Origin of the sequence: Geopseudomonas sagittaria, from assembly GCF_900115715.1 — a bacterium.
Lineage (GTDB): Bacteria > Pseudomonadota > Gammaproteobacteria > Pseudomonadales > Pseudomonadaceae > Geopseudomonas > Geopseudomonas sagittaria.
In genome coordinates, this window is record NZ_FOXM01000010.1 from 55,778 (window position 1) to 167,150 (window position 111,373).

A 111,373-nucleotide genomic window follows, 5' to 3' on the forward strand; every position below is an offset into this window, starting at 1 on the left:
TGTTCGACACCCGCGCCGCCATCGGCACCGCCGACACGCCGGCCGAGCCGATCAGCGGATTGACCTTGTGGGTGCTGAACAGGTTCATGAACTTGGCCATCAACACACCCGCCGCCGTACCGCCGCAGAAGGCGATCATGCCCAGCACCAGGATGCCGAGGGTCTTCAGCTGCAGGAAGGCATCCGCCGACAGCTTGGAACCCACGGTCAGGCCCAGGGCGATGGTGACGATGTTGATCAGCGCGTTGCGCGAGGTGTCGGCCAGACGCTCGACCACCCCGGCTTCGCGCAGCAGGTTGCCGAAGGCGAACATGCCGATCAGCGGCGCGGCATCCGGCAACAGCATGCCGATCAGCACGCACAGCACCAGCGGGAAGACGATCTTCTCGACCTGGCTGACGTGGCGCAGCTGCGACATGACGATCGCGCGCTCTTCCGGCGTGGTCAGTGCGCGCATGATCGGCGGCTGCAGCAGCGGTACCAGAGCCATGTAGGAGTAGGCCGCCACGGCGATCGGACCGAGCAGCTCCGGTGCCAGCTTGGAGGTCACGAAGATCGAGGTCGGCCCGTCCGCCCCGCCGATGATGGCGATGGAGGCCGCTTCCTTGAGGGTGAACTCCATGCCCGGAATGCCCATCGCGGTGAGCGCCAGGGCGCCGAGCAGGGTACCGAAGATACCGAACTGCGCCGCAGCGCCGAGCAGCAGGGTCTTCGGGTTGGCCAGCATCGGACCGAAGTCGGTCATCGCCCCCACACCCATGAAGATCAGCAACGGAAACACGCTGGTCGGCAGACCGACTTCATAGAACAGGTGCAGCAGACCGGCGCCTTCGGCCATGTTCGCCACCGGAATGTTGGCGAGAATCCCGCCGAAACCGATGGGGATCAGCAACAGCGGCTCGAAGCCCTTGCGGACCGCCAGGTAGATCAGGCCGATGCACACCGCCATCATCAGCGCCTGACCCGGCTCCAGATGATAGAGGCCGGTGCTCTGCCACAGCTTGAGAAGCTTTTCCATGCGCCGCTCCTCAGCCGATGGTCAGCAGGGTTTCGCCCACTGCCACGGCATCGCCGACCTTGACGTTGACGCTGCCGACTTGGCCAGCACGGAAGGCGCGAATCTCGGTCTCCATCTTCATCGCCTCGAGGATGATCACGATCTGACCCTCCTCCACCGCTTCGCCCGGCTGCACCAGCACCTTGAAGATGTTGCCGGCCAGCGGCGCATTCTGCGGCTCGCCCGCCCCGGCCGGAGCCGCAGCTGCAGCCAGCGCCGCCGGTGCCGCCGCGCCGCCGAGTGGCTTGATGCCCTCGATGTCGCCGCCTTCATTGACCTGCACCACGAAGGACTTGCCGCTGACTTCGACGGTATACACCTCGGGCTTGCCGGCCTCGCGCGGCGCGCTTTCCTTGCCGTTCGGCGCCGGTTCGAAGGCCGCCGGATTGCCGCGGTTCTCCAGGAACTTCAGGCCGATCTGCGGGAACAGCGCATAGGTCAGCACGTCGTCGATCGCGTCGGCGGCCAGCTTGAAGCCCTTGTCGCTGGCCAGTTGCTTGAGTTCGGCGGTGAGCTTGTCCATCTCCGCCTCGAGCAGGTCGGCCGGACGGCAGGTGACCGGGTCCTCGCCGCACAGCACGCGGGCCTGCAGCTCCTCGTTGAACGGTGCCGGCGCCGCGCCGTACTCACCCTTGAGCACGCCGGCAGTTTCCTTGGTGATCGACTTGTAGCGCTCGCCGGTGAGCACGTTGATCACCGCCTGGGTACCAACGATCTGCGAGGTCGGGGTCACCAGCGGAATGAAGCCGAGGTCTTCGCGCACCCGCGGGATCTCCGCCAGCACCTGGTCGAACTTGTCCTGGGCACCCTGTTCCTTGAGCTGGCTCTCCATGTTGGTGAGCATGCCGCCCGGCACCTGGGCGACCAGGATGCGCGAATCGACGCCCTTGAGGTTGCCCTCGAACTTCGCGTACTTCTTGCGCACTTCGCGGAAGTAGGCGGCGACCTCTTCGAGCAGCTCGAGGTTGAGGCCGGTATCGCGCTCGGTGCCCTGGAAGATGGCCACCACCGACTCGGTCGGCGAATGGCCGTAGGTCATCGACAGCGAGGAGATGGCCGTATCGACGTTGTCGATCCCCGCCTCCACCGCCTTGACGATGGCTGCGGTGGACAGGCCCGCCGTGGCGTGGCACTGCATGTGGATCGGAATCGACAGGCTGGCCTTCAGGCGCGACACCAGCTCGAAGGCGACATAGGGATTGAGGATGCCGGCCATGTCCTTGATCGCCACGGAGTCGGCGCCCATGTCCTCAATCTGCTTGGCCAGGTCGACCCACATCTCCAGGGTGTGCACCGGGCTGGTGGTGTAGGAAATGGTGCCCTGGGCATGCTTGCCGACATTCTTGACGGCCTGCAGCGCGCGCGCCAGGTTGCGCGGATCGTTCATCGCGTCGAACACGCGGAACACGTCGACGCCATTGAACGCCGCACGCTCAACGAACTTGTCCACCACGTCATCGGCGTAGTGACGGTAGCCCAGCAGGTTCTGCCCGCGCAGCAGCATCTGCTGCGGCGTCTTCGGCATGGCCTTCTTCAGCGCACGAATGCGTTCCCACGGATCTTCGCCGAGATAGCGGATGCAGGCGTCGAAGGTGGCGCCGCCCCAGGACTCCAGCGACCAGAAGCCGACCTGATCGAGCTTGGGCGCGATCGGCAGCATGTCCTCGAGGCGCAGACGGGTGGCGAGGATGGACTGGTGCGCGTCACGCAGCACCACATCGGTAATGCCGAGCGGCTTTTTCACGTCAGTCATGACGACATGACTCCTTGAGCAATGACTCGTGATTCAACCGCGGCGGGCGCGGTGCTGATGGATGGCGGCCTGGATCGCGGCCAGCAGTTCGGCATCCGGCTGTGGCGCCGGCGCGGGCTGCGACCGGACCGTGCGGGCAGCGGCAGGCTGCGGCACGGCAGGAGCAAGCCGGGTGATCAGCCACGACATCACGCGGATGGCGCCGATCAGAAGGACGAGGAAGGCAAACACGAAACCCATGCCGAACAGCATGAGTTCAACGCCTTCCATAAGCAGTTGGCCCGAGGTCATGTAGGCTCTGACTCCCTGAAACTGGCAGTTCGTTGTTGGAATGGAAGATCCGCGCACACGCGGACCGGACAAAACCCACCGAACTTACCGGGAAAAGCGCCCTCGGACAATAGTCTGATTGACCGTCGCCTGCCCAGGCGATCCATGCAGGGGCGCGACACTGGAGCTACATCAGGAACAGCGTGGCCAGACCGAGGAAGATGAAGAAGCCGCCACTGTCGGTGACCGCGGTGATCATCACGCTGGCCCCCATCGCCGGGTCGCGCCCCAGACGCAGCAGGGTCATGGGAATCAGCACGCCCATCAGCGCGGCCAGCAACAGGTTGAGGGTCATCGCCGCGGTCATCACCGCGCCCAGCGACCAGCTGCCGTACAGGTACCAAGCCACTGCACCGATCACCCCGCCCCACACCAGGCCGTTGATCAGACCGACCCCCAGCTCCTTGCGCAACAGGCGCATGGTGTTGCCGGTACCCACCTGATCCAGCGCCATGGCACGCACGATCATGGTGATCGTCTGGTTGCCGGAGTTGCCGCCGATGCCGGCGACGATCGGCATCAGCGCGGCCAGCGCCACCAGCTTCTCGATCGAACCCTCGAACAGGCCGATCACCCGCGAGGCCAGGAAGGCGGTGATCAGGTTGACCGCCAGCCAGGCCCAGCGGTTGCGCAGCGACTTCCACACCGAGGCGAAGATGTCTTCCTCCTCGCGCAGACCCGCCATGTTCAACACTTCGTTCTCGCTTTCCTCGCGGATCAGGTCGACCATCTCGTCGATGGTCAGACGACCGATCAGCTTGTCGTTCTTGTCCACCACCGGCGCGGAAATCAGGTCGTAGCGCTCGAACGCCTGGGCCGCATCGTAGGCATCCTCGTCGGGATGGAAGGTCACCGGATCGGTGGCCATCACCTCGGCCACCTTCTTGTCCGGATCGTTGACCAGCAGGCGCTTGACCGGCAGCACGCCCTGCAAGACGCCGTCGTAGTCGACCACGAACAGCTTGTCGGTATGCCCGGGCAACTCCTTGAGTCGGCGCAGGTAGCGCAACACCACCTCGAGGCTGACGTCGTCGCGGATGGTGACCATCTCGAAGTCCATCAGCGCACCGATCTGGTCCTCCTCGTAGGACAGCGCCGAGCGCACCCGCTCGCGCTGCTGCGCATCGAGGGACTCCATCAGCTCGTGGACCACGTCGCGCGGCAGCTCCGGCGCCAGGTCGGCCAGCTCGTCGGCGTCGAGGTCGCGGGTGGCGGCGAGAATCTCGTGATCGTCCATGTCGGCGATCAGCGTCTCGCGCACCGCATCGGAGACTTCGAGGAGGATGTCGCCGTCGCGCTCGGCCTTGACCAGCTGCCAGACGGTCAGACGGTCGTCGAGCGGCAAGGCTTCGAGGATATGGGCGATGTCGGCGGGGTGGAGATCGTCGAGCTTGCGCTGCAACACGGCCAGATTCTGGCGGTGCACCAGACTCTCCACCAGCTCCTGGTGGTCGCCCTCCTGACGCTGGGCCAGCTGCTCGACCAGCTTGTGCCGGTGCAACAGCTCGATCACCAGAGCCAGGCGCTCCTGCAAGCTTTCCTGCGGCTTTTTAACTTCGGCTTCGGTCATGATGGCGCACTCCCTGTCCCCCAGTGGCGGGACGCGCACCGGAGGCGATCAATCTTTCAAGATGCAGACGAACAATCGCGGTTCGCTATGACTACTGGGTAATTCCATGGCTGGATGTCCACACAACCCGCTGGGGGCAGATAAGCGCAATGTTAGCATTTGCCTGCTGCCGCACGAGCAACAAATCTCTGCCGGAATCGCCGGCCAACGCTGCCACGGCGAGCACGCGAAACGCGCATGACTCGCCAGCCGAGCCACCGGAAAAGCCGGGGCTCGCCAAAAAAAAGGCAAAAAAAAGGCCTGCATCGCTGCAGGCCTTTTTCGATATGGTGCACTCAGGAGGATTCGAACCTCCGACCGCCCGGTTCGTAGCCGGGTACTCTATCCAGCTGAGCTATGAGTGCGATTGTGATGTTTAGCCAGATCACCTCTGGATTGACCCTGAAGCCTTGGCTGCAGGGTCGAATAATGGTGCACTCAGGAGGATTCGAACCTCCGACCGCCCGGTTCGTAGCCGGGTACTCTATCCAGCTGAGCTATGAGTGCACTGGGTGGTGCGCATTATAGGCTCTGTCTTTCGACAGTCAAGATGTTTTTGCTATACGATTCAATCACTTACGCAATCGAACAACATCTCTACCGGTAATGTTTAATGGCGGAGAGGGGGGGATTCGAACCCCCGACACCCTTTTGAGATGTACTCCCTTAGCAGGGGAGCGCCTTCGGCCACTCGGCCACCTCTCCGCAACACGGGGCGTACTATACCCAAGCAAACCCCGCTTTGCAAAGCCCTGATTCGCTAAAAAGCGAAAAAAAATCAATGGCTTGGTTCTTCGTCCTTCTCTTTCTGGATGCGCTGGTAGATTTCCTCGCGGTGCACGGCGACTTCCTTCGGGGCATTGACACCGATGCGCACCTGATTGCCCTTCACTCCCAGCACGGTCACAGTGACATCGTCACCGACCATCAGGGTCTCTCCAACCCGGCGAGTCAGAATAAGCATTCCTTTTCTCCTTGTACCTGTTTCAGGACAGCTGTCTGCAAGATAAAAAAACGACCACAACCGGCAAGCTCGAAACCTGCCGGCTATGGCCCAAGTATTGACCAGTGCCGCCAGAATAAAAGCCGGCGGCCCAACCAAAAACGACAAAAGGCGCGGAAGTCCGCGCCTTTTGCTCGGGAAACGTCACTCGGCCTGACGGACCGGCGCGTCCAGATCGAAAGCGGTATGCAGGGCACGCACGGCCAGCTCGAGGTACTTCTCCTCGACGACCACGCTGACCTTGATTTCCGAGGTGGAGATCATCTGGATGTTGATGTTCTCCTTGGCCAGGGCTTCGAACATGCGGCTGGCCACGCCGGCGTGGGAGCGCATGCCGACGCCGACGATGGACACCTTGGCGATGTCGGTGTCGCCCGACACTTCGCGCGCCCCCATGGCATCGGCGGTCTGCTTGAGCACGCCCAGCGCCTTGTCGTAGTCGTTGCGGTGCACGGTGAAGGTGAAGTCGGTGGTGTTATCGTGCGCCACGTTCTGCACGATCATGTCCACTTCCACGTTGGCCGCGCTGATCGGGCCGAGGATCTTGAACGCCACACCGGGGGTGTCCGGCACGCCGCGAATGGTCAGCTTGGCTTCGTCGCGGTTGAAGGCGATGCCGGAGATGATCGGCTGTTCCATGGATTCCTCTTCATCGATGGTAATGAGGGTACCCGGACCCTCCTGGAAGCTGTGCAGCACGCGCAGCGGAACGTTGTACTTGCCGGCGAACTCCACCGAGCGGATCTGCAGCACCTTGGAGCCGAGGCTGGCCATTTCCAGCATCTCCTCGAAGGTGATCTTCTCCAGGCGCTGCGCCCGGGCCACCACGCGCGGGTCGGTGGTGTAGACGCCATCGACGTCGGTGTAGATCTGGCACTCGTCGGCTTTCAGCGCCGCCGCCAGGGCCACGCCGGTGGTGTCCGAGCCGCCACGACCGAGGGTGGTGATGTTGCCCTGCTCGTCGACACCCTGGAAGCCGGCGACCACCACCACGCGACCGGCCGCCAGCTCGCCACGCAGGCGCTGGTCGTCGATCTCGAGGATGCGCGCCTTGGTGTGCGCGCTGTCGGTGAGGATGCGCACCTGGTTGCCGGTGAAGGACACCGCCGGCACGCCGCGCTGAATCAGCGCCATGCTGAGCAGCCCGATGGTGACCTGCTCGCCGGTGGAGATGATGGCGTCCAGCTCGCGCGGATCCGGCTGCGGCATGACCTGTTTGGCCAGCTCGATCAGACGGTTGGTCTCGCCACTCATGGCCGAGACCACGACCACGATGTCATGTCCCGCCGCGCGGAACTTCTTCACCTTGTCGGCCACCTGCCCGATGCGCTCGACGCTGCCGACCGAGGTGCCACCGAATTTCTGTACGATCAATGCCATTTGGATGCCGCCTAAGCGCAAAAAAGTCGCCCATTAAACCCACCAGGCCTGCGCCTGCCAAGAGCCCGCCGGGCGCCGGGCGGGCTCGGTGATGGGCGGTTGTCAGAACGCGGCAGCGACGAACGGCTCGACCAGCGCCAGCGCCTCGCCCAGCTTGCCGGCGTCCACGCCGCCGCCCTGGGCCATGTCCGGACGACCGCCACCCTTGCCGCCGACCACCGCGGCAGCCTGCCTCATCAGCTCGCCGGCCTTCAGCTTGGCGGTGAGGTCCTGGGTGACGCCAGCGACCAGCACCACCTTGCCGTCGAACTCGCCGCCGAGCAGGATCACCGCACTGCCCAGCTTGTTCTTCAACTGGTCGACCAGGGCCAACAGAGCCTTGCCATCCACACCGTCGAGACGGCTGGCCAGCACCTTGACCCCAGCCACCTCGATGGCGGCACCGGCCAGATCGTCGCCGGCGGCACTGGCAGCCTTGGCCTTGAGCTGCTCCAGCTCCTTCTCCAGCTGACGGTTGCGCTCGAGCACCCCGGCCAGCTTGTCCAGCAGGTTGTCGCGGCTGCCCTTGACCAGCGCCGCGGCTTCCTTGAGCTGCTCCTCGGCAGCGTTCAGGTAGTCCAGCGCGCCGACGCCGGTGACCGCCTCGATGCGGCGCACGCCGGCGGCCACGCCGCCCTCGCTGATGATCTTCAGCAGACCGATGTCGCCGGTACGCTTGGCATGGATGCCGCCGCACAGCTCGACGGAGAAGTCGCCCATGCTCAGCACGCGCACGCTGTCGCCGTACTTCTCGCCGAACAGCGCCATGGCGCCCTTGCGCTTGGCGGTCTCGATATCGGTAACCTCGGTTTCCACCGCCGCGTTCTTGCGGATCTCGGCGTTGACCAGCGCTTCCAGCGCCTTCAGCTGCTCGGGCTTGATCGCCTCGAAGTGGCTGAAGTCGAAACGCAGGCGCTGGCTGTCGACCAGCGAGCCCTTCTGCTGCACGTGTTCGCCGAGCACCTGGCGCAGCGCGGCGTGCAGCAGGTGGGTGGCCGAGTGGTTGAGCGCGGTGGCGCCGCGCACCGAACCATCGACCTGGGCTTCCAGGGCCTGGCCGACGCGCAGGCTACCCTCGCCGACCACGCCGTGGTGCAGGTAGGCGCCGCCGGCCTTGGTGGTGTCGCGTACGTCGAAGCGCACGCCACTGGCATCGCTCAGGTAGCCGCAGTCACCGACCTGGCCGCCGGACTCGGCGTAGAACGGGGTGCGATCGAGGACCACCACGCCCTCCTCGCCTTCCTGCAGCTGCGCGACCGCCGCGCCGTCCTTGAACAGGGCGACGACCTGGCCCTGGCCGAAGGTGTCTTCGTAGCCGGTGAACAGGGTGTCGGCATCGACTTTGACCAGGCTGTTGTAGTCCAGGCCGAAGGCGCTGGCGGAGCGGGCGCGCTCGCGCTGGGCCTGCATCTCGCGCTCGAAGCCGTCCTCGTCGATGCTCAGCTCGCGCTCGCGGGCGATGTCGCCGGTCAGGTCGACCGGGAAGCCGTAGGTATCGTACAGCTTGAACACCACGTCGCCGGGAATCACGCTGCCTTTCAGCTCGGCCAGGTCCTGTTCGAGGATCTTCAGGCCCTGCTCGAGGGTCTTGGCGAACTGCTCTTCCTCGGTCTTCAGCACACGCTCGATGTGCGCGCGCTGCTCGCGCAGCTCCGGATAGGCCTCGCCCATCTCGGCGGCCAGCGCGGCGACGATCTTGTGGAAGAAGCTGCCCTTGGCGCCCAGCTTGTTGCCGTGGCGGCAGGCGCGGCGGACGATGCGGCGCAGCACGTAGCCGCGGCCCTCGTTGGACGGGGTCACGCCGTCGGCGATCAGGAAGCCGCAGGAACGGATGTGGTCGGCCACCACCTTGAGCGACGGCGCGCCGTCGTTGGCGCAGCCGATGGCGTCGGCGGAGGCCTGCAGCAGGTTCTGGAACAGGTCGATCTCGTAGTTGGAGTGCACGTGCTGCAGCACGGCGCTGATCCGCTCCAGGCCCATGCCGGTGTCCACGCTCGGCGCCGGCAGCGGGTGCAGCACGCCGTCCGCGGTGCGGTTGAACTGCATGAACACGTTGTTCCAGATCTCGATGTAGCGGTCGCCGTCCTCTTCCGGAGAGCCGGGCGGGCCGCCCCAGATGTGCTCGCCGTGGTCGAAGAAGATCTCGGTGCACGGGCCGCACGGACCGGTGTCACCCATCGCCCAGAAGTTGTCCGAGGCGTAGGGCGCGCCCTTGTTGTCGCCGATGCGCACCATGCGCTCGGCCGGCACGCCGACTTCCTGGGTCCAGATGTCGTAGGCCTCGTCGTCGCTGGCGTAGACGGTGACCCAGAGTTTCTCGGCCGGCAGGTTCAGCCACTGCGGCGAGGTGAGGAATTCCCAGGCGTAGCGGATGGCGTCGCGCTTGAAATAGTCGCCGAAGCTGAAGTTGCCCAGCATCTCGAAGAAGGTGTGGTGACGCGCGGTGTAGCCGACGTTCTCCAGGTCGTTGTGCTTGCCGCCGGCACGCACGCACTTCTGGCTGGTGGTGGCGCGGGTGTAGGCGCGCTTTTCCAGGCCGAGGAAGCAGTCCTTGAACTGGTTCATGCCGGCATTGGTGAACAGCAGGGTCGGATCGTTCGCCGGGATCAGCGAACTGGAGGCGACACGGGTGTGCCCCTTCTCTTCGAAGAAGCGGAGGAAGGCTTCACGGATTTCTGCGCTTTTCATGGATTGTTCTCGGAAAACTGGGCCGCGGCGGCGATTGCGAGACTGCCGCACGGATTGCCGGCAAAGAGCGGCATTATATAAACAACCGGCGCCAGCGTGCATCGCCGCAACAACTATTAGCGCGATAGGCGTCGATAATGCGTCAGCGGGGGGAGCGTCAGTCGCAGACGTCGTCCAGCGCGGCGGGAACCACGATCAGGCCGGCGCGCAGGCCGTTACGTACCTTGGGATTGGGAAACACGATGCGCGCGCCGCGCTCCTCCACCCGCCAGCTGCGCCCGTCGCCATCCTCGGCCAGCAGGCTGCCGGGGACCAGCTCGGTGAAGTTCTCCACGCTGTCGTCCAGGTAGAGACGGAAGGCGTCGCTGTGGCGGACGACTTCCCGCGCGACGCGAAACAGCTGCAGCTGCTGCAGATCGCCGGCAACCGGTGGCTCGCGCCCCTCGATCAGCGCCCGCAGCAGCGCCTCCAGGCGACTGAGGTCGATGGTCGTGTTTTCCCCGAATGGCCGCGCCTGGCCCAGCTCGAGGGTGAAGGCTTCGGCCGCCAGGCGGCGACTGGTAAAGGCGCTGAAGGTGGCCGAGGTGCCGTTCTGCAGCAGCACCGCCTGCATTCCTCCCGCCTGCAGACGGGCCAGCTGCTCGCGGGTCGGCGGCTGCGCGCCGCACGGGTGCAGGGCGAACTGCTCGATCTGCGAGCCACGCATGGCGGTATGCAGGTCGTAGTGCAGACGCCGGCGCTGTGGCTGAGCGAAGAACAGCTCGGCCTGCAGCTCCAGCTCCACCGCACGCAAGGCCTCGGGACCACTGACCGAGGGCTCGCCGCCGCCGAACAGGCGATTGAGGTCGTAGCTGACGAAGCGCTCGCCGCGCCGCAGCGCCGCCGGATTGCCCAGCACCAGCAGCAGGCGCACGGCCGGCAGCAGTCGGCAGGAAGCGATGTCGTGGAGCAGGCGCTCGAGCAATTCCACCGGCGCGGTTTCGTCGCCATGGATGCCGGCCGACAGCAGCAGATCGAGCCCGCTGTCGCGCCCGCCCAGGGGATCGACTTCCAGCACTCCCTCGGTTTTCCACTGCAGGCGACAGCCGTCGGCACACAGCTGGATCGCCTCCGACGGCTCGCGCCCCGTCAGGGTCAATTCAAGCAAACGGCCCAGAGCAAGCATGGCGCGCACTCCTTGGTTGCGACACCACAAGCATAGCTACCGACACCGAATCGTCAGTGGTGATGATCGCAGCCGCAGTCGGGGCCGTGCTCGTGGGCTTCGGCGGCCTCCAGCTCGACCGACAGCGACAGCTGGTTGACCGCCTGGGGGCGCACCACCAGCAGCGGGATGTCGGTTTCACCCTCCACCGACTCGGCGTAGATGATCACCCCGCCCATGCCATCGGCTTCCAGCCACAGCTCGCGGCCTTCGAGGCGTACGCCAACGCGCGCGCTGTGGGTTTCCCGGCGCTCGCCGTGGGCATCTTCAAGAATCAGGGGCAGGCTTTCGCTCATGGAGTTTCTCGCTCGGATAGGCTGGAAAAATGCACAGAGTCCAGCTTAAGGGTTTGCATCAATTCGTCCAGTGCCGCGCGCGACAGAGGTCAACGCCAGCCGATCTGCGCCGACAGCGGCACCGCGCGCACCTGCGCACCGGCACTGAGGCGCAGGCGCTTGGCGGTGGCGGCGTCCACCACCAGGGTCCCGGAGGCGGGGCGCGCCTGACCGACGGTGATCCGGCACTCCTCGCGCTTGCGGTTGTGGATGAGGAACTGCGGCGCCTCGTCGCCCGGCGTGCCGATCGCCAGCACCAGGGTCTGGCTGTCGCGCACCGCGCGGATGTTGCCGGTTTCGCACTCCAGCGCCGGACCGCCGTCGAAGATGTCAATGTAGCCCTGGTAGGTGAAGCCCTCGGCGCGCAGCATGGTCAGCGCCGGCTCGGTGTCGCGGTGCACGCGGCCGATCACCGCGCGCGCCTCCTCGCTGAGGAAGCAGGTGTACAGCGGAAACTTGGGCATCAGCTCGGCGATGAAGGCCTTGTTGCCAACCCCGGTCAGGTAGTCGGCCTGGGAGAACTCCATCCTGAAGAAGTGCCGGCCGAGGCTTTCCCAGAACGGCGCGCGGGCGTTGTCGTCGGAAATCCCGCGCATCTCGGCGATCACCTTGTCGCCGAACAGTTCGGGGAATTCGGCGATGAACAGGAAGCGCGCCTTGGACAGCAGGCGGCCGCTGAGGCCGCTGTGGCGATAGTTGGCATCGAGGAACAGCGAGCACACCTCGGTGTTGCCGGTCAGGTCGTTGGCCAGGAACAGCGTGGGATTCTGCCGGTGGATACCCAGCGCGCGCGAGGCACTCACGGTCAGGCCGACACGGAAGTTGTACCAGGGCTCGCGCAGTCCCACCGCGCCGTTCATCGCCGAGATGCCGACCACCTCGCCGGCATCGGTCTCCAGCACGAACAGGTAGTCGGCGTCCGCACGCTCGGACTCGCCGCGGAAGGATCTTTCCGCCCAGACGACCCGCTGGGTCAGGCGCTCCTCGTTGGCCGGCAGCGAAGTCAGGCCGGCACCGGTGCTGCGCGCCATGGCAATCAGCGCGGGCAGGTCGGTACTGCGGACGGGACGAACGATCATGGTGCCTCCTGTTGACGGCCCTGCTTGGTCAGGGCCGGGCCGCGCCGACTGCGCGCGGCATCGATGCCGGAGGCGGCAAGCCTCCAACGGGGTCCGCTCAGCGGCTGATGGAGCTCACACCGCCACCACGCGCACGCTGCTGCCCTCGCCGACACCCAGCGCTTCGGCCACCGCCGGCTCGAGGGTCAGCGTCTGGCCGGGCTGCCAGTCCAGCTCGGCGATCAGCGCGCGGAATTCCTGGGTCTGGTTGTTGGCCACCAGGTAGAGCCGGCCGGTCTGCGCCGGCGCACCCAGGCGCACCGACGCCACGCGGCTCTGGGCGATCGAGTGGATGCCCGAAGTGCGCGCATGCACGGTCGGCCCGCCGTCGAAGATGTCGATGTAGTGCTCGGCCTCGAAGCCTTCGCGCATCAGGATGTCGAAGGACACCTGGGCGCGCGGATGCACCTGGCCAATTGCCTCCTGGGCGCTGTCGGGCAGCAGCGGCACGTAGATGGGGTAGCTCGGCATCAGCTCGGCGAGCATGGTGCGGCTCTTCAGGCCGCACAGGCGTTCGGCCTCGGCGTAGCTGATGGCCAGGAAGTTGCGGCCGATGGCGTCCCAGAATGGCGCGTCGCCCTGCTCGTCGCTGTAGCCGACCACCTCGACCACCATCGCCTCGGCGAAACGCTCGGCGTGGCTGGCGACGAACAGCAGGCGGCCCCGCGAATTGAGCTCGGCCGCCGGGGTGCTGTCCAGCTCCGGCTGCAGGTGGAAGCTGGTCAGCAGGCTGTTGCCAGTCAGGTCGTGACACAGCGACAGCACATGAATCTTGTTGTGGATCTTCAGCTCGCGCGAGGCGTGCACGAAGGTCTCGTTGCGGTAACTGTAGAACGGCTCGGAAAAGCCGGCGGTGGCGACCACCCCCGAGCAGCCGACCAGCGTGCCGCTGGCGGTGTCCTCGAGCACGAAGAAGTAGCTTTCCTCGCCATTGAAACCCACCTCGGCGGCGAACGAGGCCTCCGAGATGCGGATCTTCTCGGCCAGGCGCTCGCGGTCGTCCGGCAGGGAGGTGACACCGATGGGACTGTCGGCCGCCAGACGCTGGACTTCCGGCAGGTCGCCCATCCGGGCCGGGCGCATGATCAGCATCGGTGTCACTCCTTGCGGTTGTCGTCAGGCGGCGGTCAGGCTGGCCAGGGCGCGCTCGAGGCGGGCCATGCCCTCGGCGATGTCGGCGTCACTGATCACCAGGCTGGGCGCGAAGCGCACCACGTCCGGACCGGCCTGCAGGATCATCAGATCCTGCTGCTGGGCCGCGGCCATCACCTCGCCGGCACGGCCCTTCCAGGCCTCGGTCAGCACCGCGCCGAGCAGCAGGCCCATGCCGCGCACCTGGCTGAACACGCCGTACTGCTCGCCCATGCGCAGCAGCTCGCTGCAAAAGCGCGCGCTGCGCGCCGCAACGCCGGCCAGCACCTCGGGGGTGTTGACGATGCTGATCACCGCCTCGCCCACCGCGCAGGCCAGCGGGTTGCCGCCGTAGGTGGTGCCGTGCACGCCGACGCCGAAGTGCTTGGCCACCGCGTCGGTGGTGAGCATGGCGCTGACCGGGAAGCCGCCACCCAGGCTCTTGGCGCTGGTGAGGATGTCCGGGGTCACGCCGTAGTGCATGTAGGCGAACAGCTCGCCGGTGCGGCCGACGCCGGTCTGCACCTCGTCGAAGATCAGCAGCGCGCCGTACTCGTCGCACAGCTTGCGCACGCCTTCCAGATAGGCCTGATCGGCCGGCAGCACGCCGCCCTCGCCCTGGATCGGCTCCAGCACCACCGCACAGGTGTTGGCGGAGATCTGCGCCTTCAGCGCTTCCAGGTCGTTGTACGGCACATGGCTGATGCCTTCGATCTGCGGGCCGAAGCCTGCGGAGTACTTGGGCTGGCCGGCGACGCTGACGGTGAACAGGGTACGGCCGTGAAAGCTGTTGAGCGCGGAGATGATCTCGCACTTCTGCGGGCCGGCGACTTCGTGGCCATAGCGGCGCGCCAGCTTGAAGGCGGCCTCATTGGCCTCGGCGCCGGAGTTGGCGAAGAACACGCGGTCGGCGAAGGTGGCCTCGGTCAGCAGCTTGGCCAGGCGCAGGGCCGGCTCGTTGGTGAACACGTTGGAGACGTGCCAGAGCTTCTGCGCCTGTTCGGTCAGCGCCTCGACCAGTGCCGGGTGGGCATGGCCGAGCACGTTCACGGCGATGCCGCCGGTGAAGTCCACCAGCTCGCGGCCGCTCTGATCCCAGACTCGGCTGCCCTCGCCACGCACCGGAATGAAGGCGGCAGGGGCGAAAACGGGAACCATCAGCTGGTCAAAATCGGCGCGTTGCACCGGCGCGTGCGGAACAGACATCGAACTCTCCTGCCTTGGCGGCTAGTAGGACTGGGTTGTTTCAGATAGGGATTGTAGAGACAAAGCCCGGATCGGCATTGCAGCCATGCGACATCTTCGTACAGCTGGCGCCGGAACCGCTCCGGAATCGCACCTGCCGCGCAGGCCAGCAACGCCGGAAACCGCGCAGTGTATAGGCTCGGGGCGGCAACTCGAAAGTCCGCAGCGGCGCAAAAACGCCGAGCCGCCGCAGCTCAGCCACGCTCGGCCGGTCCCGGCCCGGCGGCCGCGGCGACGGCTGAGCGGCGCAGGTTGCGATCATCGCGCGGGGTGACGCCAAAGAAATTGCGATAGGCGCTGGAGAAGTGCGGGCCGGAGGAAAAACCGCAGGACAGGCCGATCTGGATGATCGACGTACTGGTCTGCTGCAGCAGCTGACGGGCACGGTTCAGGCGCAGCTCCAGGTAGTACTGGCTGGGCACGCGATTGAGGAACTGCTTGAAGATCCGCTCCAGCTGACGACGCGACACGCACACCTGCTGGGCGATCTCGTCGGTGGTCAGCGGCTCCTCGATGTTCGCCTCCATCAGCAGCAGCGCCTGGCTCAGCTTCGGGTGGGTGGCGCCGAGACGGTTGCGCAGCGGCGCGCGCTGCCGTTCGCCGCTCTCGCGAACCCGCTCGAGCATCAGCTCGGCGGCAATCGCGCTGGCCAGGTCGCCACCATGATCGCGGGCCAGCATGGCCAGCAGCATGTCCAGCACCGCCAGGCCGCCGCAGGCAGTCAGGCGCTCGCGATCCCACTCGAACAGATGGTTGGTCGCCGTCACCTGGGCAAAGCGCTCGCTGAAGTCGTCCTGCCAGCGCCAGTGCAAGGCCACCCGGTAGCCATCGAGCAGGCCGAGCTGGGCCAGCGGATAGATGCCGGCCGCCACGCCGCCGAGCAGCGCGCCGTCGCCGGCCACCTGGCGCAGCGCCGCCTGCAGCGCCGCGTCCGGCTCGCCCGGTGGCTCCTCGGCCAGCAGGAACAGCCGCTCGCACCCGGCCAGGCGCGCCTGCCAGGGCTCGCCGGGCAACGACCAGCCGCCCGCCGCGCGCGGCTCGGCCTGGAGGAAGGCGACCTCGTAGAGCGCCTCCGGATGCAGGCGAGCGGCCAGCTGCAGGGCTTCATCGATCAGGGCCAGGGTGAGCGGACGCACGTCCGGCCAGTAGAGAAACGCGAGATGTACGGGGGTCATGGACGGCAGTCTGGCCGGATTGCTGGCGCGAGGCCAGGCACACGATGTGGACGAGGCAGCAATTTAACCGGAATCCCCGGCAAATGCACCAAAAAGGGGCAAGAATCCACCCGCGCGGCGGCGCAGAAACTTCCGGCGGCAATTCTGTCGCCGCCGCAGCCATGGGCCGCGCCTAGAATGAGCCATCCGTCAACCTCCGAGGCCCCGCCGTGGATTCCCTGACCCAGGCCCTGCTCGGCGCCAGCCTGCAGGGCAGCCTGCTCGGTCGCTGGCAGGGGCGCAAGGCGCTGCTCTACGGCGCGGCGCTGGCCTCCCTGCCCGACCTCGACGTGCTGCTCGACTTCGGCGACGCCGTGGCCAACATGACCCAGCACCGCGGCTTCAGCCACTCGCTGCCGGTGCTCGCCGGCGTCAGCCTGCTGCTCGCCTGGCTGGTGCGCCGCTGGCGCCCCCATCCCGGCTACTCCGGCCGGCGCCTGCTGGCGTGCATCAGCCTGATCCTGTTCACCCATGTCCTGCTGGACGCCTTCACCAGCTATGGCACCCAGCTGTTCTGGCCGCTGGCGACGCCGCCCGTGGCCTGGTCGACCATCTTCATCATCGATCCGCTGTACAGCCTGCCGCTGCTGCTGGCGGCGCTGGCCGGCCTGGCCGCCGGGCGCGGCCGCATCCTGCAGCGGGGCAGCCTGCTCGCCCTGCTGCTGTCGACCCTGTACCTGGGCTTCACCGTGGCCGGCAAGCAGATGGCCGAGCAGCGCGTCGGCCCCGAACTGGCGCGCCAGGGCATCGCCGCCGAGGCCGTGTTCAGCGCACCGACACCGTTCAACAGCCTGCTCTGGCGGGTGGTGATCCTGGAGGGTGCGGACTACCACGAAGCCCTGGTCGGCTGGCTGGACCCGCAGCCGCCGCAGCTGCACCGCATCGAGCGCGGCAGCGCGCTGGCCGCCGCCCTGGCCGGATCGCCGCAGCACCAGCGTCTGCTCTGGTTCACCGGCGGTTTCCTGCGCTACGACCAGCTCGGCAACCAGCTGGTGGTCACCGACCTGCGCCTGGGCATGACCGGCTTCCATCCGTTTCGCTTCAGCCTGGCCGAACACCAGGGGGCGGCCTGGCAGCTGCTGCCCACCAGCCAGCGCTGGCCCGCCGAGCGCGGCGACTGGCAGCGATTGCACAGCCTGTGGCAGCGCATCTGGCAGCCGCAGGCGGAAATTCCGCTACCGGCCTGGGCCGCAGAACTGCGTCGCCTGCAAACGCAAACGCCGCGCCAGCTGGACACCCGGTCGGGCGCCAACTGAACGCGGCGTTGTGCCGACCCGCCGCACCTCGGGCGCGGCGGGGATGAGCGCGAATCAGCTCGGCTGATGCAGCTCGAGGGCCTCGCCGGTGCGCGCACGCACCCGGCGCAGCAGCGCGGCGTCCTTCTGCAGAACCTGCTCGTCGGCCTCGAAGATCTTGCCCAGGCGCTCCTGCCAGGCCGCGCTGCGGTACTGCTCGGGGAAGCAGCGCTCGATCACTTCCAGCATCACCGATACCGACACCGAGGCACCCGGCGAGGCGCCGAGCAGCGCGGCAATCGAGCCGTCGGCAGCCGCGACGATCTCGGTGCCGAACTGCAGCACGCCGCCCTTCTTGGCGTCCTTCTTGATGATCTGCACGCGCTGGCCGGCGATCTCGAGACGCCAGTCTTCCTTCTTGGCGGCCGGGAAGAACTTGCGCAGCTCTTCCAGACGCTGGTCCTCGGACTGCAGTACCTCCTTGATCAGGTACTTGGTCAGGTCCATGTTGTCGCGCGCCACCGCCAGCATCGGGCCGATGTTGTTCGGCCGGATCGACAGCGGCAGGTCGAGGAAGGAGCCCTGCTTGAGGAACTTGGTGGAAAAACCGGCGAAGGGTCCGAACAGCAGCGACTTGCCGCCATCGACCACGCGGGTGTCGAGGTGCGGCACGGACATGGGCGGTGCGCCGATTTCGGCCTGGCTGTAGACCTTGGCCTGGTGCTGCTTGACGATTTCCGGATTGTCGCAGCGCAGCCACTGGCCGCTGACCGGGAAGCCGCCGAAGCCCTTGCCCTCGTCGATGCCGGACTTCTGCAGCAGGGTCAGCGCCGCACCGCCGGCACCGAGGAACACGAAGCGGGCGAGCAGATCACGGCTGCCGCCGCGGACCTTGTCGTCGACCACCAGCCGCCAGCGACCGTCGGCCTCGCGGCGCACGTCGGTGACCTTCTGGTTGTAGGAGACCTTGGCGTTGTCGGTCTGCTCCAGATGCTGCAGGAGCTTCTTGGTCAGCGCGCCGAAGTTCACGTCGGTGCCACCCATGGCGCGCGTCGCGGCCAGCGGCTCGTTGCTGGTACGACCCTGCATCAGCAGCGGCGCCCAGTCACCGATGGTGGCGCGATCCTCGCTGTACTCCATGTCGTCGCTGAAGCAGTGATGTGCCTTCAGGGCATCGAAGCGCTTGCGCAGGAAGGACACGCCCTTCTCGCCGCGCACGAAGCTCATGTGCGGAACGGGATTGATGAAGTCCTTGGGCGACTTGAAGTAGCCCTGCTCGACCAGATAGGCCCAGAACTGCCGGGAAACCTCGAACATCGAGTTGATGCTCACGGCCTTGGTGATGTCGACCGAGCCGTCAGGGCCTTCCGGGGTATAGTTCAGTTCACAGAGTGCGGCGTGGCCGGTACCCGCGTTGTTCCACGGGAAGGAGCTCTCGGCAGCCCCGGAGTCCAGTTGCTCCAGGACCTCGATCTTCAAGCTCGGGTCGAGCTCTTTCAGCAGTACCGCCAGGGTTGCGCTCATGACGCCTGCCCCGACGAATACCAGATCCGGCTGTTCACTACCAGTTTGCATCATTCATGCTCCTGAGACACAGGTGTCGCATTTTACCTCGGATCGTCTACAGACGCGTACTGTAGTCTGTCCGACAAAGGTACTACACGCTCCCCGGAACACCCCCTGAAAGGGGGGGCTGGCGAAGGCGGCGCCATGCTAACGATGTGCGCCGCGTAGCGCCAGTGGCACGGATTGGTTGCGGAAAAAAAGTCTCCGGCGCCGGCACATGGCGGCTGCGGCAGATTTCGGCAGGCTGCCGACAGTCCGGGGTAGGAGAATGGCGGCAGGCACTACAGCGCAGCCGGCGCCGGACGCCGGGCAGCGCGCCGTCGGCGCCGATTGTCGACACTTTGGCCAATTCGTCCGCACGGACCCTGCCCGGCGGAGCGGCTAGAGCACCGCCTCGAACAGCTCCAGCTGCGGCGGGCCCAGATAGATCTCGCGCGGGCTCTTGCCGGCATTGGCATGGGCCTTCCTGAACGCCTCGGAGTACGTCCAGTCCTCGAAGGCCTGGGTGGACGCCCACTCGGTGTGCGACACGAACAGGGTGTACTCCTCGGTCTGCGGGCCCTGCAGCAGATGGAAGCGGACAAAGCCCGGCACGTCGTCGAGGTAGCTGTCACGCTGGCGCCAGTGGGCGATGAAGGTGTCCTCGTGGCCGCGGGCAATCTTGAAGCGGTTCATGGCGATGAACATGCGCAAATCTCCTGATGATCGAGCTGCCGGCATTCTAGCCGGCTGCCACTAATGCTGCAGATTGCCGTACAGCCGGGCATACAAGCCGCCCTCGGCGATCAACTGGCGATGGTCGCCATCCTCGGCGACGCGCCCGCCGTCGAACACCAGCACGCGGTCGGCCTGCTTCACCGCCGACAGGCGGTGGGCGATGATCAGCGTGGTGCGCCCGCTGAGAAAGCGTCCCAGCGCCTGATGCAGGGCGTACTCGGTGGCCGCATCCAGCGCCGAGGTGGCCTCGTCGAGGATCACCACCTTGGGCTCGGCGAGGATCATCCGGGCGATCGCCAGGCGCTGGCGCTGGCCGCCGGAGAGGCGCACGCCGGAGCGGCCGACCACGCTGTCCAGCCCATCCGGCAGGCTGCGCACGGTGTCGGCCAGCTGGGCGATCTCCAGCGCCCGCCAGCAGGCGGCATCGTCGCGCTCGCGGCCCATGCTCAGGTTGGCGCGCACCGTGTCGTTGAACAGCGCCGGGTGCTGCAACACCACCGCCACGTGCTCGCGCACCCGCTCCAGGCCGATCTCCTCGAGGGTCGCGCCGCCGAAACGAATGGTCCCGGCCTGCGGGCGGTAGAGACCGAGCAGCAACTGCACCAGGGTGCTCTTGCCACCGCCCGAGGCGCCGACGATGGCCACCTTCTCGCCCGCAGCGATCTCCAGGTCGAGACCGTCGAGCACCGGCTCGTCGCGGTAGGCGAAGCGCAGGCCACGCACCTCGATGCCGACCGTGGCCTGCCCGGCGAACGGATCGACGCTTCCCGCATAGCGCGGCTCGTCGGCGCGGGCGAGCAGCTCGTTGATCCGGGTCAGCGCGCCACCGGCGGCGTAGTAGGCGTACTGCAGACCGAGCAGCTGCTCGACCGGACCGATCATGTACCAGAGGTAGCTGAACACCGCGAGCATCTGACCGATCGACAGGTCGGAGAACAGCACGGTAAGCATGGCCGCGGCGCGGAACACGTCGATGCCGAACTGGAACAGCAGGCCGCTGGCGCGGTTGGCGGCATCGCTCTTCCACAGCGAGGTCACCGCGTAGTCGCGCACCTCGCGGGCGCGCAGGCCGAGGCGACCAAGGAAGAAGCCCTGGCGGTTGCCGGCGCGGATCTCCTGGATCGCCTCGAGGGTTTCGCCGAGCGCCTGGGTGAAGCGCGCGGTGCTGTCGTTCTCCAGCTTCTTCAGGTGCTTGACGCGCTTGCCCAGCTGCACCGTGGCGTAGATCACCAGCGGGTTGAACAGCAGGATCAGCAGCGCCAGCTGCCAGTGCATCCAGATCAGGATCGCCGCGGTGCCGGTCAGGGTCAGCAGCGCCACAAGCAAGCGGCTCAGGGTGTCGCCGACGAACTTGTCGAGGGTGTCGAGATCGGTGACCAGGTGCGCGGTCACCGTGCCGCTGCCGAGGCTTTCGTACTCGCCGAGGGAAATGCGCTTGAGGCGCTCGATCAGACGCAGGCGCAGGCGATAGACCACGTCCTTGGACAGCCCGGCGAACAGCCTGGCCTGCAGTACGTTGAACAGCAGCGAGACGCCGCGCAGCAACAGGGTAGCGACCAGGATGAGGCCGATATAGCCGCCCGCCTGCTGCCAGGCCGCCGGCAGGTAGCGGTCCATCAGGCGCAGCGCGGCGCCGCCCTGGCCAAGCAGCACCTCGTCGACCAGCAGCGGCAGCAGCAAGGGGATCGGCACGCTGCACAGGGTGGCCAGCACCGCGACCAGGTTGGCGATCAGCAGCTCGCGGCGATGGCCCAGCGCCAGCCGGCGGATTTCCGCCCAGCTCAGCCGGTCGCGGCTGTCGGCCGGGTCAGCCATCGGCGCCGCGCTCCAGCCAGCGCGCGAGCAGCGGCGCGAGATTCTCCAGCGGCTGGTAGCCGTTGGTCAGCAGCGCCAGCTGGCCGTTGCGCTCGGCCAGCAGGGTGGGGAAGCCGGCGATGCCGAGGTTCTCCACTCGCGCGAAGTCGTCCCGGGTGGCGGCGCGCAGGGCCGGGCTGTCGAAGGCCTCGGCAAAGGCCTGGCGCGGCACGCCGACCTGCTCGGCCAGCTCGACCAGCAGCGCCGGGCGGGTGACATCGCGGCCCTCGACGTAGAACGCCTGCTGGATCGCCTGCACCAGCGGCCAGACCTTCTCCGGCGCCAGGCTGCGCAGCGCCACCAGCGCGCGACTGGCCGGCTCGGTGTCGTAGACGAAGCCTTCCGGCAGGGCGTCATCGAAGCGGAACGGTTGCCCGGTGCGCTCGGCCACCGCGCGCCAGTGCTTGAGGATGTAGCTGCGCGTGCCGTCGTCCAGCGCCTGCGCGGTGCCCGGACGCAGACCGCCGGCGACCAGATGCAGGCTGACCCCGGCTGCCTGCGCCTGGGCAGCCAGGGCATCGAATACCGGCGCGAAGCCCCAGCACCAGGAGCACATCGGGTCCATCACATAGAGCAGGCGGGCGTTCATGCGGGCTCCTGTTGGCCGGTGGACGACACCGGCCGTTTGAGGTGCGGCCACGCGCACCGGAAAGAGGGCTGGGGCCGCCAGGCGCCCCCGCTGAGGATCAGTCGGCCTGACGCGGGTCGCGACCGATCGGATGCGGCTGCTGACGCGCGCGCGCCAGCTCGATCTGCTTCTGCCGCTCGCGGGCGCTGGCGCGGGTCTTCTCGCTCAGGCTGTCCCAGCAGTGCGGACAGCTGATCCCCGGCGCGTAATGCTCCGACTGGCGATCGGCCAGCGAGATCGGCGTACGGCAGGCATGACACTGATCGTAGTCACCCTCGCTCAGATCGTGGCGCACGGTGACCCGGTTGTCGAACACGAAGCAGTCGCCGCGCCACAGGCTCTGCGCCTGCGGGACCTCCTCCAGGTACTTGAGGATGCCGCCCTTGAGGTGGAACACCTCGGCGAAGCCCTGACCGAGCATGAAGCTGGACGCCTTCTCGCAGCGGATGCCGCCGGTGCAGAACATCGCCACCTTCTTGTGCTTCGCCGGGTCGAAGTGCTGCTGCACGTACGCGGGAAACTCGCGGAACGAGCGGGTCTGCGGGTCGATGGCGCCCTCGAAGGTGCCGATGGCCACCTCATAGTCGTTGCGCGTGTCGATCAGCAGCACCTCAGGGTCCGAGATCAGTGCGTTCCAGTCCTGCGCCTCGACGTAGGTACCGACCGCCTGGTTGGGGTCGACGCCGGGCACGCCGAGGGTGACGATTTCCTGCTTCAACTTGACCTTGGTGCGGTAGAACGGCTGCTCGTCGCAGTACGACTCCTTGTGGTCGATGTCGACCAGCCGCGGATCGCTGCGCAGCCAGGCCAGCAGCGCGTCGATTCCCGCGCGCGTGCCGGACACCGTGCCGTTGATGCCTTCCTCGGCCAGCAGCAGGGTGCCCTTGACCCCATTGGCCTGCATCGCCGCCAACAGCGGCTCGCGCAGGGCGACGTAATCCTCGAGGGTGACGAACTTGTACAGCGCCGCCACCACGATGTTCTGACTCATGACGCTCTCCAGTGGTCGCCCCCGCAAAGGGCGGACCGGACCATGCACATTGGATCTCAGGCGACGCCTGAAAACGACAACGCCGGCGGGAGCCGGCGCGGGGGCGCATTCTAGCAAAGGCCGCGCGGCGCCGGTGCCCAAGCGACCGGCGTGCCGCCTCAGTGCGCGTGGCGGTCGTGCTTGCTGCCGCCCATGCAGCTCGGCGAGTCCGGAGCGGCGCCCTGTGCGGCCCACTCCTCGGGAGTGTAGGTGTGCAGCGCCAGCGCGTGGAAGCTGCCCATCAGCTCGCCCAGGGTGGCGTAGACCTTCTGGTGGCGCTTGACCGCATTCAGGCCGGCAAACAGCGGGCTGACCACCACCGCCTTGAAATGGCTTTCCTGGCCACGGCTGTGCATGTGGCTTTCGTTGAGGATCTCGAGGTGCTGCGGCTCGAGGGCGGCCAGCGCCTGCTGGATCTGTTCCTGCATCGACATCGAGGTGCTCCGGAATGGCTGCGGGCCGCCGGCGGCGGTCCGTTATCGGTCCATTCTGCGCAGATCGCCCGCCACGCTCAAGTGCAGGACTGGCGCAACGGCTGGACGGACGGGGCCGCCGGCGCGGCGCAGGCTGCCTAGACTGTGGAAAACCCTGCGGAGAGCCGCCCGATGAGCCGTACCGAAACCGACAGCCTGGGCCCCATCGAGGTACCGGAAGAGGCCTACTGGGGCGCCCAGACCCAGCGCTCGCTGATCAACTTCGCCATCGGCAGCGAACGCATGCCGCTGGCGGTGATCCACGCCCTGGCGCTGATCAAGAAGGCCGCCGCACGGGTCAACGCGCGCATCGGCGCGTTGCCGGCCGACCGCGCCCGGCTGATCGAGCAGGCCGCCGACGAGGTGCTCGCCGGCAAGCACGACGGCCAGTTCCCGCTGGTGGTGTGGCAGACCGGCAGCGGCACGCAGAGCAACATGAACGTCAACGAGGTGATCGCCGGGCGGGCCAACGAACTGGCCGGCCAGGGCCGTGGCGGCAAGCAGCCGGTGCACCCCAACGACCACGTCAACCGCTCGCAGAGCTCCAACGACTGCTTCCCCACCGCCATGCACATCGCCGTGGTGCGCGCGGTGCACGAGCAGCTGCTGCCGGCGCTGCACGAGCTGCGTGCCGGCCTGCACGAGCAGGCCGGCCGTCACGCCAAGCTGGTCAAGACCGGGCGCACCCACCTGATGGACGCCACCCCGCTGACCTTCGGCCAGGAGCTGTCGGCCTTCGTCGCCCAGCTCGACTACGCCGAGCAGGCGCTGCGCGCCAGCCTCCCCGCCGCCTGCCAGCTGGCCCAGGGCGGCACCGCGGTGGGTACCGGGCTGAACGCGCCCAAGGGCTTTGCCGAGGCAATGGCCGCCGAGCTCGCCGCCCTCAGCGGCCTGCCGTTCGTCACCGCACCCAACAAGTTCGCCGCCCTCGCCGGCCACGAGCCGCTGGTCAGCCTGGCCGGCGCGCTGAAGACCCTGGCGGTGGCGCTGATGAAGCTGGCCAACGACCTGCGCCTGCTCGGCTCCGGCCCGCGCGCCGGGTTTGCCGAGGTGCGCCTGCCGGCCAACGAGCCGGGCAGCTCGATCATGCCTGGCAAGGTCAACCCGACCCAGTGCGAGGCGCTGTCGATGCTCGCCTGTCAGGTGCTCGGCAACGATGTCACCGTGACGTTCGCCGCCAGCCAGGGGCATCTGCAGCTCAACGTGTTCAAGCCGGTGATCGTGCACAACCTGCTGCAGTCGATCCGCCTGCTCGGCGACGGCTGCCGCAACTTCAACGAGCACTGCGTCAAGGGCATGGAGCCGGACGCCGCCCGCATGGCCGAGCACCTGGAGCGCGGCCTGATGCTGGTCACCGCGCTGAACCCGCACATCGGCTACGACAAGGCCGCGCAGATCGCCAAGAAGGCCTATGCGGAGAACACCAGCCTGCGCCAGGCGGCACTGGCGCTGGGCTACCTGAGCAACGAGGAATTCGACAGCTGGGTGCGCCCGGAGCAGATGCTCGAAGCCGACGACGAGTGATCCGGCGCGGCCGGCTCACTCAGTTCAACGCTCAGTCGGCGACGATCCGCGCCGCTCGGCGCGAACGCTGGCGGGCCAGCCAGGTCGGCGCCAGCGCGATCAGCGCCGAACCGGCGGCCACCAGCAACGCGCCGCCATAGGCCAGGGCGTTGATGTCCTCGGCCTGTACCTGCCCCGGCCACAGGCTGGCCGCCAGGGCCACCGAGCCCAAGGTCACCAGCGGGGTCAGCGCCAGCACCGCGCTGACCCGCGAGGCCTCCCAGTGCGCCAGCGCCTCGGCAAAGGCGCCATAGGCCACCAGGGTGTTGAGACAGCAGGCCAGCAGCAGCCACGCCTGCAGGCTGCTCAGCTCGAACAGCTGGGCCGGCTGCGCCCAGGGGGTCACCAGCGCGGCGCAGGCCAGGTAGATCGCCATCATGATCTGCACCGAACTCCACTGGGTCAGCAGCTGCTTCTGCGCCAGGCCGTAGAACACCCAGACCAGCGCAGCCGCCAGCACGGTGAGCACGCCGAGGGTGTAGTTGCCGAGCGAGCCGAACAGCTCGCCCAGGCGCTGGTTGAAGAACAGTCCGAAGCCCAGCAGCAGCACCAGCAGACCCAGGCCCTGGGCGCGGCTGAACGACTCGCGGAACACCAGCAGGCTGGCGAGCAGCAGCATGACCGGCGCGGTCTGGATGAGCAGCTGGGTGGTGCCGGCGCTGAGCCGCTCGAGGCCAAGGAGGTAGAGCACGTAGTTGGCCGTCAGCCCGCCGATCGCCAGCAGCAGCAGGCCGTGACCGCGCCGCCCCAGCGGGCGCAGCGACGGCAGCTGCCGGCTGGCGGCCAGCCAGGCGAACAGGATCAGCCCCGAACTGAACAGGCGGTACCAGGTCACGGTGACCGGATCCATCGTCTGCAGGACTTGCTTGAGCCAGATCGGCAGCATCCCCCAGAGCACCACGGTGATCAGGGACAGGAACAGGCCGTGCAACCAGCGGCCGGAGGAGACATGCATGGGAATTCCAGAAAGCGAGCCTGCCCGAGGCCCGCAGCAGCGAGGGCAGCGCCCATTCTAGACGGCCTCCTCTCCCGCGGACAGACAAACACCGACTGCGTCCCTCCGCCTGCACCGCTGGTCGACTGTCCCTGCGTGCGCGCCGCCAGCAGCTAGACTTATTCTGTTCACCCATCGTTCGGGAGATTTGGCCATGTTCGGAAAACGTCAGCACGATGAGGCGCCCGATACCCACTACCGCACCGACCGCATCAGCACCGTCAACGGCCAGTACTTCTTCGCCACCCGCGAGGGCACGCTGGAGGGGCCGTTCTTCACCCGCTTCGACGCCCAGCAGGCCGCCACCCGCTACGTCGGCGACCTCGGCAGCCACGGCGTGCCACAGACCGGCAAGGCCCCCCATTCGCCGCGACGCTTCTGAGACCGTTCAGCGCTTGCGGGCAAACGCCGCTTCCAGCGCCTCGTTGATCGTACGCAGCACCTTGACCCGGGCGAAGCGCTTGTCGTTGGCCTCGATCAGCGTCCACGGGGCGATCTCGGTACTGGTGCGGTCGACCATGTCGTTCACCGCATCGACGTACTGCGTCCACTTATCGCGATTGCGCCAGTCATCCTCGGTGATCTTGAAACGCTTGAATGCGGTCTGCTCGCGCTCCTTGAAGCGCTCCAGCTGGGTCTGCTGGTCGATGGCCATCCAGAACTTGACCAGCACCACGCCGGCGTCAGTGAGCTGCTCCTCGAAGTCGTTGATCTCGCTGTAGGCGCGCAGCCAGTCGGCCTGCGAGCAGTAGCCCTCGACCCGCTCCACCAGCACCCGGCCGTACCAGGAGCGGTCGAACATGGTGAAGCGCCCGCGGGCCGGAATGTGCCGCCAGAAGCGCCACAGGTAGGGCTGGGCCTGCTCCTCCTCGGTCGGCGCCGCCACCGGCACGATGTGGTACTGGCGCGGGTCCAGCGCCCCGGTCACCCGGCGGATCGCTCCGCCCTTGCCCGCCGCGTCGTTGCCCTCGAACACCGCCACCAGTGCGTGGCGGCGCATGCGCTTGTCGCGCAGCAGCTGCGCCAGGCGCGCCTGCTCGGCCACCAGCTGCTGCTGGTAGCTGTCCTTGTCCAGGCTCTGGGTCATGTCCAGGCTGTCGACCAGGCCGCGATTGTCGATGCTCGCCGCCACCGGCGCGGCATGGGGCTGGCGCCTGGGGCGCTCCTCGAGGCGCAGCGCGGCCTGCAGGCCCTCGAGGAGGATGCGCCCGACGGTGAGGCTGCGATAGCGCTCGTCGCTCCCCTCGACCACGTACCAGGGCGCATAGTCGCGACTGGTACGCCGCAGCACGCGCTCGCCGTAGCGCACGAAGTCGTCGTAGGTCTTCGACTGCTGCCAGTCCAGCGGACTGATCCGCCAGCTGTGCAGCGGGTCGTCCTGCAGCGTCTTGAGGCGCGCCTTCATCTGCTTCTTCGACAGGTGCAGCCAGAACTTGAAGATCAGCGCGCCCTCGTCGCAGAGCATGCGCTCGAAGCGCACAGTGGTGCTGATGCTCTGGTCGAGCTGGGCGTCGTCGATGCGTCCGTGCACCCGCCCCTGCAGCATCTGGCTGTACCAGTTGCCGAAGAACACGCCGGTGCGCCCCTTGGGCGGCAGACGCCGCCAGTAGCGCCAGAACGGCGGGCGGGCCAGCTCCTCGTCGGTCTGCTGGTCGAAGGTCTCGACCTGGATAAGGCGCGGATCCATCCACTCGTTGAGCAGCTTGACCGTCTCGCCCTTGCCGGCGCCCTCGATGCCGTTGAGCAGCACGATCAGCGGAAAGCGCGCCTGCTCGCGCAACTCGAGCTGCGCCTCGAGCAGCGCCTGGCGCAGCTCGGGCACGGCGGCGTCGTAGGTTTCCTTGTCGATCTGGTGGCCGATTTCGGCGGATTCGAACATGCGGGCACTCCTTGGCGATACTGCGCAGACTAGCCGATGCCCGGGGGAGGCACGCAAGGGTTTTGCCGCAGCCCATCGCAGCCAATCGGCTAGAATGGACGCCCCTTCCTGCCGCATACCGCACCGATGACCGAGCAACCGCACGCCCAGCTGGACTGGGACGAACACGGCCAACCGCTGTCGCGCACCTTTGCCGACGTGTACTTCTCCACCACCTCGGGGCTGGAGGAAACCCGCTACGTGTTCCTCGCCCACAACCAGCTGGCCGAGCGCTTCGCAGCCCTACCGGCTGGCGGGCGTCTGGTGATCGGCGAGACCGGCTTCGGCACCGGGCTGAACTTTCTCTGCGCCTGGCAACTGTTCGAGCGGGTGGCGCCAGAAACGGCGCAGCTGCACTTCGTCAGCGTGGAGAAGCATCCGCTGAGCCGCAGCGACCTGCAGCGCGCCCTGGCCCTGTGGCCGGAGCTGGCGCCGCTGGCCGGGCAACTGCTGGACCAGTACGTGGCGGTGCACGCGGGCTTCCAGCGCTTCGTCTTCGCCGGCGGCCGGGTGATCCTCACCCTGCTGGTCGGCGACGTGCTCGACGCCCTGCCGCAGCTGGATGCGCGCATCGACGCCTGGTTCCTCGACGGCTTCTCGCCGGCGAAGAACCCGCAGATGTGGACCCCCGAAGTGTTCGCCCAGCTCGCCCGCCTCTCGGCGCCCGGCACCACCCTGGCCACCTTCGCCAGTACCGGCTTCGTCCGCCGCGGCCTGCGCGAGGCCGGCTTCGCAGTGGCCCGGGTCAAGGGCTTCGCCCACAAGTGGGAGATGCTCGCCGGCGCCTTCCAGGGCGCGGCCGCGGACGGCGGCAAGCCCTGGCTCGCCCGCCCGCCGCGCCCCAGCGGCCCGCGCCAGGCGCTGGTGATCGGCGGCGGCCTGGCCGGCTGCGCCACGGCCAGCAGCCTGGCTGGACGCGGCTGGCAGGTGACTCTGATCGAGCGCCACGCCGCACTGGCCGCGGAAGCCTCGGGCAATCCGCAGGGCGTGCTCTACCTCAAGCTCTCCGCCCACGGCACCGCGCTGTCGCAACTGGTGGTCGGCGGCTTCGGCTACACCCGCCGCCAGCTTGAGCGCCTGCAGGCCGGCGTCGACTGGAGCGCCTGCGGCGTGCTGCAACTGGCCTTCGACGCCAAGGAAGCCGAGCGCCAGGCGCGGCTAGCCGCCGCCTTCCCGAGCGATCTGCTGCGTACGGTGGATGCCGGCGAAGCCGCGCAACTGGCCGGCCTGGCGCTCGACCAGGGCGGCCTGTGGTACGCAGAGGCCGGCTGGGTGCATCCGCCGGCGCTGTGCCGCCTGCTGGCCAGCCAGCCCGGCATTCGCGTCCTGACCGGCAGCGAGGCCCTGGAGCTGCGCCGCGTCGACGGCCAGTGGCAGGCCTGGCAGGACCAGCAACTGCTGGCCGGCGCGCCGGTGGCCGTGCTGTGCACCGCCAGCGAGGTGCGCCGCTTCGCTGGCGCCGAACACCTCAAACTCAAGCGCATCCGCGGGCAGATCACCCGCCTGCCGGCCACTGCCGCCAGCCAAGCCCTGCGCACCGTGCTGTGCGCCGAGGGCTACGTCGCCCCGCCGCGCGCCGGCGAGCACACCCTCGGCGCCAGCTTCAACTTCCAGCGCGACGACCTCGCGCTGTCGACCGAGGAGCACGCCGACAACCTCGGCATGCTGCGACAGATCTCGCCGGTGCTGGGCGAGGCCCTGCACATCGACCAGCTCGACCCGGCCGCCCTGGCCGGGCGGGTGGCCTTTCGCAGCACCAGCCCGGACTACCTGCCGCTGGTCGGCCCGCTGGTGGACGCGCCGGCATTCAAGCTTGCCTATGCCCGCCTGGCCAAGGACGCCAGCCTGCCCATCGACACCTCGGCACCCTGGCTCGAGGGGCTGTACGTCAACTGCGGACATGGTTCGCGCGGCCTGATCACCGCGCCGCTGTCCGGCGAGCTGCTGGCCGCCTGGCTCGACGACGAACCGCTGCCGCTGCCGCGCGCCGTCGCCGAGGCCTGCCACCCCAGCCGCTTCCTACTGCGCGAACTGATCCGTGGCCGCTGAGCCCGGCGCTACCGGCCATCGCCCTGCGACACTTGGCGTATTGCCAGGCCACGGCCTCCTTCCGATACTCCCCCTAGTACGAAAGGACCGCCACCTTCAGGAGTTCGACCCCATGCGCCTCATCACCCTGTCCCTGCTTGCCGCCCTCAGCACCCCGGTCCTGGCCGCCGATGTCCAGCAACTGACCGCCGAGGGGGCTGCGCTGATTCCGCCGTTCCAGCAACAGCTGCTGGACACCGTCAAATCCGCCATGCAGAGCGGCGGCCCGGTCAAGGCCGTGGAGGCCTGCCAGCTGCTGGCGCCGCAGATCACCGCGCAGCACAGCCAGGCGCCATGGAAAGTGGGCCGCACTGCCCTGAAGCTGCGCAACCCGAACAACGCCCCGGATGCCTGGGAGCGCCGGGTGCTCGAGCAGTTCGCCGCCCGCGCCGCCGCCGGCGAGCCGGTGGCCGAGCTCAAGCACGCCGAGATCGTCGCTGGCGAATTTCGCCTGATGAAGGCGATCCCCACCGGCGAGCCCTGCCTGGCCTGTCATGGCCAGAACCTCAAGCCGGAGCTGGCCGCGGTGATCGATCAGCGCTATCCGCAGGATCAGGCCCGCGGCTTCGCCCCCGGCGAGCTGCGCGGCGCCTTCACCCTGCGCCGCAGCCTGGATACCACGCAATGACCGAGATCATCCCGCCGCATCAGGACGCCATGCTCAAGCGCCTGGCCCGCATCGAGGGCCAGGTTCGCGGCCTGCAGGCGATGATCCGCCGCGGCGAGGACTGCGAGGCCATCGCCCAGCAGTTCAGCGCCGCACGCAAGGCGCTCGACCGCGCCTATCAGGAAATGCTCGCCTGCCTGTTGGAGGAGGCGGTACTCGACCCCCAGCAGGACAGCACCGCCACCCTGGCCAAGGTCCGCGCCATCTTCACCAAGTACACCTGAGCGACAGCCACGCCGCAGTGGCCAGAGGCGGGCATGGACGCTAGCATCGCCAGCCGTTTAGCCGAGATAGCCCATGCTGATTCCCCACACCCTGCTCGAGCCCGACACCCTGGATCGCCTGATCGAGGACTTCGTCACCCGCGAGGGCACCGACAATGGCGACGAAACACCGCTGATCACCCGCGTCGAACGGGTCCGTCACGCCCTGCGCCAGGGCGAGGCGGTGATCGTCTTCGAGCCCGACAGCCAGCAGTGCCAGTTGATGCTGCGCCGCGACGTGCCGGCCGAATGGCTCGCCGACTGAGCGCGCCGCGGCGCGCCTAGCCGCGCAACCCTCCCTCGTGCTCCCAGGCGCAGCGCATGCGTAGCACGCCCTCGCCCGGATGATGGAAGCCCTGCTCGCTTTCCCAGCGGAAGGTGTGGAAGCCGCGCAGCTCGGTATCCAGGTGCACCACCGCACTGGACCAGTACAGGCGCCCGAGCAGGGTCTCGAACTGCTGCAGCCAGGCCGCCCACTCGTACTCCACCGCGCGATAGCTGGCCCCGAAGTGGATCACCTGGGTCTGGTACAGACCGTCGCCCTCGAAGCGGCAGAAGGAGAACATCTGCCGGCTGAGCAGCGACAGCGCACCCAGCTCCGGCAGCTCGTCGAGCACCTGCCGGTTGTGCAGGCGGCGACTGCGGCGCGCCAGCGGATCGCCATCCGGGCAGTCGCGGATGCATCCGTAAACGATGGATTCGGGGTCCACACGGACACTCCTGAAAGGACAGGCCCGCCTTCTACCACAGCAACCGGCAACGGGAAAGGAACTGGCGCAAGACTCGCTGGTGCGCGGCGCCGAGGCAGGAATGAAAAGGGGCAGCCCGCAGGCTGCCCCTTTGTATTGCCAAGCTCGGATGAGCGAATTGCTTAGTGCGCTACGGCACCGCTGGCACCCAGGCCCGTCTGCGAACGCACGAACTGCGGGAAGAACCGCTCGCGCTCGTCGCTGGCCATCCTCGACTTGTCGGTGATCGAGAAGAACCAGATGCCGGCGAAGGCAACGGCGACCGAGAACAGCGCCGGGTAGGAGTACGGGAAGATCGCCTCGGCGTTGCCCAGTACCTGGACCCACACGGTCGGGCTGAGGACGGTCAGCAGCAGCGCGGTGAACAGACCCAGGGCACCACCGAACAGCGCGCCGCGGGTGGTCAGGTTCTTCCAGTACATGGAGAGGAACAGCACCGGGAAGTTGCAGCTGGCGGCGATGGAGAAGGCCAGACCCACCATGAAGGCGATGTTCTGCTTCTCGAAGGCGATGCCGAGCAGGATCGCGACCACACCCAGGGTCAGGGTAGTGATCTTGGTCACGCGCATCTCGTCTTCTTCCTTGGCCTTGCCCTTCTTGATCACGCAAGCGTACAGGTCGTGGGACACGGCCGAGGCGCCCGCCAGGGTCAGACCGGCGACCACCGCCAGGATGGTGGCGAAGGCCACGGCGGAGATGAAGCCCAGGAACAGGTTGCCGCCGACGGCCTCGGCCAGGTGGATGGCCACCATGTTGGTGCCGCCGATGATGGCGCCAGTGGCGTCCTTGTACTCGGGGTTGGTGCTGACCAGCAGGATCGCGCCGAAGCCGATGATGAAGGTCAGGATGTAGAAGTAACCGATGAAGCCGGTAGCGTAGAACACGCTCTTGCGGGCTTCCTTGGCGTCGGACACGGTGAAGAAGCGCATCAGGATGTGCGGCAGGCCGGCGGTACCGAACATCAGCGCCAGGCCCAGGGAGATCGCCGAGATCGGATCGGTCACCAGACCACCCGGGCTCATGATGGCTTCGCCCTTGTCGTGGATCTTCACGGCTTCGGAGAACAGGGTGCCGAAGTCGAAGTTCACGCCCTTCATCACCATCACCGCCATGAAGCTGGCGCCGGAGAGCAGCAGGACGGCCTTGATGATCTGCACCCAGGTGGTGGCCAGCATGCCGCCGAACAGCACGTAGCAGACCATCAGCACGCCGACCAGGATCACCGCGACGTAGTAGTCGAGACCGAACAGCAGCTGGATCAGCTTGCCGGCACCGACCATCTGGGCGATCAGGTAGAAGGCCACCACGGTCAGCGAGCCAAAGGCCGAGAGGATGCGGATCTGGGTCTGGCCGAGACGGTAGGAGGCCACGTCGGAGAAGGTGAACTTGCCGAGGTTGCGCAGGCGCTCGGCCATCAGGAACAGGATCAGCGGCCAGCCGACCAGGAAGCCGATCGAGTAGATCAGGCCGTCATAGCCGCTGGTGAACACCAGGGCGGAAATACCCAGGAAGGACGCCGCGGACATGTAGTCGCCGGCGATCGCCAGACCGTTCTGGAAACCGGTGATGCTGCCGCCGGCGGTGTAATAGTCGGCGGTGGAGGTATTGCGCTTGGCCGCCCACTTGGTGATGCCCATCGTGAAGATGATGAACATCACGAACATCGAGATGGCGGTCCAGTTGGTCGCCTGCTTTTGGACTTCGCCGGTCAGGGCTTCGCCGGCCAGCAGCATCGGGGAGGCGGCCAGTAGAGTGGCGGCGGTCAGGAAACGAGCAATCATTACTGTTGGGCCTCGTCGAGAATTTCCTGGGTGATGCGGTCGAACTCGCCGTTGGCGCGCTGAACATAGACACCGGTCAGCGCGATGGCCAGAAAGATCAGGCCCAGGCCAGCCGGGATGCCCCAGGTAGTCACGGTATCCGGGCCCAGCGGAATGCCAAGCACCTTGGGGTCGAACGCAATCATCAGGATGAAGGCGAAATAAGCGGCCAGCATGATGATCGACAGCACCCAGGCGAACCGACCGCGCTTGGCGACCAGCTCCTGGAAGCGTGGATTGGCGTAGATCTGCCGGTACACATTTTCATTGTTCATTGGATGGTCTCCACACGATCTGATGCCCCCCCTGTGGAGGACACTGCGGTACTTTATGTCCGGGTGTTGCAAACACCAGACGACTTTAGTCGCGGACCAGATGACCGCTAGCCGGCGAGATAGAGCGCCTGCAGCCCTGCAGAGGCCGCCTTCCGGGCTGCAGACCGCGATAGCTGTGGCTTTGCGCTATTTGCACCACGATAGAGCATAGCTATGCCGACCATCGATTCGAGCGATTTCTCCATCCGCCAGGACGGGTCCAGAATCCTTCACAAGAGATAAAAGTTCCTATCCCGGCCCCGTAGGGAGGTGCGCCATGCTCAAGACCCTGACCTTCACCGTCATGCACTTCTGCATCGCCTTCACCGTCGCCTACGCGCTGACCGGCAGCCTCACCGTCGGCGGGCTGGTGGCCACCGTGGAGCCGCTGTGCAATGCCGTGGGCTTCTTCTTCCACGAAAAAGTCTGGCAGCGCCTGGAACATCGCGATTCTGCAGCGAGCAGGCGTGCCCGGCAGATCTGGCAGCACCGGCATGTCTGAGCGCCTCCGCAACGCCATCACCATCCCCCGCCACGGCAGAACCTGCGCGCCTCTGGCGCGCCGGGTGTCCTGTCTTTAATATCCGCGGCCTCCTCCTTCGATCCGCGCCGACATGCCCCTCCAGTCCCGTGCCTCCCTGGCCTATTGCTGTGCCCTGCTGTTCACCCTACTCGCCCTTGCCGGGCTCTGGTACGGCCTCGGCCGCGAACAACTGCTGGCCGACCCGCAGCCGCACAGCGGCAAACTGCAATGCGCGTCCTACAGCCCTTTCGATCATGACCAGTCGCCCTTCGACAAGCCGCTGGGGATCCGCCGGGAGCGCCTCGAGGCCGACGTCGCCCTGCTCGCCGAGCGCTTCGACTGCCTGCGCACCTATTCGGTGACCGGTCTCGAGGCCCTGCCCGACATCGCCCGCCAACACGGCATCACCCTGATGATCGGCGCCTGGGTCAGCCGCGAGACCAAGGCCACGCGCAAGGAAATCGAGCTGCTGGTGAAGACCGCCAACGCCCACCCGGACGTGGTCACGGCGGTGATCGTCGGCAACGAGGCGCTGCTGCGCCGGGAAATCAGCGCGAAACGGCTGAGCGCACTGATCGAGGAAGTGAAAGGACGGGTGGCGCAGCCGGTGACCTACGCCGACGTCTGGGAGTTCTGGCTGCGCCACCCGGAGATGGCCCCGGCGGTGGATTTCATCACCATCCACCTGCTGCCCTACTGGGAGGACGACCCCACCGGCATCGACGCGGCCCTCGCCCAGGTCGAGCGGGTCCACGAGAAATTCGAACAGCTGTATGCGCCCAAGCCGATCTTCGTCGGCGAGACCGGCTGGCCGAGCGAAGGCCGCCAGCGCGAGGACGCCCTGCCCAGCCGGGTCAACGAGGCGCGTTTCATGCGCGGTTTCATCGCCATGGCCGAGCAGAATGGCTGGCAGTACAACCTGATCGAGGCCTTCGACCAGCCGTGGAAGCGCATCAGCGAAGGCACGGTCGGCGGCTACTGGGGACTGTTCGATGCTTGGCGCAGCGACAAGGGTGTGCTCGCCGGACCGGTCTCCAACCTTCCGGACTGGCCACGCTGGCTGGGCCTGAGCGGCGCACTGCTGATCGCCGGCCTGCTGCTCGCTGGCGCCCCGCATGCGCGCCGGGCCGCCTGGCAACTGCCGCTGGTCAGCGGCATCGCTGCCGCCGCCATCGCCCTGTGGACCCAGCAACTGACTCTCGACAGCCGCCATGCCGGCGAATGGCTGTGGCATGGCGCCCTGCTGGTGCTCAACCTGCTGGTCGCGGCGCGCACCCTGCTGCGCCTCAACCCGCCGCAGTCCGGCTGGCGCGTGCAACTCGGCAGTTGGCTGGAGGCGCGCGCCGGCTGGTGGCTGCTGGCCGCCGGCCTGGCCGCGGCCTGGCTGATGCTGGCTCTGGTGTTCGAGCCGCGCTATCGCAGCTTCCCCAGCTCCGCCCTGCTGCTGCCGGCGCTGGCCTACCTGTGCTGGCCGGCCCACGGTCCGCGCGACGAGCTGGGCCTGCTGGCGGTCCTGCTCGGCATCGGCCTGCCGGTGATGCTCTGGCAGGAAACCCTGCTCAATACCCAGGCGTTGGGCTGGGGGCTGGTCAGCCTGCTGCTGCTGCTCGCCCTGTGGCGCTGCCGCCGCCCGGCCTCGGTCGTCGGTCTGCTGCAACGCCAGCAGGGCACGTGAGGCGCGCGGCGCGCCTAGCGGGCAGGCGATCCGCGCAGGAGTGATTGCCTTAAGGCTGGCCGACTCCCTAAGCTGATCGGCCAGGTCCTGCCCGCGACACCGCGCGGGCCACGAACCGCAGAGGCCTCCCGCCAAGGATTGTTCATGACGCCCCAACGCCCAGCCCTGTTTCCGGTTCTGCTGGCCGGTGCCCTGGTCCTGCTGACCGTGCACACCCTCGGCCGGTTCATCTACACGCCGCTACTGCCGTGGCTGGTCGAGGACGGCCTGCTCACCCTCAGGCAGGGCGCCGACATCGCCAGCTGGAACTACCTCGGCTACCTGCTCGGCGCCCTGCTGGCGATCCGCTGGCACCGCATTGCCCAGATTCGCCGCTGCCTGCCCTGGGGACTGGGGCTGCATGCGCTGACCACCCTGCTGCAGACCCAGGCCAGCGATCCCGACCTGCTGGCCGCCCTGCGTCTGCTCAACGGCATCAGCAACGGCCTGGTGTTCGTCCAGGCCCCCGCGCTGATCCTCGAATGGCTGGTACGCCACAACCGCGCCAGTGCCAGCGGCCTGGTCTACCTCGGTGTCGGCGCCGGCCTGCTGCTGTCCAGCGCCATGGTCGGCCTCAGCGCCGACCGGCTGCAGGGCGCCGCACGCTGGTGGCCGGCGGCCCTGCTCAGCCTGCCGCTGGCCTGGTGGGGCTGGCGCCAGCTGGCGCGTCTGGACACCGCCGAGCAGCCCGCCACGCCTGGCCAGGCCAGCCCGAGCGGCCGCCTGCTGGACCGCCGCACCACACCGCTGTTCCTCGCCTACGCCGGCGCCGGCATGGGCTACATCCTGCCGATGACCTTCCTGCCGACCCTGGCGCGACTGCAGGTCGCCCCGGACAGCTTCCTGATCAACGGCAGCTGGCTGGTGGTGGCGCTGGCCACGCTGATCGCCCCCTGGCTGTGGAGCCGGCTGGGCGGCGGGCTCGGTGACAAGCACGCCCTGCAGATCAACTACCTGATCCAGCTGGCCGGCGTACTGGCCGCCCTGCTGCTGCCCGGCGCTACCGGCATCCTGCTCTGCGCCCTGCTGGTCGGCGGCACCTTCCTCGGCACCGTGCTGCTGACCCAGCGCCTCGGCCGCAGCCTGCAGCCGCATCAGGGCCCGCGCATCTCGGCGGCGATGATCGCCCTGTACAGCGTCGCCCAGCTGGCCGCGCCCTGGCTCACCAGCCAGTGGCTGGGTATGGGCGGCAGTCTGCACAGCGCCTTCTGGCTTGGCGCGGGGGCGCTGGCCTGGGGATTCGTGTGGATGCAGCCTGTACCGGAAACCGCGGCGGAGAAAGCGCATAACTGAAGCGTGACAGGGGCAGCACAGAGAATGGCACCGACTGCCACCTCAGGCGGCAGTCGGCTGGTCGAACGCGACTCAGAGCAGGTCGTAGCGCAGGCCGAGCGACCAGAAATCGACGTCGGCATCGCCGCCACTCAGATCATCGCTGCCAACGTCCCGGTAGCGCTCGAACTCACCGACCACGCTGAACTGCGGCGCAAACTGCCAGGCAGCACCAACCGCCCAGGAGCCGACGCTTTCAGTGTCGTCATCGGATGCAGAGGCACTTCCACCACCGGCCGCAATGCCCTTCGCTGAGACCTTGGTCTTGAGCGCATGCCAGCCTGCCTTGGCATACACACTCAGGCCGTAGTCGAAGGGCAGTCGACCGACCAGATGTCCACCAAAACCACTGCTTTCCAGATCGAGCTTCAGGGAACCCTCGTTGGCCACGCCCTTGTAGCTGAACTCCCCCAGATCGACCCAGGTACCCTCGAGGGCGAAGTAGCGATTCAGTTGTAGCCCCAAGCCCAGCTTGTAGGCGGTATCCTCGTCGTCCAGCGAGGACGACAGATTAGTCGCCCCCGCGTCCACCAGGAACTGATCGAGCGCGCGCCGCTCACTGCCGAGGTCGATACTGGACTGGCCGACATGGCCGAACATGTACAGCCCGACCGAATCATACTGGGCCATGGCCGGCAGGCTGGCGGCGGCAAGCAGCAACGCGGCCGCGACACGGGAAGTTGCATGATGCATGGACGATCTCCTGACTCCGCTGACAGGCAGCAGGCTCCGGCCAGCCAGGGCCTCGGCACCACGCCCGTAGATCCGCGAGCCGACGCTCCCGGCCGACCCCATGTCCGCCAGGCGACTCGCTCCTGAGTACCGCGAAGAGAAGCATAGACCGCACTGCACAAGCTGCAATGTCACGTGAAAGGCGTGCCTCAAGTATTTGTTTATTGGCGAAGCCCACTGGACGGCCTACGCCCCTCCCCCAGCCGCATGGGCGGCGTGCGTATTTCATATTGCAGCGCAGCAAAGAAACCGCCCGCAAAACGCCCGGCCGGTGGCCAAAAACGACCAAGCCCCGATCTCTCGGGGCTTGGCATGAGGGCGGAGCAGGACTTCAGCGGGGCGCCGGCTGCCCCTGCTGCAGGCGCGGCCAGGACTCTTCGATCAGCTTGCCGACCTCCGCCTTCGGCGCCATGTAGCCGAACATGCCGGCGGACAGCTTGGCGGCATGGAAATGTTCGTCAGAGGACTCCAGCATCTGGCGCGCCTTGGTGTTCGGCGTCTGGTAGTAGGTGGCCCGGGCGATCTGGGCCGAGACCTCCGGACGCAGCAAGTAGCTGATGAAGGCCTTGGCTCCTTCCACGTTCTGCGCTGCGGTGGGGATCGCCAGGATATCGACGAACACCAGACTGCCCTCCTCGGGCTCGATCAACTTCACCGCTTGACCTTGCGCTTCAGCCGCCAGCGCATCCCCCGTCCAGGCCATGCTCACGCAGTTCTTGCCGGCGCTCAGATCGTCGATGTAGTCATCACCACCGACGTAGCGGTAATGCGGACGCAGCTCGCCCAGATACTGCAGCGAGCGCGAGGCGTAGTTCTCGCCAATGTGGCTCAGACTGCGCCCGCGATAGTTCACCAGCAAGCTGACCACATCGTTGGCAGAGTCCAGCACGGTGACACCGCAGGAAGACAGCCGCCTGACCAGCTCCTTGTCGAACACCAGCCCCCAGGTCCTGGGCACCGGACCGCCCAGCGCGGCCTCGGCCAGCGGCACGTTCACCGCCAGGCCGATGCTGCCCCACAGGTAGGGCACGCCATACTCGCGGGCCGGATCATGGCCGGAGAGACGCGTCATGATCAACGGCTCGAGGACCTCGAAACCGGGCAGACTGGCCGCCGCATAGGGGCGCAGCAGCCCCTCCTCGATCAGCTTGCCGAAATTGTCGGTGGATGGCACCACCACATCCAGCGACGCCCCCTTCTTCAGCAGGTCGTAGACCTCCTGGTCGTTGTCGTAGGTCTGGTAATTCACCGCGATGCCCGTTTCGCGGGTAAAGGCTTCCAGCACCGCGGGATCGATGTAGTCGCTCCAGTTGGCGACGTTAAGTGACTGGGCTTCAGCTGCAGCAACCGAGAGCGCCAACAACGGCGCAGCGATCCACTTTTTCACGATGAGGAATCCATTCTTTGACGGGCAGGGGGCAAATATTATTGCCCGGCAAGCGTGGCGACCGGAATGCGGAGGCGGAAAAAACCGCGGATAGCGCGCAACCATGTCGAGGTTTGGGTCGTAAAAACCCGGTGCTCCCGATGAACAGACCGCGCGCAACCATCGCCTTGCTCGAGCAGGGTCGCCGGATGCTTGCCGGTTTCGGGAGGGAGGAGCACAGGGAGCGACAGGCGCCCCAGAACTCCGGGGATTGGCCTACCCTAGAAACGCGAAAGCCCCGCAATGCGGGGCTTTCAACGTCAATATGGCGGGGAGATAGGGATTCGAACCCTAGGTACTCTTGCGAATACAACGGATTTCGAATCCGTCCCGTTCGACCACTCCGGCATCTCCCCCAAGTCGGCGCGAATAATACCAGCTCAAATCCGTTTGGCGAAGCCCCTTGCGAGGATTTTTTCACGCAGGATCAGTTGCTTGCGCGTCCTGGCAGTTTTCAGCAGGTCAGCCGGGTGAGCGCTTCGCGGTATTTGTCCGCGGTCTTCTGCGCCACCTCGGCCGGCACGGCAGGCGCCGGCGGCTCCTTGTTCCAGCCGGTGGACTCCAGCCAGTCGCGCACGAACTGCTTGTCGAAGCTCGGCGGGTTGGTGCCTTCGGCGTAGCTGTCGGCCGGCCAGAAGCGGCTGGAGTCGGGGGTCAGCGCCTCGTCCATCAGGGTCAGGGTGCCATCCTCGTCGAGGCCGAACTCGAACTTGGTGTCGGCGATGATGATGCCGCGGGTGGCGGCATACTCGACCGCCGCGCTGTACAGGGCGATGGCGGTGTCGCGCACCTTGGCGGCCAGCTCGGCACCGATGATCGCCTCGCACTGGGCGAAGGAGATGTTCTCGTCATGGTCGCCGACGGCAGCCTTGGTCGAAGGAGTGAAGATCGGCTGCGGCAGCTTGGCCGCTTCCTTCAGGCCCGCCGGCAGGGCGATGCCGCAGACGGTGCCGCTCTTCTGGTACTCCTTCCAGCCCGAGCCGACCAGATAGCCGCGCACGATGGCCTCCACGGCAACCGGCTTGAGGCGCTTAGCCACCACCGCACGCCCTTCCACCAGCGGCAGCTCGTCAGCCGGCACCACGTCCTCGACCTTGTCGCCGGTGAAGTGGTTGGGCACCAGGTCCTTGAGCTTGTCGAACCAGAAATTGGAGATGGCGGTGAGGATCTTGCCCTTCTCCGGGATCGGCTCGTCGAGGATGACGTCGAAGGCCGACAGACGATCGGTGGCCACCATCAGCATGCGCTTGTCGTCGATTTCGTAGAGGTCGCGAACCTTGCCCGAGTAGATCTTCTTCAGGCTCAGGGTGGTGGGTGTGCTCATGTCGGCATTTCCGTTTCTGGCAAACAAAACAGGCGAAACCCTGGGGGTTTCGCCTATCGCTGGTAGCGGCTGGGGGCTGCTGCCCGGATCAGCCGAGATGTTCCTGGATCAACTCCAGCACGCGGCGCGCCACATCGCTGGGTGCCACGCTCTCGAGGCTTTTCTCGACCGACACCTGGACGCTGTCGCCCACGGTGGTCAGGCGGACCTGATAACGCTCGCCACTCGCCTCATCCTCTGCGGCATCATCGTCACCCAGCAGGCGGGCGAAGAAGCCCGGCTCTTCGTCGGGCTTTTCCGCGCCTTCGGCGAGGTTGATGTAGTAGATACCGAGACTGCGGTTCATGTCGTCGACCCGCACATCGCCATCCTGCAGCGCTCGACCCACCGCCGACCAGGCGCGATCGAAATCGCTGGCCAGGCTGAGCAGCGGATTGCCGCTGCCGTCGGTGGTCAGGCTGACGCGATCCGGCGCATCGTAGCTGCGGTCGGCCAGCAGCGACACGCTGCCGCCCTGCGCAGCGTCGTCGCCGCGCAGGGCGGCAGCATTGAGCGCCTGCGGACGCGGCACTTCGAACTTGCCCTCGGCAGTGGATGCCGACACGGCAGCCGGCACCGGCAGCAGGGGCTCGAGGCGACGCGCCTGGACATCCGGCGGCAGCTGCATCGGAGCCGTTTCGCGGGCAGTCAGGTAGTCGCTGCCACGGTCTCGGAAGTAGCCATTATCGCCCCAGATCCAACCGCAGCCGCTGCTGGCAGCGATGATCAGGGCAAGCGCGGAAAGTCCGGCCAGTTGCTTCATGCATGTTCTCCGTCGATCAGGCCAGCACACCGGCCTGGCGCATGGCCTGACGCAGCGGCTCCTGGCAGTCCTGGCTGAGCCAGGTCAGGGGCAGGCGGATGCCTTTGGGAATCAGACCCATCTCGTGCAGGGCCCACTTCACCGGAATGGGGTTGGCTTCGCAGAACAGTTGCTTGTGCAGCGGCATCAGGCGCTCGTTGATCGCGCGACCGGTGGCGGCATCACCGCGCATGGCGGCGGCGCACAGTTCGCTCATCGCCCGCGGGGCGACGTTGGCGGTCACCGAGATGTTGCCCTGGGCGCCCATCAGCATCAGCTCGACGGCGGTAGCGTCGTCGCCGGAGTAGACCAGGAAGCCGGAGGCAACCTTGTCCAGGACTTCCCTGCCGCGCTGCAGGTCACCGGTGGCTTCCTTGACGCCGATGATGTTCGCCACCGTGGACAGGCGAGCGATGGTATCGGCCAGCATGTCGCAGGCGGTACGCCCCGGCACGTTGTAGAGGATCTGCGGAATGGCCACGGCCTCGGCGATGGCCTTGTGGTGCAGGTACAGGCCTTCCTGGGTCGGCTTGTTGTAGTACGGGGTGACCAGCAGGCAGGCATCGACGCCGGCCTGCTTGGCGGCGGCGGTCAGCTCGATGGCCTCGCGGGTGGAGTTGGCTCCGGTACCGGCGATCACCGGGATGCGCCCGGCGACCTGCTTGACCACGTGGCGGATCACCGCGACGTGCTCGTCGACGTCCAGCGTGGCGGACTCACCCGTGGTGCCGACCGCGACGATGGCGTTGGTGCCTTCCTGGAGGTGAAAATCGACCAGCTGGGTCAGGCTGTCCCAATCCAGACGGCCTTCTGCATCCATGGGCGTGACCAGTGCCACCATGCTGCCCGTAATCATGCAACCACTCCTGCCGCTATATAGATAAAGGCGTAATGGTACTGATGCCACCAGCCTTGCACAAGCTGGTGGCAGGCCGCCGGGCATTCCCCTTGCCGGCGCTTTTCGCTACCCTTCCCGGCTCTGCCGGCCCCCGTTCTGCCGCCATCTCTTTGCACCAGGAATTCTGCATGTCCACCACCCTACCCCGTGAACAGTTTCTCGTGATCAGCGCCCTGGGAGCCTCGCCCATGGAGCTCACCAGCGTGCTCTGTCGCGCCAGTCAGGAAAGCCGTTGCAACGTGGTCAGCAGCCGCCTGACCCGGCATGGCGAGTACAGCGCGCTGGTACTGCAGGTTTCCGGCAGCTGGGACGCGCTGGCGCGTCTGGAAGCCAGCCTGGCGCCGCTGGCCAAGCGCCACAAGTTCAGCATCAACATGACCCGCAGCGCCGCCGCCGTCGAGCGCGCCAACGCCCTGCCCTACGTGGTCTACATCAGCGCCGCCTATCGCCCGGACATCATCGGCGAGCTGTGCCAGTTCTTCACCGACCACCACGTCGAACTGGAAAACCTCACCTGCGACACCTATCAGGCGCCGCAGACCGGTACCCTGCTGCTCAACGCCACCATCACCGTGACCCTGCCGCCGGGCACCCAGATCAGCTGGCTGCGCGACCAGTTCCTCGACTTCGCCGACGCCCTCAACCTCGACGCCCTGATCGAGCCGTGGCGCCCGCAGAATCCGTAACCCTCTACTGTTCAGGAGCCTGCCATGCCGGTAGCCATCGATTCGCCCGTCGCCGATTTCCAGATCCAGGCCACCAGCGGCCAGCAGGTGGTGCTCAGCGCGCTCAAGGGCCAGCAGGTCGTGCTGTACTTCTACCCGAAGGACAGCACTCCGGGCTGCACCACCGAGGGTCAGAACTTCCGCGACATGCACAACGAGTTCGCCGCCGCCAACACCCTGGTGTTCGGCGTGTCGCGCGACAGCCTGAAGTCCCACGAGAACTTCAAGGGCAAGCAGGAGTTTCCCTTCGAGCTGCTGTCCGACGCCGACGAGCAGCTGTGCCAGCTGTTCGACGTGATCAAGCCGAAGAAGTTGTACGGCAAGGAATACCTCGGCATCGAACGCAGCACCTTCCTCATCGACAAGGACGGCGTGCTGCGCCAGGAGTGGCGCGGCGTCAAGGTGCCGGGTCATGTCGATGCCGTGCTGGCAGCCGCGCGCGCCCTCAACGCCGGCTGAAGCCCGCCGGCTGCCGCAGGCCTGTCACCACAGGCCTGCGGCAGCCGCTACTGCGCGCCGGCCTGCACCCGCCTCGGCCAGGCATTGATGACCGCCTTGAACAGGGTCGCCAGCGGGATGGCAAAGAATACCCCCCAGAAGCCCCACAGCCCGCCGAACAGCAGCACCGCGCAGATGATCGCCACCGGGTGCAGGTTGACCGCCTCGGAGAACAGCAGAGGCACCAGCACGTTGCCATCCAGTGCCTGGATGATCGCGTAGATCACCATCAGGTAGATGAACTGGTCGCCCCAGCCCCACTGGAACAAGCCGATCATCGCTACCGGCACGGTCACCACCACCGCACCGACATAGGGCACCACCACCGACAAGCCGACCAGCAGGGCCAGCAGCGCCGCATAGTTCAACCCCAGCACGGCAAAGGCGACGTAGGTGACCCCACCGGTGATGACGATCTCGATCACCTTGCCGCGGATGTAGTTGGCGCTCTGCTGGTTCATCTCCTGCCAGACGCGGGTCATCAGAGCGCGCTCGCTGGGCAGGTAGCCGCCGAACCACTCGGCGATCTGCCGGCGATCCTTGAGGAAAAAGAACACCAGGATCGGCACCAGCACCAGATAGATCATCATCCCCACCAGGATCGGCAGGCTGGCCAGCGACTGGGACAGCAGCCACTGCCCGACCTGCCCCAGTTCGCCGCGGGCATTGTCGATGGCACGCAGCACCTGCTCCTCGGTGACCAGTTGCGGATAGCGCTCGGGCAACAGCAGCATCAGCCCCTGCCACTCGCCGAGCATGCGCGGCAGCTCGTTGAACAGGGTCAGCAGCTGGCGCCAGACCAGCGGCACCAGCAGCAACAGACATACCGCCAGCAGGGCGACAAACAGGGTGAACACCCCCCACACCGCCAGCATGTGCGGCACGCGCAGGCGCTCCAACCAGCCGATCGGCCCTTGCATCAGAAACGCCAGCACCAGGCCCGCCAGTACCGGCGCGAGCATGCCGCCTAGATTCAGAACGACCGCGAACCCCAGCACCAGCACCACCGCCAGCACCACGGCTTCCTCGTCAGAGAAGTAGCGGTACAGCCAACCACGCAACACCTTGAGCATCGGACTTCCTTGGACACAACAGCTAGTGTCGACCAATCGCCGACGTGTGGGTTTCAGGCCTTGCGCAGCCAGTAGCGGAAGCAGCCCGCTTCCTCTTCCTCACGCAACAACTGGTGCCCGGCCAGACGGGCGAAGGCGCGAAAGTCGCGCTGGGAGCCGGCATCGCTGGCAATCACCTTGAGCACCGCGCCGCTGGGCAAGCGATTGAGCTCCAGCTTGGCCTTGAGCAGCGGCAACGGGCAGTTCAACCCGCGGGCATCCAGCTCGGCGTCGTGGGCCGGCACCGGCCCGGCAGTCTCGATCATGATCGCTCTCCGCAAATGCCGCGCAGCATACCCAAGCCGGCGCATCACTGGCCAGCCGGGTCCGCCTGCGGCTAGAGTAACCACTTTGCCGTCCCGAGTCCGAGCGATGAAGATGCTGCGCCCCACCCTGCTGACGCTGACCTGCCTGCTGGCCACCCCGGCCCTCGCCAGCGACCTGCCCGCGCTGGGCGATGCCAGCTCCTCGATCGTCTCGCCCGAACAGGAACACCAGCTCGGCCGCGCCTGGCTCAACGTGCTGCGCGGCCAGGTGAAGAGCCTGCCCGACCCGCTGCTCAAGGACTTCGTCGAAAGCAGTGTCTACCGCCTGGCGGAAACCAGTCAGCTGCAGGACCGCCGCCTGGTCTTCGTCCTGCTCGACAGTCCGCAGCTCAATGCCTTCGCCGCCCCCGGCGGGGTCATCGGGGTCAACGGCGGCCTGTTCCTCCACGCGCAGACCGAGGGCGAGTACGCCTCGGTGCTCGCCCATGAACTGGCCCACCTGTCGCAACGCCACTTCGCCCGCGGCCTCGAGGAGCAGAAGCGCATGCAGGTGCCGATGATGGCGGCCATGCTCGCCGGCGTGGTCGCCGCAGCCGCCGGCGCCGGCGATGCCGGGATCGCCGCGATCGCCTCGACCCAGGCCGCGGCCATCCAGGCGCAGCGGCGCTTCTCGCGGCAGAATGAACAGGAAGCCGACCGCATCGGCATCCTCAACCTGCAGCAGGCCGGCTACGATCCCCGCGCCATGCCGAGCATGTTCGAGCGCTTGATGCGCCAGTACCGCTACAGCCGGGTGCCGCCGGAGTTCCTGCTGACCCACCCGCTCAGCGAGTCGCGGGTCGCCGACACCCGCAACCGCGCCGAACAGGCCGCCAGCAACGGCCACACCGACAGCCTGCGCTACCAGCTGATGCGCGCCCGCGTGCAGCTGAGCTATGAAAGCTCGCCGGGACTGGCAGCCAAGCGCTTCCGCGCCCTGCTCGACGAAAACCCCGAGCTGGACGCCGCGCGCTATGGCCTTGCTCTGGCGCAGATCAACAGCGGGCAGCTCAAGGAAGCCGGCAGCAACCTGCAGCCCCTGCTGGCCAAGGCGCCCAACGACATCGTCTACAACCTCGCCCAGGTCGAGCTGGACATCGCCGGCAACCGCCTGGACGCCGCCAGCCAGCGCCTGCAGCGCCTGCTCGGCCTGTATCCGGCCAGCTATCCGGTCCGCCAGTCGCTGAGCGAACTGCTGCTCAAGCAGAACCGCGCCGCCGAGGCCGAACAGCAGCTCGACCGCCTGCTCAAGGAGCGCCCCAGCGATGCCGAGCTGTGGTTCCAGCAGGCGGAAACCCGCGGCCTGTCCGGCAACATCATCGGCCTGCATCAGGCCCGCGCCGAGTATTTCGCACTGGTCGGCGACTATGACCAGGCGCTCGAGCAGCTGGATTTCGCCCGCCGCCGCAGCAACGGCAACTTCCAGCTGGCGGCACGCATCGACGCGCGCCACAGCGAGCTGGAGGCAGAGAAGCGGATGATCGACAAGCTGCTGCGCTGAACGGCGCACAGAAACGCGAAGGCCCGGCAATTGCCGGGCCTTCGCGTTTCTGTAGGGCAGATCAGGCGTTGCCGGTCACCTTGAGCCGCGCCGCCTGAGTGAAGTCGAGCATGCGCTTGAGCGGCTTGACCGCCTTGGGGATCAGCGCCGGATCGACGTGGATCTCGTTGCTGCCCTCGCGCAGGCACTTGAGCGTACGCTCCAGGGTGTTCATCGCCATCCACGGGCAGTGCGCGCAGCTGCGGCAGGTCGCACCCTGGCCGGCGGTCGGCGCCTCGATGAACGACTTGCCGGGGCACAGTTGCTGCATCTTCCAGAGGATGCCGCGGTCGGTGGCGACGATGAAGATCTGGTTGGGCAGCGTCTGCGCCGCCTTGATCAGCTGGCTGGTGGAGCCCACCGCATCGGCCAGGGCAACCACCGACTCCGGCGACTCCGGGTGCACCAGCACCGCCGCCTCCGGATACAGCTCCTTGAGATCGAGCAGCTGCTTGGCCTTGAACTCCTCGTGGACGATGCACGAGCCCTGCCAGAGCAGCATGTCGGCCCCGGTTTCGCGCTGCACATAGCTGCCCAGAAAGCGGTCAGGCGCCCAGAGGATCTTCTCGCCGTTGTCCATCAGGCTCTCGACGATCTCCACCGCGCAGCTGGAGGTCACCACCCAGTCGGCACGCGCCTTCACCGCCGCCGAGGTATTGGCGTAGACCACCACGGTGCGCTCGGGATGCTGATCGCAGAAGGCCGAGAACTCCTCGACCGGACAGCCCAGATCCAGCGAGCAGGTCGCCTCCAGGGTCGGCATCAGGATGCGTTTCTCGGGATTGAGGATCTTCGCCGTCTCGCCCATGAAGCGCACGCCGGCGACCACGATGGTCGAGGCCGGGTGCTGGCTGCCGAAGCGGGCCATCTCCAGCGAGTCGGACACGCAACCACCGGTTTCCTCGGCCAGCGCCTGGAGGATCGGATCGGTGTAGTAGTGGGCAACCAGCACGGCGTCACGCGCCTTGAGCTCGGCAGCGATGGCCTGACGGTAGTCGGCGATCTCCAGCTCGGTGAGCGGGCGCGGCTGCTTGGCATCCAGATGAGCCTGGACCAGGAGTTGTTCGGAAATCTGCGTCATGTTTGCTGCACCTGAAGGTTAGGGTGCGGGAAACGGAGTATAAACCCGATCCAGAGCACCAGACGGGATAACTAGCAGGGAAGAAACGAGGGAACTGCGAGGAGGGAAAAAATGGTGGGGCGTGTGGGATTCGAACCTACGACCAATTGGTTAAAAGCCAACTGCTCTACCACTGAGCTAACGCCCCAACTTGGTGTGTATATTACTGATTTCTAACGGAAATACAACACCCAGCGGCAACTATTTTCAAACATAGCGGGTCGGGTCGGCAATCCCGGCGGCGTGGAAGCCTTCGGCACGCAGGCGGCAGCTGTCGCAGCGGCCACAGGCGCGACCGTCGGCATCGGCCTGATAGCAGGAAACCGTCAGGGCAAAATCCACCCCGCGGGCCAACCCCGCCTCGATGATCTGCGCCTTGGACAGGTACTGCAGCGGCGCCTGGATGCGAAAGCCCTCGCCCTCCACGCCGGCCTTGGTCGCCAGGTTGGCCAGGCGCTCGAAGGCCTCGATGAACTCCGGCCGGCAGTCCGGATAGCCCGAGTAGTCCACGGCATTGACCCCGATGAAGATGTCGCGAGCGCCCAGCACCTCGGCCCAGCCCAGCGCCAGCGACAGGAACAGGGTGTTGCGCGCCGGCACGTAGGTCACCGGGATGCCCTCGCTGGCCTCCTCCGGCACGGCGATCGAGCTGTCGGTCAGCGCCGAGCCACCGATGCCGTTGAGGTCGATGCCGACCACCTTGTGCTCCCGCGCCCCGAGCTGGCGCGCCACCCGCTCGGCAGCCTGCAGCTCGGCGCGGTGACGCTGGCCGTAGTCGAAGCTCATGGTGTAGCAGGCGTAGCCCTCGGCACGCGCCATGGCCAGCACGGTGGCGGAGTCGAGGCCGCCGGACAGCAGGATTACCGCTTTCTTGTCAGTCATGTCGATGGTCCTCGCGATCAGTGGCCGGGCTCGTCGTTCCACAGGTACTTGTGCAGCTGCAGCTGCAGGCGCACCGGCAGGTTGTCGGCGATGATCCACTCGGCCAGGCTGCGCGCCTCCAGCTCATGATGGCTGGGCGACATCAGTAGCTCGCCAGCACGCTGGTCGAGACGGTACTCGATGATCTTGGAGACCGCCCAGTCGTAGTCCTCGCGCGAGCAGATGACGAACTTCACCTGATCGTTGCGGGTCAGTTCGGCCATGTTCTCGTAGCGATTGCGGCCGACCTCGGCCGAGCCTGGCGTCTTCAGGTCGACCACCCGGCTGACCCGAACGTCCACCGGCGCGATGTCCAACGCGCCACTGGTTTCCAGCGACACCTGGTAGCCGGCATCGCACAGCGCCTTGAGCAGCGGGATGCAGTTCGGCTGCGCCAGCGGTTCGCCGCCGGTCACGCAGACGTAGCGCGGCCGGTAGCCGGCGACCTGCTCGAGGATCTGCTCGAGGGTCATGAGCTCGCCGCCGCTGAAGGCATAGGCGGTATCGCAGTACTGACAGCGCAGGGGGCAGCCGGTCAGGCGCACGAACACGGTCGGCAGGCCGACGGTCCGGGTCTCCCCCTGCAGTGAATGGAAGATTTCGGTGATGCGCAGAGTCTGATTCATAAGCCCCGGGCGTGATGGCGAAACAGGCCATCCGCCTCCGTTGCAGGATGTGGAAAAAGGAGTGCGAGTTTAACGAAAAAACCCGCGCCAGGCGCGGGTTTCCTCGGTGCCGCTGGCTGCGCTCAGGGCAGGCGGGCGAGATCGCGCTGGGCCAGCTGGGCCGCCGAAGTGCCCGGGTACTGGGCGATCACCTGCTGCAGGATGCCGCGCGCCTTGTTGGCGTTGCCGAGGCGCTGCTCGACATCGGCGAGCTTGTACAGCGAGTCGGCCACCTTCTGGTGGCTCGGGTAGCCCTGGCTGACCTGGGCGAAGGCACGACCGGCGCCCTGCAGGTCGCCTTGGGCGAGCTTGACTTCACCCAGCCAGTACTGCGCGTTGCCGGCGTACTGACTGGTCGGATACTTGCGCAGGAACGCGCTGAAGGCCTGGTCGGCCTTGGCAAAATCCTTCGCCTTGATCAGGTCGAAGGCGGCATCGTAGAACAGTTTTTCCTTGGCCGGATCACCCGGGGCGCCATTGGCTGCCGCAGCCGGTGCGGCAGGCGCCGCTGCCTGGGAGCCGCTTGCCCCCGGGGCGACAGGAGCCGCCGGAGCCGGTGCCTGGCCCGCGGAGGACAGACGACTGTCGAGATCCTGGTAACGCTCGAGACTTTCCTGCTTGAGACGCTGGATTTCGTACTGCTGTTCTTCCAGGGTGCCACGCATGCGGGCAACCTCTTCCTGCAGCTGCTGCAGCTGCAGGAAGAGTTCACCTTGCGCCGAGGTGGGGGCGGCGGTTACCGCCCCACCGGCATAAGCAGCTCCCGTGGCCCCGTAGCCGGAAGGCGGATAACCGTTGCCACCCTCGATGACGGGCACCTGGGCCCAGGTCGCGAGAGGAGCGGCCAAGGCCAGCAGGATCAGGAAACGGGAGTGCTTGCGCATGGCTTCTTACTTCTTCAGTTCTACGCGACGGTTCTGCGCCCAGCTTTCTTCGCTGGTGCCCATGACCATCGGACGCTCTTCACCGTAGGACACCAGCTCCAGCTGGGCCGGGGACACGCCCTGCAGCACCAGGTAGCGCTGAACGGCCTTGGCGCGACGCTCGCCCAGAGCCATGTTGTACTCGCGGGTACCGCGCTCGTCAGCGTGGCCTTCCAGGACGACGCGAGCGCCGTTGGCCTGCAGGTCACGAGCGTGAACGTCCAGAGCGCGCATGGCTTCCGGCTTCAGGTCGGAGCTGTCGTATTCGAAGAAGAAGGTGGTGATAGCGCGCAGAGCGGCTTCTTCACCGTTCAGGCTGCCATCGACGGCACCGGTGTTGGCGCCGTAGCCAGCGTTCGGATCAACTGCGCCCTCGCCAGCAGCGTCGCCGCCCTTGGAGGAGCAACCCACGGCAACTGCCATAGCCAGAGCCAGCGCAGCAAACTTGCCGAATTTCAGCATTTCCATCTTTTTAAAACCCCAGTGTGTGTTCAAAACAACATGTTCAAAACAACGGATTAGAACGAGCAGTTGGCAGCCGCCATCAGTTCAGATAGGGAGACCAAGAGGGCTCACGGACTTCACCCTGAGCGACGGGCAGCGGGAGCCGCACACGACCATTGGTGGACACGAGCATCAGCACCCCCTTGCCCTGTTGGCGGGTGGCGTAGATTAGCATGGTGCCATTGGGCGCAACAGTGGGCGACTCGTCGAGACTGGTTTGTGCAGAGAGCACCCGCAGGGTGCCGCGCTGCAGATCCTGGGCGGCCACGCGGAACACGGTAAAACCGTCCTGGCGATGGATCATCACCAGAGTCTTCTCGTCGGCGGACAGTTTCGGGTTGGCGTTGTAGTTGCCAACGAAGGTGACCCGCTCCACCGCGCCCGAAGCGATACTGGTCTTGTAGATCTGCGGCTTGCCGCCGCGATCCGAGGTGAAGTAGATGGTCTGGCCGTCCTTGCCCCAGAACGGCTCGGTATCGATGGCCATGTTGTTGGTCACGCGGCGCACCTGGCGGCTGCCCATGTCCATGACGTAGATCTCCGGGTTGCCGTCGCGCGACAGCACGAAGGCCAGACGATTGCCATCCGGCGACCAGGCCGGCGCACCGTTGAGGCCTTCGAAGTTGGTGATCTGCTCGCGGCGACCGGTATCGATGTGCTGGACGAAGATGCGCGGACGCTGCTGCTCGAACGACACGTAGGCTACCCGGCGGCCATCCGGCGCAAAGCTCGGCGACAGGATCGGCTCGCGCGACTGCAGCAGGGTCACCGCCCGCGCACCGTCGTAGTCGGAGCGCTGCAGGGTGTAGCGGGTGTTGTTGGCCGAGAAGCGTTCGGCGGTGACATAGAGCATGCGGGTCGAGAAGGCCCCCTTGATGCCGGTGAGCTTCTCGAACGACTGGTCGGCGATGTAGTGCGCCATGTCGCGCAGCTGCGCCGTCGTGCCGCCAACACTGCCGGTGAGCATCTGCTGCTCGGTGGTGACGTTGAACAGCGCGTACTGGATCTGCAGGCCGCCGCCACTCGGCACGATGCTGCCGGTCAGCACGTACTGGGCACCCAGCGCCTTCCAGTCGCGGTAGATCACTTCGCTGGCCTGGCTCGGCAGGCTGATCATGTTCTGCCGCGGAATCGGCTCGAAGTAGCCGGAATTGCGCAGGTCGTTGCCGACGATCTCGGCCATGTCCTCGGGCAGCACGGCGCCGCCCTGCCAGCCGAACGGCACTACGGCAATCGGGATGGCGCGGTCGGTACCACTGGAAATCACCAGCGGGTCGGCCGCTTTCGCCACACCGGCGAGCAGCACCAGGCCCAGCAGGGCCATGCGGATCAGGGTGTTCACAGGCTCAAGTCCTCCGGTTTGAATATCATGGCTCGCTTTCGATACATGCGATCGAAGGTCGCCCGGTCCAGCTGTTGCATTTCCGGTATGCGGCCGACGTTGCGCACCGCGGCTACCGCCGAATTGTCGAACGCCACATCGCCGCTGGAGCGGGTCACGCTGGCACTGCTGATGGTGCCGTCGGGCAGCATCTGGATCAGTATCGTTACACTCATGCCCTGACGAGCCGACGGCGGCCGCCGCCACTGCTGACTGACCAGGTTGATGATCAGGTCATCCAGATTGCCGGCCACTTGGTCGCCGACGCTGTCAGCCAGCGCCTGCTGGTGCTGCACGTCGTCGGACAGCAGCTCGGCCAGTGCGGCGGCCTTCTTGTCTTCCTGGGCCTGGCGGGCTGCCGCCTGCTCGGCCGCCTTCTTCTTCGCCGCCTCAGCCGCTGCAGCCTTCTTCTTCGCCTCCTCCGCGGCTTTCTTCTTCGCATCTTCGGCCAGTTTCTTCTTGGCGTCCTCGGCGGCCTTTTTCTTGGCCTCCTCCGCCGCCTTCTTCTTCGCGGCCTCCTCGGCGGCTTTCTTCTTGGCAACATCGGCCAGCTGCTTCTGCTCGGCGGCCTTTTTCTCGGACTCAGCCTTGGCTTTGCTCGCCGCAACCTCCTTCTGCTTCTGCGCCTCGGCCGCCTTGGCCTGCTCGACCTTCTTCTGTTCCGCCGCCTTGGCCGCCGCCACGCGCTGCTGCTCGGCCTTCTTCTGCTCCATCTGCTCGGTTTCGTACTGCGGCGCCGCGGTCTTCTGCGCCTCGCCGGCGATGCGCTGGTTGGTCTGCACGGTCGCCTGGCTCTGCGACTTCAGCTGGTACAGGGTCGCCTGGACGATCGGCCGCGACGGCGGCAGCTCGGGAGTCATGGAGAAGCTGACGAACAGCATGGCAAAGATCAGGACGTGCAGACCCACCGCCCAGATGGTCGGCCAGAAGTAGCTTTCCGGGGAAGAGCGCTCACGCTGCTGCATCAGGGCGCCTCGGTAATCAGCCCGACGTTGCCCACGCCGGCCTGCTGCAGGCCGCCCATGGCCGCCATCACCGCGCCGTAGTCCACTGCCTTGTCGCCGCGGACGAAGACCTGGACCTGCTTACCCTGGCTGCGGCTCTGGTTCATGATCGCGGTGACCGCCTGGGTCATCTGCTCCAGGGTCAGGGCGCTGTCCTGCACGGTGTCGGTATCGACCTCGCTGCCCATGTTCCAGTAGTAGGTCTTGTCGGCCTTGATGGAGATGGTCAGCACCTGGGCATTATTGTCCTGCGGCAACGCCTCGCTGCCCACCTTGGGCAGGTCGACCTTGACCCCCTGGTTGAGCATCGGTGCGGTCACCATGAAGATCACCAGCAGCACTAGCATCACGTCGATATAGGGCACGACGTTCATCTCGGCGACCGGCTTGCGTCTGTTGCGAATTCTGGCCATGAGGGGTCTCAGTCGTCCGAGGTGTGCACCTTGCGATGCAGGATGGCCTGGAACTCATCGGCGAAGGTGTAGTAGCGGCCGATGAACATCTCGCCGCGCGCCGCAAAGCGGTTGTAGGCGATGACCGCCGGAATGGCGGCGAACAGGCCGATGGCGGTGGCGATCAGCGCCTCGGCAATACCCGGCGCTACGGTGGCGAGGGTCGCCTGCTGCACCTGGGCCAGACCGCGGAACGAGTTCATGATCCCCCACACGGTGCCGAACAGGCCGATGTACGGGCTGGTCGAGCCGACGGTGGCGAGGAACGGCAGGCTCTGCTCGAGCTTCTCTTCCTCGCGCGAGATGGCCACGCGCATGGCGCGGTTGACGCCGTCCATCACCGCATCCGGGTCGACGCCCGGCTGCTGGCGCAGGCGCGAGAACTCCTTGAAGCCGGCGCGGAAGATCTGCTCGACGCCGGAATCCGGGTCGGGGTTGCTGCCGGCCTGGCGATACAGCTTGGACAGGTCGATACCCGACCAGAAACGCTCCTCGAAGGTATCCAGCCCGCGCTTGGCGGCACGCAGCAGACTGCTGCGCTGGAAAATCATGATCCACGAAGTGACCGAGGCAGCCACCAGGATCAGCATCACCAGTTGCACTACGAAACTGGCATTGCTGATCAGGCTCCACATGGACATATGGTCAACGGCGTTGGCTTCCACGCTTACTCTCCTGCAGGGGATAGACCCGCGCCGGCGAAGGCTGCACGCAGCGCTTCGGGTATGGCCCGGGGTTTGAAACTGTCGGCGCGCACACAGGCCACCATGATATGCCCTTCACAGAGCAGCGTCGCATCACTCGTCCGCCGCACCTGCTGGCGAAAACGCAGGCTGGCGCGATTGAGCTCGACGACCTCGGCACTGACCAGCAACTCGTCGTCCAGCCGCGCCGGCGCCAGGTAGCGCGCCTCGGCCGAATGCACGACGAACAGCAGGTTCTCCGCCGCCAGTTGCGACTGGGCACAGCCCAGTACACGCAACCATTCGGTGCGAGCCCGCTCCATGAACTTGAGGTAGTTGACGTAATAGACGACGCCGCCCGCGTCGGTGTCTTCGTAATAGACCCGACAGGCATGGGTGAACGGCTGTCCCTCGTGTTGCGCGCGCATACTCTAGTCTCGGCTCCCCCGGTTGCCAACGGCCGTGGCAACTATTTTTTCCGTCAGTCGTCGACGCCAGACAGGTCGGCATCACTGGTTTGGCTCAGGCGCCCCGGCACATTGAGGCCGAAGTGCAGATAGGCGTGGCGGGTCACCACCCGCCCGCGCGGTGTGCGCATGATGTAGCCCTGCTGGATCAGGTAGGGCTCGAGCACGTCCTCGATGGTGTGACGCTCCTCGCTGATCGCCGCCGCCAAGCTGTCGATGCCCACCGGACCGCCATCGAACTTGTCGATCATGGTCAGCAGCAGGCGGCGGTCCTGGTGGTCGAAACCGTGGGCGTCGATGTCCAGCAGGTTCAGCGCGCGATCGGCAATCGCCAGACTGATCTCGCCCTGGCCGCGCACCTCGGCGAAGTCGCGCACCCGCCGCAGCAGGCGGTTGGCGATACGCGGCGTGCCGCGGGCGCGCCGGGCGATCTCGTAGGCGCCCTCGGCATCGATGGGCAGGCCGAGAATCCCCGCCGAACGGCTGACGATGGTCGACAGATCCGCCACGTTGTAGAACTCCAGACGCTGGACGATGCCGAAGCGGTCACGCAGCGGGTTGGTCAGCATGCCGGCGCGCGTGGTCGCGCCGATCAGGGTGAAGGGCGGCAGGTCGAGCTTGATCGAGCGCGCCGCCGGCCCCTCGCCGATCATGATGTCGAGCTGGTAGTCCTCCATCGCCGGGTACAGCACCTCCTCGACGATCGGCGACAACCGATGGATCTCGTCGACGAACAGCACGTCGCCCGGCTCGAGGTTGGTCAGCAGCGCCGCCAGATCGCCGGGGCGCTCCAGCACCGGGCCGGAGGTGCTCTTGATCGACACGCCCATTTCCTGGGCGATGATATTGGCCAGGGTGGTCTTGCCCAGCCCCGGCGGGCCGAAAATCAGCGTGTGGTCCAACGCCTCGCTGCGCCCGCGGGCGGCCTGGATGAACAGCTCCATCTGCTCGCGCACGCCGGGCTGGCCGATGTACTCGGCCAGCTTCAGCGGGCGGATGGCGCGATCCTGCTGCTCCTCGCGCTCGCGCGGAGCAGCCGTGATCAGGCGGTCGGCTTCAATCATCTGGGGTCATCCACGGGTTCAGGCCATGCCCTTGAGGGCACGGCGGATCAGTTCTTCGCTGGACAGATCGTCCTCGTCCACCAGACTGACGGCGCGACTGGCCTCCGCCGGCTTGAAGCCGAGGGCCACCAGGGCGCTCACCGCATCGCTCTGTGCGCTTGAGACCGCCGCCGCGCGCGCAGGTTCCACCAGCGGGGCGATCGACGGCATCGACTCCCAGACCTTGAAGCGATCCTTGAGCTCGACCAGCAGACGCTCGGCGGTCTTCTTGCCGACGCCCGGCACCCGGGTCAGCGCCGAGGTATCCTCCGCCTGCACGCAGCGCACCAGTTCATCCACCTCCAGCGCCGACATCAGCGCCAGCGCCAGCTTGGGGCCGACGCCGTTGAGGCGGATCAGCTCGCGGAACAACTCGCGCTCGCGCTTGCTGGAGAAACCATAGAGCAGCTGGGCGTCCTCGCGCACCACCAGATGGGTGTGCAGGGTCAGCGGCTCGCCGAGGCTCGGCAGGCGGTACAGGGTGGTCATCGGCACTTCCAGCTCGTAGCCGACGCCATTGACGTCAACCAGCAGGTGGGGCGGTTGCTTTTCCGCCAAGGTGCCGCGCAGGCGTCCGATCATGCTGTGCTGTCCTTCGAATCAGAGACGCAGCCGGCCGCCGCGCCGGCGCGCGGTGGACAGGCCATGGGGAAGCAGGCTCTGCCGGTGATGGGCGTGGCAGAGGGCGATGGCCAGGGCATCGGAGGCGTCGATCTGCGGCTTCTGCACCAGCCCCAGCAGATGCATGACCATCAGCTGCACCTGCTGCTTGTCCGCCGCGCCGGTGCCGACGATGGCCTGCTTGACCTGGGTGGCTGTGTACTCGGCCACCGCCAGCCCCTCCTCGACCGCCGCGACCAGCGCCGCGCCGCGGGCCTGGCCGAGCTTGAGGGCCGAGTCGGCGTTGCGCGACATGAACACCTGCTCGATGCCCAGCATCACCGGCCCGTGCAGGCGAATCACCTCGCGCACCCCGCGATAGACCTTCTGCAGGCGCTCGGGCAGTGGCCCGTCGCCGGTGCGGATGCAGCCCGAGGCCACGTACTCGCAGCCGCGCCCGGTGTCGCGCACCACGCCGTAGCCGGTGATGCGCGAACCGGGGTCGATACCGAGAATCAGGGTCATGCGGAGTCATCCAGCCGAGGCGAGCAGCGGCCGACCACCATCGATGGCCACTGTCTATTTATCCAGCCGCGAGTATAGGTGGGGCATGCTGCGCCGTCACGTCCGGCAAGCCGGCCCATGACGCCTCTCCCAAAAACAAAGCCGGAAGAGAATTCCCCCTTCCGGCTGTGCATGCCCCAGAGGATCGCCGGAGTCAGCCGAGCTGTTCCATGATCTCGTCGGGAATCTCGGCGTTGTGGTAGACGTTCTGCACGTCGTCGAGATCCTCGAGCATGTCGATCAGCTTGAGCACCTTCTGCGCGGTTTCCAGATCGGCAACCGGCGCGGTGATCGACGGGATCATCGCCACCTCGGCCTCGTCGCCCTTGAAGCCAGCGGCGGTCAGCGCCTCGTTGACCGACAGAAAGTCGGCAAAGCTGGTGAACACGTCCACCGAGCCGTCGTCGTTGGTGACGATGTCGTCGGCACCGGCCTCCAGCGCCGCCTCCATCAGGGCCTCCTCGTTGACGCCCGGAGCGAAGCTGATCTGCCCCTTGCGGTCGAACATGTAGGCCACCGAGCCATCGGTACCCAGGTTGCCGCCGCACTTGCTGAAGGCGTGGCGCACTTCGGCCGCGGTGCGGTTGCGGTTGTCGGTCATCGCCTCGATGATGATCGCCACGCCGCTCGGCGCGTAGCCTTCGTAGCTCAGCTCGACCATGTTGTCGGCTTCGCTGGAGCCGGCGCCGCGGGCGATGGCGCGCTCGATGGTGTCGCGGGTCATGTTGGCGGTCAGCGCCTTGTCCACCGCCAGGCGCAGGCGCGGGTTGTCGGCCGGCACGCCGCCACCGTGCTTGGCCGCGACGGTCAGTTCGCGGATCAGCTTGGTGAAGATCTTGCCGCGCTTGGCGTCCTGACGTTCCTTACGGTGTTTGATGTTGGCCCATTTGGAATGACCTGCCATGACTCTCTCCGTCGTGTTGCTGGTGGATCTTGTCTTTTGCTGCCCCTGAATCGAAGGAGCCTGGCAAAACCAGGCTCCTGTCGGTCGGCTTATTCGGCCTTGGGCTGCTCGCGCAGGCGAATGTTCAGCTCGCGCAACTGCTTGCTGTCCACGGTGCCCGGCGCCTGAGTCATCACGCAGGCGGCGCTCTGGGTTTTCGGGAAGGCGATGACGTCGCGGATCGAATGGGATCCGGTCATCAGCATCACCAGACGGTCCAGACCGAAGGCCAGACCACCGTGCGGCGGCGCACCGAACTTCAGGGCGTCGAGCAGGAAGCCGAACTTCTCCTGCTGCTCGGCCTCGTCGATGCCGAGGATGCGGAATACCGCCTCCTGCATGTCCTTGCGATGGATACGGATCGAACCGCCACCCAGCTCGGTGCCGTTGAGCACCATGTCGTAGGCGCGCGACAGGGCGGCACCCGGATTGGCGGCCAGCTCTTGCGGCGAGCACTTGGGCGCGGTGAACGGGTGGTGCAGCGCGGAGAACGAACCGTCGTCGTTTTCCTCGAACATCGGGAAGTCGACCACCCACATCGGCGCCCACTGGCAGGTGAGCAGGTTGAGGTCGTGGCCGAGCTTGATGCGCAGGGCACCGAGGGCTTCGGAAACAATCTTGGCCTTGTCGGCGCCGAAGAACACGATGTCGCCATCGACCGCGCCGACGCGATCGAGGATCACGTTGAGGTTGGCCTCGGGGATGTTCTTGACGATCGGCGACTGCAGGCCTTCGACGCCCTTGGCGCGCTCGTTGACCTTGATGTAGGCCAGGCCCTTGGCACCGTAGATGCCGACGAACTTGGTGTAGTCGTCGATCTGCTTGCGCGGCATGCTCGCGCCGCCCGGTACGCGCAGGGCGGTCACGCGGCACTTGGGATCGTTGGCCGGACCGGCGAACACCTTGAATTCCACGTCCTTGAGCTGGTCCTCGACATCGACCAGTTCCATCGGGATGCGCAGGTCCGGCTTGTCTGAACCGTAGCGGCGCATGGCCTCGGCGTAGGGCATGTGCGGGAATTCACCGAACTCGACGTCGAGCACTTCCTTGAACAGCTTGCGGATCATCTTCTCGGTCAGGCCGATGATGTCGTCTTCGTCGAGGAAGCTGGTCTCGATGTCGATCTGGGTGAATTCCGGCTGACGGTCGGCACGCAGGTCCTCGTCGCGGAAGCACTTGGCGATCTGGTAGTAGCGGTCGAAGCCGGCGACCATCAGCAGCTGCTTGAACAGCTGCGGCGACTGCGGCAGGGCGAAGAAGCTGCCGGCGTGGGTGCGGCTCGGCACCAGGTAGTCGCGCGCGCCTTCCGGGGTGGCGCGGGTGAGGATCGGCGTCTCGACGTCGAGGAAGCCGTTGTCGTCCAGGTAGCGACGGATGCTGCTGGTGATGCTCGAGCGCAGCTTGAGCTTCTCGGCCATCTCCGGGCGACGCAGATCGATGAAGCGGTAGCGCAGGCGGGTTTCCTCGCCGACGTCGGTGTACTCGTTGAGCGGGAACGGCGGGGTTTCCGCCTCGTTGAGCACTTCCAGCTCGTAGCCGAGCACCTCGATGGCGCCGGAGGCCATGTTCGGGTTGACCGCGCCGGCCGGGCGCAGGCGCACCTTGCCGGTCAGCTTGACCACGTACTCGCTGCGCACGCGGTCGGCCTTGGCGAAGGTCTCGGCGCGATCCGGGTCGAACACCACCTGGGCCAGACCTTCACGGTCGCGGATGTCGAGGAAAATCACCCCGCCGTGGTCGCGACGGCGATGTACCCAGCCGCACAGGGTGACTTCCTGGCCGTCCAGGCTTTCGTTGAGTTGGCCGCAATAGTGGCTGCGCATCATGATCGGTTCGCTTCTCAAAAGTCAGTCGTAGATTCCGCACGGCGGTCGATCCGCGGCTGCCAGGCAACCGCTGCCGCCACAGGCGCCGGCCTGCCGCAAAATTGCGGGCGACGACAGGCCTTGCCGTGACAAAGGGCGGGGATTATAGCCTGAAACAATCCCGCGGCGCAGGCCCCGCGCCCGGCAACCACAGCCACAGGCGCGCACGGCACTTTTCCACCCGCCAGGCGGTGCGGCAGTGGATTTCCCGCTACCCGCTCATGCTAGTCTCTCGGCATTCAAGGCCCGAGATGCCACAGAGGGAGAGCTCCATGCAGATCAATATCGGAATTGCCGAACAGGACCGCGCCGCCATTGCCGAGGGTCTGTCGCGCCTGCTGGCCGACACCTACACCCTGTACCTGAAGACCCACAACTTTCACTGGAACGTCACCGGGCCGATGTTCAATACCCTGCACCTGATGTTCGAGGCGCAGTACAACGAACTGGCCCTGGCGGTGGACCTGATCGCCGAACGCATCCGCGCCCTCGGCTTCCCGGCGCCCGGCACCTACGCGGCCTACGCGCGCCTGTCCTCGATCAAGGAAGAGGAAGGCGTGCCGAATGCCCAGGAGATGATCAAGCTGCTGGTGCAGGGCCAGGAAGCGGTGGTGCGCACCGCCCGCGGCATCTTCCCGCTGCTGGAAAAGGTCAGCGACGAGCCGACCGCCGACCTGCTGACCCAGCGCATGCAGGTACACGAAAAGACCGCCTGGATGCTGCGCAGCCTGCTCGAGGGCTGAGCCAGCGCCTGACGCGAGGGGCCGCCGGCCACGCCCCTCGCGTGCCTTCTACGGCCCTGCCGGGGAGCTCACCCTGCGCTCGGCAGCGCCCTGTCGCACGGCGCAATTGAGCGCCCGCAGCCTTTACGGTTAAATAGCCGCCGCGCCAAGGCAGCTCGCTTATCGTTTGCCGAGCCTGTCCCGCGCCGTCCGGCCTGACCCGAACACCTTGGCGCCATCCATTTCCGCCTCGCCGTCGTCTTGTCCGGACGCAATCGTCTGTGTCTGTTGGTTACCAAGGTGAAATCTTTGAGCATATTGAAAACCGTCCACCTCTTGTCGGGCGCGGCCGCCCTGCTGCTGTCCATCGTTCCCAGCCTGCGTGCCGACGCCCTGCCCTGGCTGCAACAGCCGGACTCCCTGTACCTGGCCTTCACCGGCCTGGCCAACCTGCTGGTCGCCCCGCTGATCGGTGGCGCCCGCCAGCGTCTGCAGGGTGCCGCCAGCAGCCTGCTGGTCCTCGCCGTGGTCCTGCAAAGCCTGGCGCTGATGGTGCCGCTGCACAGCATCGGCGGGCAGCCGGCGGAGCTGTTCACCCTGCTGGCCGTCGCCCTAGCCGCCCTCATGCAACTGCTTCCGCAACCGAGTGCCGCCGCCGCGACTGCCGCGCCGGCGCCTCAGCCGACCGAACCGTCTCGTCCGGCCAAGACCGCCAGCCCGAGCGTCAAGACTCCCGCCACCAAGGCGACCGCCGCCACCCGCCGTGGCGAAACGGACGGCGCGCGCGAGACCGGCACGGTGAAGTGGTTCAACACCTCCAAGGGCTTCGGCTTCATCTCCCGCGACAGCGGTGACGACATCTTCGTGCACTTTCGCGCCATCCGTGGCGAAGGCCACCGGGTACTGGTCGAAGGCCAGCGCGTGGAGTTCGCCGTGGTCCAGCGCGACAAGGGGCTGCAGGCCGAGGACGTGACGATCATTGACTGATCCGCCCTCTCCACAACGACAGAGCCCGCCAATTTGGCGGGCTCTGTCGTTATGGAGGGGCGACTCAATAGTGCGGCGGCGGAGCCTCATCCTCCACCGGGCCGATCTGCCCGGCCAGATCGGCCTGACGGGTGGCCAGCGCCTCGATCTGCCGCTGCAGGCGCTCGATCAGCCGGTTCTGCACCAGCAGCTCGTCGCTGAGCTGCTGCAGGGCATCGTCCTGGAACGCCAGACGGGTTTCCAGCTCGGTAACGCGCAGCTCCAGGCTCATACGGCCTCCTGGGCGAAGCGGAAGTCTGCGGAACTCAGCACCAGCTTCAGCCGGTCGCGCATTTCCTTCACCTCATCCTCGCTATACGGCTGCGCCGGCTGGTGCCCCCACACCGGCGCCGGCCAGGCGGCATCGCCGCGACGGCGGGCGATCACGTGCATGTGCAGCTGGCTGACCATGTTGCCGAGGCTGGCGACGTTCATCTTGTCGGCCTTGAAGGTGTCCTTGAGCACTTCGGCGAGCAGATGGGTCTCGCGCCACAGCGAACGCTGGTCGGCTTCGTCCAGCTGGAACAGCTCGCTGACCTCCTCGCGGCGCGGCACCAGGATGAACCAGGGATAGTTGGCGTCATTCATCAGCAGCAGGCGGCACAGCGGGAAGTCACCGACGTGCAGGGTGTCCTGCTGCAGGCGGGGATCGAGGGCAAACATGGCGGCATCTCCTTGTGGTTCGGCGCTGCGCGCCAGTTTGCCACAGCTCGCTAGGCAACTGGCGGCAGGTTGCGCGGCAGCCAGACCGCCACCTCGAGCCCGCCCAATGACGCCTCGCCCAGGCGGATCTCGCCGCGGTGCAGCTCGACGATGCGCTGCACGATCGACAGCCCCAGCCCCGCGCCCTGCCCTTCGCCCTGGCGGTAGAAGCGGCGGAACAGCTGCTCGCGCTGCTCGGCCGGCACCCCCGGCCCGCTGTCGGCCACGCGCAGGCAGATGCGCTGCGCCTCGGCCTGCAGGCTGACCGCCACCTGGCCGCCGTGCGGGGTGTACTGCACGGCATTGCCGACCAGGTTCTGCAGCAGGGTGCCCAGGCTCGGCGCATCGGCCAGCAGGCGGTAATCGGCCGCCTCGTCGTAGTCGAGGCTCAGCTCCTGCTCGCGCTCCAGAGCCAGCGGGATCAGCTCGGCCAGCTCCTCGCGCACGTAGGGCGCCAGGTCCAGTTCACGCATGGCCGTCTGCAGGGCGCTCGGCTCGAGGCGGGCCAGGGTCAGCAGCTGGGTCACCACCCGGGTGGCGCGCTCCACGCCGGCGCCCAGCTGCTGCAGGGCGGCCTCACGATCGGCGGCCTCCGACGCCTCCAGCGCGTTCTGCGCATGGATGCGCAGTACCGCCAGCGGCGTGCGCAACTCGTGGGCGGCATCGGCGAGGAAGCGCTTCTCCCGCTCCAGCAGGCCGGTGACCTGCAGCAATAGGCGGTTGAGGGCGGCGACCATCGGCTCCAGCTCCTGCGGCAGCGGCGCCAGGGTCAGCGGGCTGAGGTTTTCCGCATCGCGCGCGCGGATCAGGCCGACCACCTGCTGCAGCGGGCGCAGCCCCAGGCCGATGGCCGACCACACCAGCAGCGCCAGCAGCGGCAGGCCGATCAGGTCGGGCAGCAGGCTGCGCAGGGTGATCTTGCCGACCAGCTCGCCGCGCACGTCCTCGCGCTCGGCGACCAGTATCCAGTGCCGGTCGGCCAGATCCTGGCGCAGGAACAGACGCCAGCGACCGTCCTCCAGGCTGACATCGTGATAGCCGATCAGCTGCGCGGCCCGAGCGGACAGGGGCTGCGCCTTGCCGTCTACCGCACCCAGTAGCTGGAGCAGGCGCGGCAACAGGGTCGGCGGGGCACTGGCCGAGTGCAGCAGCACCTGCCCCTGATCGTCGAGCACCTGGAAGGCCAGCTTGGTTTCGTAGCGGTGCCCCTCGACGCGGGCGTCCGGATCGTCCAGATCGTGTTCGACCAGCAGCGCCGCATCCAGCGCCTGCTGCAGGGCGGCCCGGGTGGCCGGTGGCAGGTCGCGGCCGACCATGCCCTCGAGCAGGCGTGCGCCCTGCGCCAGCTGGGCGTCGAACAGCTCCTCGATCTCGTGCTGGGCATCGCTGTAGCTGCGCCAGGAGATCAGCGTCAGGGCAACGCACAGCACGCCGAGCACCAGCGCCAGGGTGCGCGAGCGGATCGAGCGCAGCCTCACGCCTTGTCCACCAGGTAGCCGACGCCACGCACGGTGCGGATCAGTTCGGGAAAGAACTTCTTGCGCAGGTGGTGCACATGCACCTCGAGGGCGTTGCTCTCCACTTCCTCGCCCCAGCCATACAGCACCTGCTGCAGCTTGTCGCGGGTCAGCACGCGGCCCGGCTGGGCCAGCAGTTCGTGGAGGAGGAGAAACTCCTTGCGCGCCAGGCTGACCGGCGCGCCCTGATAGCTCACCTGCTGACTGTCGGGTTCGATGCGAATGCCGCGGTACTCCAGCACCGGCTGGGCGCGGCCGAAGCTGCGCCGCAGCAGGGCACGCAGACGCGCCTTGAGCTCGGCCACATCGAAGGGCTTGACTAGGTAGTCGTCGGCGCCGGCATCCAGCCCGGCGATGCGGTCGCTGGTGGCGTCGCGGGCGGTGAGCACCAGCACCGGCATGGCGTTGCCGGCGGCGCGCAGGCGACGCAGCACCTCCAGGCCATCCATGCGCGGCAGGCCGAGATCCAGCACGCACAGCTCGAAGCTCTCGTGACTCAGCGCATGCAGGGCACTGGCGCCGTCCTGCAGCCAGTCCACCGTGTAGCCCTCGGGCTTGAGCGCGGTGCAGATACCCTCGCCCAGCGCCTTGTCGTCTTCCACCAGCAATATGCGCATGCAGCACTCCTGTGTTCGGCCCACTCCGGCAACCGCTGCCTGTAATTCAATCAAAAAAACGCCGAGCCGGCAGAAGTGTCTCACCTCCACCGGCTCGGCGTGCAGCGCGCATCGCGAACGTCGCTGCCCCGTGGATCAGTTCAGCTTGGCCCGCGCCTTGTCCAGCAGTGCCTGCGCTTCCTGGCGCCGGCCGGCATCGGCCACCTCGCGACCGGGGCGCGGCGGTGCGGCCAGCGCCTTCTGCAGCGCCTTCTCGGCCTCGGCGTAGCGTTTCTCGCCCAGCAGGAAGTCGCCGTAGAAATAGTTGGGGTCGATTCCGTCGGGATTCAGGCTCAGTGCCTGCTTGAGCAGCTGCTCGGCGCGCTCGTCGTCGCCGAAGCCGACCGGCCAGCCCGGCACCTGATAGTAGAGCGAGCCGAGACTGGTGTAGGCCGAGCCGTCGAGGGCCTTGGCATCCAGCTCGATCGCCTGCTCGAACTGGCCGCGCGCCTGCTTGACCAGATCCAGCGCGCCGAGGCCGCCCTTGGCGCCCGCCCAGGTGCTGAGGATGATGCCGCGCCAGATCAGCAGCTCGGGCGCCTGCGGCTCGGCCTTGAGGGCGACCTCGGCCTCGCCGGCCAGCTTGGCGAACGCCGCCTCGCGCTGCGCTTCGGGCAGCTGGTAGTTGATTTCGGCCCAGCGGGCCTGCAACTGCTTGAGGCTCTGAGCACTGGCGGCGGTCAGGGCGAAGCTCGGCAGGCTGAGCAGCAGGGCGCCGCCGAGGATCAGGTGTCGCACGAAGGATTTCGACATTCGCTCTACTCCACTTCAGGAAGGAATCAGGATTTGCCGCGGGCGAAGCGCTGGATGATCGGCAACTGCTTGCGCAGCGCCTGATCCACCATCCGCGGCAGCAGGCTGTTGAGGCGCACGAAGAGCTTTTCCGGCCAGCCCAGATAGAGCTCCTCGCTCTCGCGACCGATGGCCTTGACCACGGCATCGGCCACCAGGGCCGGGGCGTCCATGGCCACCTTGAGCTCGTCGTTCATCGCCACCACGCTCTGCTCGTTCATGCTGGTGCGGGTGGCGCGCGGGGCGATGTACATGACCTTGACCCGGGTATCGGCCAGCTCGCGACGCAGCGCCTCGGAGAAGCCGCGCAGGGCGAACTTGCTCGCGCAGTAGGCGGAAAACCCCGGATAGCCGATCGAGCCGAAGGTCGAGCCGATGTTCACCACCAGCGCCTGGCCCTGCTGACGCAACATCGGCAGCAGACGATGGGTGAGCTGCAGGGTCGCGGTGACGTTGAGCTGGACCAGCGCCGCCAGGGCCTCCTCGTCGTGCTGCTCAAGCATGCTGAAGTGGTTGATCCCCGCCGCGTTGATCAGCAGGTTGACGCCGCCCATGCGCCGCGCCGCCTGCAGCACCGCCTCGCGCCCGGCGCTGGCGGTGATGTCGGCGCAGACGCTCTCGGCGCGGCCGTGGCACTGCGCCACCAACTGCTCGAGACGACTCGCCTGGCGGCCGACCAGCAGCACCCGCGCGCCGCCGGCGCACAGCCGCTCGGCCAGCAACTGGCCAATGCCGCCGGTGGCCCCGGTGAGCAGGACGCGACACTCAGACAGCTGCATGCTGGTTCTCCCCTGACAGCGGCAGGCTGCGGAACAGGTCGCCGTACAGGCGATAGACCACCCGCGCGGTGTGCACCACCGCGGCCTGGTCGGCCGGATCGTCGAGACGATCCATCAGCGTCTTGAAGAACTCGACGTGGCTGATGTCCAGGCTGCCGTGGGAGGTCAGGTAGCTGAAGGCCTGGGCCGGCAGCTGCAGGCGATCCTGGATGATCGCCGCGGCCTGGGTGGCCAGGGCGATGCTGGTGCCCTCCAGCACGTTGACCATGCCGAAGAAACTCACCGGATTGTCGCGGGCGATGCGGTCGTAGACGTAGCTGACCATCAGCTCGGTGGGCAGGTTGGGCGTCCCGCGGCGCACCGCCTCGGCATCGGCGCCACAGGCGCGGATGTCGTTGAGGATCCATTCCTGGTGGCCGTACTCTTCCTCGATGTACTCGGCAATTGCCTCGCGCAGCCACTCCAGGCGCTCCGGCAGGCGCGCCCCGCAGGCCATCAGCAGCGGCACGGTGTGTTTGACGTGGTGGTAGGCCTGGGCGAGGAAGGCCACGTAGCTGTCGAGGCTAATCCGTCCGGCGAGGACCTCGGCGAAGATCGGCGCGGCCAGCAGGTACTCGCGCTCGGCTTGGGTCTGTTCTTGCAGGGACTGGTAGAAACTCATCAATGCGCTTCCTCTAGATGATCTGTGGCATCCATCAGTTCGTCGATGGCGCTCTGGTAATACGGCAACAGCGCGGTGCGGCGCAGCCGGCCATTGGCCGTGGCCAGGCCGTTGGCCTCGCTGAACGGCTGCGCGGCACGCAGCCAGTGATGGACACGGGCGTAATCGGGCAGCCCGGCGTTGACCCGATCGATGGCCGCCTGCAGCTCGGCGTCCGCCAGCTCGCCGCCGCGCGGTACGATCACCGCGACGTTGGCCGCCAATGCCTCGCCGTACAGCCAGGCCTGGGCAATCGGTAGTTGCTGGACCAGCTCCGCCTCGACCCATTCGGGATTGACGTTGCGGCCGAAAGCGGTGACGAACTGGTGCTTCTTGCGCCCGTGCAGAACCAGGAAGCCGTCCTCCCAATGCCCTAGATCGCCGGTGCCCAGCCAGTCGTCCGCCAGCGGCGGCTCGCCGAGGTAGCCGAGCATGCAGGCGCCACGCACCAGCACTTCGCCATCGTCCGCCAGGCGCACCTCGGCATGCGCCAGCGGCTGACCGACCGTACCGATGCGCCGCTGCTCGGGGGTGTTCAGGCAGACCACCGAGGCGCACTCGGACAGCCCGTAGCCCTCGAACACCGGCAGCCCCAGGGCGGCGGCGCGCTCGAGCAACTGCGGCGCCACCCGCCCGCCGCCGACGGCGATGAAGCGCAGCGAATCCGGCAGCGGCAGTCCGCGCTCGGCGGCGCTGACCAAGCCCAGCAGCAGCTGCGGCAGCAGGATCAGGCTGTTCGGGCGCAGGCGCGCCAGCGTGGCGAGGAACACCGGCAGCTCGAACTGACTGGCGCCGCGCAGGCCGACCGCAGCCAGCGGCGGCAGTTCGATGCGCGCGCCGAGCAGCAGTGGCGTGTAGTTGCCGGCGAGGTTTTCCAGCAGGGTCGCCAGCGGCAGCACGCACAGGTGGCGCTCGATATCGCGGTTGGCGAGGGTCTGGCGCAGGCTCTCGGCCACCGCGAGCATCGCCTCGGCCGCCAGGCACACGCCCTTGGGCTGGCCGGTGGTGCCGGAGGTGTAGGTGATCTTCGCCGTGCCGGCCGGCAGCGGCGCGGCAGCGGCGACCGGGCGCCGGCACAAGCCGTCGCCGCCCGCCACGAAGCCCAGCGCGGCGAAGGCCTCGGGGCTGCTGGTGACCAAAGTATCGACGCCGGAACTGTCGAGCACATGGCGCTGCTGCGCCGGCGAGAAGAACCCCGGCAGCGGCACGCAGACCACCCCGGCGAACAGCGCGGCCAGATCCCAGAGCAGCCAGTCCGCTCCGTTGTCGAGGGCAATCGCCAAGCGCCTCGCACCGCAGCGGTGCAGAACCGCCTGGCGCGCAACGACTTCGTGCTGCAGCTCGGCATAGCGCCACTGGCGCTCACCATCGCTCAGGGCAATGCGCGAACCATGGGCGGTCAACTGCCGCCACAACCGCTCAACCGCAGGCGACATGGGCAAACTCCCCGTCCAGTGCTTGAGCCGAGCGGTAACCCAGCTGCCGATAGACGCCCATCGACTGCAGGCGCTGATGGGCGGCGAGCACGTCGCCGACCATCACCTGCGGCTGGGTGGCGTAGTAGCTGCCCCAGTCGGCCAGCTCTGCGCCCAGGCGCTGCCCATCGGCCGCCCCCAGGTGCAGCAGGCTCAAGCCCAGACGCTGGAAGCTGTTGAGCAGCAGCGAAGTACCGGTGAACGCCACCCAGCGAAAGCCCGCCCTCGCCAGCAGGTCGGTCAGCGCGACGATCAGCAACCGGGCATGCCCGGCGCCCAGCGAGGCCAGGTTGCCGACCTCGGCGATCAACCCACGCGCGGGCTGACTGCCGCCATTGAGTTCGGCGATGCGCTGCTCGACCGGCGTATCCAGATAGCGCTCGAGGAACAGCGCCCCACCCTGCCCGCAACGCACGCCAAGGGCCGCCTGCAACTGTTGCATGGGGTCATACAGGCCCAGCAGACAGGGCATGAAGTGCTGTATCCGGGCGCCATAGTGCTCGGCAAAGCGATCGCCAATAAAGTTTTCCAGCTGTCTGCGACGCTCTGTGCACGGCTTTTGCATAGCGCCATACAGCGCAAGTTCGGCATGTGTACCGATCGTTGCCAGAAAATCATCCTGACCTGACTGAAGCGCCGCCATGAAAAGGCCTCTCCTCTTAGGGTATGGAAGCGATTCTGCGGCGACTGACTTAACACAGTCTTAAGTGCGGCAAGACGGCTTCACAGCCGACAAGGGGGCGGCACTCTCCAGGCGGCCGACCAACGTGGCGTACCCGTACTTTCGTGCCACTTCAGCAGCGTGTTATAAGTTGCCGCCGACAATAAGAAAGTAGTGCCCTGCCAGTCAGTATTCGTGGGGCTGCAAACACTTCGAAAAAATACCAAGGGGCTATTCCTGATATGCAAATGATGAAACTGAGCGCCATCGCGTTCGCCGTCGCCGCGAGCACCTCCCAACTGGCCATGGCCAGCGCGCAGTCCGAGTCGAACGGCTTCGTCGAGGACGGCAGCCTGGTCCTGCTGAACAAGAACTACTACTTCAACCGCGACTTCCGTAACAACGCAGGCACTGGCGGCCAGAGCTACCGCGAAGAGTGGGCTCACGGCATCCTGGCCACCTTCGAGTCCGGCTACACCCAAGGCACCGTCGGCTTCGGTGTCGACGCGCATGCCGCACTGGGCCTGAAGCTGGACAGCGGCAAGGGTACCGACGGCACCGGCCTGCTGCCGACCGGCGCCGACGGTCGCTCCCAGGACGACTACTCCTATGCCGGCGGCGCGGTCAAAGCGCGCATCTCCAACACCGAACTCAAGTACGGCAATCTGTTCCCGACCGCTCCGGTCTTCGCCACCGGTACTGCTCGCCTGTTCCCGGGCTCGGCCACCGGCTTCCAGCTGTTGAGCAGCGAGATCGACGGCCTGAATGTCGACGCCGGTCACTTCACCGCGATCCGTGACGGCAGCCGCGAAACCAACAGTGACGGCGACATCACCCTGGCCTACTCCGCCCTGCCGATCGACGCCAAAAGCGCCGACTACCTGGGCGGCACCTACGCCTTCACCGACAACTTCAGCGCCACCCTGTACGGCGCCCAGCTGGAAGACGTCTGGAACCAGTACTACGCCAACCTGAACTACAGCATCCCGCTGAGCGACAGCCAGGCGCTGACCTTCGACGCCAACGTCTACGACACCAGCGAAACCGGTGACGAGAAGGCCGGCAAGATCGACAACACCACCTGGTCGCTGTCTGCCGCCTACACCCTGGGTGCGCACAAACTCACCCTGGCCCACCAGCAGGTCGATGGCGACGTGCCGTTCGACTACATCTCCATGGACGGCCGCAACTCCGGCGACTCGATCTTCCTGGCCAACTCGGTGCAGTACTCCGACTTCAACGCGCCAAACGAGAAGTCCTGGCAGCTTCGTTACGACCTGGACATGGCCGCCTTCGGCGTACCGGGCCTGAGCTTCATGGCGCGCTACATCACCGGTGAGGACATCGACGGCACCAAGGCAGACGCCAGCGGCGCCTACAGCTACTTCAACACGGTCGAAGACGGCAAGGAGTGGGAGCGCAACCTGGAAGCCAAGTACGTGTTCCAGGCAGGCGCCGCCAAGGATCTGTCGATCCGTGTACGTCACTCCACCTGGCGCGCCAACGGCGAAGCCAATCCAGCCCTGGGTGACGACCTCGACGAAATCCGCGTGATCACCGAGTACCCGCTGAGCATCCTGTAACGCTCCGCTGCCCACTCGCTGAAACGGAAGCCCGGCCCTGCGCCGGGCTTCCGCTTTTTCGGCCCCGCACAGTCCATCCCCCCGCCCTGTACGCCACCAGACCCGCGCCGTACAATGCGGGCATTTTTCCGTTCAGCGAAACCGGATCATCCTGCCCATGCGTACCAGCCAGTATCTGATCTCGACCCTCAAGGAAACCCCCACCGACGCCGTGGTCATCAGCCACCAGCTGCTGCTGCGTGCCGGGATGATCCGCAAGCTCGCTTCCGGCCTGTACACCTGGCTGCCGATGGGCCTGCGCGTGCTGCGCAAGGTGGAGAACATCGTGCGCGAGGAAATGAACGCCGCCGGTGCCCTCGAGGTGCTGATGCCGGCCATCCAGCCGGCCGAGCTGTGGCAGGAATCCGGACGCTGGGAGCAGTACGGCCCCGAACTGCTGCGCATCAAGGACCGCCACGGCCGCGAGTTCTGCGTCGGCCCGACCCACGAGGAAGTGATCACCGACCTGGCACGCAACGAGCTGAACAGCTACAAGCAGCTGCCGATCAACTTCTACCAGATCCAGACCAAGTTCCGTGACGAGATCCGCCCGCGCTTCGGCCTGATGCGCGGCCGCGAGTTCCTGATGAAGGACGCCTACTCCTTCCACCTCAACCAGGAGTCGCTGCAGGAAACCTACGACCGCATGCACCAGGCGTACTGCAACGTGTTCACCCGCCTGGGCCTGAACTTCCGTCCGGTGCAGGCCGACACCGGCTCGATCGGCGGCACCGGCTCCCACGAGTTCCACGTGCTCGCCGAGTCCGGTGAAGACGACATCGCCTTCAGCGACAGCTCCGACTACGCCGCCAACATCGAGAAAGCCGAGGCCATCCCGCGCGAAACCGCGCGTGGCGCCGCAACCGAGCAACTGCGCCTGGTCGACACCCCGGACGCCAAGACCATCGACGAGCTGGTCGCCCAGTTCGGCGTGGCCATCGCCAAGACCGTCAAGACCCTGGTGGTGCACGGCGCCGAGAAAGGCCAGCTGGTCGCCCTGCTGGTACGCGGCGACCACGAGCTGAACGAGATCAAGGCCGCCAACCTGGCCCAGGTCGCCAGCCCGCTGGTGTTCGCCTCCGAGGCCGAGATCCGCGCCGCCATCGGCGCCGGCGCCGGCTCGCTCGGCCCGTTGAACCTGCCGCTGCCGTGCATCGTCGACCGCTCGGTGGCCCTGATGAGCGACTTCGCCGCCGGCGCCAACGTCGACGACAAGCACTACTTCGGCGTCAACTGGGAGCGCGACCTGCCGCTGCCGGAGATCGCCGACCTGCGCAACGTGGTTGCCGGCGACCCCAGCCCGGACGGCCAAGGCACCCTGGAGATCAAGCGCGGCATCGAAGTCGGCCACATCTTCCAGCTCGGCACCAAGTACAGCGAGGCGCTCAAGCTGTCGGTGCTCAACGAGATCGGCAAGCCGGTGACCCTGACCATGGGCTGCTACGGCATCGGCGTGTCGCGCGTGGTGGCTGCCGCTATCGAGCAGAACTGGGACGAGCGCGGCATCCTCTGGCCCGAGGCGCTGGCACCCTTCCAGATCGCCATCGTGCCGATGAAGTACGAGAACGCCGCCGTCAAGGAAGCCGCCGACCGCCTGTACGCCGAGCTGACCGCCGCCGGCTACGAAGTGCTGTTCGACGACCGTGACAAGAAGACCAGTCCGGGCGTCAAATTTGCCGACATGGAACTGATCGGCATCCCGCACCGCATCGTGGTCAGCGAGCGCGGCCTGGCCGAGTCGGTTCTGGAATACAAGGGCCGTCGCGACAGCGAGGCGCAGAGCGTACCGCTCGCCGAGATCCCGGCCTTCCTCGCAGCCCGCCTCAACCGTTAAAAGAGATCATGCCCAGACGCTGCCATCGCCTTGCCGGCGCCGCCTTGTGCGGCACCGTGCTCCTCACCGGTTGTGCCAACCAGCTGCCGCAACGCAGCGAACTCGAGGAGCGGGTCGAGCGCAAGCTGCTCGATCACCGCCTGCAGATCGACGCCGGCAGCCCGCTGGTGCTCGACCTGCCGCAACGCCGTGTGCGCGTCCGGGAGCAGAAGACCTTCGAGGTCACCCCGTTCGAGGTCACCCGCCGCTACCAGCGCTATACGCCCTACCAGCCCTGGCGCGAACTCTACGAGATCCCGCTGGGCGCGCTGGCGGTGGTCGCCGGGGTCGGCGCCAACGTGCTCAACGTGCCGCTGCTCGGCCGCCTGCCGGAAAGCGCCACCCGCGGCTGGATCAGCTACGGCTTCGCCGGCCTCAACCCGTTCATGAACGCCGAATCCAACGGCCGCGCGCAGCAAAACCTGGCCTCCCTGGACGAGCAGCAGGGCGAAACCCGCCTGGAATACTCCAGCCTGCCCTGGGCCGAACGCCCGGTGCTGGTCCTGGCCGGCGACCAGAGTTACGAGCTGACCACCAACCGCAACGGCGTGCTGCGCCTGAACCTGCTGGACATCCCGTTCGCCGAGCAGGATCTGGGCCGCGTCGGCAAGCTGCAGCTCCAGGTGGAAGATCCACAGGACCAGACCCGCGCCGACCTCACCCTGCTGGTCAGCAGGTCCCTGCGCGGGCGTCTGCAGGAAGCCCACGCGCTGATCTACGAAGACCTCGAGGACAGCGACGTGAGCCGCTGGGTGCATCGGGTCAAGCGCCTGTCCGAACTGGGCATGGAAGAGGAAGCCAGCGAGCTGGAGCAGAGCCTGATCGAACTCACCCGCAACGACCCCGAACTGCAGGAGGAGCTGGTCCAGGCGCTGCTCAAGGATGCCGGGCGTGTCGCGGCCACCACCAGCAGCGACAGTTAAGCCAATCCGCTAATCCGCAGAGCGGCGCAGCTCCGCCAGCCGGGCCTTCAGCCCCAGCGCCGTCTGCTCGCCGGGCAGCTGCTCGCGCACCCGGCCCTGCGGATCGACCAGCCAGGTCACCGGCAACACCTGACTCGGCGTCAGCCCCAGGCGCGGCGCCGGATCACTGGCCAGCACGGTGAAGCGGATCCCCAGCTGCTCGGCCGCCGCGCGCAGTTCCTCGCCCTGCAGGGCATCGAAATTCACCCCCAGCACCGTCACCTGCTGCGCCTGCAGTTCCTCGGCCAGGCGATTCAGCTCGGGAATCTCCTTGCGGCAGGGACCGCACCACTCGGCCCAGTAGTTGATCACCAGCCAGCGCCCTGCCAGCTCGCCGGCCGCGATCTGACGCCCGTGCTGGTCGACGCCCCAGTCGGCCTCGCTGCAACCGGCCAGCAGCAGGCTGACGCCCAACAGCCATCCCCGCAACCTTGTCCCACCCATACCTGCCCGCTCCCATCCACTTGTCGGCCGCCGCAGGCTCCGCGCGCAAATTGCGCACCCGGTCACCCGCGGCCTCGTGCTGAACCACAGTTTCCACCCTGCCGGGCTTTTTATAATTCTGACGCCAAATCAACTGCATCAGAGGTCCGCATGCTTTCCCAACACGACCAGCTGCTCCATGCCCTGAGCGCACCCCAACTGGACGCGGTCCGCAGGCACAACGGCAACCGCGGCAACCGTGTCGTCGAACTGGAAGTGGCCGCCTGGCTGCACCTGCCCGGCCTCAGCAACCTGCCGGTATCGCTGATGGTCAGCTATCTCGACGGCGACCAGCCCCGTGAAGTCCCGGTCGACCACGGCCGCATCGATGCGCAGCAGCGCATCCTGCTCTCCGGCGTCGCCCGCCTGCCGCTGCACAAGGCCCTCGAAGGCGTCGAGCTGCGCCTGCGCTGCGCCGTGGTTCCGCAAAGCATCAAGGTCGAGGACATCTTCGTGCAACCCATCGAGTCTGTTGCGACCCGCCAGCTGAACATAGCCTGAAACCGCTGCGCCTTCAGCCGGCCAACGCCTGTTCGCCCAGCCAGTCGGCCAGACTGGCGCCAAGCTGCTCCGCGCGCGCCTGCTCCAGCACCTGCAAGGCATGGCGCAGGCGCGGATACCAGGGAGCGCACAGCTTGCCGGGCAACGACTCCGGCAGGCTGGTCAGCGCCGGCAGCGGCCAGGGACTGCGCTCGAGCAGCTGCTGCAACGAAACCTGCGACAGATCGCGGCACAGCACCCAATCGCCGCCACGGGTGGCCGTCACCAGGCGCTCGCGCTCGAGAAACTCGATCAGCGGCGCCCACTCGTCCTCGTCCAGCACCCAGCCCTGACGGGCCAGCGCCGCGCGCGACAGGGCGCGACCGCTCTGCTGGTGCGCGTACAGCTGCGCCAGCACCCCGAGCAGATTCACCAGCGGCGGCCGCGCCACGCCTCGCCAGCAGCCGGGCGCACCGAGATGACAGACCAGTTCGGCGCCGAACAGCACGATCAGCCAGGCCACCAGGCCAGATAGATCCACAGCAGGAACAGCGGCACGGCGGCGAAGGCCCCATAGATCAGCTGATAGCCGGGAAACTGGCTGACATACAGGGCGAACAGGGCCTTGGCCACCTCGAACGCCAGAGCGCTGAAGCAGCCACCGAGCAGCGCATGGCGCAGCGGCACCCGGGTATTGGGCACCGCCGCATAGAGCAGGGTGAAGGCGGCGATGCCGGTGAGCAGCGGCATCAGACCGATCAGGGTTCCCGCCCCCGGCAGCGCACGGGGGCCGGAGATCAGCTGCAGCGAGGTGACGTAGGTGCCGGCGGCGAAGCCCAGGCCCAGCAGCAGGGGGCCGAGACTGAGGATCGCCCAGTACAGCAGGAAGCTCGACAGCCCGCGCCGCGCCCGGCGCACCCGCCAGATATGGTTGAAGGCATCCTCGATGGTGTGCAGGGTCAGCAGCGCGGTCGCCACCAGTACGGCGACGCCGAGCCAGGTCAGCTCGCGCGCCTGGGTGCTGAAGCCGCGCAGATACGCCTGCACCTGCTCGCCCGCCGAAGGCACGAAGTTGCGGAAGATGAACGCCTGGATCGGCTCACCCAGGTCGCGAAAGGCCGGCACCGCGGCGAGCATGACGAAGGTCACGGTCATCAGCGGCACCACCGCGAACAGCGTGGTATAGGTCAGCGCCGCCGCGCTCTGCGGCCCGCGATCGGCGAAGAAGCGGCCGACCAGATGGACGACGAAGCGCCGCGCCGCCTGCAGGTGTTCGAGCATCCCCTCTCCTTGGTATCCAAACGGCGCCCCCGGAAAGTTCAGGGACATGCGCCGACGCGGTTAGAATAGCGCCCTCCTCTACCCACGGGCCAACCGACATGACCGACCTGACCCTGTATCACAACCCGCGCTGCTCGAAATCCCGTGGTGCCCTGGAACTGCTCGAGGCCCGCGGCCTGCAGCCGCGCGTGGTGCACTACCTGGAAACCCCGCCCAGCGCCGCCGAACTGCGCGAGCTGCTCGGCAAGCTCGGCTACAGCGCGCGCCAGCTGCTACGCAGCGGCGAGGAGGCCTACCAGACCCTCAACCTGACCGACCCGGCGCTGGACGACGAGGCGCTGATCGCCGCGATGCACGCGCATCCGCGACTGATCGAGCGACCGATCCTGGTGGTCGGCGACAAGGCCATCATCGGCCGCCCCTCCGAGCGCATCCTGGAGCTGCTTCCGTGAGCGCACCCTACATCCTGGTGCTCTACTACAGCCGCCACGGCGCCACCGCCGAGATGGCCCGGCAGATCGCCCGCGGCATCGAGCAGGGTGGCATGGAAGCGCGCCTGCGCTGCGTACCGGCCGTCTCCGCCGAATGCGCCGCGGTGAGCGCGGAGATCCCCGAGGACGGCGCGATCTACGCCACCCTCGATGATCTCAAGCACTGCGCCGGCCTGGTCATGGGCAGTCCGACCCGCTTCGGCAACATGGCCGCGCCGCTCAAGCACTTCCTCGACAGCACCAGCAACCTGTGGCTGACCGGCGAACTGGTCGGCAAGCCGGCCGGGGTGTTCACCTCCACCGCCAGCCTGCACGGTGGCCAGGAAAGCACCCAGCTGTCCATGCTGCTGCCGCTGCTGCACCACGGCATGCTGGTCTGCGGCCTGCCCTACAGCGAAACGGCCCTGCTGGAAACTCGCGGCGGCGGCACCCCCTACGGCGCCAGCCACCACGCCGGCAGCGATGGCAAGCGGGCGCTCGACGAGCACGAAACCACCCTGTGCCGCGCGCTGGGTCAACGTCTGGCGCAGACCGCGCAGAAACTGGGGAGCTGAAATGGCCAGGAAGAACAAACCGCTGCCGGCACTCGACTGGCTGGAGCCGCGCCTGCGCCTCAGCCGCTGGCTCAGCCTGGCGCTGTTCGTGGCCCTGATCGGGCTGCTTGCCGTCTGGTACCTGCTGCTGGTCGACCTGCATGGCGCGCGTCCCTGGGTGATCCTCGGCGTGCACCTGGTGCCGCTGGCGATCCTCGCCCCGGGCATGCTGCTCGGCAACGCCCGCGTGCACGCCTGGGCCTGCTACGTGCTCAACCTGTACTTCATCCAGGGCGTGGTCACCGCCTTCCAGCCGGGCCGCGAGCTGTTCGGCTGGCTGGAGGCCGGCGTGAGCCTGGCGCTGTTCTGCAGCGCCCTGCTCTACACCCGCTGGCGCTTCCAGTACGACCGCAAGCTGGCCGGCGAATAATCCGTTCGGATTGGCCGGCACGCCGCTTCCAGGCCGCAAAATCTGCGTGCAAAGCGCCGCGAGCGAAGGCAAGGCAAGGCAAGGCAAGGCAAGGCAAGGCAAGGCAAGGCAAGGCAAGGCAAGGCGAGCGGAACGCTGAAAAGCTGAGTTTACGCGCAGTAAATGAGCATTTTCAGCGCCCCGCTCAACGCGGCATGGCCGAGCGCAGCAGCTTTGCAGCAGACTTTCACCAGCCGAGGGTTTCTTTCAGGAAGGGAATGGTCAGCTTGCGCTGCGCCTGCAGCGAGGCGTGGTCGAGCTGGTCGAGCAGGTCGAACAGCGAGTTCATGCTGCGCGAGCCGCGGGTGAGGATGAAGCGACCGACCTCATCGGTCAGATGCAGGCCGCGCCGCGAGGCGCGCAGCTGCAGGGCGCGCAGCTTTTCCTCGTCGGACAGGCCGTGAAGCTGGAACACCAGCGCCAGGGTCAGCCGCGACTTGAGGTCGGGCAACTTGATCGCCAGCTCGCGCGGCGGCGCCGAGGCCGACAGCAGCAGACGCCGGCCGGCGTCGCGCAGGCGGTTGAACAGGTGGAACAGCGCCTCTTCCCAGGTCGGGTGGCCGGCGATCAGGTCGATCTCATCGATGCACACCAGATCGCACTGCTCGAGGTTGTCCAGCAGCTGCGGGCCGTACATGGCCACCGCATCCAGCGGCAGATACACCGCGCGTCCGCCGAACTGCTCCATGCGCAGGCAGGCGGCCTGCAGCAGGTGACTGCGCCCGACGCCCTCGGCGCCCCACAGGTAGATGAGGTTCTCCGCCCAGCCGGCATCCGTCTCGCACATGCGCTCGACGTAACCCAGCGCGGCCGCGTTGGCCCCGGGATAGAAATTGGCGAAGGTGGCGTCATCACGCAGACGCACCCCCAGAGGCAGCTGGATGGGTTTCATGGGGACTCTGACGACTCCTGAGAGTCGCGGCCTGACTCTCCGTATAGTGCCGACAGTTTATAGAAGTCATGCACATGGCGCAGCAGCACCATGATCACCGCCGCCACCGGCAGGGCCAGCAGCACGCCGGTGAAGCCGAACAGCTGGCCGCCGGCGAGGATGGCGAAGATCACCGCCACCGGATGCAGGCCGATGCGATCGCCGACCAGCAGCGGCGTCAGCCACATGCCCTCGAGCAGCTGGCCGACGGTGAACACCAGCAGCACGCCGAGCAGCGGGTACCAGTCGAGACCGAACTGAAACAGCACCGCCACCAGCGCCGCGACTATGCCGACCACGAAGCCCATGTACGGCACGATGCTGGCCAGCCCGGCGAGCACGCCGATCAGCAGGCCCAGCTCGAGGCCGACCAGCATCAGTCCCGCCGCATACACCAGCGCCAGCGCCAGCATCACCAGCAACTGGCCACGCAAGAAGGCACCGAGCACCTCGTGACACTCGCTGGCCAGCGTCACCACCAGCCCCTCGCGCTTGCGCGGCAGCAGCTTGCGCAGATGCGCCAGCATCAGGTCCCAGTCGCGCAGCAGGTAGAAGCTGACCACCGGGATCAGCACCAGGTTGCCGATCCAGGCCAGCAGCGCCAGGCTCGAGGAAGTCACCTGCGCCAGCAGCATGCCGGCGATGTCGCCCGCCTGGCCGAGGTGTTCGGTGAACAGCGCCTTGAGCCGCTCCAGCTGCCAGAAGTCGGCGCGCAGGCCGAGCTGCTGCTGAACCCAGGGCAGCGCCGCCACTTGCAGCCAGTCGAGCATCTGCGGCACCAGCTCGTACAGGCGCAGCAGCTGCCTGCCGAGCAGCGGCACCAGGACCAGCAGCATGACCAGCAGGATCAGGCTGAACAGGCTGAACACCGCCACCACCCCCCAGGTACGCGTCAGTCCGCGCGCCTCCAGGCGATCGACCAGCGGATCGCCCAGGTAGGCGAGCAGCAGGGCCACCAGAAACGGCATCAGTACCGGCTGCAGCTGATGAACCAGCCAGCCGAGCAGGACCAGGGCCGCCAGCCACAGCCAGCTGCGGGAATCGTTCAACATGTGCGCACTCCGATCCATCCATGAAAGGGCCAGCGGGTGGCCGCGGGCTTACCAGGCGAAGCGCATCCGGTTGGCGGTTGCCGCCGGCACCTGCAGCGGCTGGGCCTGCGGCGCAGCCTGGGCATCGACGGCCTCGGCCGGCAGCTCGTGCAGCCGACCGAGCTGCAGCTGGGAACGCAGCTGATCGGGACTGGCGTCGACCTCATAGACCAGGTTGCCGCCGACCACCGCCTGCAGGCGCGGGGCGAATGGCTCGAGCAGGCGCTGCAGGCTGGCGTAGCGCGCCAGATCGTTGCCCTGCACTTCCAGGGTCAGACTCTGCGCGGCGCCGGCTTTGGCGAACTGCGTCGCCAGGCGCTCGCCGACCTCCAGCAGCACGGCATCGGCCAGCGCGGCCTGGCTGGCGGCACTGCTCGAACCCGACACCCGCTGGCCAGCGACCCACAGCTGCCAGTCAGCCTGCCAGCTGTCGCCGGCGCCCTTCGCCACCACCGCCAGCAGGGCATCCGCCGCGTAGCGCTCGGAAGCCTCCTGCAGCGCCTGGGCATCGCTGCCGCGCAGGGTCTCGGGGTTGGCCAGCAGCTGCTCGTTGAGGTCGCCCAGCGGCAGGTTCAGCGGCACCCCGCGGTGCTGCGCCGCCGCACGCAGGGTATCGGCGCTGCCCTGATCCTCGGCCACCAGTTCGCTGCCGCCGTCCGTCTCGTTCAGCCACCAGGCCAGCACGGTGGCGCGCTCGGCACTCTGCAGGGTCAGGCCGGCCTCGCGCAGGGCACGCTGACTGAGCACCGGATCGAACACCACCGACAGGGTGACCGGCGTACCCGCCTCGTAGACGTACTGCTGCACCAGCTGCTGCGGATCGGCCAGCAGCGGCTGCAGGCGCGGATCCTGCGCCGCCTTGCGCTCGCCGGTCAGGCGCACCACCAGGGTCTGCAGGGCCCGGCTCATGGCCGCGGCACGCTCGCCCGGATCCTGCGAAGCCACCGGCTCGCGCACCTCGTAGAGCCCCTCGACCTGGGCCGCCGTGACCGACAGGGTGGTGAACAACAGGCAGAAGGCAAACCATCGGGCGATCAGGCGCATGCAGGCATCTCGACAAGGGGACAGGCGCGCGGCCAATGCGCGCAACAGACAAGGCCTATACCTTAAACAGCCGTCCGGATGACGGCAACCGCCCGTGATGGCCGCTATCTTGCAAGAATGCTAAAATCGCGCGCTTTCACGCACTTCCTTCAAAGGCCCGGATTTATGAGCAAGCAACCCTCCCTGAGCTACAAGGACGCCGGTGTTGACATCGATGCTGGTGAAGCACTGGTCGAACGCATCAAGGGCGTGGCCAAGCGCACCGCGCGCCCTGAAGTGATGGGCGGCCTGGGCGGCTTCGGCGCCCTGTGCGAAATCCCGGCCGGCTACAAGCAGCCGGTGCTGGTTTCCGGCACCGACGGCGTCGGCACCAAGCTGCGCCTGGCGCTGAACCTGAACAAGCACGACAGCATCGGCCAGGACCTGGTCGCCATGTGCGTCAACGACCTGGTGGTGTGCGGCGCCGAGCCGCTGTTCTTCCTCGACTACTACGCCACCGGCAAGCTCAACGTCGACGTGGCCGCCACCGTGGTCACCGGCATCGGCGCCGGCTGCGAACTGGCCGGCTGCTCGCTGGTCGGCGGCGAAACCGCCGAGATGCCCGGCATGTACGAAGGCGAGGACTACGACCTGGCCGGCTTCTGCGTCGGCGTGGTGGAAAAGAGCGAGATCATCGACGGCTCCAAGGTCGCCGCCGGCGACGCGCTGATCGCCCTGCCCTCCTCCGGCCCGCACTCCAACGGCTACTCGCTGATCCGCAAGATCATCGAAGTCGCCGGTGCCGACATCGAGCAGATCCAGCTCGACGGCAAGGCGCTGACCGAGCTGCTGATGGCGCCGACGCGCATCTACGTCAAGCCGCTGCTCAAGCTGATCAAGGACACCGGCGCGGTCAAGGCCATGGCCCACATCACCGGCGGCGGCCTGCTCGACAACATCCCGCGCGTGCTGCCGGAGGGCGCCCAGGCGGTCATCGACGTAGCCAGCTGGAACCGTCCGGCGGTGTTCGACTGGCTGCAGCAGCAGGGCAACGTCGACGAGCACGAGATGCACCGCGTGCTCAACTGCGGCGTCGGCATGGTCATCTGCGTGGCTCAGGATCAGGTCGAAGCCGTCCTCGCCAACCTGCGCGCCAGCGGCGAGCAGCCGTGGGTGATCGGCAGCATCGCCAGCGGCGCCGAAGGTGCCGAGCGCGTGGTGCTGAACAACCTGAAGGCGCACTGATGGTCCAGCCCTGCAATGTGGTGGTGCTGATCTCCGGCTCCGGCAGCAATCTGCAGGCGCTGATCGACAGTCTGGGCGAAGACAATCCGGCACGCATCTGCGCGGTGATTTCCAACCGCGCCGATGCCTACGGGCTGACCCGCGCGCAAAACGCCGGAATCGCCACCGCCGTGCTGGATCACAAGGCGTTCGAGGGCCGCGAGGCCTTCGACGCCGCACTGATCGAGGCCATCGACGCCCACCAGCCTGACCTGGTGGTGCTGGCCGGCTTCATGCGCATCCTCACCCCGGGCTTCGTGCAGCACTATGCCGGCCGCCTGTTCAACATCCATCCCTCGCTGCTGCCCAAGTACAAGGGCATGCACACCCACCAGCGCGCGCTGGAGGCGGGAGATGCCGAGCATGGCTGCAGCGTGCACTTCGTCACCGAGGAACTCGACGGCGGACCGCTGGTCGTACAAGCCGTGGTGCCGGTGCAGGCGGGCGACACTGCCGAGACGCTGGCCAGCCGTGTACAGATCGGCGAGCATCACATCTATCCGCTGGCGGTACGCTGGTTCGCCGAAGGGCGACTGCGCCTCACCAGTCGAGGTGTCGAACTGGACGGAACCCCCCTGCCGGTCAGCGGCCAGCAGATTCGCGACTTGCCGCCACACCACTGAGGTCACCGGCAAGCGTCCGCAACTCAAGGAGATTTGCCATGCGTCGTGCGTTAACGCTTGCCCTCGCCCTGTTAGGTCTGCCGGCCAGCGCCCTGGCCCTGGAACCCTTCAGCGCCCAGTACACCGCCGACTGGCAGCAGGTGCCGGTCAGCGGCAGCGCCGAGCGCCAGCTGGAGCAGGCCGCCGACGGCAGCTGGACGCTGCGGTTCAAGGCGTCGATGCTGGTGGCCGGGATCAGCGAGGAAAGTCGCTTCAACTACGTCAGCCAGCGCTTCGTGCCGCTGAGCTACCGCTTCGAGCGCAGCGGCCTGGGCAAGAGCAAGAACATCGCCCACGACTTCGACTGGCAGAGCAAGCTGGTCACCGGCAACGATCGCGACCACCCGGTGAAGCTGGTGCTGAAGAGCGGCCTGCTGGACAAGTCGACCTACCAGCTGGCGCTGCAGGAAGATGTTGCCGCCGGCAAGCAGAGCATGAGCTACCAGGTGCTCGACGGCGACGAGATCGAAACCTACGACTTCCGCGTGCTCGGCGAAGAGGCGGTGTCGACCGAAGCCGGCCAGGTCGACGCGATCAAGGTCGAACGCGTGCGCGACCCCACCAAGTCCAACCGCCAGACCGTGCTGTGGTTCGCCAAGGACTGGGGCCATCTGCTGGTACGCCTGCACCAGGTGGAGAAGGACGGCAAGGAATACCGCATCATGCTCAAGCAGGGCTCGGTCGACGGCCGCGCCGTGCAGGGCAAGTAAGTCTGTACGCACATGAAAACGCCCGGCATGCGCCGGGCGTTTTTCATTCTGCGAGAGCCACTCTCAAAGCCTGGATCACCACATCAGGTCGTCGGGCACCACGTAGTCCTTGTACGGATCGTCCTCGTCGTCCGGCACTTCGCTGGCGATGTTGAGCAGGATGATGCGCTGCGGTTCGCGCTCCTGCACCTTCAGCGCCGCCTCGCGCGGGATCAGCTCGTACTTGCCCTCCAGGCGCACGATGGCCAGGGTGCCGCGGCTGAGCTTGTCGCGCAGCATCGGGTTGACCGCGATGCGCTTGACCTTCTTCTCGTCGACGAAGTTGTAGTAGTCCTCGGTCGCCAGGCGCGGCAGGCGGCTGCCTTCGATCAGCTGCTTGACCTGCGCGGCCATCGCCTTCTTCTGCGCCTTTTCCTGCTGCTGGCGGTTCAGTTCCTGGTCGCGGGCGAGCTTTTCCGCCTGCGCCTGGAGCGCCGCCTCGCGCTGCGAATTGTCCTTCTCCAGCTGACCCTTGTGCTCCAGGCGCTGCTGTTTCTGCTTCTGCTTGCCGACCTGCTTGGCCTGCTTCTCGTTGACCAGGCCGGCTTTGAGCAGCTGGTCGCGTAGGGAAAGACTCATGACGTACCTTGTACCCGAGGAATCTGACTGAAGTGTGGCGCCGGCCTGGCGCCCCACCGGGAATGCTCTGGAAAAGCGGCTAGCCGCAGGCGGGGCCTTCCCGCTCCTCACGCTTGGCCTCGCCCCACAGGGCGTCCAGCTGTTCGAGGGTGCAATCTTCCATGCGCCGGCTGTCCGCGCGCAAGGCCTGTTCGATGAACTGAAAGCGCCGCTCGAACTTCTGGTTGGCCGCGCGCAGCGCCGCCTCCGGCTCGACCTTGAGATGGCGGGCCAGGTTCACCGCGACGAACAGCAGGTCGCCGACTTCCTCGGCGATGTGCTGCTGGTCGCCCTCGGCCATCGCCTCGAGGACTTCGTCGAGCTCCTCCTGCAGCTTGTCCAGCACCGGCAGCGGCGCCGGCCAGTCGAAACCGACCTGGGCCGCGCGCTTCTGCAGCTTGGCCGCCCGCGACAGCGCCGGCAGGGCGTGGGGAATGTCGTCGAGCAGCGACAGCTGCTCGGGTGCCGCGGCCTTCTCGGCGCGCTCCTCGGCCTTGATCTCCTCCCAGCGCCGCTTGATCGCCGCCTCGTCGAGCCTGGGCAGGTCCGCCGCGCCGTACAGGTCGCCGTCGGGGAACACGTGCGGATGGCGACGAAGCAGCTTGCGGGTGATGCCGTCGACTACCTGGGCGAAGTCGAAGCGGCCCTCCTCGCGGCCCAGCTGGCTGTAGTAGACCACCTGGAACAGCAGGTCGCCGAGTTCGCCCGGCAGGTGGGCGAAGTCGCCGCGCTCGATGGCGTCGGCCACCTCGTAGGCCTCCTCGAGGGTGTGCGGGACGATGCTCGCGTAGTCCTGGGCAAGATCCCACGGGCAGCCTGACTGCGGATCGCGCAGGCGTGCCATCAGGTGCAGCAGGTCGTCCAGTCGGTAGCTCTCCACCTCAGACTCCCGAGCGGCTGCGCCGCGCCTCGATGATGTTGGGCAGCTGCGAGATGCGCGCCAGCAGGCGGCCGAGCGCCTCCATGCCGGGGATCTCGATGGTCAGGTGCATGTTGGCGGTGTTGTCGTTCTTGTCCGACCGGGTGTTGACCGCCAGCACGTTGATCTTCTCGTTGAGCAGCATCTGCGACACGTCGCGCAGCAGACCGGAGCGGTCGTAGGCGCGGATCTGGATATCCACCGGATAGGTCTTCGCCGGCGCCTGACCCCAGCTGACCTGGATCATCCGCTCGGGCTCGCGCTCGGTCTGCTGCAAGGCCATCGGGCAGTCCTGGCGATGGATGCTCACCCCGCGCCCCTGGGTGATGTAGCCGACGATCGGCTCGCCCGGCACCGGCTGGCAGCAGCCGGCCATCTGGGTGAGCAGGTTGCCGACGCCGAGGATCTGGATCTCGTCGCGCCCGCCGCTGCGCCCGCTGGCGGGGCGGCGCGGCAGCAGCTCGAGCTGGTCGAAATCGCGCTCGGGCTCGACCAGCTGCTGGGCGGCATTGACCACCTGGGCCAGGCGCAGGTCGCCGGCACCGAGGGCGGCGAACAGGTCCTCGGCGGCCTTCAGGTTGCATTTCTCGGCGAGACGCTCGAAGTCGACGCCCTGCAGCGCCAGGCGGTTCAGCTCGCGCTCCAGGTAGTTCTTGCCGGCGATCACGTTCTGGTCGCGCGCCTGCAGCTTGAACCAGTGGACGATCTTCGCCCGCGCCCGCGAGGTGGTCACGTAGCCGAGGTTGGGATTGAGCCAGTCGCGGCTCGGCGCGCCATGCTTACCGGTGATGATTTCCACCTGCTCGCCGGTCTGCAGGCTGTAGCTGAGCGGCACGATGCGCCCGTTGACCTTGGCGCCACGACAGTTGTGGCCGATCTCGGTGTGCACGCGGTAGGCGAAGTCCAGCGGCGTGGCGCCGGTGGGCAGGTCGATGGCGTGGCCGTCGGGGGTGAACACGTAGACCCGGTCGGGCTCGATGTCGACGCGCAGCTGCTCGGCCAGGCCGCCGATGTCGCCGAGTTCCTCGTGCCATTCGAGCACCTGGCGCAGCCAGGCGATCTTCTCTTCATAGTGGCTGGAGCCGGACTTGACGTCTGTACCCTTGTACAGCCAGTGCGCACACACCCCCAGCTCGGCTTCCTCATGCATGGCGTGGGTGCGGATCTGCACCTCCAGCACCTTGCCCTCGGGGCCGATCACCGCGGTGTGCAGCGAACGGTAGCCGTTTTCCTTGGGGTTGGCGATGTAGTCGTCGAACTCCTTGGGAATGTGCCGCCACAGGGTGTGCACGATGCCGAGGGCCGTGTAGCAGTCGCGCACCTCCGGCACCAGCACGCGCACCGCGCGCACGTCGTAGATCTGGCTGAACTCCAGACCCTTGCGCTGCATCTTGCGCCAGATCGAATAGATGTGTTTGGCCCGGCCGCTGATGTCGGCCTCGACCCCGGTGGCGCTCAGCTCGTCGCGCAGCTGCTGCATCACCTCGTTGATAAAGCGTTCGCGATCGAGCCGCCGCTCGTGCAGCAGCTTGGCGATCTGCTTGTACTGGTCGGGCTGCAGGTAGCGGAAGGACAGGTCCTCGAGCTCCCACTTGATATGGCCGATGCCCAGACGATGGGCCAGCGGCGCGTAGATGTCGAACACCTCGCGGGCCACCCGGTAGCGCTTGTCGTCGTCGGTGTTCTTCACCGCACGGATCGCGCAGGTGCGCTCGGCCAGCTTGATCAGCGCCACGCGCACGTCGTCGATCATCGCCACCAGCATCTTGCGCAGGTTCTCCACCTGCGCCTGGGTGCCGAGCACCAGCGACTGGCGCGGATTGAGGCTGGCGCTGATCGCGGCCATGCGCAGCACCCCCTCGATCAGCTTGGCCACCGGCGCGCCGAAGTGCTTTTCCACCGCCTCCAGCTTGGCCTTGCCCTCGCGCACCGCGCGGTACAGCACCGCGGCGACCAGCGACTCCTGGTCGAGCTTGAGGTCGGCGAGAATCTCGGCGATCTCCAGGCCAGTGCGGAAACTCGAGGTGCCCTCGGCCCAGATGTGCTGGACGGCGATCGCCTGCTGCTCGGCCTCGCGGGCGAACTCGCAGGCCTTGCGCAAACTGTCGCGATCCAGGGCCGGATCGACGCCGAGGACGTGATCCAGCCAGGCCTCGAGGTTGATGCTGCCGTCGGTATTGACCGGCTGTTGCGCTCTTACCTGTACCATCGTCTTTCACCTTTCCTGCCACGGCGCGACACGCGCCACGCCTGGTCCAGGGCCACCTGCAGGCCCTGATTGCGCCGACCTTCTGTGGGTCGGTCCATTGGCAGGTCGTGGAACAGCGACGGCTGTGCGCGCGCCCTCTCCTCCATCGACCCGTTACGGACGCTCCGCATCCGTTTCGAACAAAGCCATCGCCTCGACATGCGCCGTCTGCGGGAACATGTCGAGGATACCGGCGCGCTTCAGCCGGTAACCCTGCTGCGCCAGCAGCGCCGCGTCGCGCGCCAGGGTGACCGGGTTGCACGACACATAGAGCACGCGCCGCGCGCCGAGGCTGCGCAGCTGGCCGACCACCGCCGCCGCGCCGTCGCGCGGCGGATCCAGCAGCACCGCGGCGAAGCCGCCCTCGGCCCAGCGCGCCTCGGCCAAGGGCTGAGACAGATCCGCCCGGAAAAAGTGCGCATTCTCCAGGCCGTTGGCCGCGGCATTGGCCGCCGCCCGCTCGACCATCGCCTGCACCCCCTCCACACCGACCACCTCGGCCGCCCGCTGCGCCAGCGGCAGGGCGAAGTTGCCCAGACCGCAGAACAGATCCAGCACCCGCTCGCCCGCCTGCGGCGCCAGCCAGTCCAGCGCCTGCGCCAGCATCAGGTCATTGACCGGCGCATTGACCTGGACGAAGTCGCCCGGTCGCCAGGCCAGGGTCAGGTCATAGGCCTCCAGCCGATAACCCAGCGCCTGCGCCGGCGCGTCCGCCTGCGGTTCGCCCTCGCCCTGCCACCACAGCTGGGCGCCGTGCTCGGCGCAGAACGCGCGCAGCAGCTGGCGATCCTCCTCCGCCAGCGGCTGGGTATGGCGCACCAGCAGCGCGCAGGCGGTGCCCTGGAACAGCTCGGCATGGCCGATGGCCTGCGGTTTGCGCAGGCGGCGCAGCACGCCCGGCAAGGCGGCGAGCAGTGGCTGCAAAGCCTGTACCAGCACCGGACACTGGTCCAGATCGACTATCGCCTGACTTGCCGCCGCACGAAAGCCGACCTCCAGCTGGCGGTTCTTGGCATCCCAGCGCACCGCGATGCGCGCCCGGCGCCGATAGCCCAGCTCCGGGCCGAGCAGCGGCGGCGCCCATTCCTGCGGCTGCAGCGCGGCCAGACGGCGCAACTGTTCGGCCAGGCTGCGCTGTTTCAGGGCAACCTGCTCGTCATGCGGCAGGTGCTGCAGGGTGCAGCCGCCACAGCGCCCGGCCAGCGCACAGGGCGCCGCGCGCCGCAGCGGACTGGCCTCGAGCACCCGCTCGACCCGCGCATCCACCACCTGGCTGCGCGCGGCCAGCACCCGCGCCTCGACCTGCTCACCGGCCAGCGCGCCGGCGACGAACCAGGTGCGCCCGCCTTCATGGGCGATGCCGCGACCGTCGTCGGCCAGGCGCTCGATGACAAGACGCTGCTTCTTGCCGACCGGCAGTTGTACGGCGCGCGAACCGCCGCTCGGCTGGAAGCGCAGCCCGCTGTTGCGTTTGGCCATCAGGCAACCTGCAAATAGTGTAGGGCGCGCCAGGCGCACCGGAGGAAAGGTTCAGAGCCGGCCCACGTCACGTGAGCCGGCGATCAGACCGACGGGGCGTCGTAGACACCCGTGGACAGGTAGCGGTCGCCGCGGTCGCAGATGATCGCCACCATCACCGCGTTCTCCACCTCACGCGACAGGCGCAGCATCGCCGCCACCGAACCGCCGGAGGAGACGCCGCAGAAGATGCCTTCCTCGCGCGCCAGACGGCGCATGACGTCCTCGGCTTCGCTCTGCGCCATGTCGATCACCCGGTCGACCCGGCTGGCGTCGAAGATCTTCGGCAGGTACTCCTGCGGCCAGCGGCGGATGCCGGGAATCGCCGAGCCTTCCTGCGGCTGCAGACCGACGATCTGCACCGCCGGATTCTGCTCCTTGAGGTAGCGCGACACGCCCATGATGGTGCCGGTGGTGCCCATCGAGCTGATGAAGTGGGTGATGGTGCCCTGGGTCTGCCGCCAGATCTCCGGGCCGGTGCTCTCGTAGTGGGCCAGCGGGTTGTCCTGGTTGCCGAACTGGTCGAGCACCTTGCCGCGCCCCTCGCTCTGCATCTTCAGCGCCAGGTCGCGGGCGCCTTCCATGCCCTCGGCCTTGCTGACCAGCACCAGCTCGGCGCCGTAGGCGCTCATCGCCGCCTTGCGCTCGGCGCTCATGTTGTCCGGCATGATCAGGATCATCCGGTAGCCCTTGATCGCCGCGGCCATGGCCAGGGCGATGCCGGTATTGCCGGAGGTGGCCTCGATCAGCGTGTCGCCGGGGTAGATGTCGCCGCGCAGTTCGGCGTGGCTGATCATCGACAGCGCCGGCCGATCCTTCACCGAGCCGGCCGGATTGTTGCCCTCCAGCTTGACCAGCAGGGTGTTGGAGGTCTCGCCCGGCAGGCGTTGCAGGCGTACCAGCGGGGTGTTGCCGACACAGTCGGCAATGGTGGGGAACTGCACGGTCATGACACGCTCGGCTTTTCGCAGCGACAAACAGGGTGCCTATGATAGCGGCAAACGCCGCGGGCCGATAACACGGCACGGCAGTAGGATATGCCTCCTGGCTATATAGGTAATAGCCGCAATGCGGACTTGCTCGACATCCCGCCGCGCACCGCTTTGTCGACCCGGGGCAAGGCGCTACACTGCCGCGACCCCACTGCAGCGGAGACTCTGCGTGTTCGACAATCTCGGCATCAAGGGCCGCGTGCTGCTGCTGACCCTGCTGCCCACCAGCCTGCTGGCGCTGGTCCTGGGCAGCTATTTCGTCTATGTGCAGCTGGCGCAGATGAACCGACAGCTGACCGAGCGCGGCCAGCTGCTGGTCGAGCACCTCGCCCCGCTGGGCGCCCGCCTGCTGGCCGCCCGCGATGCCGCGCTGCTCGAGCGCCTGGCCATCCAGACCCTCGAGCAGACCGACGTGCGCGCCCTCAGCCTGCTGGACCCGCAGGGCGCGCTCCTCGCCCATGCCGGCCCGCGCATGCGCACCGAGCCGCCCGAGCGCGCGCCCGATCGCCTCAGCCAGACCAGCAGCGTCAGCGCCACCCGCTTCCTCCTGCCGGTCTACGGCCACCACCGCCAGCTCGGCGGCCATGCACCGCTCAACGAGGACGACCGCCTGCTCGGCTGGATCGAGCTGGAACTGTCCCACCAGGGCACCCTGGTGCAGAGCTACCGCAGCCTGCTGGCCAGCCTGCTGTTGACCTTCGGCGGACTGGGGTTCAGCGCCCTGCTCGCCCTGCGCATGAGCCGGGCGATCAGCCAGCCGCTGGAGCAGATCAGCCACGGCGTCGCGCAGATCCGCGACGGCCAGCTGCACACCCGCCTGCCGACCTTCGCCAGCCGCGAACTGGACGAACTGGCCGGCGGCATCAACCGCATGGCCGAGTCGCTGCAGAACGCCAACGAGGAGCTGCAGCTGAGCGTCGAGCAGGCCACCGAGGACCTGCGCAACACCATGGAAACCATCGAGGTGCAGAACATCGAGCTGAGTCTGGCGCGCAAGGAGGCCCTCGAGGCCAGCCGGATCAAGTCCGAGTTCCTCGCCAACATGAGCCACGAGATCCGCACCCCGCTCAACGGCATCCTCGGCTTCACCAATCTGCTGCAGAAGAGCGAACTCAACGGTCGCCAGCAGGACTACCTGACGACCATCGAAAAGTCCGCCGACAGCCTGCTGGCGATCATCAACGAGATTCTCGACTTCTCAAAGATCGAGGCCGGCAAGCTGGTCCTCGACCAGGTGCCGTTCAACCTGCGCGACCTGATCCAGGACACCCTGACCATCCTCGCCCCGGCTGCCCACGAGAAGCAGCTCGAGCTGGTCAGCCTGATCTACCGCGACACCCCGCAGGCCCTGGTCGGCGACCCGCAGCGCCTCAAGCAGGTGCTCACCAACCTGGTGAGCAACGCGATCAAGTTCACCCGCAGCGGCAGCATCGTGGTGCGCGCCATGCTCGAGGAGGACCTGGGCGACCACGCCCAGCTGCGCATCAGCGTGCAGGACAGCGGCGTCGGCCTGTCCGAGACGGAGCAGCGAACGCTGTTCCAGGCCTTCACCCAGGTCGACAATTCCAGCTCGCGCCAGGCCGGCGGCACCGGCCTCGGCCTGGTGATCTCCAAGCGCCTGATCGAGCAGATGGGCGGCGAGATCGGCGTGTCCAGCGAGAGCGGCGAAGGCGCCGAGTTCTGGCTACTGCTCAACCTGCCCAAGGCCGCCGCCGAGGGCGACGAGTTGCCGCGCGCCCTGCTCGGCGGGCGCTGCGCCGCGCTGCTGGAAAGCCACGAGCTGGCCCGCCAGTCGCTGCGCCACCAGCTCGAGGACTGCGGCATGCAGGTGATCGAATTCAGCAACCTCGATGCGCTGATCGAGGAAGCCGCCCTGCGCCAGCATGGCAGCTCACCGCTGGGCATCGCCCTGATCGGCATCGACACCCGCGAGCATCCCCCCGAGCGCCTGACCCGCCAGCTATGGGAGCTCAACCAGCAAGGTTGCCAGGCGCTGCTGCTGTGCCCGACCACCGAGCAGGCGCTGTACCACGCCAGCCTGCCGGAAAACCACGGCATCCTGCAGGCCAAGCCGGTCTGCACGCGCAAGCTGCAGCGTACCCTGAGCGACCTGCTCAGCCCGCGCGTGCAGCGGCTCGAGCAGCACGCCGTCAGTCCGGTAACCAGCAGCCGGGCGCCACGGCTGCTGTGCGTCGACGACAACCCCGCCAACCTGATGCTGGTGCAGACCCTGCTCGGCGACATGGGCGCCCAGGTGCGCGCGGTCGACAACGGCTACGACGCCCTGCGCGCCGTGCAGCAGGAGCGCTTCGACCTGGTGTTCATGGACGTGCAGATGCCCGGCATGAACGGCCGGGAAACCACCGAGGCGATCCGCCAGTGGGAAACCGAGCACCGCCAGCCGCCCATGCCGATCGTGGCGCTGACCGCCCACGCCCTGGCCAGCGAGAAGCGCGCCCTGCTGCAGTGCGGCATGGACGACTACCTGACCAAGCCGATCAGCGAGCGCCAGCTGGTCCAGGTGGTGCTGAAATGGACCGGCCTGTCGCTGCACAACGGCGAGCCCGTCGAGACGACGCTGCCCGAGCGCGGCAGTGCGGCCCCCGAGCTGCTGGTGCTCGACCCGGCCGAAGGCCTGCGTCTGGCCGCCGGCAAGGCCGACCTGGCCGCCGACATGCTGGCCATGCTGCTCGACTCGCTGGCCGCCGACCAGCAGGCGATTCGCCAGGCCCGCGCCAGCAACGACAGCGCCGCGCTGCTCGAACGCATCCATCGCCTGCATGGCGCCACCCGCTACTGCGGCGTGCCGCAACTGCGCGCCGCCTGCCAGCGCAGCGAAAGCCTGCTCAAGCAGAACGCGCCGGCCAGCGTCGCCCTCGACGAACTGGATGCCGCGATCAGCCGCCTGGCCGAGCAGGCCGCCCACCCCGCCTCCGAAGCGGCGTCCTAGACAACAGGAACCTCCCGTGCGCATCACCCTGTTCAGCAGCAAGCCCTACGACCGCGACAGCTTCCTGGCCGCCAACCCACCCCACGGCTTCGAACTGCACTTTCTCGAGACCCGGCTGGATGGCGAAACCGCCGCCCTGGCGGCCAACAGCGAGGTGGTCTGCGCCTTCGTCAACGACGACCTGTCGGCAGCGGTACTCGCCCAGCTGCAGGCTGGCGGCACCCGGCTGATCGCCCTGCGCTCGGCCGGCTACAACCATGTCGACCTGCACGCCGCCCAGGCCCTCGGCCTGCCGGTGGTGCGGGTCCCGGCCTACTCGCCGCACGCGGTGGCCGAGCACGCGGTGGCGCTGGTCATGGCGCTGAACCGGCGCATCCATCGGGCCTTCAACCGCACCCGCGAGGGCGATTTCTCCCTGCACGGGCTGACCGGCTTCGACCTGCACGGCAAGGCGGTCGGGGTGGTCGGCTGCGGACAGATCGGCGCGGTGTTCGCGCGCATCATGCTGGGCTTCGGCTGCCGCGTGCTGCTCCACGATCCGCACCCCGACGCCAGTCTCGAGGCGCTCGGCGCGCGCTTCGTCGGCCTCGACGAACTGCTGGCGGCCAGCGACATCGTCAGCCTGCACTGTCCGCTGACGCCGACCACCCGCCACCTGATCGACCAGGACAGCCTGCCGCGGATGAAGCCCGGCGCCATGCTGATCAACACCGGCCGCGGCGCGCTGGTGGATACCCCGGCACTGATCGAGGCGCTGAAAAGCGGCCAGCTCGGCTACCTGGGTCTGGATGTCTACGAGGAGGAGGCCGACCTGTTCTTCGAGGACCGCTCCGACCAGCCGCTGCAGGACGACGTGCTGGCGCGCCTGCTGACCTTCCCCAACGTGATCGTCACCGCCCATCAGGCCTTCCTCACCCACGAGGCGCTGGCGGCGATCGCCAGCACCACCCTGGACAATGTCGCCGCCTGGCAAGCCGGCCGCCCCAGCAACCGCGTGCAGCCCTGATCAACCGCGGGCGGCGTGCTAGCATGCGCGCCCTTCCCGGAGGCCCCATGACCGAACACGATTTCCGCTACACCCTGCTCAACCCGCAGCACACCCTCACCGAATGCCGCGCGCTGGCGCCCGGCCTCTATCAGGTCACCGGCAACGGCGGCTCGATCCAAGCCGGCGACAGCCTGCTGGTCACCCTCAAGGGCAGCCGCGACCTGTCCATGCGCCTGGTGGTGGACAAGGTCCGCCACCTGATCAATCCGCCCGGCCAGTGGCTGGCGGTGGCCAAGGGGCCGGTGTTCAAGGAGCTGAGCATCCTGCAGTGGCAGGTCGACTGCGACGGCTGCGGCGTGCAGCTGGACTTCGAGTTCGCCGTCGACGCCAAGCTGGGCGAGGCGGCCCGCGCCCCGGCCGCCGAAGCGCGGATCGCCGAACTGGGCTGGCACAACCGCGCCGGCCGTCACCTCTGCCCTCGCTGCCACGCCCGGGAGGCCTGATGTTGCGCGCCACCTTCGCCGCCAGCCCGGCGGCCCTCGCGCTCGCCCTGGCCGGCTGCGCCGCCCCGCCGCTGGCCCTGGAGCAGGAACGCACCTACCGCGTCGAGTGGATCGGTGTCCTGCCGGTCGAGCGCAGCTATCTGACCATCACCTTCGGCGCCGACGACCGCGCCTACGGTACCGGCGGCTGCAACCACTGGTTCGCCGGTTACGGTGTGGAAGGCGAGATCCTGCGCTTCAGCCAGGTCGGCAGCACCCGCCGCCTGTGCGAGCCGGAGGTCATGGAGCAGGAGCAGCGTTTCTTCGAAAGCCTGCGCCAGGTGCGCCGCTGGGACCTGTCGCCGCTCGACGAGCTGCGCCTGTGGCCCGAACAGGGCAAGCCGATCCGCTTGAAGGTGGAGCAGGGCTGAGCCCGCCTCAGAACAGCGCCAGCTGCTCGCCGCCCTCGCGCAGGTCGAGCAGACGCACCCCCACCCCGATCAGGCGCACCGGCCGGCCGCCGCGGGCGAAGGCCGCCACCAGCAGCTGCCGGTAGCTGTCGGCATCGCGGCCGGCGCCGGCCTGCTCGAGGGTGGTCTGGGTGAAGTCGTGGAACTTCAGCTTGACCAGCGGCTTGTCCACCCGGTAGCTGCCGTCCAGGCGGGCCAGGCGGCGTTCCAGCTGCTCCAGCAACGCCGGCAGTTCGGCCTGGCAGGCGGCCAGATCGGGCAGGTCGCGATCGAAGGTGTGTTCGACACTGACCGTCTGCCGCCGCCGCTCCACCTGCACCGGCCGCTCGTCGATGCCATGGGCCAGTTGCCACAGGCGCTCACCGAAACTGCCGAACTCGCGCACCAGCGCCAGCCGCGGCCACTCGCGCAGGTCGCGGCAGCGCTGGATGCCGAGGCGCGCCAGGCGCTCGGCGGTGACCTTGCCCACCCCGTGCAGGCGCGCCACCGGCAGCGCAGCGACGAATTCCTCCACCTCGCCCGGGGTGATCACGCACAGGCCGTCCGGCTTGTGCCAGTCGCTGGCGACCTTGGCGAGGAACTTGTTCGGCGCCACTCCGGCCGACACGGTGATATCGAGCTCTGCGCGCACCCGCCGGCGGATGTCCTGGGCGATGCGCGTGGCGCTGCCGGCGAAGTGCGCCGACTCCGACACGTCCAGATAGGCCTCGTCCAGCGACAGCGGCTCGATCAGTTCGGTGTAGTCCTGCAGGATCGCGTGGATCTGCTGCGAGGCCGCCTTGTAGGCCTCGAAGCGCGGACGCACGATGAGCAGCTGCGGGCACAGCGCCAGCGCCGTGCGCGAGGCCATCGCCGAGTGCACGCCAAAGGCACGCGCCTCGTAGTTGCAGGTGGCCACCACGCCGCGCCGGTCCGGCGCACCGCCCACGGCCATCGGCCGGCCAGCCAGCCGCGGGTCGTCACGCATCTCGATGGCGGCAAAGAAGCAGTCGCAGTCAATGTGGATGATCTTGCGCACGACAAACCGGCGAATCGACCGGGCTCCGGGTGAAAACAGGTGGATGGCCAGTGTAACGCCTGCGCCGCCGGCATGGCGCCCTTGCCCATGGCGACGGCCATTGACCGCGGCTAAAGCGGCGCTGCGTCCCTGCAGGCCACGAGCGCTGCGGCGCGGCGCCCCTTTCCGGCAGTAAACAATTGATCCTCTTGAAGTTTTTTCGCGATCACGCTTGACACTCCGGCGCATTTGCGTAGAATGCGCCCACACAGACGCGGGGTGGAGCAGTCTGGTAGCTCGTCGGGCTCATAACCCGAAGGTCGTAGGTTCAAATCCTGCCCCCGCAACCAAATTTGAAAAGGCCATTCTTCGGAATGGCCTTTTTCGTTGGCACCGAAAAATCCCGTGCAGCGCCTTGCTCAGCTTGGCTTAAGCTTGCCCTCCTAGACTCCTGCGTATCGACTTCCACCGGATGCTCCAGGAATCCTCCATGCCCACCGCCCCCTCCCGCTACAGCTCTCTTACCATCGCCCTGCACTGGCTCATGCTGCTGCTGATCGCCGCGGTCTACGCCTGCATCGAACTCAAGGGCAACTTCGTCCGCGGCAGCGAGATCCGCGAAGGACTCAAGCACTGGCACTTCATGCTCGGCATGGCCCTGTTCGCCCTGGTCTGGCTGCGCCTGCTCGGCCGCCTGCTGAGCAAAACCCCGGCGATCCTGCCGAAGCCGCCCGCCTGGCAGACCGGCCTGTCGCACCTGATGCACCTGGCCCTGTATGCCCTGATGATCGGCATGCCGCTGGTCGGCTGGCTGCTGCTCAACGCCGAAGGCAAGCCGGTGCCGTTCTTCGGCCTCGAGCTGCCGATGCTGGTGGCGAAGGATCACGGCCTGGCGGAGAGCCTCGAGGAGCTGCACGAGTTCGGTGGCGTGGCGGGCTACTGGCTGATCGGCCTGCACGCGCTCGCCGGTCTGCTCCACCATTACCTCATCCGCGACAATACCCTGACCCGCATCCTCCCGGGCCGGGCCTGAACCGCGCCCCGGTCCCCCGCCCCGCTCGCTGCGCGCGCGGGGCTTTGCTTTGTCCGCGCGGTACTGGTCAAGCGCGGCCGGCATCGCTAGAATTGCGCACTTTTTGATCAGAGGCGCCAACCCGGCGCCCTTCGAGGTTAGCCTGCATGTCCACCGCCACACCCAAAGTCGGTTTCGTTTCCCTCGGCTGTCCGAAGGCGACCGTCGACTCCGAACGCATCCTCACCCAGCTGCGCATGGAGGGTTACCAGATCGTGCCGTCCTATGAGGATGCCGACGTGGTGGTGGTCAACACCTGCGGCTTCATCGACAGCGCCAAGGCCGAGTCGCTGGACGCCATCGGCGAGGCGCTGGCCGAGAACGGCAAGGTGATCGTCACCGGCTGCATGGGCGTGTCCGAGGACAGCATCCGCAACGTGCACCCCAGCGTGCTGGCGGTCACCGGTCCGCAGCAGTACGAGCAGGTGGTCAACGCGGTGCACGAGGTGGTGCCGCCGAGCACCAGCCACGATCCCTTCGTCGACCTGGTTCCGCCGCAGGGCATCAAGCTGACCCCGCGCCACTACGCCTACCTGAAGATTTCCGAAGGCTGCAACCACAGCTGCGCCTTCTGCATCATCCCCTCGATGCGCGGCAAGCTGGTCAGCCGCCCGGTCGGCGACGTGCTCAGCGAGGCCGAGCGCCTGGTCAAGGCCGGGGTCAAGGAGCTGCTGGTGATCTCCCAGGACACCAGCGCCTACGGCGTCGACCTCAAGTACAAGCTGGACTTCTGGAACGGCCAGCCGGTGAAGACGCGCATGCTCGAGCTGTGCGAGGCGCTCGGCAACATGGGCGTGTGGGTGCGCCTGCACTACGTCTATCCGTACCCCAACGTCGACGACGTGATCCCGCTGATGGCCGCCGGCAAGATCCTGCCGTACCTGGACATCCCCTTCCAGCACGCCAGCCCCAAGGTGCTCAAGGCCATGAAGCGTCCGGCCTTCGAGGACAAGACCCTGGCGCGCATCAAGCAGTGGCGCGAGATCTGCCCGGAGCTGACCATCCGCTCGACCTTCATCGTCGGCTTCCCCGGCGAGACCGAGGAGGACTTCCAGTACCTGCTCGACTGGCTCACCGAGGCCCAGCTCGATCGCGTCGGCTGCTTCCAGTACTCGCCGGTCGACGGCGCACCGGCCAACGACCTCGGCCTCGAGCCGGTGGCGGACGAGATCAAGCAGGAGCGCTGGGAGCGCTTCATGGCCCACCAGCAGGCAATCAGCGCCGCGCGCCTGCAGCTGAAGATCGGCAAGGAGATCGAGGTGCTGATCGACGAGGTCGACGAGGAAGGCGCCATCGGCCGCTCCGCCGCCGACGCCCCGGAGATCGACGGCAACGTCTACGTCGACAGCGCGCAGCCGCTCAAGCCGGGCGACAAGGTCTGGGTGCGCGTCACCGACGCCGACGAGTACGACCTGTGGGCCGAGGCGATCTGAGCCTGTTTCGCCCGCAACGAGCCCGGCCCCGCGCCGGGCTCGTCGTTTCTGCCTCCTGCTCAGCGGCTAGGCTGTAAGCGAACCCGCCGATGCCCGGAGGCCATCGTGAACCCCTGGCTGCAGATCCTCGCCCTGACCCTGCTGGCCGGCATGACCATGCCGCTCGGCGCGCTGCTCGCCTGCCGTGAGCGGCTGCGCCCGCGCTGGCTGGAAACCGAGCTGCGCCACAGCATCCTCGCCTTCGGCGCCGGCGCGCTGCTCGCCGCGGTGGCCCTGGTGCTGGTGCCCGAGGGCATGCGCGGCCTGTCGGCCGGACTCACCGCGGCCTGCTTCGCCAGCGGCGGGGTGGCCTTCATGCTGGTCGACCGCTTCCTTGCCGCCCACCGCACCGCCGCCAGCCAGATGATCGACATGCTGCTCGACTTCATTCCCGAGGCCATCGCCCTCGGCGCGGCGATGGCCTTCGGCAACCCCAGCGCCCTGCTGCTGGCCCTGCTGATGGCGCTGCAGAACCTGCCTGAGGGCTTCAACGCCTATCGCGAGCTGCGTCGCGCCTCGCGCCTGTCCAACCGGCGCATCCTCGTGCTGTTCAGCCTGATCGCCCTGCTCGGGCCACTGGCCGGCTTCAGCGGCTACCTGTGGCTGGCCCCTCATCCCGAGGTGGTCGGCGCCATCATGCTGTTCGCCTCCGGCGGCATCCTCTACTCGGTGTTCCAGGACATCGCCCCGCAGGTCCGCCTCGAACGGCACTGGTCGCCGCCGCTGGGCGCGGTGGCCGGCTTCCTGACCGGCATGCTCGGGCAGAACCTCCTCCAGCACTGATCGCGGCGACCGGGCAGGGATCTGCCGGCGCCGGGCCTGGCCATTGCCGGCCCCGAGCTGCTGCTATGCTGGGTAGCACGGAGGATGCCCCATGCAACAGCTCAAACTGCTCTCATCGCGCAACGAGGCCGGCAACATCAAGAGCTTCGTCTTCGAAACCGGCGGACTGCACTGGACCGCCGGGCAGAACCAGGCCTTCGTCCTGCCGCAAGCCGGCGCCGACGAGGCCGACAACCTGCGCTGGTTCACCCTCGCCTCGGCGCCCAGCGAAAAGGTCGTGCAGGTGTCCACCCGCGTCGGCCCCAGCGCCTTCAAGCAGGCGCTCGATCGTCTGCAGCCCGGCGACAGCATCGGCGTACGCGACCTCGGCGGCGACTTCACCTGGGAGGAGGACTCCGCCGCCCCGGTGGTGCTGGTCGCCGGCGGCATCGGGGTGACGCCGTTTCGCAGCATCCTGCTGGAGCGCCATGCCCGTGGCCAGGCGCTGAATGCCACGCTGCTGTACTTCAGTCGCGACGCGCAGATCGCCTTCCGCGCCGAACTCGACCAGCTCTGCGCCCAGCATCCCGAGCTCGACGTGCGCTACCTGATCGGCGAGCCGATCAGCGCCGAGCGGATACTGGACGAAGAACCGCAGGCCGCCCGGGTTCCGGTCTATCTGTCCGGTCCCGAACCCATGGTGGAAAGCGTCGGCAATGCGCTCAAGCAACGCGGGGTCGACCTCAAGCAGGACTGGTTCCCGGGGTACGATGAAAGAAACTACTGACCTCCCCGTGACGCAGCCCCCACAACGCGGCCGATGACGGCCGCCGAACACGGCGAAATCTTTGCCGGCGCGGCCATGTCGATAATATCCTCATGAATTTCCGGCCGGCGACGTCCTGTCGCCGCGCCCTTCCCCATGAGTAGATACCGCATGAGCGACTCCCATCGTTTTGCCCCCATGCCCGACACCCGCGGCTATTTCGGCCCCTACGGCGGCCAACTGGTGCCGCCGCACCTCAAGCAGGTGATGGACGAGATCGACGCCGCCTACGAGGAGATCCGCCAGCGCGAGGACTTCCAGCAGGAGCTGGCCAGCCTGTTCGCCGACTACGTCGGCCGCCCCAGCCCGATCTTCCATGCCCGGCGCCTGAGCGAAAAACTCGGCGGCGCGCAGATCCACCTCAAGCGCGAGGACCTCAACCACACCGGCGCGCACAAGATCAACCACTGCCTGGGCGAGGCGCTGCTGGCCAGGTTCATGGGCAAGAGCAAGGTGATCGCCGAGACCGGCGCCGGCCAGCACGGCGTGGCGCTGGCCACCGCCTGCGCGCTGGTCGGCATCCCCTGCGAGATCCACATGGGCCAGGTGGACATCGAGAAGGAACACCCCAACGTCACCAAGATGAAGATCCTCGGCTGCACGCTGGTGCCGGTGACCCGCGGCGCGGCGACCCTCAAGGAGGCGGTGGACAGCGCCTTCGAGGAGTACCTCAAGGACCCGCACAACTTCATCTACGCCATCGGCTCGGTGGTCGGTCCGCATCCGTTCCCGAAGATGGTCCGCGACTTCCAGTCGATCATCGGCACCGAGGCCCGCGCGCAGTTCCTCGCCAAGCACGGCGGCCGCCTGCCCGACCACGTCGTCGCCTGCGTCGGCGGCGGCTCCAACGCCATGGGCATGTTCACCGCCTTCCTCGACGATGAAGCGGTCAGGCTGGTCGGCGTCGAACCGGCCGGCGAGGGCCTCGACAAGCCCGGCCGCCACTCGGCCACCCTGTCGATGGGCAAGCCGGGCGAGCTGCACGGCATGGCCTGCTACGTGCTGGAGGACGCCGAGGGCCACCCGGCCGCGGTGCACTCGATCGCCTCGGGCCTCGACTACCCCGGCGTCGGCCCGCAGCACAGCTACCTGAAGGACCTCGGCCGGGTCAGCTACCAGACCGCAACCGACCAGGAATGCCTGGACGCGTTCATGACCCTGTCGCGGGTCGAGGGCATCATCCCCGCCCTGGAAAGCGCCCACGCGGTGGCCTGGGCCATGCGCGTGGCGCCGACGCTGGCGAAGGATCAGCACATCCTGGTCAACCTGTCCGGCCGCGGCGACAAGGACGCCGACTACGTGGCCAAGCTGCTCGGCCTGTAAGCACGGCGCGCCCCTCTTCCGCCGCCGGGGAGAGGGGCTGGTGCATTCCCTGCAGGCCTCGCCGCTGGCGCTGCCCGGCGCGTATCATCACCACTCCCCTGCCCCGCAAGACTCCCGCCATGCCCTACAGCGTCAGCCCCGTCGGTTACCTGCGCTCCTGCTTCAAGGAGAAGTTCGCCATCCCCCGCCAGCCGCAGCTGGCTCCGGCCGCGCGCGGCGTGCTGGAGCTGGTGGCGCCGTTCGACGGCGGCGAGGCGCTGGCCGGACTGGAGCAGGTCAGCCACGTCTGGCTGCTGTTCCTGTTCCACCAGGCGCTGGAGGACCAGCCGCGCCTCAAGGTGCGCCCGCCGCGCCTGGGCGGCAACCGCTCGCTGGGCGTGTTCGCCACCCGCGCCACCCACCGCCCCAACGGCATCGGCCAGTCGGTGGTCAAGCTAGACAGGGTCGAGCCGGGACGCCTGCACCTGTCCGGCATCGACCTGCTGGACGGCACGCCGGTGCTGGACATCAAGCCCTACGTGCCCTACGCCGACATCGTCAGCGAGGCGCGCAACGCCATCGCCGATGCGCCACCGCCGGCCATCCCGGTCGAATGGAACGACACGGCCCTGCTGCAAGCCCGCGAACACGCCCTGCGCCTGGACGAGCCGGTGGTGGAACTGATCGAGCAGTGCCTGGCCCAGGACCCGCGCCCGGCCTACCAGACGCCGCTGCCGGAGCGACGCTACGGGGTGCTGTTCTGGGACGTGCAGGTGCGCTGGCACTATCCCGAGCCGGGACGCATCCGCGTGCTGGAGGTGGTGCCGGCCTGAGCACCCCGCAAGGCAAAACGGCGGAACCCGTCACCGAGATTCCGCCGCTTTGCATCCGATCTATCGCTTACTTCTCGACGAAGGCGCGCTCGATCAGGTAGTCACCCGGGTCGCCCATGCGCGGCGACACCTTGAGGCCGAAGCTGTCCAGTACCTGGCTGGTTTCGTCGAGCATGCTCGGGCTGCCGCAAAGCATCGCGCGGTCGTCCTGCGGGTTGATCGGCGGCAGGCCGATGTCGCTGAACAGCTTGCCGCTGCGCATCAGGTCGGTCATCCGGCCCTGGTTGCGGAACGGCTCGCGGGTCACGGTCGGGTAGTAGATCAGCTTCTCGCGGACCATCTCGCCGAAGTACTCGTGCTGCGGCAATTCCTCGGTGATGAAGTCGGCGTAGGCCAGCTCGCTGACCCAGCGCACGCCATGGACGAGGATGACCTTGTCGAAGCGCTCGTAGGTTTCCGGATCCTGGATCACGCTCATGAACGGCGCCAGGCCGGTGCCGGTGCCGAACAGGTAGAGGTGCTTGCCCGGCAGCAGGTCGCTGAGGATCAGCGTGCCGGTCGGCTTGCGGCTGACCATCAGCTCGTCGCCCGGCTGCAGGTGCTGCAGGCGCGAGGTCAGCGGGCCGTTCGCCACCTTGATGCTGAAGAACTCCAGGTGCTCCTCGTAGTTGGGGCTGGCGATGCTGTAGGCACGCATGAGCGGACGCCCCTCCACTTCCAGACCGATCATCACGAACTGGCCGTTCTCGAAGCGCAGCCCCTGGTTGCGGGTGGTCTTGAAGCTGAACAGGGTGTCGTTCCAGTGGTGGACACTGACGACGCGCTCGCTCACCAGGTTGCTCATGCGATGACTCCTTGCAGAAAGAGGCCGAGTGGCCCTGTTGCGCTCCATTCTAGGCAGGCGCAAAATATCTGTTAAATGAATAATCAAAATATTCTTTATAGGTTATATCGATATGCGTTTCACCCTCAGGCAAGTGCAGGTGTTCGTCGCCATCGCCCGGCTGGAAAGCGTGTCGCGCGCGGCCGAATCGCTGGCCCTGTCGCAATCGGCGGCAAGCACCTCGCTGGCCGAGCTGGAGCGCCACTACGACAGCCCGCTGTTCGACCGCATCGGCAAGCGCCTGGCGCTCAGTGCGCTGGGCGCGCAGCTGCTGCCCAAGGCGGTGGCCCTGCTCGACCGCGCCGAGGAGATCGAGCAACTGCTGCAGGGCAAGAGCGGCTTCGGCTCGCTGCAGCTGGGGGCGACCCTGACCATCGGCAACTACCTGGCCACCCTGCTGATCGGCCGCTTCATGCAGGCTCACCCGGAATGCCGGGTACGCCTGCACGTGCAGAACACCAGCCATGTGGTGCAGGGGGTGGCCCAGCACGGTCTGGATCTGGGCCTGATCGAGGGCGACTGCCAGCATCCGGACATCGAGGTGCAGCCGTGGGTCGAGGACGAGCTGGTGGTGTTCTGCGCGCCGCAGCATCCGCTGGCGCAGCGGCGCACGGCGAGTCTCGACGAACTGGTGCGCGAAGCCTGGATCCTCCGCGAACAGGGCTCGGGCACCCGGCTGACCTTCGACCAGGGCATGCGCCATCACCCGGTGCCGCTGAACATCCGCCTGGAGCTGGAGCATACCGAGGCGATCAAGCGCGCGGTGGAGTCGGGGCTGGGCATCGGCTGCATCTCGCGCCTGGCCCTGCGCGACGCCTTCCGGCGCGGCAGCCTGGTGGCGGTGGAAACCCCGGAGCTCGATCTGCGCCGGCAGTTCAGCTTCATCTGGCACAAGCAGAAGTACCAGAGCAGCGCCATGCGCGAGTTCGTCGAACTGTGCCGCAGCTTCACCGCCGGCGTGCAGCGCAGCGACCAGATCGCCCTGCAGGAGATTCCCTGACGGAGCGGGATCAGCCGAGCAGAATGACGCCCCACACCAGGGCGATCATCGACAGCGTCACCGCCTGGGCAGCGCTGCCCATGTCCTTGGCGTTCTTGGACAGCGGATGGCGCTCGAGGGAGATGCGGTCGATTGCCGCTTCCACCGCCGAGTTGAGCAGTTCGACGATCAGCGCCAGCAGGCACACGGCGATCAGGATGGCGCGCTCGCCGCGACTAACTTCGAGGAGGAAGGCCAGCGGCACCAGCAGGGCATTGAGCATGACCAGCTGGCGGAACGCCGCCTCACCACCGAAGGCCGCGCGCAGGCCATCCCACGAATAGCCGGTAGCGTTGAGGATGCGTTTGAGGCCGGTCTGGCCCTTGAAGGGTGACAGCATGTGCGGGCGTCCGTAGCGAGGGGCCGGCAGTCTGGCAGTGGCGGCCTGAAAAAAACGTCAAGCAGGCCACGCCTGCCCTGCCGGGCGCGTCAGGCCGCCGGCAGCGACTCCATCTGTTGCAGCAGCAGGGCCGCCTGGGTGCGGGTACGCACGCCCAGCTTGCGGAAGATCGCGGTGACGTGGGCCTTGACCGTGGCTTCCGAGACGCTCAGCTCGTAGGCGATCTGCTTGTTCAGCAGCCCTTCGCAGACCATGGTCAGCACGCGGAACTGCTGCGGGGTCAGGCTGGCCAGCCCTTCGCTGACGGCCCGCACCTCGTCGCTGAGGACAGAGGCTTCCTCGAGCTGCGGCGGCCACCAGACATCGCCATCGAGCACCGCACGCACGGCCAGCTGGATCGTTTCCAGCGGGCTGGACTTGGGAATGAAGCCACTGGCGCCGAATTCACGCGAGCGCTGGACCACCGCCGCCTCTTCCTGAGCCGAGACCATCACCACCGGGATCTGCGGATACTGGCCACGCAGCAGCACCAGGCCGGAAAAGCCGTAGGCACCGGGCATGTTGAGGTCGAGCAGGACCAGATCCCAGTCGCGCTTTTCGTTCAACCGCGCTTCCAGTTCGGCGATACTGGCCACCTCCACCAGGTGCGCCTCCGAGCCGAGCCCCATGCTCAGAGCCTGTTGCAGGGCGCTGCGAAACAACGGATGGTCGTCGGCAATCAGTATTTCGTAGGCGGCCATGATGGTTCCTGTTGTTGTTCTGAACGGGCGGGGGCGCAAGCGGCGCTCAGGATGCCGAGCACACCCTATACGGTCAAGAAAAATACCCGCAAAGCCCCTGGGGGCTTTGCGCCGCGACACTCATCGGGTCACGCGAGTTCCCTGATTCTACCTTGTCGAGGCTGATCTTCGCCTTTTTTTCCAAGGAGCCACCATGCGCAACCAGGCCTTGCGTGCCGATCTGCTGATGCTGCTCACCGCCCTCATCTGGGGCAGCACCTTCGTCGCCCAGCGCCTGGGCATGAACGAGATCGGCCCCTTTCTCTACTCCGGCCTGCGCTTCGCCCTGGGTGCCCTGGCGCTGCTGCCGTTGCTGCTGTACCGGCCAGCCGGCGCCGCCGTGCCGACGCCCGTCAGCCGCAGCCTGCTGCTCGGCGGACTGCTGCTCGGCCTGGCACTGACCATCGGGATCAACCTGCAGCAGGTCGGCCTGCTGTTTACCAGCGTGACCAACGCCGGCTTCATTACCGGCCTGTACGTGATCATGGTGCCGCTGCTCGGCCTGTTGATCGGCCAGCGTACCGGCTTGGGCACCTGGCTGGGCGCCAGCCTGGCGGTCGTCGGCATGGCCCTGCTGAGCATCGGCGCGGACTTCCGGGTGGCCCCCGGCGACTGGCTGCAACTGGCCGGCGCGCTGGCCTGGGGCGTGCATGTGCTGCTGGTCGGCGCCCTGGCCAGCCGCCACGACCCGGTGCGTATCGCCTTTCTGCAGTTTCTCACCTGTGCCGGGCTGAGCCTGCTGCTGGCCCTGCTGTTCGAGGAGATCGACAGCGCGGCGATCCTGCGCGCCGGGCCGGCCATCCTCTATGGCGGGCTGATCTCGGTGGGCATCGGCTACACCCTGCAGGTGGTGGCGCAGCAGCACGCCATCGCCTCGCACGCGGCGATCATCCTGTCCCTGGAAGCGGTGTTCGCCGCGATTGCCGGCGCCCTGGTGCTCGGTGAAGCGCTGGCGCCGCGCGGCTACCTGGGCTGCACGCTGATGCTCGCCGGCATGCTGGTTGCCCAGCTGTGGCCACGCCGCGCCGACGCGCTCAGGGCGTGAACGGGCGCAGCCGCTGGTGGGCAGCGCTGTGCTCGTCCAGCGGCAGCTGACGCTTGAAGCCGAGATAACGCTCGCTGAACACGTCGAGATAGGCATCCAGCGCCTCGGCCGCGGGACTGTCGCCGGCCAGCTCCAGGCACATGGCCGCCACCTCGGCGGTGCACAGGTGCTCGCCGCGCGTCGAGCGACGCAGGCGGTAGCGCGACTGCTGCTCGGGGGTCAGGCTGAGCACCGGGAAACGATCCAGGTAGGGACTCTTGCGGAACATCTTGCGCGCCTCGGTCCAGGTGGCATCCAGCAGGATGAACAGCGGCCGCTTGCCGCTGGCCGGCTCGACCGTCTGCACCACCCGCGGCGGCTCGGCATATTCGGCCGGGAACACCACGTAGGGTTGCCACTGCGGATCCTCGAGCAGCGCCAGCAGGCGCTCGTCGACCTCGACCCGCGACCAGCCGAAGGCGCTGTTGTCGGCCACCACGTCGGCGATCAGCCAGCCGGTGTTGCTCGGCTTGAGCGCCTCGATGTCGTGCATCAGCAGGCACACGGCGGCGTGCGCCGCCACCTTGGGGCGCCAGGCGCACATGCAGTGGCTGTGCGCCAGCCGGCAGTCCGCACAGCGCGGGATGCGCGAGCCGCGGGCGACGAAGGGCTTGAGGCTGCGGGCCAGGCGCTCGGTGCGCAAGCGGGCGACACTGTTGCTCATCGGCCGGCACCCGGCCCGGCAGGCAACGACAACGAACGAGGCGCGGCGGCGAGTAGAGGCATGCGAACTCCAAGGAGGTTGCCCGGACAGTCCGGGAAAGGCGCGGCAGTCTAGCAGAGCCGCACGCGCGGACCGACGTCAGGGGTATGATGGTGCACCGCGAACCTGCCGCCCAACGGCAGGTCGAACGGTCAGGTTTCCAGGAGTATTCCCATGCATCGTCTCTTCACCCTGCTGGCCGCCCTGCTGGCCGCATCCACCGTCCAGGCGGCCTCGCTGCAGGACTTCGAGCTGAACAAGCAACTCAAGGCGGTGGCCAAGCAAAGCAGTGTCGGAACACCGCGGGCGATCAACGCGGACATCCTCGACCAGGGCTACACGGTCGAGGGCAACCAGCTGATCAATCACCTCAGCGTGCGCGCCTCGCACGCCAACGAGATGCGCGGCAATCCGGACGCCGTCCGCCAGCAGCTGCGCGCCAGCGTCTGCCAGAACCCGGGCTATCGTCAGCTGCTGAGCCAGGGGGCGGTGCTGGCCTACTCCTTCAGCGAGCACAAGAGCAACCGCCCGGTGACCACCGAGCGCTTCCAGGCCACGGACTGCGGCCTGCGCTGAGTCCACCGCCCCTTAAACCCAACCAGTTACCCTGCCCGCCAGCCGCGGGCCAGGGCTGCGGCATTCAGCGCAGGATGCTCGGATCGCCCTTGCCGGCCAGGGCAGCGGCCTCCTCGCCGGTCAGCAGCGCGGTACGCGGCACGTCCATCAGCCGCGCACAGGCCGACACCACATTTGCCCAGCAGGCGCGGTTGGCGAACAGCATGCCGGCTTCGTCGAAGGTGCCGCCCCGGTTGCGATAGCCCAGCGCGGCACTCTGGCTGGCATCCGGGAGGAGCGGCCACAGGTGGCCGCGCGCCACCTCCGGGCGCATGTGGGTGAGCAGCACGCGGCGCCCCATCCGCGCCGGGAACAGCCGCGCGCGCAGGGCTTCGTCGGCCACCACCTGCTGCTCGAGCAGGTCGCGCGGGGCGCGGAAGCGCCCCGGCTCCTGCAGATAGACTAGGCGGTAGGCATAGCCGACCTCCTCCAGCCGCCTGGCCGCCCGCTGCATCTCCGCCAGTTGGTAGCTGCCGTTGGCGATCAGCAGCAGCGGCTCGCTGCCCTCCCGCTCCTGCACCACGATGGCGCCGTCACGGGCCAGCTGACGGGCCTGCTCGGCATCGAACACACCAGGCCGCTCGCGCTTGGGCACCACCAGACAGGCCAGCCGGCCGCGGCTCTGGTAGATCTGCGGCAGCAGCGCCAGGGTGCTGTTGTGGTCGGCGGGGAACAGCACGCACACCGCATCGCTCATCTCGCCCAGCAGCGCCTCGCAGAAGGTGGTGTCCTGGTGCGACTGCTGGTTCTTGCCGTTCTCCCAGGTGTGCGAGGTGGCCACCAGCGGCCAGCCGAGCCAACCGGCCGGACGCCCGACCTCGTGCTGCTGGCGGGCGAAGATCAGGGTCTGGCGCACCGCACCGAGCATCTTCACGCAGAAGGCCTCGTAGCTGGCCACCAGGTTGAGGCCGCCCTGGTTGGCCAGACAGGCCGACACCACCGCCTCTTCGTTGAGTGCGGTGATGATGTGGCCGTGGACGGCCTCCTCGTCGCTTTCCGGCGCGCTGACGCGGTGCTTGAGCGCCTGCAGTACGCCGCCGAGACGGTTGCTGGCCAGCTCGTCGGGATTGCCGACCCGCGGGCGCAGCTGCGGGTTGGCCGCCACCAGGTCGACGAAGAAGCGGTCGATGGCGCTCATCGGCGAGCACACCTGGTCATGGAAGTGCAATTCGGGGATGCGCGGCAGCTCGGGATGACGCACGGCCAGCGCATGGTCCCGCTCCAGCGGCCGCCCGCCGCGCAGGGCGGCAAAACGCTCGAGAGCCTGGTGCAGCTCGTCCGGCGCCACCCACAGCGGCGCAACGCTGGCGTTGAACAACCGGCGGGCCTCGGCGTCGTCGTGCGGATTGCCCGGCAGCGGCAGGTTGTGCGCGGCGTTCTCGCCGGCGCCGTGAAAGCCGAAGCCCTTGATGGTCTCGGCGATCGCATAAGGCATGGGCAGCGGATAGTCGAGGATGCCGCGATTCTTCTCGTCCACGCGGTGGGCCAGCCGCTGCTCCAGCTCGTACAGGGTACAGACGAAGGCGGCCGGGTCGCGGCCGTCGAAGCGGATCGGATCGAACCCGCAGTGGCGCAGATGCTCGACGAAGCCCTGCACGCCCGCGTGGGTGCCCAGCTCGGTGCGCTGCTCGATGCGCCTACCGTTGGCGATCATCACCGGCAGAGCCACCCCGCAGTCCTCGGCGCGCCACCAGCGCGGCATCCAGTCGCTGCCGCGCTGCTCCTCGGCCGCGCCGTCGGAGAGGAAGGCCACCAACGTCTCGCCGGGCAGCGGCTGGTGGGCGTACTGCAGCTCGGCAAAGCCGAGATAGCCGCCCTCGGCGCTGCCGCCGGCGGTATGCGGATTGACGTGGCTGCCCAGCGGCACGCCGGGCAGGCCGTCGGGCGCCTGGGCATAGCTGTAGAAATCACCGACCAGGCGGTTCAATCCCTCGGCGTCCCGAGCGTAGCGCGCCGCCTGCTCGGGGTGCAGGTTGCCGGTCAGCACGTTGAGCGCCTCGATGGCCGCCACGCAATGCCCTTGGCCCATGGTCCAGGCGCGGGTCTGTCCGGTCAGCGCATTCAGCGCCAGGTAGCCGGCATACGCCGGCACCATGTTCAGGGCGCCGCCGGTGTGACCTTCGGGACGGGCCTTGAAGTCCTCGGCCTCGAGCGCGGCACCGTCGAGACACACGCGCCGCGCGTAGGTCATGTGCACGACCAGCCACAGGCCGGCGCAGGTCAGTCGGTCGAGGGCCTGGAACAGGCGGTAGACACTGGTAAGATCGGGTTGGTGACCGGCCTGCACCAGCTGGTGGGCCAGGCGGAACACCGCCGCCTGGGTGGTCGGCGAGTGCTCCAGCGGACCACGCCCCCCCGCCCACTCGGCAAAGGCCGGCTCGGAAAGCGCATGGGCCTGCAGTTCTTCGGCGCTGGGCAAAAGCTGACTCATGGGCAAGACTCCAAAGCAGGGTTGGGGGTAGTCTAGAACGACGAGACCATTTGCGGCTGATTTGTATCAAGGCCCTGCCAGACCTCCGGCAGGCGGTCGCGCCAAGCGGAACAAGGAGTTTTTATGGCCCTTCTCACCTTTTACGGCGCCATCCAGCAGGTGACCGGCTCCCGCTACCTGATCGAGACGCGCGACGGCGCGCGGGTGCTGCTGGAGTGTGGTATGTGCCAGGGGCGGCGCGAAGAGGAGGCGCACAACAGCGAAGCCTTCCCCTTCGACCCTCTGCAGCTGGATGCCGTGGTGATCTCCCATGCCCATATCGATCACAGCGGCCTGCTGCCGCGGCTGGCGGCCAAGGGCTACCGCGGACCGATCTACGCGACCGATGCCACCTGTGAGCTGCTGCAACTGATGCTGATGGACTCGGCGCACATTCAGGAAAGCGACGCCGAGTGGGAAAACAAGTGGCGCGCCCGCCAGGACAAACCCTTGGTGGAGCCGCTGTACACCGAGGCCGATGCCGAGCTGGCCCTCACGCTGCGTCGGCCAGTAGTGTACGGTCAGACCGTGGAAGTGGCTCGCGGCGTCAAGGTGACCTTCCACGACGCCGGCCACATCCTCGGCTCGGCGATTGTCGAGCTGGAGGTGCACGACCACGGCCTGACCCGCCGCCTGGTGTTCTCCGGCGACCTGGGCAATGCCTGCACACCGTTGATGCGCGACCCTACCCCGCTGGGCGAGGCCGACGTGGTGCTGATGGAATCGACCTACGGCGACCGCGATCACCGCTGCGACGAGGACACCCTCGACGAGCTGGCCGAGATCCTCCAGCAGGCCCATCGCGACGGCGGCAACGTGCTGATTCCCGCCTTCGCCGTCGGCCGCACCCAGGATCTGATCTTCCATCTCGGCCGTTTCTACCAGCAAGGTCGCCTGCCGCAGCAGGCGGTGTTCCTCGACAGCCCCATGGCGATCCAGGCCAACGCCATCTACCACCGCTTCCATGAGCAGTTCGACGCCAAGGATCGCGAAACACTGATCAACCACGGCGTCACCAAGGTCGAGGACTGGCTGCCGATCCTGCGCTGCACGCCCCGAGTCGAGGACTCGATGGCGATCAACCGCATCCAGAGCGGGGCGATCATCATCGCCGGCAGCGGCATGTGCAACGGTGGGCGCATCGTCCACCACCTCAAGTACAACCTGTGGCGCAAGGAGTGCCATATCGTGTTCCCCGGCTTCCAGGCCAAGGGCACGCTGGGACGCGCCATCGTCGATGGCGCGCCGACCGTGCGCGTCCTGCGCCAGCGCATCGCGGTCAAGGCACAGGTGCACACCCTGGGTGGCTTCTCCGCCCACGCCGGCCAGTCACAATTGCTCGAGTGGGTGAAACACTTCGACCACAGACCGGAGCTATACCTAGTGCATGGGGAACTGGAAAAAATGAAGGTGCTGCAACAGGCACTGCACGATCGCCTGCAGTGGACTGCCAACATCCCGGAACCGGGTGAGCAGATCGCACTCTGAGCGACGATAAAAACAAGGAGTACATGACATGGCTTATGAGTCGGATGACTATCTGTCGAGACACTTCCAGACCAGCGGCATCGATGTCGGACTGAAGGTCGACGAGCTGGTCGGCCTCAGCGTGCCGCCGGGAAGTCCCAACCAGGCGCTCTATCACGAGATGCTGATGACCGTGGTGCGCATGGCCGAGGCCGACCGCAACCGCTGGGACGCCAAGATCATGATGCAGACGCTGCGCGAGATGGAGAACGCCTTCAGCATGCTCGAGCAGTTCAAGCGGCGGCGCAAGGTCACGGTGTTCGGCTCAGCGCGCACCGCACCGGACCACCCGCTGTACCTGCAGGCCCGCGATCTCGGCAAGTTACTGGCCCATCACGAACTGATGACGGTGACCGGTGCCGGCGGCGGC

110 protein-coding genes, 6 tRNA genes and 1 pseudogene (2 of these 117 cut by a window edge) are annotated in these 111,373 nt (G+C 67.3%); 41 read left to right on the top strand and 76 right to left on the bottom strand.

Features of this window, described 5'->3' with window-relative positions:
• The 16 genes from BM297_RS13145 to BM297_RS13220 all read right to left on the bottom strand — a co-directional run.
• Positions 1-1,018: the 5' portion of a sodium ion-translocating decarboxylase subunit beta gene (locus BM297_RS13145; protein WP_092432248.1), read on the bottom strand. The gene continues 119 nt to the left of window position 1, outside the view; the window shows 1,018 of its 1,137 coding nt (coding positions 1-1,018); its start codon is at positions 1,016-1,018; the stop codon falls past the left edge of the window.
• A 10-nt stretch (positions 1,019-1,028) separates the two neighbouring features.
• Positions 1,029-2,810 carry a sodium-extruding oxaloacetate decarboxylase subunit alpha gene (oadA, locus tag BM297_RS13150; RefSeq protein ID WP_092432250.1) on the bottom strand — a complete coding sequence of 594 codons (1,782 nt, stop codon included), beginning with the start codon at positions 2,808-2,810 and terminating at the stop codon, positions 1,029-1,031.
• A gap of 33 nt (positions 2,811-2,843) precedes the next feature.
• Positions 2,844-3,101 carry an OadG family protein gene (locus BM297_RS13155; protein WP_092432251.1) on the bottom strand — a complete coding sequence of 86 codons (258 nt, stop codon included), beginning with the start codon at positions 3,099-3,101 and terminating at the stop codon, positions 2,844-2,846.
• A gap of 166 nt (positions 3,102-3,267) precedes the next feature.
• A complete protein-coding gene (mgtE, locus tag BM297_RS13160; protein ID WP_092432253.1) occupies positions 3,268-4,710 on the bottom strand; it encodes a magnesium transporter in 1,443 nt (480 codons plus the stop codon).
• 327 nt (positions 4,711-5,037) lie between these two features.
• A tRNA-Arg gene (locus BM297_RS13165) sits at positions 5,038-5,114 on the bottom strand.
• A gap of 65 nt (positions 5,115-5,179) precedes the next feature.
• Positions 5,180-5,256: transfer RNA gene (locus tag BM297_RS13170), tRNA-Arg, on the bottom strand.
• Positions 5,257-5,363: 107 nt separating this feature from the next.
• Positions 5,364-5,454: transfer RNA gene (locus BM297_RS13175), tRNA-Ser, on the bottom strand.
• Between the two features lie 73 nt (positions 5,455-5,527).
• On the bottom strand, positions 5,528-5,713 hold the full coding sequence (gene csrA / locus BM297_RS13180; protein ID WP_090312814.1) for a carbon storage regulator CsrA: 186 nt from the start codon (positions 5,711-5,713) through the stop codon (positions 5,528-5,530).
• Positions 5,714-5,896: 183 nt separating this feature from the next.
• On the bottom strand, positions 5,897-7,132 hold the full coding sequence (locus BM297_RS13185) for an aspartate kinase (protein ID WP_092432255.1): 1,236 nt from the start codon (positions 7,130-7,132) through the stop codon (positions 5,897-5,899).
• 102 nt (positions 7,133-7,234) lie between these two features.
• Positions 7,235-9,859: an alanine--tRNA ligase gene (gene alaS / locus BM297_RS13190; protein WP_092432257.1), complete on the bottom strand. Its 2,625-nt coding sequence runs from the start codon at positions 9,857-9,859 to the stop codon at positions 7,235-7,237.
• Between the two features lie 157 nt (positions 9,860-10,016).
• On the bottom strand, positions 10,017-11,024 hold the full coding sequence (astE, locus tag BM297_RS13195; protein ID WP_092432259.1) for a succinylglutamate desuccinylase: 1,008 nt from the start codon (positions 11,022-11,024) through the stop codon (positions 10,017-10,019).
• 53 nt (positions 11,025-11,077) lie between these two features.
• A complete protein-coding gene (locus BM297_RS13200) occupies positions 11,078-11,359 on the bottom strand; it encodes a GTPase (protein WP_090312810.1) in 282 nt (93 codons plus the stop codon).
• An 89-nt stretch (positions 11,360-11,448) separates the two neighbouring features.
• Positions 11,449-12,477, bottom strand: coding sequence for an arginine N-succinyltransferase (astA, locus tag BM297_RS13205; RefSeq protein WP_092432261.1), 1,029 nt, complete (start codon positions 12,475-12,477; stop codon positions 11,449-11,451).
• Between the two features lie 114 nt (positions 12,478-12,591).
• Entirely contained in the window at positions 12,592-13,608 is a 1,017-nt protein-coding gene (gene aruF, locus BM297_RS13210; RefSeq protein WP_092432263.1) for an arginine/ornithine succinyltransferase subunit alpha, read from the bottom strand.
• Positions 13,609-13,632: 24 nt separating this feature from the next.
• A complete protein-coding gene (locus BM297_RS13215) occupies positions 13,633-14,853 on the bottom strand; it encodes an aspartate aminotransferase family protein (protein WP_092432264.1) in 1,221 nt (406 codons plus the stop codon).
• Positions 14,854-15,086: 233 nt separating this feature from the next.
• Positions 15,087-16,067: a GlxA family transcriptional regulator gene (locus BM297_RS13220; protein ID WP_092432266.1), complete on the bottom strand. Its 981-nt coding sequence runs from the start codon at positions 16,065-16,067 to the stop codon at positions 15,087-15,089.
• Between the two features lie 209 nt (positions 16,068-16,276).
• Here BM297_RS13220 and BM297_RS13225 point away from each other — a divergent pair, with 209 nt between their 5' ends.
• On the top strand, positions 16,277-17,362 hold the full coding sequence (locus BM297_RS13225) for a metal-dependent hydrolase (protein WP_092432268.1): 1,086 nt from the start codon (positions 16,277-16,279) through the stop codon (positions 17,360-17,362).
• 54 nt (positions 17,363-17,416) lie between these two features.
• Here the strand turns inward: BM297_RS13225 and mqo are convergent, their stop codons facing one another.
• The 6 genes from mqo to BM297_RS13255 form a co-directional block, all read right to left on the bottom strand.
• Positions 17,417-18,919, bottom strand: coding sequence for a malate dehydrogenase (quinone) (gene mqo / locus BM297_RS13230; protein ID WP_092432270.1), 1,503 nt, complete (start codon positions 18,917-18,919; stop codon positions 17,417-17,419).
• 369 nt (positions 18,920-19,288) lie between these two features.
• Positions 19,289-19,594 carry a heme-degrading protein HmuQ gene (locus BM297_RS13235; protein WP_092432272.1) on the bottom strand — a complete coding sequence of 102 codons (306 nt, stop codon included), beginning with the start codon at positions 19,592-19,594 and terminating at the stop codon, positions 19,289-19,291.
• Between the two features lie 48 nt (positions 19,595-19,642).
• On the bottom strand, positions 19,643-21,439 hold the full coding sequence (locus BM297_RS13240; RefSeq protein WP_092432275.1) for an ABC transporter ATP-binding protein: 1,797 nt from the start codon (positions 21,437-21,439) through the stop codon (positions 19,643-19,645).
• Positions 21,432-22,067, bottom strand: coding sequence for a DsbA family protein (locus BM297_RS13245; RefSeq protein ID WP_092432277.1), 636 nt, complete (start codon positions 22,065-22,067; stop codon positions 21,432-21,434). The genes BM297_RS13240 and BM297_RS13245 overlap by 8 nt, the downstream gene beginning before the upstream one ends.
• A 97-nt stretch (positions 22,068-22,164) precedes the next feature.
• Positions 22,165-23,097: an oxygen-dependent tRNA uridine(34) hydroxylase TrhO gene (gene trhO / locus BM297_RS13250; RefSeq protein WP_092432279.1), complete on the bottom strand. Its 933-nt coding sequence runs from the start codon at positions 23,095-23,097 to the stop codon at positions 22,165-22,167.
• A gap of 158 nt (positions 23,098-23,255) precedes the next feature.
• Positions 23,256-23,570 carry a BolA family protein gene (locus BM297_RS13255; RefSeq protein WP_092432281.1) on the bottom strand — a complete coding sequence of 105 codons (315 nt, stop codon included), beginning with the start codon at positions 23,568-23,570 and terminating at the stop codon, positions 23,256-23,258.
• Between the two features lie 171 nt (positions 23,571-23,741).
• Here BM297_RS13255 and BM297_RS13260 point away from each other — a divergent pair, with 171 nt between their 5' ends.
• Positions 23,742-25,133 (top strand): class II fumarate hydratase, encoded by a 1,392-nt coding sequence (locus BM297_RS13260; protein ID WP_092432282.1) that lies wholly within the window; start codon positions 23,742-23,744, stop codon positions 25,131-25,133.
• Positions 25,134-25,164: 31 nt separating this feature from the next.
• Here BM297_RS13260 and BM297_RS13265 read toward each other — a convergent pair whose 3' ends face one another.
• Positions 25,165-26,127, bottom strand: coding sequence for a DMT family transporter (locus BM297_RS13265; RefSeq protein ID WP_092432284.1), 963 nt, complete (start codon positions 26,125-26,127; stop codon positions 25,165-25,167).
• Between the two features lie 193 nt (positions 26,128-26,320).
• Between BM297_RS13265 and BM297_RS21575 the strand changes: the two genes are divergently transcribed.
• Positions 26,321-26,548: a DUF6316 family protein gene (locus tag BM297_RS21575; RefSeq protein ID WP_139231057.1), complete on the top strand. Its 228-nt coding sequence runs from the start codon at positions 26,321-26,323 to the stop codon at positions 26,546-26,548.
• A 6-nt stretch (positions 26,549-26,554) separates the two neighbouring features.
• Here the strand turns inward: BM297_RS21575 and pap are convergent, their stop codons facing one another.
• A complete protein-coding gene (gene pap, locus BM297_RS13275) occupies positions 26,555-28,045 on the bottom strand; it encodes a polyphosphate:AMP phosphotransferase (RefSeq protein ID WP_092432286.1) in 1,491 nt (496 codons plus the stop codon).
• A gap of 126 nt (positions 28,046-28,171) precedes the next feature.
• On the opposite strand from pap, the gene mnmC reads away from it, so the two are divergent.
• From mnmC to BM297_RS13295, 4 genes are all read left to right on the top strand, one after another.
• Positions 28,172-30,133 carry a bifunctional tRNA (5-methylaminomethyl-2-thiouridine)(34)-methyltransferase MnmC2/FAD-dependent 5-carboxymethylaminomethyl-2-thiouridine(34) oxidoreductase MnmC1 gene (mnmC, locus tag BM297_RS13280; RefSeq protein ID WP_092432288.1) on the top strand — a complete coding sequence of 654 codons (1,962 nt, stop codon included), beginning with the start codon at positions 28,172-28,174 and terminating at the stop codon, positions 30,131-30,133.
• Between the two features lie 112 nt (positions 30,134-30,245).
• The gene (locus BM297_RS13285; RefSeq protein ID WP_092432290.1) at positions 30,246-30,800 is read left to right on the top strand and encodes a Tll0287-like domain-containing protein; all 555 of its coding nucleotides are present in this window, start codon (positions 30,246-30,248) and stop codon (positions 30,798-30,800) included.
• Positions 30,797-31,063: a metal-sensing transcriptional repressor gene (locus BM297_RS13290; RefSeq protein ID WP_092432293.1), complete on the top strand. Its 267-nt coding sequence runs from the start codon at positions 30,797-30,799 to the stop codon at positions 31,061-31,063. The genes BM297_RS13285 and BM297_RS13290 overlap by 4 nt, the downstream gene beginning before the upstream one ends.
• Before the next feature lie 73 nt (positions 31,064-31,136).
• On the top strand, positions 31,137-31,367 hold the full coding sequence (locus tag BM297_RS13295; protein ID WP_092432297.1) for a YheU family protein: 231 nt from the start codon (positions 31,137-31,139) through the stop codon (positions 31,365-31,367).
• Positions 31,368-31,383: 16 nt separating this feature from the next.
• Here BM297_RS13295 and BM297_RS13300 read toward each other — a convergent pair whose 3' ends face one another.
• From BM297_RS13300 to BM297_RS13310, 3 genes are all read right to left on the bottom strand, one after another.
• Positions 31,384-31,812: a hypothetical protein gene (locus BM297_RS13300; protein ID WP_092432300.1), complete on the bottom strand. Its 429-nt coding sequence runs from the start codon at positions 31,810-31,812 to the stop codon at positions 31,384-31,386.
• Positions 31,813-31,973: 161 nt separating this feature from the next.
• Positions 31,974-33,632 carry a cation acetate symporter gene (locus BM297_RS13305; RefSeq protein ID WP_092432302.1) on the bottom strand — a complete coding sequence of 553 codons (1,659 nt, stop codon included), beginning with the start codon at positions 33,630-33,632 and terminating at the stop codon, positions 31,974-31,976.
• Positions 33,632-33,946, bottom strand: coding sequence for a DUF485 domain-containing protein (locus BM297_RS13310; RefSeq protein WP_092432304.1), 315 nt, complete (start codon positions 33,944-33,946; stop codon positions 33,632-33,634). The genes BM297_RS13305 and BM297_RS13310 overlap by 1 nt, the downstream gene beginning before the upstream one ends.
• Positions 33,947-34,262: 316 nt before the next feature.
• Between BM297_RS13310 and BM297_RS13315 the strand changes: the two genes are divergently transcribed.
• From BM297_RS13315 to BM297_RS13325, 3 genes are all read left to right on the top strand, one after another.
• Positions 34,263-34,487 (top strand): DUF2061 domain-containing protein, encoded by a 225-nt coding sequence (locus BM297_RS13315; RefSeq protein WP_092432306.1) that lies wholly within the window; start codon positions 34,263-34,265, stop codon positions 34,485-34,487.
• A 112-nt stretch (positions 34,488-34,599) separates the two neighbouring features.
• Positions 34,600-36,183, top strand: a complete 1,584-nt coding sequence (locus tag BM297_RS13320; RefSeq protein WP_092432311.1) for a glycoside hydrolase family 17 protein — start codon at positions 34,600-34,602, stop codon at positions 36,181-36,183.
• Between the two features lie 144 nt (positions 36,184-36,327).
• Positions 36,328-37,515: a YbfB/YjiJ family MFS transporter gene (locus tag BM297_RS13325; protein WP_092432314.1), complete on the top strand. Its 1,188-nt coding sequence runs from the start codon at positions 36,328-36,330 to the stop codon at positions 37,513-37,515.
• 72 nt (positions 37,516-37,587) lie between these two features.
• Here BM297_RS13325 and BM297_RS13330 read toward each other — a convergent pair whose 3' ends face one another.
• From BM297_RS13330 to dapA, 6 genes are all read right to left on the bottom strand, one after another.
• Positions 37,588-38,247: an outer membrane beta-barrel protein gene (locus BM297_RS13330; protein WP_175526650.1), complete on the bottom strand. Its 660-nt coding sequence runs from the start codon at positions 38,245-38,247 to the stop codon at positions 37,588-37,590.
• 370 nt (positions 38,248-38,617) lie between these two features.
• Positions 38,618-39,673: an extracellular solute-binding protein gene (locus BM297_RS13335; RefSeq protein WP_175526651.1), complete on the bottom strand. Its 1,056-nt coding sequence runs from the start codon at positions 39,671-39,673 to the stop codon at positions 38,618-38,620.
• A gap of 305 nt (positions 39,674-39,978) precedes the next feature.
• Positions 39,979-40,068 (bottom strand) — tRNA-Ser (locus BM297_RS13340).
• Positions 40,069-40,166: 98 nt separating this feature from the next.
• Entirely contained in the window at positions 40,167-41,036 is an 870-nt protein-coding gene (locus BM297_RS13345; protein ID WP_092432322.1) for a phosphoribosylaminoimidazolesuccinocarboxamide synthase, read from the bottom strand.
• A gap of 88 nt (positions 41,037-41,124) precedes the next feature.
• Entirely contained in the window at positions 41,125-41,838 is a 714-nt protein-coding gene (gene bamC / locus BM297_RS13350; RefSeq protein WP_092432325.1) for an outer membrane protein assembly factor BamC, read from the bottom strand.
• 16 nt (positions 41,839-41,854) lie between these two features.
• A complete protein-coding gene (dapA, locus tag BM297_RS13355; RefSeq protein WP_092432328.1) occupies positions 41,855-42,733 on the bottom strand; it encodes a 4-hydroxy-tetrahydrodipicolinate synthase in 879 nt (292 codons plus the stop codon).
• Between the two features lie 170 nt (positions 42,734-42,903).
• Between dapA and BM297_RS13360 the strand changes: the two genes are divergently transcribed.
• Positions 42,904-43,461 (top strand): glycine cleavage system transcriptional repressor, encoded by a 558-nt coding sequence (locus BM297_RS13360; RefSeq protein WP_092432330.1) that lies wholly within the window; start codon positions 42,904-42,906, stop codon positions 43,459-43,461.
• Between the two features lie 24 nt (positions 43,462-43,485).
• Positions 43,486-43,959, top strand: coding sequence for a peroxiredoxin (locus BM297_RS13365; RefSeq protein WP_092432332.1), 474 nt, complete (start codon positions 43,486-43,488; stop codon positions 43,957-43,959).
• Between the two features lie 47 nt (positions 43,960-44,006).
• Here the strand turns inward: BM297_RS13365 and BM297_RS13370 are convergent, their stop codons facing one another.
• Positions 44,007-45,071, bottom strand: coding sequence for an AI-2E family transporter (locus BM297_RS13370; RefSeq protein WP_092432333.1), 1,065 nt, complete (start codon positions 45,069-45,071; stop codon positions 44,007-44,009).
• 53 nt (positions 45,072-45,124) lie between these two features.
• Positions 45,125-45,376 carry a sulfurtransferase TusA family protein gene (locus BM297_RS13375; RefSeq protein ID WP_092432334.1) on the bottom strand — a complete coding sequence of 84 codons (252 nt, stop codon included), beginning with the start codon at positions 45,374-45,376 and terminating at the stop codon, positions 45,125-45,127.
• A 106-nt stretch (positions 45,377-45,482) separates the two neighbouring features.
• Between BM297_RS13375 and BM297_RS13380 the strand changes: the two genes are divergently transcribed.
• Positions 45,483-46,916 carry a M48 family metalloprotease gene (locus tag BM297_RS13380; RefSeq protein ID WP_092432336.1) on the top strand — a complete coding sequence of 478 codons (1,434 nt, stop codon included), beginning with the start codon at positions 45,483-45,485 and terminating at the stop codon, positions 46,914-46,916.
• 61 nt (positions 46,917-46,977) lie between these two features.
• Here the strand turns inward: BM297_RS13380 and nadA are convergent, their stop codons facing one another.
• The 16 genes from nadA to aspS form a co-directional block, all read right to left on the bottom strand.
• Complete coding sequence (gene nadA, locus BM297_RS13385) at positions 46,978-48,036, bottom strand: quinolinate synthase NadA (RefSeq protein ID WP_092432338.1); 1,059 nt, start codon at positions 48,034-48,036, stop codon at positions 46,978-46,980.
• A 112-nt stretch (positions 48,037-48,148) separates the two neighbouring features.
• Positions 48,149-48,223: transfer RNA gene (locus tag BM297_RS13390), tRNA-Lys, on the bottom strand.
• A gap of 59 nt (positions 48,224-48,282) precedes the next feature.
• Positions 48,283-48,957 (bottom strand): 7-cyano-7-deazaguanine synthase QueC, encoded by a 675-nt coding sequence (queC, locus tag BM297_RS13395; protein ID WP_092432340.1) that lies wholly within the window; start codon positions 48,955-48,957, stop codon positions 48,283-48,285.
• 17 nt (positions 48,958-48,974) lie between these two features.
• On the bottom strand, positions 48,975-49,622 hold the full coding sequence (gene queE / locus BM297_RS13400; protein ID WP_092432342.1) for a 7-carboxy-7-deazaguanine synthase QueE: 648 nt from the start codon (positions 49,620-49,622) through the stop codon (positions 48,975-48,977).
• 122 nt (positions 49,623-49,744) lie between these two features.
• Complete coding sequence (gene ybgF / locus BM297_RS13405) at positions 49,745-50,545, bottom strand: tol-pal system protein YbgF (protein WP_092432344.1); 801 nt, start codon at positions 50,543-50,545, stop codon at positions 49,745-49,747.
• A 6-nt stretch (positions 50,546-50,551) separates the two neighbouring features.
• Positions 50,552-51,052, bottom strand: coding sequence for a peptidoglycan-associated lipoprotein Pal (gene pal / locus BM297_RS13410; RefSeq protein ID WP_092432346.1), 501 nt, complete (start codon positions 51,050-51,052; stop codon positions 50,552-50,554).
• A gap of 76 nt (positions 51,053-51,128) precedes the next feature.
• Complete coding sequence (gene tolB, locus BM297_RS13415; protein ID WP_092432347.1) at positions 51,129-52,430, bottom strand: Tol-Pal system beta propeller repeat protein TolB; 1,302 nt, start codon at positions 52,428-52,430, stop codon at positions 51,129-51,131.
• Complete coding sequence (gene tolA / locus BM297_RS13420) at positions 52,427-53,437, bottom strand: cell envelope integrity protein TolA (RefSeq protein WP_092432349.1); 1,011 nt, start codon at positions 53,435-53,437, stop codon at positions 52,427-52,429. The genes tolB and tolA overlap by 4 nt, the downstream gene beginning before the upstream one ends.
• Positions 53,434-53,886 (bottom strand): protein TolR, encoded by a 453-nt coding sequence (tolR, locus tag BM297_RS13425; protein ID WP_090312769.1) that lies wholly within the window; start codon positions 53,884-53,886, stop codon positions 53,434-53,436. Before tolR ends, tolA begins: the two co-directional genes overlap by 4 nt.
• Positions 53,887-53,894: 8 nt before the next feature.
• On the bottom strand, positions 53,895-54,590 hold the full coding sequence (gene tolQ / locus BM297_RS13430; protein WP_092432351.1) for a protein TolQ: 696 nt from the start codon (positions 54,588-54,590) through the stop codon (positions 53,895-53,897).
• Positions 54,591-54,592: 2 nt separating this feature from the next.
• Positions 54,593-55,036: a tol-pal system-associated acyl-CoA thioesterase gene (ybgC, locus tag BM297_RS13435; protein WP_092432354.1), complete on the bottom strand. Its 444-nt coding sequence runs from the start codon at positions 55,034-55,036 to the stop codon at positions 54,593-54,595.
• A gap of 53 nt (positions 55,037-55,089) precedes the next feature.
• A complete protein-coding gene (gene ruvB, locus BM297_RS13440) occupies positions 55,090-56,139 on the bottom strand; it encodes a Holliday junction branch migration DNA helicase RuvB (RefSeq protein WP_092432355.1) in 1,050 nt (349 codons plus the stop codon).
• A gap of 18 nt (positions 56,140-56,157) precedes the next feature.
• A complete protein-coding gene (ruvA, locus tag BM297_RS13445) occupies positions 56,158-56,760 on the bottom strand; it encodes a Holliday junction branch migration protein RuvA (RefSeq protein WP_092432357.1) in 603 nt (200 codons plus the stop codon).
• Positions 56,761-56,778: 18 nt separating this feature from the next.
• Positions 56,779-57,303: a crossover junction endodeoxyribonuclease RuvC gene (gene ruvC / locus BM297_RS13450; protein WP_092432359.1), complete on the bottom strand. Its 525-nt coding sequence runs from the start codon at positions 57,301-57,303 to the stop codon at positions 56,779-56,781.
• 193 nt (positions 57,304-57,496) lie between these two features.
• Complete coding sequence (locus BM297_RS13455) at positions 57,497-58,246, bottom strand: YebC/PmpR family DNA-binding transcriptional regulator (RefSeq protein ID WP_092432360.1); 750 nt, start codon at positions 58,244-58,246, stop codon at positions 57,497-57,499.
• Positions 58,247-58,335: 89 nt separating this feature from the next.
• Positions 58,336-60,111 (bottom strand): aspartate--tRNA ligase, encoded by a 1,776-nt coding sequence (gene aspS, locus BM297_RS13460; protein WP_092432362.1) that lies wholly within the window; start codon positions 60,109-60,111, stop codon positions 58,336-58,338.
• A 311-nt stretch (positions 60,112-60,422) separates the two neighbouring features.
• Here aspS and BM297_RS13465 point away from each other — a divergent pair, with 311 nt between their 5' ends.
• Positions 60,423-60,893: a Dps family protein gene (locus BM297_RS13465; RefSeq protein WP_092432364.1), complete on the top strand. Its 471-nt coding sequence runs from the start codon at positions 60,423-60,425 to the stop codon at positions 60,891-60,893.
• 294 nt (positions 60,894-61,187) lie between these two features.
• Positions 61,188-61,859 carry a cold-shock protein gene (locus BM297_RS22300; protein WP_092432456.1) on the top strand — a complete coding sequence of 224 codons (672 nt, stop codon included), beginning with the start codon at positions 61,188-61,190 and terminating at the stop codon, positions 61,857-61,859.
• 64 nt (positions 61,860-61,923) lie between these two features.
• Here the strand turns inward: BM297_RS22300 and BM297_RS13475 are convergent, their stop codons facing one another.
• From BM297_RS13475 to BM297_RS13515, 9 genes are all read right to left on the bottom strand, one after another.
• Positions 61,924-62,130 (bottom strand): SlyX family protein, encoded by a 207-nt coding sequence (locus tag BM297_RS13475; protein ID WP_092432366.1) that lies wholly within the window; start codon positions 62,128-62,130, stop codon positions 61,924-61,926.
• Positions 62,127-62,561, bottom strand: coding sequence for an HIT family protein (locus BM297_RS13480; RefSeq protein WP_092432368.1), 435 nt, complete (start codon positions 62,559-62,561; stop codon positions 62,127-62,129). Before BM297_RS13480 ends, BM297_RS13475 begins: the two co-directional genes overlap by 4 nt.
• 50 nt (positions 62,562-62,611) lie before the next feature.
• The gene (locus BM297_RS13485; protein ID WP_175526652.1) at positions 62,612-64,078 is read right to left on the bottom strand and encodes an ATP-binding protein; all 1,467 of its coding nucleotides are present in this window, start codon (positions 64,076-64,078) and stop codon (positions 62,612-62,614) included.
• Positions 64,075-64,734, bottom strand: coding sequence for a response regulator (locus BM297_RS13490; RefSeq protein ID WP_092432369.1), 660 nt, complete (start codon positions 64,732-64,734; stop codon positions 64,075-64,077). The genes BM297_RS13485 and BM297_RS13490 overlap by 4 nt, the downstream gene beginning before the upstream one ends.
• Positions 64,735-64,869: 135 nt before the next feature.
• Complete coding sequence (locus BM297_RS13495) at positions 64,870-65,526, bottom strand: tetratricopeptide repeat protein (protein ID WP_394328018.1); 657 nt, start codon at positions 65,524-65,526, stop codon at positions 64,870-64,872.
• 26 nt (positions 65,527-65,552) lie between these two features.
• Positions 65,553-66,344, bottom strand: coding sequence for an SDR family oxidoreductase (locus BM297_RS13500; protein WP_092432371.1), 792 nt, complete (start codon positions 66,342-66,344; stop codon positions 65,553-65,555).
• Positions 66,331-67,005 carry an iron-containing redox enzyme family protein gene (locus BM297_RS13505; protein ID WP_092432372.1) on the bottom strand — a complete coding sequence of 225 codons (675 nt, stop codon included), beginning with the start codon at positions 67,003-67,005 and terminating at the stop codon, positions 66,331-66,333. Before BM297_RS13505 ends, BM297_RS13500 begins: the two co-directional genes overlap by 14 nt.
• Positions 67,005-68,480 (bottom strand): AMP-binding protein, encoded by a 1,476-nt coding sequence (locus BM297_RS13510; RefSeq protein WP_092432374.1) that lies wholly within the window; start codon positions 68,478-68,480, stop codon positions 67,005-67,007. The genes BM297_RS13505 and BM297_RS13510 overlap by 1 nt, the downstream gene beginning before the upstream one ends.
• Positions 68,464-69,162 (bottom strand): thermostable hemolysin, encoded by a 699-nt coding sequence (locus BM297_RS13515; RefSeq protein ID WP_342742283.1) that lies wholly within the window; start codon positions 69,160-69,162, stop codon positions 68,464-68,466. Before BM297_RS13515 ends, BM297_RS13510 begins: the two co-directional genes overlap by 17 nt.
• 260 nt (positions 69,163-69,422) lie before the next feature.
• Between BM297_RS13515 and BM297_RS13520 the strand changes: the two genes are divergently transcribed.
• The 3 genes from BM297_RS13520 (at position 69,423) to BM297_RS13530 (ending at position 73,598) form a co-directional block, all read left to right on the top strand.
• Positions 69,423-70,763 (top strand): OprD family porin, encoded by a 1,341-nt coding sequence (locus BM297_RS13520; protein ID WP_092432377.1) that lies wholly within the window; start codon positions 69,423-69,425, stop codon positions 70,761-70,763.
• A gap of 157 nt (positions 70,764-70,920) precedes the next feature.
• The gene (locus tag BM297_RS13525; RefSeq protein WP_092432379.1) at positions 70,921-72,636 is read left to right on the top strand and encodes a proline--tRNA ligase; all 1,716 of its coding nucleotides are present in this window, start codon (positions 70,921-70,923) and stop codon (positions 72,634-72,636) included.
• Between the two features lie 8 nt (positions 72,637-72,644).
• Positions 72,645-73,598 carry a hypothetical protein gene (locus tag BM297_RS13530; RefSeq protein WP_092432381.1) on the top strand — a complete coding sequence of 318 codons (954 nt, stop codon included), beginning with the start codon at positions 72,645-72,647 and terminating at the stop codon, positions 73,596-73,598.
• 9 nt (positions 73,599-73,607) lie between these two features.
• Here the strand turns inward: BM297_RS13530 and BM297_RS13535 are convergent, their stop codons facing one another.
• Positions 73,608-74,081: a TlpA disulfide reductase family protein gene (locus tag BM297_RS13535; RefSeq protein WP_092432382.1), complete on the bottom strand. Its 474-nt coding sequence runs from the start codon at positions 74,079-74,081 to the stop codon at positions 73,608-73,610.
• Positions 74,082-74,231: 150 nt separating this feature from the next.
• On the opposite strand from BM297_RS13535, the gene BM297_RS13540 reads away from it, so the two are divergent.
• Positions 74,232-74,621 (top strand): hypothetical protein, encoded by a 390-nt coding sequence (locus tag BM297_RS13540; RefSeq protein WP_092432384.1) that lies wholly within the window; start codon positions 74,232-74,234, stop codon positions 74,619-74,621.
• Between the two features lie 13 nt (positions 74,622-74,634).
• Here the strand turns inward: BM297_RS13540 and BM297_RS13545 are convergent.
• Positions 74,635-75,881 (bottom strand): annotated as a pseudogene (locus tag BM297_RS13545) (YihY family inner membrane protein).
• A gap of 98 nt (positions 75,882-75,979) precedes the next feature.
• Here BM297_RS13545 and arsC point away from each other — a divergent pair.
• From arsC to BM297_RS13560, 3 genes are read left to right on the top strand one after another with little or no spacing between them, the layout of a single operon-like run.
• Positions 75,980-76,333 (top strand): arsenate reductase (glutaredoxin), encoded by a 354-nt coding sequence (gene arsC, locus BM297_RS13550; RefSeq protein WP_092432386.1) that lies wholly within the window; start codon positions 75,980-75,982, stop codon positions 76,331-76,333.
• The gene (gene wrbA, locus BM297_RS13555; RefSeq protein WP_092432388.1) at positions 76,330-76,926 is read left to right on the top strand and encodes an NAD(P)H:quinone oxidoreductase; all 597 of its coding nucleotides are present in this window, start codon (positions 76,330-76,332) and stop codon (positions 76,924-76,926) included. The genes arsC and wrbA overlap by 4 nt, the downstream gene beginning before the upstream one ends.
• A gap of 1 nt (position 76,927) precedes the next feature.
• Positions 76,928-77,335: a DUF2069 domain-containing protein gene (locus BM297_RS13560; RefSeq protein WP_092432389.1), complete on the top strand. Its 408-nt coding sequence runs from the start codon at positions 76,928-76,930 to the stop codon at positions 77,333-77,335.
• A 226-nt stretch (positions 77,336-77,561) separates the two neighbouring features.
• Here BM297_RS13560 and hda read toward each other — a convergent pair whose 3' ends face one another.
• The 3 genes from hda to BM297_RS13575 are packed head-to-tail and all read right to left on the bottom strand — an operon-like array spanning position 77,562 to position 80,440.
• The gene (gene hda / locus BM297_RS13565) at positions 77,562-78,266 is read right to left on the bottom strand and encodes a DnaA regulatory inactivator Hda (protein WP_090312743.1); all 705 of its coding nucleotides are present in this window, start codon (positions 78,264-78,266) and stop codon (positions 77,562-77,564) included.
• Positions 78,263-79,357, bottom strand: a complete 1,095-nt coding sequence (locus BM297_RS13570) for an AI-2E family transporter (RefSeq protein WP_175526653.1) — start codon at positions 79,355-79,357, stop codon at positions 78,263-78,265. Before BM297_RS13570 ends, hda begins: the two co-directional genes overlap by 4 nt.
• Before the next feature lie 48 nt (positions 79,358-79,405).
• Positions 79,406-80,440: a DUF2066 domain-containing protein gene (locus BM297_RS13575; protein ID WP_092432391.1), complete on the bottom strand. Its 1,035-nt coding sequence runs from the start codon at positions 80,438-80,440 to the stop codon at positions 79,406-79,408.
• Positions 80,441-80,605: 165 nt separating this feature from the next.
• Between BM297_RS13575 and purM the strand changes: the two genes are divergently transcribed.
• The 3 genes from purM to BM297_RS13590 are packed head-to-tail and all read left to right on the top strand — an operon-like array spanning position 80,606 to position 83,075.
• Entirely contained in the window at positions 80,606-81,664 is a 1,059-nt protein-coding gene (purM, locus tag BM297_RS13580; RefSeq protein WP_092432393.1) for a phosphoribosylformylglycinamidine cyclo-ligase, read from the top strand.
• Positions 81,664-82,326, top strand: a complete 663-nt coding sequence (gene purN, locus BM297_RS13585) for a phosphoribosylglycinamide formyltransferase (protein ID WP_092432396.1) — start codon at positions 81,664-81,666, stop codon at positions 82,324-82,326. The genes purM and purN overlap by 1 nt, the downstream gene beginning before the upstream one ends.
• A 38-nt stretch (positions 82,327-82,364) precedes the next feature.
• Complete coding sequence (locus BM297_RS13590) at positions 82,365-83,075, top strand: DUF3108 domain-containing protein (protein WP_092432398.1); 711 nt, start codon at positions 82,365-82,367, stop codon at positions 83,073-83,075.
• 75 nt (positions 83,076-83,150) lie between these two features.
• On the opposite strand, the gene BM297_RS13595 is transcribed toward BM297_RS13590, so the two are convergent.
• From BM297_RS13595 to cysM, 5 genes are all read right to left on the bottom strand, one after another.
• A complete protein-coding gene (locus BM297_RS13595) occupies positions 83,151-83,693 on the bottom strand; it encodes a DUF2058 domain-containing protein (RefSeq protein ID WP_092432400.1) in 543 nt (180 codons plus the stop codon).
• A 79-nt stretch (positions 83,694-83,772) separates the two neighbouring features.
• Positions 83,773-84,612, bottom strand: a complete 840-nt coding sequence (mazG, locus tag BM297_RS13600) for a nucleoside triphosphate pyrophosphohydrolase (RefSeq protein ID WP_281250248.1) — start codon at positions 84,610-84,612, stop codon at positions 83,773-83,775.
• Between the two features lies 1 nt (position 84,613).
• Positions 84,614-86,860 (bottom strand): GTP diphosphokinase, encoded by a 2,247-nt coding sequence (relA, locus tag BM297_RS13605; protein ID WP_092432402.1) that lies wholly within the window; start codon positions 86,858-86,860, stop codon positions 84,614-84,616.
• A 153-nt stretch (positions 86,861-87,013) separates the two neighbouring features.
• A complete protein-coding gene (gene rlmD / locus BM297_RS13610; RefSeq protein WP_092432404.1) occupies positions 87,014-88,378 on the bottom strand; it encodes a 23S rRNA (uracil(1939)-C(5))-methyltransferase RlmD in 1,365 nt (454 codons plus the stop codon).
• 83 nt (positions 88,379-88,461) lie between these two features.
• Positions 88,462-89,367, bottom strand: coding sequence for a cysteine synthase CysM (gene cysM / locus BM297_RS13615; RefSeq protein WP_092432405.1), 906 nt, complete (start codon positions 89,365-89,367; stop codon positions 88,462-88,464).
• A gap of 211 nt (positions 89,368-89,578) precedes the next feature.
• On the opposite strand from cysM, the gene BM297_RS13620 reads away from it, so the two are divergent.
• From BM297_RS13620 to BM297_RS13635, 4 genes are read left to right on the top strand one after another with little or no spacing between them, the layout of a single operon-like run.
• On the top strand, positions 89,579-92,359 hold the full coding sequence (locus tag BM297_RS13620; protein ID WP_092432407.1) for a response regulator: 2,781 nt from the start codon (positions 89,579-89,581) through the stop codon (positions 92,357-92,359).
• Between the two features lie 16 nt (positions 92,360-92,375).
• Positions 92,376-93,365: a 2-hydroxyacid dehydrogenase gene (locus BM297_RS13625; protein WP_092432409.1), complete on the top strand. Its 990-nt coding sequence runs from the start codon at positions 92,376-92,378 to the stop codon at positions 93,363-93,365.
• Positions 93,366-93,412: 47 nt separating this feature from the next.
• Positions 93,413-93,850, top strand: a complete 438-nt coding sequence (locus BM297_RS13630) for a hypothetical protein (RefSeq protein ID WP_092432411.1) — start codon at positions 93,413-93,415, stop codon at positions 93,848-93,850.
• Entirely contained in the window at positions 93,850-94,260 is a 411-nt protein-coding gene (locus BM297_RS13635) for an META domain-containing protein (protein WP_092432413.1), read from the top strand. Before BM297_RS13630 ends, BM297_RS13635 begins: the two co-directional genes overlap by 1 nt.
• Before the next feature lie 7 nt (positions 94,261-94,267).
• On the opposite strand, the gene dinB is transcribed toward BM297_RS13635, so the two are convergent.
• Entirely contained in the window at positions 94,268-95,317 is a 1,050-nt protein-coding gene (gene dinB, locus BM297_RS13640) for a DNA polymerase IV (protein WP_092432415.1), read from the bottom strand.
• A gap of 252 nt (positions 95,318-95,569) precedes the next feature.
• Here dinB and BM297_RS13645 point away from each other — a divergent pair.
• The 7 genes from BM297_RS13645 (at position 95,570) to tsaA (ending at position 101,563) form a co-directional block, all read left to right on the top strand.
• Positions 95,570-95,646, top strand: a tRNA-Met gene (locus tag BM297_RS13645).
• 140 nt (positions 95,647-95,786) lie between these two features.
• Positions 95,787-96,329, top strand: coding sequence for a cytochrome b (locus tag BM297_RS13650; RefSeq protein ID WP_092432417.1), 543 nt, complete (start codon positions 95,787-95,789; stop codon positions 96,327-96,329).
• 146 nt (positions 96,330-96,475) lie between these two features.
• Positions 96,476-97,801, top strand: a complete 1,326-nt coding sequence (gene rimO / locus BM297_RS13655; protein WP_092432418.1) for a 30S ribosomal protein S12 methylthiotransferase RimO — start codon at positions 96,476-96,478, stop codon at positions 97,799-97,801.
• A gap of 105 nt (positions 97,802-97,906) precedes the next feature.
• The gene (locus BM297_RS13660; RefSeq protein ID WP_217648265.1) at positions 97,907-98,623 is read left to right on the top strand and encodes a ZIP family metal transporter; all 717 of its coding nucleotides are present in this window, start codon (positions 97,907-97,909) and stop codon (positions 98,621-98,623) included.
• Between the two features lie 91 nt (positions 98,624-98,714).
• Complete coding sequence (locus BM297_RS13665) at positions 98,715-99,389, top strand: ferredoxin--NADP reductase (protein ID WP_092432422.1); 675 nt, start codon at positions 98,715-98,717, stop codon at positions 99,387-99,389.
• 150 nt (positions 99,390-99,539) lie between these two features.
• On the top strand, positions 99,540-100,751 hold the full coding sequence (gene trpB, locus BM297_RS13670; protein WP_092432424.1) for a tryptophan synthase subunit beta: 1,212 nt from the start codon (positions 99,540-99,542) through the stop codon (positions 100,749-100,751).
• A 119-nt stretch (positions 100,752-100,870) separates the two neighbouring features.
• Positions 100,871-101,563 carry a tRNA (N6-threonylcarbamoyladenosine(37)-N6)-methyltransferase TrmO gene (gene tsaA, locus BM297_RS13675; RefSeq protein ID WP_092432426.1) on the top strand — a complete coding sequence of 231 codons (693 nt, stop codon included), beginning with the start codon at positions 100,871-100,873 and terminating at the stop codon, positions 101,561-101,563.
• A 67-nt stretch (positions 101,564-101,630) separates the two neighbouring features.
• On the opposite strand, the gene fpr is transcribed toward tsaA, so the two are convergent.
• Complete coding sequence (fpr, locus tag BM297_RS13680; RefSeq protein ID WP_092432428.1) at positions 101,631-102,407, bottom strand: ferredoxin-NADP reductase; 777 nt, start codon at positions 102,405-102,407, stop codon at positions 101,631-101,633.
• 112 nt (positions 102,408-102,519) lie between these two features.
• Here fpr and BM297_RS13685 point away from each other — a divergent pair, with 112 nt between their 5' ends.
• Entirely contained in the window at positions 102,520-103,446 is a 927-nt protein-coding gene (locus BM297_RS13685; RefSeq protein ID WP_092432431.1) for a LysR family transcriptional regulator, read from the top strand.
• A 10-nt stretch (positions 103,447-103,456) separates the two neighbouring features.
• Here the strand turns inward: BM297_RS13685 and BM297_RS13690 are convergent, their stop codons facing one another.
• A complete protein-coding gene (locus BM297_RS13690) occupies positions 103,457-103,825 on the bottom strand; it encodes a diacylglycerol kinase (RefSeq protein ID WP_175526654.1) in 369 nt (122 codons plus the stop codon).
• An 89-nt stretch (positions 103,826-103,914) separates the two neighbouring features.
• Positions 103,915-104,565 carry a response regulator transcription factor ErdR gene (erdR, locus tag BM297_RS13695; protein WP_092432434.1) on the bottom strand — a complete coding sequence of 217 codons (651 nt, stop codon included), beginning with the start codon at positions 104,563-104,565 and terminating at the stop codon, positions 103,915-103,917.
• A 193-nt stretch (positions 104,566-104,758) separates the two neighbouring features.
• On the opposite strand from erdR, the gene BM297_RS13700 reads away from it, so the two are divergent.
• A complete protein-coding gene (locus tag BM297_RS13700) occupies positions 104,759-105,649 on the top strand; it encodes a DMT family transporter (protein ID WP_092432436.1) in 891 nt (296 codons plus the stop codon).
• On the opposite strand, the gene BM297_RS13705 is transcribed toward BM297_RS13700, so the two are convergent.
• Positions 105,639-106,352, bottom strand: a complete 714-nt coding sequence (locus BM297_RS13705; protein ID WP_092432437.1) for a tRNA-uridine aminocarboxypropyltransferase — start codon at positions 106,350-106,352, stop codon at positions 105,639-105,641. The two genes, BM297_RS13700 and BM297_RS13705, sit on opposite strands and share 11 nt — an antisense overlap.
• A gap of 213 nt (positions 106,353-106,565) precedes the next feature.
• On the opposite strand from BM297_RS13705, the gene BM297_RS13710 reads away from it, so the two are divergent.
• On the top strand, positions 106,566-106,967 hold the full coding sequence (locus tag BM297_RS13710; RefSeq protein WP_092432439.1) for a quorum-sensing-regulated virulence factor family protein: 402 nt from the start codon (positions 106,566-106,568) through the stop codon (positions 106,965-106,967).
• 64 nt (positions 106,968-107,031) lie between these two features.
• Here the strand turns inward: BM297_RS13710 and BM297_RS13715 are convergent, their stop codons facing one another.
• On the bottom strand, positions 107,032-109,437 hold the full coding sequence (locus tag BM297_RS13715) for a phosphoketolase family protein (protein ID WP_092432441.1): 2,406 nt from the start codon (positions 109,435-109,437) through the stop codon (positions 107,032-107,034).
• Positions 109,438-109,560: 123 nt separating this feature from the next.
• Here BM297_RS13715 and BM297_RS13720 point away from each other — a divergent pair, with 123 nt between their 5' ends.
• Together BM297_RS13720 and BM297_RS13725 are read left to right on the top strand one after the other, a co-directional pair.
• On the top strand, positions 109,561-110,964 hold the full coding sequence (locus BM297_RS13720; RefSeq protein ID WP_092432443.1) for an MBL fold metallo-hydrolase RNA specificity domain-containing protein: 1,404 nt from the start codon (positions 109,561-109,563) through the stop codon (positions 110,962-110,964).
• A gap of 28 nt (positions 110,965-110,992) precedes the next feature.
• A protein-coding gene (locus tag BM297_RS13725; RefSeq protein WP_092432445.1) for an LOG family protein crosses the window boundary here: on the top strand, positions 110,993-111,373 show its 5' end (the start). It continues 711 nt past the right edge of the window; 381 of the gene's 1,092 nt are visible here — the first part of the coding sequence; its start codon is at positions 110,993-110,995; the stop codon falls past the right edge of the window.

Excerpts from the sequence above, each read along its gene's own strand:
- BM297_RS13375 (WP_092432334.1), bottom strand. The coding sequence starts at position 45,376 with ATGATCGAGACTGCCGGGCCGGTGCCGGCCCACGACGCCGAGCTGGAT.
- BM297_RS13305 (WP_092432302.1), bottom strand. The coding sequence starts at position 33,632 with ATGATTGCTCGTTTCCTGACCGCCGCCACTCTACTGGCCGCCTCCCCG.
- BM297_RS13360 (WP_092432330.1), top strand. The coding sequence starts at position 42,904 with ATGTCCACCACCCTACCCCGTGAACAGTTTCTCGTGATCAGCGCCCTG.
- ybgF (WP_092432344.1), bottom strand. The coding sequence starts at position 50,545 with ATGCGCAAGCACTCCCGTTTCCTGATCCTGCTGGCCTTGGCCGCTCCT.
- BM297_RS13155 (WP_092432251.1), bottom strand. The coding sequence starts at position 3,101 with ATGACCTCGGGCCAACTGCTTATGGAAGGCGTTGAACTCATGCTGTTC.
- BM297_RS13515 (WP_342742283.1), bottom strand. The coding sequence starts at position 69,162 with ATGGCGGCGCTTCAGTCAGGTCAGGATGATTTTCTGGCAACGATCGGT.
- BM297_RS13630 (WP_092432411.1), top strand. The coding sequence starts at position 93,413 with ATGACCGAACACGATTTCCGCTACACCCTGCTCAACCCGCAGCACACC.
- BM297_RS13255 (WP_092432281.1), bottom strand. The coding sequence starts at position 23,570 with ATGTCGATGCAGGAACAGATCCAGCAGGCGCTGGCCGCCCTCGAGCCG.
- cysM (WP_092432405.1), bottom strand. The coding sequence starts at position 89,367 with ATGACCGTGCAGTTCCCCACCATTGCCGACTGTGTCGGCAACACCCCG.
- BM297_RS13315 (WP_092432306.1), top strand. The coding sequence starts at position 34,263 with ATGCTCAAGACCCTGACCTTCACCGTCATGCACTTCTGCATCGCCTTC.
- BM297_RS13650 (WP_092432417.1), top strand. The coding sequence starts at position 95,787 with ATGCCCACCGCCCCCTCCCGCTACAGCTCTCTTACCATCGCCCTGCAC.
- relA (WP_092432402.1), bottom strand. The coding sequence starts at position 86,860 with ATGGTACAGGTAAGAGCGCAACAGCCGGTCAATACCGACGGCAGCATC.
- BM297_RS13710 (WP_092432439.1), top strand. The coding sequence starts at position 106,566 with ATGCATCGTCTCTTCACCCTGCTGGCCGCCCTGCTGGCCGCATCCACC.
- BM297_RS13570 (WP_175526653.1), bottom strand. The coding sequence starts at position 79,357 with ATGTTGAACGATTCCCGCAGCTGGCTGTGGCTGGCGGCCCTGGTCCTG.
- BM297_RS13260 (WP_092432282.1), top strand. The coding sequence starts at position 23,742 with ATGAGCCGTACCGAAACCGACAGCCTGGGCCCCATCGAGGTACCGGAA.
- rlmD (WP_092432404.1), bottom strand. The coding sequence starts at position 88,378 with ATGGCCAAACGCAACAGCGGGCTGCGCTTCCAGCCGAGCGGCGGTTCG.
- BM297_RS13330 (WP_175526650.1), bottom strand. The coding sequence starts at position 38,247 with ATGCATCATGCAACTTCCCGTGTCGCGGCCGCGTTGCTGCTTGCCGCC.
- csrA (WP_090312814.1), bottom strand. The coding sequence starts at position 5,713 with ATGCTTATTCTGACTCGCCGGGTTGGAGAGACCCTGATGGTCGGTGAC.
- bamC (WP_092432325.1), bottom strand. The coding sequence starts at position 41,838 with ATGAAGCAACTGGCCGGACTTTCCGCGCTTGCCCTGATCATCGCTGCC.
- BM297_RS13590 (WP_092432398.1), top strand. The coding sequence starts at position 82,365 with ATGCGTCGTGCGTTAACGCTTGCCCTCGCCCTGTTAGGTCTGCCGGCC.
- BM297_RS13220 (WP_092432266.1), bottom strand. The coding sequence starts at position 16,067 with ATGACCCCCGTACATCTCGCGTTTCTCTACTGGCCGGACGTGCGTCCG.
- BM297_RS13290 (WP_092432293.1), top strand. The coding sequence starts at position 30,797 with ATGACCGAGATCATCCCGCCGCATCAGGACGCCATGCTCAAGCGCCTG.
- BM297_RS13325 (WP_092432314.1), top strand. The coding sequence starts at position 36,328 with ATGACGCCCCAACGCCCAGCCCTGTTTCCGGTTCTGCTGGCCGGTGCC.
- BM297_RS13540 (WP_092432384.1), top strand. The coding sequence starts at position 74,232 with ATGCTTTCCCAACACGACCAGCTGCTCCATGCCCTGAGCGCACCCCAA.
- oadA (WP_092432250.1), bottom strand. The coding sequence starts at position 2,810 with ATGACTGACGTGAAAAAGCCGCTCGGCATTACCGATGTGGTGCTGCGT.
- BM297_RS13505 (WP_092432372.1), bottom strand. The coding sequence starts at position 67,005 with ATGAGTTTCTACCAGTCCCTGCAAGAACAGACCCAAGCCGAGCGCGAG.
- arsC (WP_092432386.1), top strand. The coding sequence starts at position 75,980 with ATGACCGACCTGACCCTGTATCACAACCCGCGCTGCTCGAAATCCCGT.
- astE (WP_092432259.1), bottom strand. The coding sequence starts at position 11,024 with ATGCTTGCTCTGGGCCGTTTGCTTGAATTGACCCTGACGGGGCGCGAG.
- BM297_RS13530 (WP_092432381.1), top strand. The coding sequence starts at position 72,645 with ATGCCCAGACGCTGCCATCGCCTTGCCGGCGCCGCCTTGTGCGGCACC.
- BM297_RS13700 (WP_092432436.1), top strand. The coding sequence starts at position 104,759 with ATGCGCAACCAGGCCTTGCGTGCCGATCTGCTGATGCTGCTCACCGCC.
- BM297_RS13200 (WP_090312810.1), bottom strand. The coding sequence starts at position 11,359 with ATGAGCGAAAGCCTGCCCCTGATTCTTGAAGATGCCCACGGCGAGCGC.
- BM297_RS13510 (WP_092432374.1), bottom strand. The coding sequence starts at position 68,480 with ATGTCGCCTGCGGTTGAGCGGTTGTGGCGGCAGTTGACCGCCCATGGT.
- BM297_RS13635 (WP_092432413.1), top strand. The coding sequence starts at position 93,850 with ATGTTGCGCGCCACCTTCGCCGCCAGCCCGGCGGCCCTCGCGCTCGCC.
- BM297_RS13595 (WP_092432400.1), bottom strand. The coding sequence starts at position 83,693 with ATGAGTCTTTCCCTACGCGACCAGCTGCTCAAAGCCGGCCTGGTCAAC.
- BM297_RS13265 (WP_092432284.1), bottom strand. The coding sequence starts at position 26,127 with ATGCATGTCTCCTCCGGCCGCTGGTTGCACGGCCTGTTCCTGTCCCTG.
- BM297_RS13575 (WP_092432391.1), bottom strand. The coding sequence starts at position 80,440 with ATGCGCCTGATCGCCCGATGGTTTGCCTTCTGCCTGTTGTTCACCACC.
- BM297_RS13345 (WP_092432322.1), bottom strand. The coding sequence starts at position 41,036 with ATGAGCACACCCACCACCCTGAGCCTGAAGAAGATCTACTCGGGCAAG.
- BM297_RS13525 (WP_092432379.1), top strand. The coding sequence starts at position 70,921 with ATGCGTACCAGCCAGTATCTGATCTCGACCCTCAAGGAAACCCCCACC.
- pap (WP_092432286.1), bottom strand. The coding sequence starts at position 28,045 with ATGTTCGAATCCGCCGAAATCGGCCACCAGATCGACAAGGAAACCTAC.
- BM297_RS13365 (WP_092432332.1), top strand. The coding sequence starts at position 43,486 with ATGCCGGTAGCCATCGATTCGCCCGTCGCCGATTTCCAGATCCAGGCC.
- mnmC (WP_092432288.1), top strand. The coding sequence starts at position 28,172 with ATGACCGAGCAACCGCACGCCCAGCTGGACTGGGACGAACACGGCCAA.
- BM297_RS13495 (WP_394328018.1), bottom strand. The coding sequence starts at position 65,526 with ATGTCGAAATCCTTCGTGCGACACCTGATCCTCGGCGGCGCCCTGCTG.
- BM297_RS13715 (WP_092432441.1), bottom strand. The coding sequence starts at position 109,437 with ATGAGTCAGCTTTTGCCCAGCGCCGAAGAACTGCAGGCCCATGCGCTT.
- BM297_RS13705 (WP_092432437.1), bottom strand. The coding sequence starts at position 106,352 with ATGAGCAACAGTGTCGCCCGCTTGCGCACCGAGCGCCTGGCCCGCAGC.
- ybgC (WP_092432354.1), bottom strand. The coding sequence starts at position 55,036 with ATGCGCGCGCAACACGAGGGACAGCCGTTCACCCATGCCTGTCGGGTC.
- dapA (WP_092432328.1), bottom strand. The coding sequence starts at position 42,733 with ATGATTACGGGCAGCATGGTGGCACTGGTCACGCCCATGGATGCAGAA.
- ruvB (WP_092432355.1), bottom strand. The coding sequence starts at position 56,139 with ATGATTGAAGCCGACCGCCTGATCACGGCTGCTCCGCGCGAGCGCGAG.
- BM297_RS13690 (WP_175526654.1), bottom strand. The coding sequence starts at position 103,825 with ATGCTGTCACCCTTCAAGGGCCAGACCGGCCTCAAACGCATCCTCAAC.
- BM297_RS13285 (WP_092432290.1), top strand. The coding sequence starts at position 30,246 with ATGCGCCTCATCACCCTGTCCCTGCTTGCCGCCCTCAGCACCCCGGTC.
- BM297_RS13310 (WP_092432304.1), bottom strand. The coding sequence starts at position 33,946 with ATGAACAATGAAAATGTGTACCGGCAGATCTACGCCAATCCACGCTTC.
- alaS (WP_092432257.1), bottom strand. The coding sequence starts at position 9,859 with ATGAAAAGCGCAGAAATCCGTGAAGCCTTCCTCCGCTTCTTCGAAGAG.
- BM297_RS13535 (WP_092432382.1), bottom strand. The coding sequence starts at position 74,081 with ATGGGTGGGACAAGGTTGCGGGGATGGCTGTTGGGCGTCAGCCTGCTG.
- BM297_RS13465 (WP_092432364.1), top strand. The coding sequence starts at position 60,423 with ATGCAGATCAATATCGGAATTGCCGAACAGGACCGCGCCGCCATTGCC.
- aspS (WP_092432362.1), bottom strand. The coding sequence starts at position 60,111 with ATGATGCGCAGCCACTATTGCGGCCAACTCAACGAAAGCCTGGACGGC.
- BM297_RS13235 (WP_092432272.1), bottom strand. The coding sequence starts at position 19,594 with ATGTTCATCGCCATGAACCGCTTCAAGATTGCCCGCGGCCACGAGGAC.
- ruvA (WP_092432357.1), bottom strand. The coding sequence starts at position 56,760 with ATGATCGGACGCCTGCGCGGCACCTTGGCGGAAAAGCAACCGCCCCAC.
- mgtE (WP_092432253.1), bottom strand. The coding sequence starts at position 4,710 with ATGACCGAAGCCGAAGTTAAAAAGCCGCAGGAAAGCTTGCAGGAGCGC.
- hda (WP_090312743.1), bottom strand. The coding sequence starts at position 78,266 with ATGAAACCCATCCAGCTGCCTCTGGGGGTGCGTCTGCGTGATGACGCC.
- pal (WP_092432346.1), bottom strand. The coding sequence starts at position 51,052 with ATGGAAATGCTGAAATTCGGCAAGTTTGCTGCGCTGGCTCTGGCTATG.
- aruF (WP_092432263.1), bottom strand. The coding sequence starts at position 13,608 with ATGCTGATCATGCGCCCGGCCCGGATGGGCGACCTGCCGGAAGTCCAG.
- BM297_RS13665 (WP_092432422.1), top strand. The coding sequence starts at position 98,715 with ATGCAACAGCTCAAACTGCTCTCATCGCGCAACGAGGCCGGCAACATC.
- BM297_RS13685 (WP_092432431.1), top strand. The coding sequence starts at position 102,520 with ATGCGTTTCACCCTCAGGCAAGTGCAGGTGTTCGTCGCCATCGCCCGG.
- BM297_RS13245 (WP_092432277.1), bottom strand. The coding sequence starts at position 22,067 with ATGAACGCCCGCCTGCTCTATGTGATGGACCCGATGTGCTCCTGGTGC.
- BM297_RS13455 (WP_092432360.1), bottom strand. The coding sequence starts at position 58,246 with ATGGCAGGTCATTCCAAATGGGCCAACATCAAACACCGTAAGGAACGT.
- fpr (WP_092432428.1), bottom strand. The coding sequence starts at position 102,407 with ATGAGCAACCTGGTGAGCGAGCGCGTCGTCAGTGTCCACCACTGGAAC.
- BM297_RS13520 (WP_092432377.1), top strand. The coding sequence starts at position 69,423 with ATGCAAATGATGAAACTGAGCGCCATCGCGTTCGCCGTCGCCGCGAGC.
- BM297_RS13490 (WP_092432369.1), bottom strand. The coding sequence starts at position 64,734 with ATGCGCATATTGCTGGTGGAAGACGACAAGGCGCTGGGCGAGGGTATC.
- trhO (WP_092432279.1), bottom strand. The coding sequence starts at position 23,097 with ATGAGTCAGAACATCGTGGTGGCGGCGCTGTACAAGTTCGTCACCCTC.
- BM297_RS13215 (WP_092432264.1), bottom strand. The coding sequence starts at position 14,853 with ATGTCTGTTCCGCACGCGCCGGTGCAACGCGCCGATTTTGACCAGCTG.
- BM297_RS13500 (WP_092432371.1), bottom strand. The coding sequence starts at position 66,344 with ATGCAGCTGTCTGAGTGTCGCGTCCTGCTCACCGGGGCCACCGGCGGC.
- erdR (WP_092432434.1), bottom strand. The coding sequence starts at position 104,565 with ATGGCCGCCTACGAAATACTGATTGCCGACGACCATCCGTTGTTTCGC.
- queE (WP_092432342.1), bottom strand. The coding sequence starts at position 49,622 with ATGAATCAGACTCTGCGCATCACCGAAATCTTCCATTCACTGCAGGGG.
- mqo (WP_092432270.1), bottom strand. The coding sequence starts at position 18,919 with ATGATGCAAACTGGTAGTGAACAGCCGGATCTGGTATTCGTCGGGGCA.
- tolR (WP_090312769.1), bottom strand. The coding sequence starts at position 53,886 with ATGGCCAGAATTCGCAACAGACGCAAGCCGGTCGCCGAGATGAACGTC.
- BM297_RS13240 (WP_092432275.1), bottom strand. The coding sequence starts at position 21,439 with ATGGCTGACCCGGCCGACAGCCGCGACCGGCTGAGCTGGGCGGAAATC.
- purM (WP_092432393.1), top strand. The coding sequence starts at position 80,606 with ATGAGCAAGCAACCCTCCCTGAGCTACAAGGACGCCGGTGTTGACATC.
- trpB (WP_092432424.1), top strand. The coding sequence starts at position 99,540 with ATGAGCGACTCCCATCGTTTTGCCCCCATGCCCGACACCCGCGGCTAT.
- BM297_RS13185 (WP_092432255.1), bottom strand. The coding sequence starts at position 7,132 with ATGGCATTGATCGTACAGAAATTCGGTGGCACCTCGGTCGGCAGCGTC.
- astA (WP_092432261.1), bottom strand. The coding sequence starts at position 12,477 with ATGATCGTTCGTCCCGTCCGCAGTACCGACCTGCCCGCGCTGATTGCC.
- ruvC (WP_092432359.1), bottom strand. The coding sequence starts at position 57,303 with ATGACCCTGATTCTCGGTATCGACCCCGGTTCGCGCATCACCGGCTAC.
- BM297_RS13475 (WP_092432366.1), bottom strand. The coding sequence starts at position 62,130 with ATGAGCCTGGAGCTGCGCGTTACCGAGCTGGAAACCCGTCTGGCGTTC.
- queC (WP_092432340.1), bottom strand. The coding sequence starts at position 48,957 with ATGACTGACAAGAAAGCGGTAATCCTGCTGTCCGGCGGCCTCGACTCC.
- rimO (WP_092432418.1), top strand. The coding sequence starts at position 96,476 with ATGTCCACCGCCACACCCAAAGTCGGTTTCGTTTCCCTCGGCTGTCCG.
- BM297_RS21575 (WP_139231057.1), top strand. The coding sequence starts at position 26,321 with ATGTTCGGAAAACGTCAGCACGATGAGGCGCCCGATACCCACTACCGC.
- BM297_RS13380 (WP_092432336.1), top strand. The coding sequence starts at position 45,483 with ATGAAGATGCTGCGCCCCACCCTGCTGACGCTGACCTGCCTGCTGGCC.
- BM297_RS13370 (WP_092432333.1), bottom strand. The coding sequence starts at position 45,071 with ATGCTCAAGGTGTTGCGTGGTTGGCTGTACCGCTACTTCTCTGACGAG.
- BM297_RS13720 (WP_092432443.1), top strand. The coding sequence starts at position 109,561 with ATGGCCCTTCTCACCTTTTACGGCGCCATCCAGCAGGTGACCGGCTCC.
- BM297_RS13560 (WP_092432389.1), top strand. The coding sequence starts at position 76,928 with ATGGCCAGGAAGAACAAACCGCTGCCGGCACTCGACTGGCTGGAGCCG.
- BM297_RS13295 (WP_092432297.1), top strand. The coding sequence starts at position 31,137 with ATGCTGATTCCCCACACCCTGCTCGAGCCCGACACCCTGGATCGCCTG.
- tsaA (WP_092432426.1), top strand. The coding sequence starts at position 100,871 with ATGCCCTACAGCGTCAGCCCCGTCGGTTACCTGCGCTCCTGCTTCAAG.
- BM297_RS13320 (WP_092432311.1), top strand. The coding sequence starts at position 34,600 with ATGCCCCTCCAGTCCCGTGCCTCCCTGGCCTATTGCTGTGCCCTGCTG.
- purN (WP_092432396.1), top strand. The coding sequence starts at position 81,664 with ATGGTCCAGCCCTGCAATGTGGTGGTGCTGATCTCCGGCTCCGGCAGC.
- nadA (WP_092432338.1), bottom strand. The coding sequence starts at position 48,036 with ATGACGCAGATTTCCGAACAACTCCTGGTCCAGGCTCATCTGGATGCC.
- BM297_RS13480 (WP_092432368.1), bottom strand. The coding sequence starts at position 62,561 with ATGTTTGCCCTCGATCCCCGCCTGCAGCAGGACACCCTGCACGTCGGT.